This window comes from Herbaspirillum rhizosphaerae, from assembly GCF_001189965.1.
Taxonomy (GTDB): Bacteria; Pseudomonadota; Gammaproteobacteria; order Burkholderiales; family Burkholderiaceae_D; genus Herbaspirillum; species Herbaspirillum rhizosphaerae.
In genome coordinates this window covers 1-113,642 of sequence record NZ_LFLU01000015.1, presented here as the reverse complement: position 1 = coordinate 113,642, position 113,642 = coordinate 1, and the positions used below count along the sequence as shown (strand labels likewise).

Genomic DNA, 113,642 nt, shown 5'->3' with positions numbered 1-113,642 from the left:
TGCCGAGAGCGTAGGCGTCATGCGCCAGTTGATGGCCGACGCCAACCATAAGCAACCGGGCGATCCGGAGAAGCTGGCCAGCGCCGTGCTGAAGCTGGCCGACAGCGCCAATCCGCCGTTGCGCCTGGCCCTGGGTGCAGACACCGTAGCCCGGGTGCAAAAGAAAAACCAGGCGGTGGAAGCCGAATTGCAACAGTGGATGGCCGTATCGATGTCGACCAACCATGACGACGTAGCAGTCTGAACCGGCGTCCTGAAGCACGCCGCGATGTTTGATATGATCGACGCCAGCCGTCGATCATCTCCTCTGGTCGCGCCAATATTTCAGATACGGAAGCCGCCATGCCACCAGACAATCCGCCGCAAGACAAACCAGACCAGCTTGATGACGCCACGCTGGAATTCGCTGCAAAGATGTTCGACCTCGCGCGCAACGGCGATGCAGAGAATCTGGAAGCTTTCCTGGACAAGGGCTTGCCGCCCAACCTGCGCGACCACAAGGGCGACAGCCTGCTGATGCTGGCGGCGTATCACGGCCACGACGCGGCAGTGAAGGTCTTGCTGCAACACAAGGCCGATCCCGGCCTGCGCAACAACAGCGGCCAGACGCCGATTGCCGGCGCTGCCTTCAAGGGCCATGTGGCGGTGGTGCAATGCCTGCTGGATAACGGCGCCGATGTCGAAGGCGCTTCGCCCGACGGCAAGACCGCGCTGATGATTGCGGCCATGTTCAACCGCAAGGAAATCGTGGAATTGCTGCTGGCCAACGGCGCCGACATCAACGCCCGCAGCGACAACGGCGCCACCGCGCTGGAAGCGGCGCGCGCGATGGGTGCACCGGATACCGTGGCCTTGCTGGTGGCGCGTCAGCCGACTTAAGCTTCTCAGTTACCCTCAGTTGCCGTCGGCGTAAGGCTGGACGTTGACGGCATTGCCGCCGGCGTCGAACTCTTCCGCCAGCGCCACCGATTGCACACCCAGCGTCAGCAGGGCGTCGCAGGTGTCGTCCAGCTCCACTTGCAGGTCGCGCGCGGCGTCCAGCGGCTTTTCCGCCGTGGCGACGACCGCGTCGCCGTCGCCATACAGATTCACCCGCAACACCACATCGCCGTCCGCGTGCACCGGCCCCATGACGGCACGCGTTTGCGGTCCCGCCACGCCGCTTTCCTGCAGGCCGTGGTCCAGCTCGGACATCATCTGCAACATGAAGTATTCGGCGATGCCGCGCTCCTTGCCGCCATGGAACAGATCCTGGTACAGGAAATGCACGTCGAATTCACGGCCATCCGTGACCAGGCAGCGCTGCACCAGCGGCACGACTTTTTCGCTCCAGGCCTGGAAGCGCTGGGCGCGCACGGCGAAGTAGGCGTCCATCGCTGCTTCGTCCTGGGGGATGGTGTAGAACGGATCGTCCACGGTCTTCAACGTGAAGCCGAGCAGGAAGCGCAACTCCACCGCCGTGTCGTCGGCGCCGAAACGGTTGGCCGGCCAGCTGCTCATGCTGCGGTTGATGGCGGGCGTTTCGCTGATTTTCTTGTCGGTCATGGCGGCGAAGGCGTCGCGCACCATGGCTTCGAGATGGCTGTAGGTGATCGCGTCGATCTCGTCCAGGTGGTAGGCGTAGCTGACCAGCACCACCTTGGCGTCGGCGCTTTCCAGCTGGGCTTCCTTGATACTGGCGGTCAGCTCGGTGAAGGCGTCGGTGTCGCGGAAGTTCTGCCCGGCGTCGAGGCCGCCGGTGGTGCGCACGAACATCGGGATGACGAAGGCGTTGACTTCATAGCTGCGCTCGTTGCGGGTGAAGAACACGATCTCGGCGGCTTCTTCCACCATCTCGCGCAGGTAGGGATAGGCTTCGGCTTCCTGGTCGCGCGCGCGTTCCAGCGCTTCGTAGAGCACGTCGTCCTGCTGCTGGCGCAGGCTCTTGCCGAGCATGCGGCGCAGGTCGCGCTGCTTGCCCGGCAAGTCGGGCGAGGCTTCGTCCTCGGTCGCGAGTTCGACAGCCAGGTTGGCGATCTTGTCGACCAACGCGTCGTCGAGTTCGTACTCGCCCGGATCGGCGCTTTGCACCGGCGCTTTGGAAGGAGTGGAGGCTTTGCCGGAGGCCGGACGCTTGCTTTTGGACATGATGGGGACGCAGAAAAACAGAAGAGGCGGACATTGTAACAATGTCCGCCTCTTTTCCCCTTGCTTATGCGTCGCCGGACTAGGCCGGTACAGCCTTCTTGCCCGAAGTGCGCGCCAGGAACACCAGCCCTGCCGCAATCACCGACGCCACCGCCAGCGCATACAAACCGCCCTGGATCGAACCGGTCTTTTGCTCCAGATAGCCGAAGGTGGCCGGCGCGAAGAAGCCGCCCAGGTTGCCCAGCGAATTGATCAGCGCGATCACGGCGGCGGCGATGCGCGCATCCAGATAGGCTTGCGGAATCGGCCAGAACAGCGAAGACGCCGCCTTGAAACCGATGCCGGCAAAGCAGATTGCCACGAATGCAAACACCGGACCGCCCGTGGTCGAGGCGAACATGCCGGCCGCGGCGATGATCAGCGTCGCCGCCACCCAGGCTTGCTGGTGCTTGAAGCGCGTCGCCAGGCTGGCGAAGATGTACATCGCGATGATGGAGATGATCCACGGAATCGAATTGAACAGGCCGACCTGGAAGTCGTTGAAGTGGCCCATCTTCTTGATGATGCTCGGCAGCCAGAAGGTGGCGCCGTAGATGGTCAGCTGGATCGCGAAATAGATGAAGCAGAACAGCAGGATCTGCGGATCCTTCAGCAAGCTCCACGACGACACGTGCACCGGCTTGCTGGCCTGGCGTTCGCGCTGCTCGTGCTGGATGATGGTAGCCAGGCTGTCGCGCTCGGCGTCGCTGAGCCAGGTGGCGTCTTTCGGCGTGGAGTCGAGGCGATACCAGACCACGAAGCACAAGGCCACCGAAGCCAAGCCTTCGATGATGAACATCCATTGCCAGCCGTGCAGGCCGCCGCCTTCGATCTGCAACAGCGCGCCGGAGATCGGTCCTGACAGGATGGAGGCAATCGCCGAGCCGCTCAGGAAAATCGCCATGGCCTTGCCGCGCTCGCTGTTGGGCAGCCACTGCGTGAAGTAATACACCACGCCCGGGAAGAAGCCGGCTTCGGCCACGCCCAGCAAAAAGCGCAGCACGTAGAACGAAGTCTCGTTGTGCACAAAGGCCATCGCCGTGGCGACCACGCCCCAGGTCAGCATGATGCGCGTGAGCCAGGCCTTGGCGCCGAATTTTTGCAGCAGCATGTTGGACGGCACTTCGAAGATGGCGTAGCCGATGAAGAACAAACCCGCGCCGAGCCCGAACGCCGCCGAGCCGATGCCGAGGTCGGTCGCCAGATGCGAACGCACGAAGCCGATGTTGACGCGGTCGATGTAGTTGGCGATGAACATGATCACGAACAGCGGCAGGATGCGCCACTTGACCTTGTCGATGGCGCTGGCCAGCGGCCCGCTTGCTACGCCGTCGGGATGTGCGGCATAGGCCGCGATGCTTTGCTCACTCACGTTGAATCTCCTTGATGTTGTTGGAACAGGCTGCCTGGGCAGCCTGCGCAATCTTTTTTCTTCTGCGTTCTTTTATGTCTTTGCGGCAGCTCTGCGGCTGCTCACGGTGCTTAACGTACTAAGCAGGGTTTCTTGTTATCGAATTTCCAGCCGGGGATCAGGTATTGCATCGCGATGGCGTCGTCGCGCGCGCCCAGGCCCTTGGACTTGTACAGCGCGTTGGCGGCCATGAGCTGCTCCATGTCGATCTCGACGCCCAGGCCCGGCGTCTTGGGCACGTCCACCATGCCGCCGACGATCCTGAGCGGATCGCGCGTGAGGCGCTGGCCGTCCTGCCAGATCCAGTGTGTGTCGATGGCGGTGATGTCGCCCGGCGCGGCGGCGGCCACCTGCGTGAACATCGCCAGCGAAATGTCGAAGTGATTGTTGGAATGCGAACCCCAGGTCAGGCCCCACTCGTTACACATCTGCGCCACCCGCACGGAACCCTGCATGGTCCAGAAATGCGGATCGGCCAACGGGATGTCGACCGACTGCAGCTGGATCGCGTGGCCCATCTCGCGCCAGTCGGTGGCGATCATGTTGGTGGCGGTCTGCAAGCCGGTGGCGCGGCGGAATTCGGCCATCACTTCGCGGCCGGAGTAGCCGTTCTCGGCGCCGCAGGGGTCTTCCGCATAGGCCAGCACGTCATGCTGGTCGCGGCACAAACGAATCGCATCTTTCAGCAGCCAGCCGCCGTTGGGGTCGAGCGTGATGCGCGCCTGTGGGAAACGCTCATGCAATGCGGTGACGGCTTCGATCTCGTCCTCGCCGCGCAGCACGCCGCCCTTGAGCTTGAAGTCGTTGAAGCCGTAACGTTGGTAGGCCGCTTCGGCCAGGCGCACGATGGCGTCGGCAGTCATGGCCTTTTCGTGGCGCAGGCGCTGCCAGTCATCGGCGGCGTCGGGCTCGCTGTGGTAATTCAGATCGGTGGCCTTGCGGTCGCCGACGTAGAACAGGTAGCCGAGCATTTCCACCTTGTCGCGCTGCTGGCCTTCGCCGAGCAGGGCCGCGACCGGCACGCCGAGGAATTTGCCGAGCAGGTCGAGCAGCGCCGACTCCACCGCCGTGACGGCGTGGATAGTGATGCGCAGATCGAAGGTCTGCAGGCCGCGGCCGCCGGAGTCGCGGTCGTTGAAGACCTGGCGCATGCGGTTGAGGATGGCGTGATAGGTGCCGATGGATTGGCCCACCACCAGTTCGCGCGCGTCTTCCAGCGTCTGGCGGATGCGCTCGCCGCCCGGCACTTCGCCCACGCCGGTGTTGCCGGCGCTGTCGGTCAGGATGACGATATTGCGCGTGAAATACGGACCGTGCGCGCCGCTCAGGTTGAGCAGCATGCCGTCGCGGCCGGCGACCGGGATGACTTGCATTTCGGTGACGACAGGCGCGCCGGCGGTGTGATGAACTGACATGGTGAGCTTCCCTGAGGTGATCCGGCTTGATCGGAGTCAGCCGGCGTTGGCAGATACATTCAGGAACTGGCGCTTCCGTTGGCACACCAATTGGTACCGCTACCAATTCCATTTGATGCTGATGGTAGCGGTACCGTTTTATGCTGTCAATCAGTTTACGAAGGCTTGATTTTCAGGAAATATTGCTGGAAGGAACTACAGATGCGCCGGAACGAGACCCGGTCAGACGCTCTCGCGCTCGATGATGGTGAAGCCGATGTCATGCACGCGCTCGGCCACTTGCAAGCCGTCGGCGCGATCGATGATGAACTGCGCCGCCACCTTGCCGATACCGGTGCCGTCGATGCGCACCGTGGTCAGTTGCGGATGCAGGTCGCGCGAAAAGCTCAGGTCGCCGAAGCCCATCACGGCCAATTGCCGCGGAATGGAAATGCCGCGCACCTGCGCTTCGATCATCACGCCCATGGCGAGGATGTCCGAGCTGCAGAACACGCCGTCGATGGCCGCGTCCTTGCCCAGCAGATCCGACAAGCCGATGCGGCCGCTGCCCAGGGTAGTCGGCGCCGGCACCATGCACAGCGGGATTTCGTTCACGCCGGCGGCGGCCATGCCCAGCCGCACCGCTTCGTCGGAAAATGCCTTGGCCCGGCGGCGGCTGCGTTCGTCCACGCCGGCAATCACGGCGACGCGGCGGCGGCCGGCGGCGTGCAGATGGCGCGCCACGGCGATGCCGATGTTTTCATGCGAGAAACCGACCAGCATGTCGATCGGCGTCGGCGTCAGGTCCCAGGTTTCCACCACCGGGATGCCGCTGGCCAGCAAACGCTTGCGCGACTCCGGCGAGCGCATGATGCCGGTCAGCACCACGCCGTCGGGACGACGGCCGATGATGGCTTCCAGCAAGGCGTCTTCGCGCGAGTTTTCATAACCGCTCTGGCCCAGCATCAGCTGATAGCCGGCAGCGGCCAGCGACTCAGTCAGCGACTGCACGGTTTCCAGAAATATCGGTCCGACGATGGTCGGCACCACGGCAGCCACCAGCCGGCTTTTCTTCGACGCCAGGCCGCCCGCCAGCAGGTTAGGCACATAGCCGGTGCGCTCGACCGCTTCGCGCACTTTTTTGAGCACGGTTTCGGATACCGCATCCGGCGTATTCAGCGCGCGCGAAGCCGTGATCGGCGCCACCCCGGCCAGCTTGGCGACATCGCGCAAGGTCAGCCCGGCGCCCTTGCGGCCCTTGCGCACAACAGGCTGCGGATCGGTCATGGAGGCGTCAGGTGCAGGTGCTGAAATAGCTGGATCGGCGGGAGTGGAAGGCTTCGTCATGGCGCGATTCTAGCATTGCCGAAATGGTACCGATACCACTGCGCGCGGCGCATGACGTTGCGTCGTCACCAGATTCGCGTAAGCTCCCGCTTGCACATTGATGAATTCACCAACCGGAAGCCCCTTTGCGATTTTCCCTGCTCTGCTCACTGCTGGCGCTGCTTTGGATCACCGGCGGCAAGGCCGGCGCACAAGCCGTTGATCTGCCTCAGTCCCAGCCCGACATCGACGTCGTCATGAACCGCGCCAAGGGCTATCCGCTCTTTGAAGTGACCGCGAAAATGACGGTCAACGCCGACGTCGCGCGCAGCTGGAAGGTGCTGACCGACTACAACCGGCTGGCCGAGTTCGTTCCCAACCTGTCGCGCTCGCAGGTCAGTTCCAGCGAAGGCAATGAACGCATCGTCACCCAGAACGGATTCGCCAGATTCCTGTTCATCCGGCAACCCATCGACCTGGTGCTGCACGTTGCCGAACAGCCGATGCAGGCTATCGATATCCGGCTGGTCAGCGGCAACATGCGCGAATACCAGGCGCGCTGGGAATTACAAACGCAGCAAGCGCAGCAGCCGCAACAACCGGGAGGCGACGGCCGCACCCGCATCTCCTACGCAGGCATCATCGCCCCCGATTTTTATGTGCCGACGCTTTTTGGTGCAGCGCTGATGAAGAGCGACCTGCGCAACATGCTCAACGCCGTGAAGGCTGAAATGGAAAAAGGACAGGACGCAGAAAAAGAAAAGCGGCCCTGAGGCCGCTGTCGCTATCGTGACGACTATCGTGATAAAGAAGCGATCGGCTCAGACTATGCCGAGTATCGAATACCCTCCTTCGCATACTGCGTCGTAGCAGCGTGTGCATTGCGCGCACAACAAGTGTGTGCGTTTGACATGATGGCGACGCAACACCAGTTGCAACGCCACACCCTCGCAATGCGGGCAGACTTCGCGCATGGCGCCGACAGGCGTCGGATCGGGCGCAAGGAACATGCCGTTCTCCAGCAGCACGCCATCCACCACGTCGCGCGGGTCAAGTTCCATCAGGGTAATGTCGAGACGTTCGCGACGGCGTTGCGGACGGGGTGAAATATCGATGCCGAGCGTCCCGGCATGTGCTCTTGCAGAGCGTTCTTCCAATACAGCAGATGTGGCAGGACTCATTACTGTGCTCCTTGGGTAGACAGTTAAGTACGCTGTTTTCGCTGGCTGTGACGACTAGCTGTTTTTCTAGTGGAATACCCAATCTAGTAAAGATAAGAGGCAAGCGCAAGGAGGGAATGAGAATAGTTTTTCGAGGCCGGCAATTATTGTCAAAGCGCCAAACAACTATCCGGAACGGCAGCGGCTCAGGCGCTCAGCATCCTCATCTGCCGTATGTTTTGTGTCTGGAAAGGAAGGCCTGATTCCTGTTGTCGAACGGACATGCTGCGCGTCGGCCCGGCAACTTTCGTTGCCAGGCGACTCTTACGGTTCAGCGCAACAATTCAGTGCGCGCTTCAATGCGCATTTCAATGCTCGATAGTCCGGTTCCAACGCGTATTCCACACCGCGCGGTTCTTGTTGACCTCGTCCCAGTCGACGTTGCGCGAGTTCTTCACGTAGTCGTTCAGACGCTTCTGTTCCGCCGCTGCCGCACCGGTGACCTGCACCTTGGTGTTGGTCGGATTGAAGCTGCCGTTTTCGAGCGCCTTGCCTTGCGCTTCCGGACTCAGCAGATATGCTGCCAGTTCTTGCGCCAGCTGCGGCTCGCTGTTGTTGGCGATCACGCATTGCGCCACCATCAGGACCACGCCGCCCTCTTTCGGATGCACGTATTCGACCGGGATGCCTTTGTTCTTCAGGATCGTGACTTGCGTCGGCGTGTAGGGGAACAGCGCCGCTTCGCCGGTTTGCGCCATTTCGGAAATCTTGGCCGAGCTGGCGATGTATTCGACGACGTTGGGGCCGACAGTCTTCGGCCAGGCGGTGAAGCCCGGTTCGACGTTGCTGTCGGTGCCGCCCTTCAACTTGTTGAAGGCGAGGAAGGCGTGCAGGCCGAAGGTCGATGACGACAGCGACTGGAACACCACCTTGCCCTTGAGCTTGGGATCGGCCATGTCCAGCCACGAGGTCGGCGGCGCCCAGCCCTTGTCGGCATAGACCTTGGTGTTGTACGCCAGGCCGGTCATGCTGATGGTGACGCCGGTGGCCATGTCGCCCTTGATATGCGCGATGGGCAGGATGCCGGCGAGGTTGGGATTGGGTTTCTGCTTCTCGCACAGGCCCATGCCGATGGCGCGGTACATGACGCCGTCGTCGAGGAACATCAGATGCATCTGCGGCTTGTCCTTGGTCGCTTGCGCCTTGGCCAGGATGTCGGCAGAACCGCCCGGCACTACCACTACCTTGACGTTATTTTTTTGCTCGAAGGGACCGAACACGAATTGCATGTAGGTCTTTTCCATGTTGCCGCCGTTCATGCCGATGTAGAGCGTCTTGGGATCGGCGGCGTACACGGCGTTGCTCATCGCCAGCAGCGAGATTGCGGCGAGGGTTGACGCCACGGCGGTAGTACAGGTGCGGCGGACGAAAGAAGATGAAAGCGAAATCATTGAATTTTCCTTTCTGGTTCGGAAGCGAAGTTGAAATCTGCAACGGGATGACTGTCTTGAAAACGCCGGATCGAAAAGGCATCAATGGGGATGTCGCTGCGGCCGTGCATGACCAGGTCGGCCAGCACTTCTCCCGCCGCCGGCCCGATCTGGAAACCGGCGCCGCAAAAGCCGAAGCCGTGGAACAGGCCATCCTGCGTGCTGCTCGGGCCGAGTATCGGCTGGCGGTCGGGCAGGTAGCCTTCGACGCCGCTCCAGGTGCGGATGATGTGCACGTGGCGCAAGGCCGGCAGCAATTCCACCGCCTGCGGCAACAATGCGAGGATGGCGTCATGCGATGAGCGGGCGCGGCGTTCGTCCTGCGCGTAGCCGCGGCCGCCGCCGAGCACCACGTTGCCGCGCCCGACCTGGCGGCAATAGATGGAACCGCCTTCCACGCCCAGACTCCACGGCAGGAAATGCGGGATCGGCTCGGTCACCGCCATGTTGGGATGGCCGCTGTACATCGGCACGGCTTCGCCGAAGGCTTCGGCCAGCTTGCCGGCCCAGGCGCCGGCGCAATTGACCAGCGCCGCGGCGCGCACCTGCAGCGACTGGCGGCCTTCGCCGGTATTTAGTTCGGCGCGCACGGAAAACGCCGTGCCGTCGTAGCCGGCTTCGCGCACTTCGCAATGTTCGATGATGTTCACGCCCGCGCGTTGCGCCGCCTGCGCGAAAGCCGGCGACACCAGGCGCGGATTGGCCTGACCGTCATCCGGGCAGAGCGAGCCGCCGACCACCGCGCCGCCCAGCCAGGGGCATTGCCGGCGCAGACGTTCGCCGCTGATGAGTTCGATGCCGAGTCCGAACGGTTTGCTGAGTTCGGCATAGGCTTCCAGCGCCTGCATGTCGGCCGCGCTGCGCGCCAGTTTGAAATGGCCGCTGCGCACGTATTCGCCGTCGATGCCGATGAGGTCGCTCAAGCCTTCCCAGATCTGATGCGCGCGCTGCGCCAGCGGCAGTTGCGACACCGGGCGGCCCTGGCGACGCACGCCGCCGTAGTTAATGCCGCTGGAGCGCGAGCCGCACAGGTCGCGTTCCAGCAGGACCACTTTGCGTCCTGCCTTGGCGAGTGCGAGCGCAGCGGAGGTGCCGACGATGCCGCCGCCGATGATGAGCACGTCAGCGGACAAACGTTTGGGACCGGCGTTGATGTCGGTGGTGGTGTACTGCTTCATTCGTCCTCTCCGGCCGCGAGTGCGACGTGGAAGACCGACGCCGTCTGTTGCGTGGAAGGCGATGCCGAGATCGACGCCGGTGCGGATTTCAACGCATGCATGCCGATCGGCACCGGCTTGACCGGCGCCTGTCCGCGCAGGCGGCCGACCTGCGCCAGCGGAATGCTGCATGCCTGCGCCAGGATCTCGCCCGCAGCGGTGCTGCACATGCGCCCCTGGCAGCGCCCCATGCCGGCGCGCGTGAGCGCCTTGAGGCGGTTCATTTCCTGCGCGTTGCCGTCGCGTGCCGCCTGGCGCAATTCACCGGCGCTGATGTGTTCGCAACGACAGACGATCAGTTGGTCCTCGGCCAGTTCGGCCCATTTTTGCGGGAAGGGGAAAGCGCGCTCCAGTCCTTTTCGAAAGGCGGCGATGCGCGCCAGCCGGCGTTCCAGCATCTCGGCGCGCGCGGTATCGATCTGCACGCCGCGATCATGCAACAGCGCCAGCGCAGCGCGTTCGCCGGCCAGTTCCGCTGCATCGGCGCCCATGATGCCGGCGCCGTCGCCTGCGAAGTAGACGCCGGGCACGCTGCTGCGGCCGGCTTTGTCGCGCTCGGGCAAATAGGCGCGCTGCACGGGGTCGAAACCGAAACGGCAGCCCAGCAGATCGGCCAGTTGTGTTTCGGAACGCAGCGCGTAACCGAAACCGAGTGCATCGCATTCGACGGTCTGTTCGGGACCGGCGGCGAAGTCGTCCGTCGTCATGCTCTCGCGCCGCCAGACGACGGCGCGCACCTGCTCTTCGCCTTCGACGCGCAGCAGGCGCGCATGCGTCTTCAGCGGAATGCGATGCGCCATCAGCCAGGCCATGTAATACATGCCCTTGATCAGCAGCGCCGGCTGGCCGAGCATATCGGGCAACGCGGCGATGCGGTCGGACAGGCTGCTGCTATCGAGCACGGCCGCCACTTCAGCGCCGGCTTTGGCGTATTGATAGGCCACCAGGTACAGCAGCGGCCCGGTGCCGGCCAGCACCACGCGGCGGCCGATGGCGCAACCCTGGAATTTGAGCGCGACCTGCGCGCCGCCCAGGGTGTAGACGCCCGGTGTGGTCCAGCCGGGCACCGGCAGCACGCGATCGGTGGCGCCGGTGGCGACGATGATGTCTTGCCAGGCGAGGCTGTCGGCGGCCAGCGTGCTGGTGTTCATGAGGTCGATCACCTCCGGCTGCGCATTCCATACCAGCGTGTGCGGGCGATAGTCGATCTGCTGCGCCAGCGCGGCGAAATCGCTATGGATGCTGTCGGCGCGGCCGGCTTCGAAGCCGTAGAGTTTTTTCTTGCTGCGATAAAAACCCGGCGGCGGCTGGCGATAGATCTGGCCGCCGGCGCGCGGCGCTTCGTCCAGCACGATGGGACGCAGGCCGTGCGCGACCAGGGTCTGCGCGGCGCGCACGCCGGCCGGACCGGCGCCGACGATGACGGGGCTGCGTTTGCTCATGGCTGCTCTCCCTGCTCTTCTGTCTCGGTCAGCAATTGCATGCCTTCGCGGATAAAGGTCGAGCAGGCGCGCAGCTTCTCGCCGCTCGCAGTCTGCACCCAGCAATCCTGGCACGCACCCATCATGCAAAAACCGGCGCGCGGTTTGCCGCTGAATTCGTTGCGGCGCAGGCGGCCGGAGGTCAGCAGAATTGCCGTGAGCACGGTATCGCCCTCCAGTGCGCTAGCCGGCTTGCCGTCGAGGACGAAAGCGACCGGCGTGCGCGCCTGTTCGGCAACGCGAAAAAATTGCGGACGAAGTGCAGCGCTGTTCATGAGCGCCCCACCAGCACGCGATCGAGTCCGTAGACGCGGTCCAGAATGATCATCGCGCCGGCCGTGATCGCCACCATCAGGGCCGACACCGCCGCCATCATCGGATCGATGGATTCGGTGGCGTACATGTACATGCGCACCGGCAGCGTGACGGTGGACGGCGACGTCACGAAGATCGACATGGTCACTTCGTCGAAGCTGTTGATGAAGGCCAGCAGCCAGCCGCCGGTGATGCCGGGCAAGATCATCGGCAAGGTGATGCGCAGGAACACCCGGGTCCTGCTCGCCCCCAGCGACGCTGCCGCCTGCTCGGCGCTGCGGTCGAAACCGATCAGCGCCGACATCACCAGCCGCATGGTGTAAGGCGTGACCACCAGCGCGTGCGCCAGGATCAGCCAGCCGAAGCTGCCGGCGCCGCCGACCACCGTGAACAGGCGCAGCAAGGCGACGCCGAGCACCAGATGCGGAATGATCAGCGGCGACAGGAACAAGCCCTGCAGCAGCCCGCTCCAGCGATTCGGATAGCGGATCAGCGCCATGCCGGCCGGCACCGCGATGACGGTGGCGATGGTCGCTGACGACAGTCCCAGCCACAGGCTGTTCCAGAACGAGCTGACGAAATCGGGATACTCGAACACCGCCTTGAACCAGCGCAGCGAGAATTCCGGGCCGTGGATGGTCAGAGTGTTTTCCGGGGTGAAGGCGATCACGCACACCACCAGGATAGGCGCCAGCATGAAGCTGATCACCAGCGCATTGAACAGCAATGCAATCGGTCCGTTCTTGTTCATGCGGTCACCCCAGTGCTTTCTTGTAGCGGCGTTCGATCATGCGGTTCCAGCCGAGCATGATGGCCAGGTTCGCCAGCAGCAGCAGCAAGGCGATGGCGGCGCCGAGCGGCCAGTTGAGTTCGTGCAGGTATTCGTCATAGATCAGCGTGGCCATCATCTTCAGGCGGCGTCCGCCCAGCAGGCCGGGGATCGCGAACGAGCTGGCCGACAGGCCGAACACGATCAGGCTGCCCGACAGCACGCCTGGCATGATCTGCGGCAGCACGATGCGGCGCAGCGCGGTGGTCGGCGAGGCATTGAGCGAGAGCGCGGCGTTGACCACGCCGGGGTCGATCTTTTGCAGCGAGGTCCAGACCGGGATCACCATGAAGGGCAGCATCACATGCACCAGCGCGACGACGATCGCGGTTTCGGTATAGAGCATCTTGAAGGGGCCGATGCCGAAGGCCGACAGCACGCCGTTGACCAGCCCTTCCGGCCCCAGCAGCATGCTCCAGCCGAAGGCGCGCACCACCACCGAAATCATCAGCGGCGCCAGCACCACCAGCAACATGATGGAGCGCCACGGCTTGCGCATGCGGTTGAGGATGTAGGCTTGCGGCGTGCCGACGGCGATGCAGATCAGCGTCACCAGGCCGGCGATCCAGAAGGTGCGCCAGAAGATTTCGTAGTAATAAGGATCGGTCAGCACCGCCCGGTAATGTTCCAGCGTGAAGGTGCCGGCCTTGGGACCGGTGTCGGCGTCGAAGGCGTTGAAGGACAACAGTACGGTCAGCAGCAGCGGCACCAGCAGCATCACGCTGCACAGCAGGATGGCCGGCGCCGACATGAGCCACGGCAGGCTGCGATTGCTCGCGGCTTTCTGCGGCGGCGGCATTGTGGATGCCGATGTCGCGGCAGGCGAAGATGTGGCGCTCATTACGCCGCCTCTGCCGCAGCACCGGATACGGCGGTGCGGCTGGCCGAGACCAGCCGCAGGTTGTGATCGTTCCAGTCGACGCCGACGTTCTGTCCCGGTTCCAGCATGTCGGCGCCGTCGTTGGCGATCAGCACGGTGAGTTCGCCCAGCGGCGTGACGATGCTGTACATCCACTGGCTGCCGAGGAAAAAGCGCTTGCTGACCTGGCCATCGCAACGGCCCCTGCCCGCGGCGACGCATTTGATTTTTTCCGGACGCAGGCCGAGCAGCACCTGTGCGCCGGGACGCAGGCCGCTGTCGACGGCTTCCAATGTCAGCGTCATGCCGCCGGCGTCGATGTCGGCGTGACCGCCGGCCTGGCGCAGCACGCTGCCGTCCAGCAGATTGGCCTTGCCGACGAAGGTGGAGATGAAACGGTTGGCCGGATGTTCGTACACGCTGAGCGGACGATCGACCTGCGTGACGTGGCCGGCTTCCATCACGACCACGCGATCGCTGATGGACATCGCCTCGCTCTGGTCATGCGTGACCATGATGGTGGTGGTGCCGACCTTGCGCTGGATGTCGCGCAGTTCAAACTGCATTTCTTCGCGCAGCTTGGCGTCGAGATTGGACAGGGGTTCGTCCAGCAACAGCACCGGCGGCTGGATCACCAGCGCGCGCGCCAGGGCGACGCGCTGGCGCTGGCCGCCGGACATTTCGCGCGGATAGCGTTTGCCGTGTTGTTCCAGATGAACCAGGGCCAGCGCCTGCGCGACTTTATCGCGGCGTTCGGCGGCGGGGATCTTGCGCATTTCCAGACCGAAGGCGACGTTTTGTTCCACCGTCATGTGCGGAAACAACGCATAGGTCTGGAACACGATGCCGAGGCCGCGCGTGCTGGGCTTGGCGTGCGTGATGTCGCGCCCGTCCAGTTCGATGCGGCCGCCGCTGACCGGTTCGAAGCCGGCGATCATCTGCAGGGTGGTGGTCTTGCCGCAACCGGAAGGGCCGAGCAGCGAAATGAATTCGCCCTTCTCCACGCTCAGGTTGAAAGACGATACCGCCTGGGTATCTCCATAAAACTTGCTGACATTGGTCAGTGTGAGGAACGACATGGCAAGTCCTTTCCGAAATGATCGACCTTGATGCTATCCGGCAGCGTAAGCGGGTATCCGAATTGCTTAGGTAACGCATGAGTTATTGCAAACGTCATGCAATTTCCTTGCCAATTCTGCTATCGTATTTCATCAAACAGGATATTTTTATTACTTATTCCGTTCAGTGAAATACATAGCTCGAGACGGCTGCAACCATTCCATTTATCGACATGAGCAACGAAACCACTCTCCCCGCCAACGGCGTGCAACGCACCTTTGCGGTTTTGCGCGCGCTTGCCGCTGCACCAGCACAAGGCACGCGCGTGACGCAAATCGCCAAGGACATCGGGCTGACGCAAGGCACCACGCATCGCCTGCTGCAATCGCTGGTCAACGAAGGCATGGTCGAACAGGATGAGCGCAGCAAGCTGTACCGGCTCGGCATGGACTTGTTCAGCCTGGCGGCGCGCGCCGGCAACGGCTGGGATATGCGTGCGCTGTGCCGGCCGGTGTTGCTGCGGCTGTGCGGCAGCCTGGGCGACACCATGTTTTTGCTGGTGCGCTCGCGTTTCGATGCGGTGTGCGTGGATCGCGTCGACGGCCCCTTTCCGATCCGCGCCTTCACCGGCGATATCGGGGGCCGCGTGGCGCTGGGCGTGGGACAAGGCGCGCTGGCGATCCTCGCCTTCCTGCCGGAGGCGGAACGCGATGAAGTGATCCGCTACAACTTGCCACGCATCCGCGAGTTCGGCGTATTTGATGAGGTCTATCTGCGCACCGAGATCGAACGCGTACGCCAGAACGGCTACGCCGCACGCAATGCCGGCCTGCTTGACGGCATGGCGGGGCTGGCGGTGCCGATCTTCGATTGCAGCGGCCAGATCGTGGCGGCGCTGAGCATCGGTACGCTGACTTCGCGCCTGAGCGATGACCGCCTACCGACCGTGGTGCAAATCCTCAAGCGCGAAGCCGACGCCCTGAGCAAGCGCATCAATCCTTTCGATCCGGCCTTGCGGCGGCCGATGCATGTGCCTGATGCGGCCAGAGACGCGGCCGGAGAGTCGGCATGAACCAGATACGCAATTCGCGCCGGCCGGTGCTGCTGGTCAAATCGGGCGGCGTCGAGGCCGTGGCGGAATGGCAGGAGAATTTCGGCGAGTTCGCGCCGGACATAGAAGTACGCTGGTGGAACGATCCCGGCATCGATCCGCACGCAGTGGAATATGTGCTGGTCTGGCAGCCGGAAGCCGGACGCATTGCCGGTTACCCGAACCTGAAAGCAGTCATCAGCAGCGCCGCCGGCGTCGATCACATCCTGGCCGACCCGCGCTTGCCGGCCGCCGTGCCCATCGTGCGCATGGTGACCGACGACACCGTGCAGCGCATGGCCGAGTTCACCGCGATGAGCAGCCTGATGCTGCTCAAGGATATGCCGCGCATGATCGCGCAACAGGCGCGGCGCGAATGGAAGGAATTCGCCACGCCGCGCACGGCGGTGGAGACACGCGTGGGCATCATGGGGCTGGGCGCACTGGGGCTGGCGTGCGCGCACATGCATGCGCAACTGGGCTTCATCACCGCAGGCTGGGCGCGTTCGCCGCGCACGGTCGAGCGGATCGAGTGCTATGCCGGTGCAGATGAACTCAGCGCCTTTCTGGCGCGCACCCACATCCTGATCTGCCTGCTGCCCGATACCGACGACACGCGCGACATCATCAACGCCGACCTGCTGCGGCAGCTGCCGCACGGTGCGACGATCATCAACGTCGGGCGCGGCACCCATGTGCAGACGGAAGACTTGCTGGCGGCGCTGGAATCGGGCCAGGTTTCGTCGGCCTTGCTGGATGTCTTTGCCGTCGAGCCGCTGCCGGCCGATTCGCCGCTGTGGAACCACCCGCGCATCATCGTCACGCCGCACGGCGCGGCGACGCCTTCGCGCCGCGAGCGGGCACGCCAGGCGGCGACCGTGATCCATGCCATCGAAAGCGGCATGCCCGCGCCGCATCTGTACGACCGCGCGCGCGGATATTGATTGCAGGATTAGGACTTGACGCTGCGCTTGACCAGCAGCGAGATGCTGAAACAGATCACGAAATAGACCGCGCCCGCGAAGAATAGCAATTCGATGATGCGGCCGTCGCGTTCGCCGATGCTGTAGGCGCGGCCGAAGAAATCCGCCAGCGCACTGACATAGACCAGCGAGGTGTCCTGGAACAGGATGATGCCTTGCGTCAGCAGCAGCGGCACCATGTTGCGGAACGCCTGCGGCAGGATGATCAGGCGCATGGTCTGGATGTAAGTCAGCCCCAGCGCAAACGACGCCGCCAGCTGGCCGCGCGCCACACTCTTGATGCCGGCGCGGATGATCTCGGAATAATAAGCCGCCTCGAACAGCGAAAACGCCACCAGCGCCGAGGTCATGCGCAAGTCGTTCGAGGCCGACAGCTTGAACACCTTCTGCAGCAACTGCGGCACGATCAGGAAAAACCACAGCAGCACCATCACCAGCGGTATCGAGCGGAACAGGTTGACATAGCCGGCGGCGAACCATTGCAAGGGCTTCGACGACGACAGCCGCATCATCGCCAGCAGCGTGCCCCAGACGATGCCGAAGGCGATCGCCGTCGCGGTGATCTGCAGGGAAATCAGCATCCCGTGTCCGAGCACCTGGACGGCGGCCGGGGTGATTGCGCTGAAGTCGAATTGGTAGCTCATGTGTCGCGTCTCCCTTGATCCTTATTTGCTGCCGACGAAACCGGGCAAGGCGACGCGCCCTTCCAGCCAGCGCATCAGGCTCATGACCGTGATGTTGATCAGCATGTAAGTCAGCGTCACCGCGATGAAGGCTTCATACGGCTGCGCGGTATAGTCGACCAGCTGGCGCCCTTGCGCAGCCAGTTCCAGCAGGCCGATGGTGGAGGCGACGGCGGAGTTCTTGAAGATGTTGAGGAACTCCGACGTCAGCGGCGGCAGGATGATGCGGAACGACATCGGCAACAGCACGTAACGGTAAGTCTGCCCCAGCGTGAAACCCATCGCCAGGCCGGCGTTCTTCTGTCCCGGCGGCAAGGCGCGGATGCCGGAACGCACCTGCTCGCACACACGCGCCGCGGTGAAGAATCCCAGGCACAGCATCGCCGTCGTGAACTGCTGCGCCAGTGGGCTCATGGACTTGATCGCCTCGCCCAGGCCGAACGGCAGGATCTCCGGTATGGCGAAATACCAGATGAAGATCTGCACCAGCAGCGGCACGTTGCGGAACAATTCCACATATGCCGCCGCGACGCCGCTGAGCCAGCGATTGGGCAAGGTGCGCAGGATGCCGAGCAGGGTGCCGAGCGTGAGCGCGATCAGCCACGCCGACACGCCCAGCGCCAGCGTGATCGACAGGCCCGACAGCAGCCAGTCGACATAGGTCTGGTTATCGGCGGCCTGGTGGAGGAAGACGCTCCAGTTCCAGCGGTAGTCCATGATGTTTTCTCGGCTTCTCGGAAGATCAGGTAATCAGGCCGGCGGCGGCTCGGGGAAAGGCAGCGAGGCCTGTCCCTCGGCGCGCATGCCGAACACATTGAGCGTCATCGCCACCAGTGCGTAATAACCGAGCAGGCCGATCAGGTTGACCACCACCTTGAGGCCGAACAATTCCACCGCGCGCGCATAGGTCGCATCGGTAACTCGCTTGCCGTGATACAGCTCGGTGGCGAAAGACCAGACCACGCGCTCGTCTTCCTGTTCAAACACCGGCGTCTGCCCGAGACGGATCTGCTCCGCCGCCGTCGCCGACAAACCCGCCTCGACCGCAATCGGCAGATGGATGTACCACTCCGCCTGCGACTGCCATTCGCGTGCCGTCGCCAGGATAGCCAGCTCGGACAAGCGCAGCGGCAGGCCGGTGTCGTAGCGGCAGTAAGCGCCCAGCTTCTGCGCCAGCTGGCCCAGCTCCGGGCTGTGGATCCAGCTCACGAACGGCCCGTTGAGATTGCCGCGCGGGCCGGACAGGATATCGTCGAGCAGCGCTTTCTGGTCAGGCGTGGCGTGGGCTGCGTCGAAGGCGGGCAGGCGTGATTGCGTCATGTGATTGCTCCAAATTTTTTGAAACCTGTTTACGATCTGTAGCGAGAGGCCATCAGCCGGTGGCGGACGGAGCGGAGGAACCGGAGTGTACTTTAGTACATGAGGATTCCGAGCACCGCCCGACGCCGGATCATGGCCTCGCAGTAAGATCGTAAGCAGGTTTAATCCATCGGTTTGTCGCTGGGATTCGCATAGAGCTTCTTCACGTCTTCCGGCATCGGGAAGTTGAAGCTGATGTTCTTCGGCGGAATCGGGAAGGTGAACCACTTGGCGTACATGCGGTTGATCTCGCCGCTCTTCATCAGGCCGCTCAGCGTGCCGTCGACCAGTTGCTTGAATTGCGGATCGTCCTTGCGCACCATGAAGCCGTAGGGTTCGGCGCCGAAGGGCGTGCCGGTCAGCAGCCAGTCGTTGGGCTTTTGCGCGGTAGTGCGCGCGCCGGCCAGCAGGATATCGTCCATCACATAGGCGGCCACGCGGCCCGATTGCAGGATCAGGAAGGCTTCGCCGTAATCCTTCGCGCTCTGGATCTGCATGTTCATCTTGCGGCGCTCATTGAGGGTGCGCAACAAACGTTCCGAGGTGGTGCCGGCATTCGTCACGACGGCCTTGTTGGCCAGGTCGGGGAAATCCTTGATGCCGCTGTCCTTGCGCGTGAGGATGCGGCTGCTGGCGACGAAGAAGGTGGTGTTGAAGGAGACTTGCTGCCAGCGATCCTTGAGGTTGCTGGTGACGCCGCATTCCAGATCGATGGTGCCGTTTTGCAGCAGCGGCGTGCGGTTTTGCGAGGTCACCGGGATCATGCGTACTTCCAGATTCGGCATGTTCAGCTTCGCCTTGACGCTGTCGATGACCTTGTTGCAGAGGTCTTGCGAGTAGCCAACGACCTTCTGGTTTTCATCGTAGTAGGAGAACGGAATCGAGCTGGTGCGATGGCCGATGGCAATGACGTTGCCTTCCTTGATCTTTTGCAGCGTCGGGCCGAGGCCGGCGTCGGCGGCGTTGGCGATATTGAATCCGGCCAATGCGGATAGCAGTGCAAGCAGTGGTAGGGTGAATCGTTTCATGTCGTTTCCTCTCCTGATGTATGAGTTGGTGCTGCGTAGGGGTCGAGTCAAGCCAGTGCGGCGTCGATTGCCGGCGCGAGCCGTTCGACGATGCGATCGATGTCGGTGGCGGTGCAGATAAAAGGCGGCGCGATCAGGATGTGATCGCCCTGGCGGCCGTCGACCGTGCCGCCCATCGGATAGACCAGCAGGCCGCGCGCCATGGCTTCGCTCTTGACGCGGCTATGCGTACGCTTGGCCGGATCGAGCGGCTGCTTGCTGTCGCGGTCGGCCACCAGTTCGACGCCGACGAACAGGCCGCGGCCGCGGACGTCGCCGACGTTCGGATGATTGGCGAAGGCGCTGCGCAGCGCGGCGCGCAATTGCTCGCCGCGCGCCTGCACATTCGGCAGCAACTGGTCTTCCCGGATCGTCTTTTGCACCGCGAGCGCGGCGGCGCAGGCGGTGGCATGGCCGATGTAGGTGTGGCCGTGCTGGAAGAAACCGCTGCCGCCGACCACGGCGTTGTAGATGCGATCGCTGGAAATCATCGCGCCGATGGGCTGATAGCCGGCGCCGAGACCCTTGGCGATGACCAGGATGTCGGGCGCGACGCCGTCTTCTTCGCAGGCGTACAGATAACCGGTGCGGCCCATGCCGGACATGACTTCATCGAGAATCAGCAGCACGCCGTATTTGTCGCAGACGGCGCGGATTTTCTTGAAGTAATCGCCGACCGGCGGCACTGCGCCGGCGGTGGCGCCGACCACGGTTTCTGCAACGAAGGCCGCGACCTGATCGGCGCCGAGTTCGAGGATTTTCGCTTCCAGTTCGTCGGCCAGGCGTTGCACGTAGTGCGCATCCGATTCGCCACTCAGCTGATCGCGATAGGCATAGCAAGGCGCGACGTGATGCGACGGCACCAGTAGCGGCAGGAACATCTCACGACGCCAGGCATTGCCGCCGATGGCCAGCGCGCCGAGCGTGTTGCCGTGATAGCTCTGGCGGCGTGCGATGAAATGACGCCGGCTCTTTTGCCCGGTTTCCACGTGGTATTGGCGCGCCAGTTTGAGCGCAGCTTCGATGGCTTCCGAACCGCCCGACAGGAAGTAGACGTGATTGAGATCGCCGGGTGCCGACGCGCTGAGGTTGTCGGCCAGCTCTTCGACGACTTCGGTGGTGAAGAACGAAGTGTGCGCGTAGGCCAGTTCATTGATCTGCTTGCGGATCGCTTCGATCACGCGCGGATGACCGTGGCCGAGGCAGGATACGGCGGCGCCGCCGCAGGCGTCGATGTAGCGCTTGCCGTTGCTGTCGATGAGCTCCATGCCGATGCCGGCTTTGGCGACGGGCAAGGTTTGTTTGGGATAGCGATGAAAAACATGTGTCATGAAGCTGGCCTCAGGCAAAAATTCGATGTACTGGAATTCAGGTTGGGCCAACTATAAATTGGAAAAAATACTTTTGCAACGTTTGTTGCATAAATATTTTACAATGCATTTTTTGGTGCATTGCGACAGATGCACGCACCAAATCGGACGGGCCGCAATGTTTCCTTTTGACATACCGAAATGCGATGCGCTCGCCGGCTGAAAGCGGCGCCCTCCTTCGCTATCATCCCGGTGCACGCCGGGATCCAGCGGCTTGACGAAGCACAGGAAGGGCGACGAACGCCACTGGGTCCCGGCGTGCGCCGGGACGACAGCAAGAAGGAAATGGGGAAGGTCCAGCGGTGCAACAGTTGTTGCAGAACTGCTCAGCCGGAGAAGATTACTTGCTGCCGGCCTTCACATAGGCGCCGCTCTGGTACAACTCGGCTTCGGCATCTTCCAGCCGTTTGACCGCCTTGTCGTCGTCGAGCGAGATCACCAGCTCGATCAGGCTTTCAGCAACGGCGACGGCGGCCGCCATGGAAGGAAAAAACGAGGGACTCTCATGCGAAAACAGGATGGTGTGATCGGCCTGCAAGGCCACCGGCGCGACGGCGCTATCGGTCAATGCGATCAGTTTGCTGCCGGCGCGCTTGGCGGCTTCAGCGACCTGCACGGCTTCGATCGAATAAGGCGCAAAACTGATCACGATGGTCGCGTCCTGCGCCGCAACGGCGCGCAATTCCATCGCCAGCGAGCCGGCGGTGCCCTTGATCAGGGTCACGCTCGGGCGGAACAGTCGGTACAGGTACTCCAGCATGAAGGCCACCGAATACGCAGCGCGGAATCCCGCGATGTGGACGTGCCGCGCCCTGGTCAGCGTCTTGGCGGCGCGCAGCAATTCGTCGGCGTTCTTCGGTTCGGAAGCATCGAGGTTGGCGCGTTGAGCCTGGAAGATTTCCGCGATCAGGATGTCGCTGTTGTTGCGCTTGACCAGGCTCTGCGCCTTGTAGGCGTAGGCCTTGGGCGTGACGGCCAGGCGTTCGACAAACAGCGCGCGCAGCTCGCCCCAGCCGGGAAAGCCGAGGTATTGCGACAGCCGTACCAGCGTCGACGGCTGCACGCCGGCGCGCGTGGCGACGGCGCGCATGGTCGACACCGCGACTTCGCCGGGGTTGTCGAGCAGGAAAGCGGCGCCGGCCTGGAACTGCGGACGCATGTCGGCGTAGTTGGCGCGGATCAGGGCGTCGAGTTCGGTGAAAGTCGCGGGGGTGTCGGCGTTGCCGACTAAAGAATCCGTCATGGTGAAGGCGTCGCCGGAGGCCGGCAAATTGAGTGACGCTGCATTGTTTCACAAATTGCGGGAAAGCAGGAATCTGCAACATTAGTTCCAGGAACAGCTTTCCGGATTGCGCCTTGCCGGCAGAGGAAGATGACAATTGAAATAAGAATTGTTATCATCTGTGAATTCTTCGCCCTTATCCGGCAATACAAACCCTTGCCCATCGTCGGTCCCGCTCCACGGATCGCAAGCAGGCGGCGCCCCTCCGCCCGACTGCCCTACCCGCTACTGAACAATGAACCTGAATCCCGCACTACGTTACCGCTTTGCCGTCGCTTCGCGCGCCGTGGCCGCCATCGCCGGCGGCTATGCGCTGGCCGCGACCGCCGCCGCCCTGCTTGCCGTTGCGCTGCCCATGGCGCCCGCCGAAGCGGTGATCGCTGCCACGCTGACGTCGTTCATCGTGTTTTGCTGCGCGGTGCTGTGGGTGTTCGCCGCGCGCACGGCGTGGCGCGCCTGGGCCGGCATCGTGTTGCCGGGCGCGCTGCTCGGCCTTGCGCTGTTGATGATGACGCCGCGGAGCATGGCATGAGAGAAGGTTTTCGCCAATCGATGGCATGGCTGCATACCTGGGCCGGGCTGCTGGTGTGCTGGGTGCTGTTCCTGGTGTTCTGCGGCGGTACGGCGTCTTATTTCCGCGAAGAGATCACGCTGTGGATGAAACCCGAGCTGCATGCTTCGCACAGCGCGGCTGTGACCAACGACCAGGCTGCGCAAACGGCATTGAGCGCGTTGCAACGCAAGGCGCCCGACGCTGCGCGCTGGTTCATCACGCTGCCGGTGGAGCGCAGCACGGCCTTGCGCATCGGCTGGATCAACCCGCCGGCCAAGGACGCGCCGCCGAAAACGCGCGGCAAGTTCACCAGCGAAGTCATCGATCCCCTGACCGGTGAAAAAATGCCGGACGTGCGCGAAACGCGCGGCGGCGAATTCCTCTATCGCCTGCACTTCGACCTGCATTACATGCCGCCGCTGTGGGCGCGCTGGATCGTCGGCTTTTGCGCGATGTTCATGCTGGTGGCGATCGTCAGCGGCGTCATCACGCACAAGCGCATCTTCAAGGATTTCTTCACCTTCCGTCCGAAGAAAGGCCAGCGCTCCTGGCTAGACGCGCATAACGCCACCGCCGTGCTGGCCCTGCCCTACCACCTGATGATCACCTATACCGGGCTGGTGACGTTGATGTTCCTGTACATGCCGTGGGGCATACAGACCGCCTACAAGGGCGACCAGGACAGCTTCTTTGCCGAAGTTTTCCCGAGCGCCAAGAACGGCAAGCCGGCCGGCAAAGCGGCGCCGCTGACGCCGCTGCAACCGTTGCTGGCGCAAGCCGAACAGCATTGGAACGGCATCCCTGCGGTCGGCATCACGATCAACCATCCGGGCGACGCCAACGCCACCATCCAGATCCGCCGCCGCGAGGAAAAAGGCTTGAACTACATCCAGCCGTCGATGCAGTTCAACGGCGTCACCGGCGCGCTCATGAGCAGCGACGGTGAAAATGTGGGCGGCGCCAACGCCACGCGCGGCGTGCTCTATGGCCTGCACATCGGCCACTTCGCCAACCCGCTGCTGCGCGCGCTGTTCTTCTTGTGCGGTCTGTCTGGCTGCGCCATGGTGGCGACCGGCGCACTGCTGTGGGCGGTAAAGACGCGCCAGGGCTACGCCAAGAAGCTGGCACAAGGCGGCAAGATCGGCTTCGGCCTGCGCCTGGTGGAAGCGCTCAACATCGGCGCCATTGCCGGTCTGCCGATTGCGTTTGCAGCCTACTTCTGGGCCAACCGCCTGTTGCCGGTAGCGATGGAAAAACGTCCCGACGCCGAGATGAATTTGTTCTTCCTCGCCTGGGGCGTCGCCGCCGTGCTGGCGCAGATCCGTCCCGACCGCCGCATGTGGCAATGGCAGTTGTGGACCGGCGCCCTGCTCTTCATGGGCATCCCGGTGCTGAATGTTTTCACCACCTCGTCGCATCTGGGCGTGACGCTGTTCATGGCGCAAGGTCCATGGCCGGTGGCCGGTTTCGACCTCACCGTGCTGGCGCTGGGCATCGGTCTGGCGTTTGCAGCATGGCATCTGGGACGCAAGAAAAAAGCGGAAAAGAAGATTGGCAAAACGCAGTTGCGCGATGACGCCAACAACGATGCCGACCGCGCCGGATTGCAGGAGGCGGCATGACGAATTTGATTCCCCTGCCCTTCCTGGCGACGCTAGCGCTGGCCTATAGCGCCTGGGTGGCGCTGAGTCTGGCGATGGATCGCCACTACGCCGACATCCACGGCCGCGGCGCCGAACCGGACGCGCTGCTGCGCAAGCGCGGCCGCTGGCTCGGCACGCTGGCATTGACGGCCGCGTTCGCCGTCTGCGTGCGGGAAAGCGGCTGGGGCATCGGCCCGGTGACCTGGCTAGGCGCCATGACCGCCGCCGCCCTGCTGCTGGTGCTGCAGCTTTGCTATGCGCCGCGCTCGGTGCTGCGTACGGGGAAGCTAGCGGTGTGGCTGGCCGGCCTGCTTACCCTCGCGGCATTAGTAGCCTGACTTTAACGGTTGAGGCGAGTCTCCCAGTTCGAACTATCAGGTAATTCTTGATAGTTCGAACTTCTGCCAAAACGTATGCATCGAGCGACAATTTCAACGCCCGCAACTGGCATTTTGGGCAAGTGTGCGCAATAATGCACCAATAGTGTGATTTTTGTCGCACCATTGATACCTACCGGGAGATTGCCTCATGGGAACCGTGCGCAAAACCATTACGTTGACGGACAAGCAGGATAGCTGGATCAAGGCACAGATTGACGCTGGCCACTATACAAACGACAGCGAATACATCCGTGATCTGATACGACGTGAACAGGAACGCAGTGTCGAGCTTGAGGCTATCCGGGCCGCGCTGATCGAAGGCGAATCCAGTGGGGAACCCCGCCCATTCGACGTCGGCGCATTCAAGCAGAGAATGTCAGCCAAGCATGGCTGAATACCGCCTTGCGCCTGCCGCCGAGCGTGACCTGGAGGCGATATGGACTTATACCCGCATGAAGTGGGGCGCCGAGCAAGCGAATCGTTATACGGACATCATGACGACGGCCTTTGATGAGTTGGTACAGGCGCCTCAGGCAGCGCCGGCATGTGACCATATTCGCCCCGGTTATCGTCGCCGAAGCGTGGGGCGGCACATGATCTATTTTCGTGTCACGACCTATGGGATTGCAATCGTTCGGATACTGCACGATCTGATGGATGTCTCCCGACATCTTTGATTGCAGCGGCAGGATCCGGCACTGCGCCCGCTATGCAGCCGGAACCTGCATCGATGTCTCCCGCCGCCCCAGCCACAACACCTGCAGCGTCGCTCCCGCCAGAAACAACACCACCAGCCCGCCGGTCAGCATCTTCAGCAGCGGATCTTCGGCGTTCGCAAAAAGCGGCGCGCCGACCGGCAGGCGTGTGCCCGTCTCGGTCAATGCCGGGATGAAGTGAAACAATACCGTAGCCGAATACGCCACCATTTCCACATAGGCGCTGCGGCGGCCGAACCAGGTGGTCTTGATGGCGGCCTGCGCGATTCCCAAAGTAATCAGCGTGATGATGGCAAGCACATGCGGCTTGCCGAAACCGCCGTGCTGGAAGATGCCCAGCGAGGTCAGGCAAGTCAGTACGGTGGCATGCACATACAGTCGTCCTGCCCCGGTGGCGTAACGGATGCGGTATTCGCGTGCGAGGATGATCAGGGCGGTGACGACGGCCACCAGAGCGATGGCCGTGTGGATGATGCCGAGCGAGGTTAATCCGAGCATGTCTTTCTCCTTCTTGTGATGTGGCTGACAACAACGATGATTGCTGGCTACAAATCAGGACGTACAAAGACAATGCTCGCAAAGCGACGTACACAGCGGTTCAGAATGAACGCATGACCCTCACGGTGACATACGGCAGGCGTTCGGTAGCGGCGGAAGCACGCGCGCTGTGCAGGCGATGCAAGGTAATCTGGTTGACTTCCGCATGGCTGCCGTCGATGTGTTCCGTTATCAGTCTGACAGCTTCATCTCCGGCGCGGGCGTCGATTTGCGCAAGAATAGCAGCATGCTCGTCGTAAGTCGATCCGACGCAATCGCCGTAGACGAAATCCAGCCGCCGCACGATGCGGATGCGGTCGGTGAGGCGGTCGAAGGCGCTGGCCATTTCCTGGTTGCCGGTGGCGCGCACCAGCGTCTGGTGAAAGCATTCGTCGAGCGCCGCCACGGCACGGCCGTCGCTGAGACGCTGTTCCGGCGGCACGCACCAATCGGCTTTCAGCGCGTCGATCTGCGCCATGTCGATGCTGCGTTTTCCGGCCTCCGGCGGCGCGCACAAACGTGTGACGGCATGCACTTCGATCAGCTGGCGCAGCTCGTACAAGTCGGCGAAGCGTTTGAAATCCATCGGCACCACTTCCCAGCCGCCGCGCACATAGCCCTGCATCAGGCCGTCGCTCTGCAGCCGTTGCAAGGCTTCGCGCACCGGCGTGCGCGAGACTTTGAAGTAAGCGGCGACTTCGGTCTCGGTGACCTGGTCGCCGGGCAACAGGCGCATTTCAAAAATGTCTTCACGCAGACGCGCGTAGACATACTCCGGCAAGGAGGCCTTGACCGGCTCTTCGGCAACGCTGTCGCTCTGGTTCAGCGACGGATCGGGTGAGGCATGCATGGGCGCGTGGCCTTATCAATAGGAGTGGGTCTACCAGGCCGCGACGCAGCCGTCGGTGCGCGGCTCGGTGCCGCCGCACAGCACGCCGTTGGCGTCGCGCCAGATGATCTGGCCGCGGCCGAAGCCGAGCTGGTTGCCGGACCAGCTGACCTGATGGCCCAGGCCGGCCGGGCCGAGGCCGCGGAACAGATGTTCTGCCGTGGTGTGCTCGATGCTGACCTTGTTGCCGCTTTCCCATTCCCAGCGCGGCGCGTCGAGCGAGGCTTGCGGGTTGAGGCCGAAGTCGACCGTGTTCATCACCATCTGCACGTGGCCTTGCGGCTGCATGAAGCCGCCCATCACGCCGAACGGACCGATCGCCTGGTTGTCCTTGGTGAGGAAGCCCGGGATGATGGTGTGATACGGACGCTTGCCCGGCGCCAGGCAATTCGGATGTGCAGCGTCGAGCGTGAAATTGTTGCCGCGGTTGTGCAGCGAAATACCGGTGCCCGGCACCACCAGGCCCGAACCGAAGCCCATGTAATTGCTCTGGATGAAGGACACCATATTGCCTTCATTGTCGGCGGTGGACAGATACACGGTGCCGCCGCGCGGCGGATCGCCGGCCACCGGCAGCGTGGCGTGCGTGCCGATCAGCTTGCGGCGCTCGTCGGCGTAGGCGTCCGACAGCAAATCCTTGACCGAGACGCGCATGTGGTCGATGTCGGCGATGTGCGCCAGGCCGTCGGCGTAGGCCAGCTTGATCGCTTCGATCTGGCGGTGATAGGTTTGCAGCGTATCGCGCTCGCTGAAGTCGAAGCCCTTCAACATGTTCAGCGCCAGCAGGGCGACCAGGCCGTGGCCGTTCGGCGGGATTTCCCAGACGTCGTAGCCGCGGTAGTTGGACGAAATCGGGTCGACCCATTGCGGACGATAGTTGGCCAGATCCGCCACGTCCATATAGCCGCCCGCAGCGCGGATAAAGGCTGCGGTCTTCTCTGCCAGCGCACCCTGATAGAAGCTGCGCGCGTTGTCGTCGGCGATCGATTGCAGCGTGTTGGCGTGACCTTGCGAACGCCACATTTCACCGGCCTGCGGTGCGCGGCCGGAGCCATCAAGTGCACCGAACGTGTCGAACCACGATTTGAAATGATCGTCCTTGAACTCGCGCGTGAAGGTCTTGTAAGCCTGTTGCCAGGCGAAGGCCACCACCGGCGAGATCGGGAAACCGTCCTGCGCCAGGCTGATGGCGCCGGCCATCGAACGCGTCAGCGGCATGCGGCCGAAGCGCTCGGCCATGGTCACCCAGGCCGACGGCGTGCCGGGCACGGTGACGGGCAGGGCGCCGTATTTCGGCACTTCCTTGTGACCGGCGGCGGTCAGCGCATCGAGTGACATCGCCATCGGCGCCGGACCGCTGGCGTTCAATCCGTGCAGTTGTCCCTTGTGCCAGATCAGCGCGAAGGCGTCGCCGCCGATGCCGTTGGCGGTTGGCTCGACCACGGTCAATGCCGCGGCAGCGGCGATGGCCGCATCGATGGCGTTGCCGCCCGCCTGCAGCACTTGCAGACCGGCTTGCGCGGCCAGCGGCTGCGAGGTCGCGACCATGCCGCGGTTGGCGAAGACTGCGCTGCGGCGCGAGGCGTAGGGATAGTGATTGGCGTTGAAGGTTGGCATGAGGTGCTTTCGTATTTTCTGGTCTTAACGAAGGATGAATTCGAAGGATGAATTTAACAAATGAGTTAGCGGTACAGATGACAGGCAACGTATTCGCCCGGCGCGGTTTCGACGCGAGGCGGTGTTTCGGTTTTGCAGACATCCATGCAGGACGCGCAGCGCGGATGGAAATGGCAGCCGGCCGGCGGCGACGCCGGATTGGGAATGCCGCCCTTGAGCACGATGCGCTCGCGCACCTGATCCGGATGCTCGCGCGGGATCGCCGACAACAGCGCCTGCGTGTAAGGATGTTTGGGCGCGCTGTAGACGCTCTCGCAGCTGCCGTACTCGACCATGCGGCCGAGGTACATCACGCCGATGCTGTCGCTGACGTGGCGGATCACGGCGAGGTCGTGTGAGACGAACAGATAGGTGAGGGCGAATTCCTTTTGCAGCTCTTGCAACAGGTTCAGGATCTGCGCCTGGATCGACACGTCCAGCGCCGACACGGCTTCATCGGCGACCACCAGTTTCGGCCGTGTGATGATGGCGCGGGCGATGCCGACGCGCTGGCGCTGGCCGCCGGAGAACTCATGCGGATGGCGGCCGGCATAGGCCTGGCTCAAACCCACGACATCGAGGATCTCGGCGACCTTGCGCTTGCGCGTGGCGCGGTCGAACAGACCGTGCACGATCAGCGGTTCTTCCAGTACTTCGCCGATGGTCATGCGCGGATTGAGCGAGGCGAACGGATCCTGGAACACCATCTGCATGTTGCGGCGCATGCTGCGCAGGGCAGTGGAAGACATGGTGGAAATTTCTTCGCCCATGAAGTTGACGCTACCGGCAGTCGGTTCGATCAGGCGCAGCACGCTGCGGCCGGTGGTCGACTTGCCGCAGCCGGATTCGCCGACCAGGCCGAGCGTCTTGCCTTCGTCGATGGAGAACGAGACATCGTCCACCGCCTTGACCGGCGCCGCGCCGCGCTTGCCGGAAGCGAAATGTTTTTTCAGTCCGGAGACCTGGAGCAGGGGAGCAGTCATCTCAGCCTCTTCAATTCGGATACCAGCAACGCGCCAGATGGCCGTCGCTGACTTTGTCGAGCGTCGGCGCATCGGTGATGCAACGCTCCTGCGCCTTCGGACAACGCGCCGCAAAGCGGCAGCCGAATTCCACCGAACCCGGCAAGGGCACCGAACCGGGAATCGCTTCCAGCGGCTCGCCGGGGGTGGCGTCGAGGGCAGGGCGGGCGCGCATCAGCGCTTGCGTGTAAGGATGGGCGGGCGCGTCGAACAGGTCGCGCACGCTGCTTTGCTCGACCACCTGGCCGGCATACATAACGACCACGCGGTCGCACATTTCCGCCACCACGCCGAGGTCGTGCGTGATCATCAGGATCGCCGTGCCGTGCTCGCGCTTGAGTTCACGCATCAGGTCGAGAATCTGCGCCTGTATCGTGACGTCGAGCGCGGTGGTCGGTTCGTCGCAGATCAGCAGGCCGGGATTGCACAGCAGCGCCATGGCGATCATCACGCGCTGGCGCATGCCGCCCGACAGGCTGTGCGGATAGTCGTTGACCAGCTGCTCGGCGCGCGGCAAACCCACGCGCTGCAGCATGGCGATGACTTGCGCGTCGATCTGCTTGCGGTTGAGATCGCTATGCACGCGCAGCATCTCGCGCAGCTGGTCGCCGATGCGGTGCAGAGGATTCAGCGAGGTCATCGGCTCCTGGAAGATCATCGCGATCTCCTTGCCGCGCATGGCGCGCAGGGTGGCGTCGTCGGCTTCCAGCAGATTGCTGTCGGCAATGCCGTCGTTGTACTTGATGACGCCGCTCAGCTGCGCCTTGCTGGCCATCGGGAACAACCGCAGGATGGACAGCGCGGTGACGCTCTTGCCGCAGCCGGATTCGCCGAGCAGGCCGACGGTTTCGTTGGCGCCGACCGAGAACGAGACGCCGTCGACCGGCGCGACGCGCTTGCCGTTGCGGACGAATTCGACTTTGAGATTATTGACTTCCAACATGGCCGGTTCTCTTTAACGATATAACTTGGGATCGAACACTTCGCGGATGCCGTCGCCGAGCAAATTGAAACCCAGCACCACCGCAAAGATCGCCACGCCGGGCCACAGGGCCAGCGTCGGGTTGGTGTTCAGATAGCCTTGCGCGATGTGCAGCATCGAGCCCCAGCTCGGGTCTTCCGGCTTGGCGCCGAGGCCGAGGTAGGACAAACCCGCTTCGGCGATGATCGCCGAACCCATCGCAAAGGTCGCCTGGATCACCAGCGGCGCCATCGCGTTCGGCAGCACGTAACGCCACATGATGCGCAAATGCCCGGCGCCGACCGAGCGCGCCGCCATGACGTAATCGAGATTGCGGATGCTCAGCGCCTGCCCGCGCGCCAGACGGATGAAGGCCGGCGCAAAGCCGATGCCGACCGCCACCATGGCGTTGTAGAAACCGCCGCCCAATGCCGCTGCCAGCGCCAGCGCGAGGATCAGCGAAGGAAAGGCTTGCAGCGCGTCGACGATGCGCATCACCACCCACTCATCCCAGAAGCCGCGGAAGTAGCCGCTGGCAATGCCGATCGGCACGCCGATGCAGAACGCCAGGCCGACCGCGATCAGCGCCGCCTGCAGCGAGATGCGCGCGCCGTACAGCATGCGTGAAAAGATATCGCGGCCGAGATCGTCGGTGCCCATCCAGTGCATCGCATCCGGGCCCGACAACAAGTTGCCGTAGTCCTGGTCGAAGATCGGGTCGTTGGTGGCCAGCAGCGGCGCGAAGATCGCCACCAGCACCAGCAACAGGATGATGGCCGCGCCGACCACGGCCAGGCGATTGCCGGCAAAGCGGCGCAGGCCGGTGAAACGTTGCTGGCGCGGCAAAGCTTCTGCGCCGGCCGGGTTTTTCTTGATGATGACTTGATCCATGTCTGTCCTCATTTCGCAATGCGCGGATCGATGATGCTGTACAGCACATCCACCACCAGGTTGACGATCACCACCATCAGCGCCGCGGCCAGCACGCCGCCTTGCACCATGATGTAGTCGCGCTGGAAGATGGCGTCCACGATCATCTTGCCCATGCCGGGAATGCCGAAAATGCTCTCGGTAATCACCAGCCCGCCGAGCAGGCCGGACACCATCAGGCCGCTGGCCGTCACCACCGGAATCAGCGCATTGCGCAGCGCGTGGCCGATCACCACTTGCCAGTCGCGCAGGCCTTTGGAGAACGCGGTGCGGATGTAATCTTCATTGAGCACTTCGAGCAGGCTGCTGCGCACCATGCGCATCAGGATCGCCGATTCGCGCAGACCGGTGGCCAGCACCGGCATGCACATCGCCGCCAGGTTGCCGCGCCAGTCTTCGGTGAACGGTACATAGCCCGAGGCCGGCAGCCAGCCGAGTTTGACCGCGAACAGGATGATGAACATCATGCCCAGCCAGAAGTGCGGCACCGACATGCCGAACAGCGCCACCAGCGTGCTGAAATAATTGGCAATGCCGCGCGGACGCACCGCCGCCATGATGCCGGCCGGCACCGCGATCAGGATGCCGACGGCGAAGCTGCCGAGCGCCAGTTCGATGGTCACCGGCAGGCGCTGCATCAGCACGTCGATGACCGGCGTGCGGTCGATGAAGGAACGGCCGAGATCGCCGTGCAGCACGCCGGCCAGCCAGCGCCCGTATTGCAGGTAAAGCGGATCGTCGAGACCGAGTTGTGCGCGCAATGCCAGCGCGGCTTCGGGCGTGGCTTCCTGGCCGAGGATGGCAGTCACCGGATCGCCCGGCAGGATCGCCAGCAGGGAAAAGATCACCATGCTGACCAGCAGCAGGGTGGGGATGACCAGCAGGATGCGTTTAAGTAATGGAGACATGGGCAGCAGCGCCGTGACAAATGGGGACCTTCATTGCAAGCACATCACCGCCGTCGTCCTGGCCAAAATCAGGACGACGGCGAATGAGACATGCCTTATTTCGCCAGCGTCGCCGTGCGGATCACGCCGTCCGGCACATACCGGAAGCCCTTGACCGCCTTGGAGATGCCGAACAGCACGTTGTCGTGGTTCAGATAAATGTAAGGCACGTCTTTCACCAGAATCTGCATGGCCTGGTCGTAGACGGCCTTGCGCTTGGCCTCGTTGCCTTCCAGGCGCGCTTGCTGCAGCAGGTCGTCGACTTCCTTGGTGCCGTACTTGGAGTAGTTCAGCGAACCGTTGGTGACGACGAAGTCGTAGACGTTCTGGTCCGGATCGGGACGACCGCTCCAGCCGACGAAGATGGCTTCAAAAGTACCGGCTTTACCCGACTCGATCTGAGTGGCCAGCTCGGCTTTTTCCAGCGTGACGGTGATGCCCGCCGGACGCAGCATGCCCTGGATCATCTGGCCGACTTGCGACTCGTACGGCGTGGTCGGCAAGGTCAGCTTGAAGCTGAAACCGGCTTCCTTGCCTGCCGCCTTGAGCAAGGCCTTGGCGCGCGCCACGTCGACTTTCGGCGGTGTATCGGCGTCGCCGTGTGCAAATTGCGCCTTGCTGAACGGCGAATGGCTGGCGGCGACGGCACCGTTGTAGACCACCTTGGCGATGGCGTTGCGGTCGATCAGGATGTCGACGGCTTCACGCACTTCCTTCTTGTCGAACGGCGGCTTGGAGGTGTTCAAGTAGAAGCCGCGGAAACCCAGTGAAGGCTTGTTGATGACGGCGTACTTGGCGCCGGCTTCGATGTTGGTGATTTCCTTGTACGGAAAACGATTGGTGATGTCGACCTGGCCGCTGCGCAGATTGTTGAAGGCGACATTGACGTCGCTCATGATCTTGTAGGTCACGCCGTCGGCTTTCGGCAGGCCGGCTTGCCAGTAATGCGGATTCTTTTCCAGCGTGATGGTGGCGCCCTTGAGGCGGCCCTTGTAGATGAAGGGACCGGTGCCGACCGGATTGTTGACGTAGTCTTCACCGAACTTCTTCACGGCATCCGGCGAGGACATCATGCCGGCGCGGTCGGTCAGGATGGACATGAACGGCGCGAACGGCGTCGTCAGTTCCAGCTTGACAGTGCTGTCGTCGACCACGGTGATTTGCTTGATGTACTTGAGTTCGTTACGGCGCAGCGAGTTTTTCTCTTGGCCGCGCAGCAGGTTGAATTCCACCGCCTTGGCGTTGAACGGCGTGCCGTCCTGGAATTTCACGCCCTTTTGCAGATACAGCGTGTAAGTCTTCTGGTCGTCGGAAATGGTCCAGCGCTGCGCCAGCATCGGCACGATCTTGCCGTTTTCATCCAGATCGACCAGCTTGTCGAAAATGCTTTGATACACCATGCGCTCGGCGATCATCGACGATTGCGTCGGATCGAGCTTGCCCGGGTCGTCGTCGAGCGAGATGTTGATGGTGGCCGCGACAGCGGCACAGGACGTTGCCGTCAGCAGACCGGCCGCAAGCAGTTGCTTGAAAAGACGTTGAAGCGGGAGAAATGACTGGTTCATCGTTGTTCCTTTAAATGTAGGCACCAATGTATACATCAAAGTAGACATGCATTTATCGTGCCATATCCGAAGAAGAAACGGCAGGACAAAGCGCTTGGAAACAGTTATTTCTGCTTTAAAAACAACGATTTATCAAAGAAGTCGGGAAGACTTTGGAGCGTTGCGACGCACAAGAAAACCTTCTGGCAAGGTCGATTCTTGCTGTGCAGCATGCATGGTTTCGGGAGAAGTAAATCGAAGGAAAGCCCGGCCGTGGTGCATCACCCGCGCCGGCAGCCGGAGGGCTACACTGAAATGGTGCGGAGCATTTTTTGCATCACGGCAATATAGCAACGACTACGGCGAGGGCCGCCGTATAAAGATGCGGAAGATCAGCCGGCCCGCGGGCACGGCTTCAGGCAATCACTGCGACACGGTCTTGCGCGCAAGCACCTGCGCCGTCGCCTGCCGCCAGCGCCAGCGCGAATACATGCGATTGAACAGTTGGGCGTATTCGAGCGCTTCGGCCTGGTCCAGCGTACCCGTTTGCGCCAGGGTGCGATAGCGCACGACGACCGGATCCGCATGGCCGCTGCGTGTGCCGCGGGTCAATTCGTTCCGCAAAAATTGCCGGAACTGCGCCATCTCCGCCCGCCGCGCTGCGATCTCCTTCACGGCGCTCAGACCGCCTTGCGGGCGACAGGGCTGGCCAGGGCCACGCATTTGCGGGCGAGGATTTCGGTCGGGTCGAGCACCGGCACCTGCTTGCCGCCGATATCGAACTTCTCGTCCTGCGCAATCAGCAATGGCAGCTCGGTGCAGCCGAGCACGATGACGTCGGCGCCGTTGGCGACCAGATAGGCGATCGCGCGTCTGAGCTTGGCGCGCACTTCGTCGTTGATGACGCCGGCCTTGACGCCTTGCGCGCCGTAGATGACGTCCATGACGACGGCCTGATGTTCGGCGTCGGGCACGATCATGCTGAATTTGCCGCGCGCGCCGTTCTGGTCGAGGGTCTGCTGATAGACGCGGCTGGCGATGGTGCCGGAGGTCGCCAGCAGGCCGATGCAGCTTTTGTCGCCGTGGCGCTGCGCGATGTAGTTGACGGTCTCGCTGAGCATGTTGACGATCGGGATCGAGAGATAGGCCTGGATGCGTTCGACGAAAGCGTGCGCGGTGTTGCAGGGGATCGCGATCATGTCGGCGTTGTCGTTCTCCAGACGCTTGCAGGCGGCGTAGATGGCGACGGTCGGGTCGGCGCCTTCGGCGATCAGGTTCTCGGTGCGGTCGGGAATCTTCGGGTTGTGTTCGACCACCAGTTTGATGTGGTCCTGGTCGCGCGCGGCGGGGGTGTTTTTGATGACCTTTTCGATGAAGTCCACCGTGGCCGCCGGGCCGACGCCGCCTACCACGCCGATCTTGAACGAGCGGCCGATCTGTTCGGCCTTGAAGCTCAATGCCGATTCCGCATAGATCTGGTTGGTGTCGATGATGGGAATGCCGCGCGCGCTGAGCGCTTCAGCCACGGTCGAAATCTCGGTCATGCCGGGCACGATCACCTGCGCGCCCTGGTCGAGCAGATCCCTGCAAGCGCGGTACAGCAAATCGATCGATTCGCCGTCGAGGTAGCCGTTCTTGATGCCGGTGGTGCCGTACACCGCGCGCATCAGGCAGGCGTGCTGGATGGCGGCGGCGGGGTAAAGCAGTTGCACCTCGTCTTCACCGAAATACTTTTCGAACAAGCCCTTCTTGCGCACATAACTGGAAGTCAGGATGCCGATCTTCTGCAGCTTGGGCAGGCGCTGCGCCAGATGACGGCGGATGGCGGCGACCATGTCGATCACCGGGATGCTGATCTCGGCCTGGACCTCGTCGAGGAAGGTATGGCTGATGAAGCAGGGCAGCAGCACGGCGCTGCTCTTGCGCTCTTCAAACTCGCGCAGCATGTCGAACACGTAGAGCTTGCGCGCATTGGTCTGGGCGTTCTCGGCGCCGGCCATGTCGATGTCGTCGAAAGCCTGCTGCCCGAACTGGACCTTGATGCGCTCCTGCGGCGCGGCCTTGGCGGCGACCTTGGTCATTTTGGCGTAGAGGTCGGCGCTGCCGATGGCGCCGAGACCGCCGATGACGCCGACCGACATGGCGCGCTGGATTTGTTCGACTTTCATGATGGCTGTTCCGCAGATCCCGAGAGGTTGTTCACTGTGCTGAGGATAATCGTTACAGGGCGCGAGACTATGCAAAGTAGTACGGTGGTTATGTCGCTGCGGCATAGTTTGTGGAAAACACCGCCGGGCGGGACTTTTCACGCCCGGTGCTTGCTGTTATAGATGCATCATTGCGTTGCGTATCAATATGAGCGCACACCTCAGACTTGCAGCAAAGGGAAAGCAGATGGACATCAAGTGGATAGAAGACTTCCTCAGCCTGGCGGCGACGCGCAACTTTTCGCGCTCGGCGGATCACCGCAACGTCACCCAGCCCGCCTTCAGCCGCCGCATCCGCGCGCTGGAAGCCTGGATCGGCGCCCAGCTGGTCGATCGCAGCACCTATCCGCTGACGCTGACGGTGGCCGGCAAGCTGTTCAACGACGCCGCCTCGGAAGCCATCAAACTGCTCACCGATGCGCGCAACCAGTTGCGCAGCGAACACACCGCGCACAACATGCTGCGCGTGACCGCCGGCCATTCGCTGGCGCTGAGCTTCTTTCCCGAGTGGCTGGACAAGCTCAACGCCGCCTCCAACGACAAGACAGGCATCAGTGCGCGCATCACCGCCACCAACATCCACGATTCGGTGCTGGCGCTGACCGAGGGCGAGTGCGACCTGCTATTGTGTTTTTATCATCCCCAATTGCCCATCCTGCTCAACCCCGACCAGTATGAATACGTGTCAGTCGGCAGCGAGCGCGTGATCCCGGTGTCGGCGCCGGACAAGAGCGGCGCGCCGCAGTTTCGCTTGCCCGGCAGCAAGAGCAAGCCGACCAGGCTGCTGGCTTATCCGGCGGCATCCTTCCTGGGCCGCGTGATGGAACTGATCCTGGCCCATGCGCCGCAAGCGCCCGGCCTGCTCACCAGCTACGAATCCGACATGGCCGAGTTGCTCAAACGCATGGCCCTCAACGGCCACGGCCTGGCGTGGTTGCCGCAGCGTTCGGTGACCGATGAGCTCGAAGACGGCAAGCTGGTGCCGGCCGGCGGCGAGGCCTGGTCGCTGGAGCTGGAGATCCGGGTATTCCGCTCGCTGCAAAACAAGCGGCCGGCGCTGACCAGGCTGTGGGAGACGCTGCTGGCGTCCTCCGCCGACGCACCAAAATCGTCCACACCGTAGCCCCGGCCGAGTCCATCCTGACTGCACGCTGAACATTCCGCCATCGCGTGCTTTTTCCTCAAGTCCGGCATCGTCTCATCCGTTAATGCAAGGATGCGCATCGGTTCGCTCCCGATCTGCCTGCCATTCTCAACAGCCGGCCACAAGCCGCGCCTGATAAATACGATACGATGGCAGGCAACGCGGCGGGCTGCGCCTAACGAGAGGGATAGGGATAGGACAATGAAAAATCTAAAGATTGGTACGCGGCTAGGCATCGCATTTGCAGCACTGCTCATCCTGATGAGCGTCATCACCGGCATCGGCGTCTGGCGCCTGCAGTCGGTCGGCAGCCTGACCGATTACATGGTCAACAACGCCCTGGCCAAGGAGCGCCTGGTCAACGCCTTCTACAAATCGATCGAACTCAACGTCGGCCGCATCGTCGCCGCCGCCAAGAATGCCGATCCGGCACAGCAGAAGTTCTACAAGGATGAAATCATCGCCACGATTGCCCGCAACAACGGTTACGTGAAGCAGATGGAAGAGCAGATCCAGGATCCCGAAGGCAAGGCGCTGCTCAATGAGATCAATGAAAATCGCAAGATCGTGATCGCCGACAATACCGCGGTCTTCAAGGAAAAAGACGCCGGCAATGAAGACGCCGCCCGCAAGATCGTCGAGGAAAAGCTGATGCCGGATAGCAAGCGCTACCTGGCTGCGATTGAAAAACTTTCGAATCGCCAGAGCGACGCCATCACCCAGCTGACGGTTCAGGTGGACGGCGTGTTCCGCACCGCGCGCACGCTGATGATCGCCCTCGGCGCCATCGCGCTGATCGGCGGCATTGTGCTGGCGATCGCCATCACCCGCTCCATCACGCGGCCGCTGGTGAAGGCGGTGGACGTCGCCAGCCGCGTGGCGCAGGGCGACCTCGGCACCCAGATCAAGGTCGAATCGCGCGATGAAACCGGCCAGCTGATGGCCGCGCTCAAAGGCATGAACGACAACCTGGTCAATATCGTCGGCCAGGTGCGCACCGGCACCGACACCATCGCCACCGCGTCGGCCGAAATCGCCAACGGCAACCTCGACCTGTCCTCGCGCACCGAGCAGCAGGCCGGCTCGCTGGAAGAAACTGCCGCCGCCATGGAGCAGCTGACCTCCACCGTCAAGCAAAACGCCGAAAACGCCCGCCAGGCCAACCAGCTGGCGGCGTCTGCGTCCGAAGTCGCGATCCAGGGCGGCAGCGTCGTCGGCCAGGTGATCGACACCATGGGTTCGATCAACGATTCGTCCAAGAAGATCGTCGACATCATCAGCGTGATCGACGGCATCGCCTTCCAGACCAACATCCTGGCGTTGAACGCAGCGGTGGAAGCCGCGCGCGCCGGCGAACAGGGCCGCGGCTTTGCCGTGGTGGCGTCGGAAGTGCGCAGCCTGGCGCAGCGCTCGGCCTCGGCCGCCAAGGAAATCAAGGAGCTGATTACCGACTCGGTGCAAAAGGTCGACAGCGGCAGCAAGCTGGTTGAAAACGCCGGCGCGACCATGGGCGAAGTGGTCGCCAGCGTCAAGCGCGTGACCGACATCGTGGCCGAAATCAGCGCCGCCAGCACCGAGCAGAGCACCGGCATCGAAGAGGTCAACCGCGCCATCGTGCTGATGGACGAAAGCACCCAGCAGAACGCCGCGCTGGTCGAAGAAGCCGCCGCCGCCGCGCGCGCCATGCAGGACCAGGCCGCCCAGCTGGCGCAGATCGTCGGTATTTTCAAGCTGCACTGAGCCTGCGTCTGTCGCATCTGTTTTGTCGCCGTCGTCCCAGCGAAGGCTGGGACCCAGTGTCGTGAAGAACGTCGATACGACGCTGGGTCCTGACTTTCGTCAGGACGACAGCGATGCAAACTGTGCAAAAAAGGAAGCGCGTTTCAACGCCTGATCGAACTGCATCGGCCTGCAGTCCTCCGCGGAAGGCTGCGGAAACCACGTATAAATACATTCCCGCAGCCGCCGTCTCTCTGGCTACAATGTCTGCTCCCTGTTTTTGTGCAGACTTGAGCGGACCGTATGATCACCATCGAAGACATCCAGCGCGCAGCCGCGCGCCTGCAAGGCCAGATTCTCAACACGCCGTGCGTGGAATCGCGCACGCTGTCCGACATCGTCGGCGCGCAGGTTTTCCTCAAGTTCGAAAACCTGCAATTCACCTCTTCCTTCAAGGAACGCGGCGCCTGCAACAAGATGACCGACCTGGCCGCCGGCGGCACGCGCGGCGTCATCGCCATGTCGGCGGGCAACCATGCGCAAGGCGTCGCCTATCACGCGCAACGCCTCGGCCTGCACGCGCTGATCGTGATGCCGCGCTTCACCCCTGGCGTCAAGATCGAGCGCACGCGCGGCTTCGGCGCCGAGGTGGTGTTGCACGGCGACACCCTGGAAGAAGCGCGCGCCCACGCCTTCGCCCTGGCGCAGGAACGCGGCCTGACCTTCGTCCATCCTTTCGACGATGAAGCCATCATCGCCGGCCAGGGCACGATCGCGCTGGAAATGCTGGACGCCGTGCCCGACCTCGACATGCTGGTGGTCGCCATCGGCGGCGGCGGCCTGCTGGCCGGGATGGCGGTCGCGGCACGCGCGCGCAAACCCGACATCGACATCGTCGGCGTGCAGGCCAAGCGCTTTCCCTCCATGGTCAACGCCATTCAAGGCACCACCCACGCGCTCGGCAGCAGCACCATCGCAGAAGGGATCGCCGTCGGCACGCCGGGCGTACTGACCCGCGAAATCATCGCGCGCGAAGTCAACGACCTGCTGCTGGTCGACGAAGGCGATATCGAACAAGCCGTGCTCATGCTGCTGGAAATCGAAAAGACCCTGGTTGAAGGCGCCGGTGCTGCCGGTCTGGCGGCGATGATTCGTCATCCGGAGCGCTTCCGCGGCAAGCGCGTGGGCATGGTGCTGTCGGGCGGCAATATCGATCCGCTGCTGCTGGCCGCGATCATCGAACGCGGCATGGTGCGCGCCGGGCGTCTGGCGCGGGTACGCGTGTCAGCCCGCGACGTGCCGGGCGTGCTGGCGCGCATCACCGCCACCGTGGCCGAAGCCGGCGCCAACGTCGACGAGGTCCATCACCAGCGCGCCTTCACCATGCTGGCGGCACAAAACGTGGATATCGAACTGGTGCTGCAGACGCGCGGACGCGATCATCTGGCGCAGGTGCTCAATGCGCTGCGCGAAGCTGGGTTCGAAGCCGAAGAACAACATTAAGAAAAGACAGGAACCGAGGGAAGAGACATGGGTTTTTCGCTGGAGAATTTTGAATACCTGGCCTATTCGCGCCAGCATGAAGCCGCGGCGCGCGAGCTGATGGATTTGCTGTCGGGGCTGGACAGCAACTACGGCCTGCCGGGTGAAAATTTCAGCGCCAAACCGCTCAGCAGCGTCTTGCCCAACGAGCTGAACGACCACGTGGTCACGCGCATCGCGGCGGCGATTTCCTGCCTGTTTGCCGACAGCGAATTCCAGTTCTCCCAGCTCGGCTTCGGCCAGATGATACTGATGCATCGCTGGCTGTCGGGCCTGTTCGCTGCCAGTCCTTTCCGCAACGCCGACCATGTGGTGCGCGCCTGGAATATCCGCGGCAAGGGCAACCTGCGCGAAGTCGAGATCGGCAACCGCGACCTGATCAAATTCTGCCTGCTGTATTCGCCCGAGTCCGAGATCCCGATGGATCTCGACGCCTTCTGGGCACACGACAAGGTGCTGGTCGCCAACCTCTGCCTGGCGCTGTTGTCGCCGCGCCTGCTGGCCACGCCGGTGGCGTATGAGAAGCGCGAACAGATCCTGCCGTGGCTGTCGCGCCGGCTGGAGCAGATCGACGACCTGGCGCAGCTGCCGGCCGGCATCCTGCATGACGTCTACATGCATTGCAGCTATGCGCGCCGCGCCGACAAGCACGACATCAAGAAACCGATCAACGCGCTGCTCAAGCGCAGCATCGCGGCAGCGGGGCTGACACCCTTGAACACGCCGGTGAAAATTGATGGCCCGGACAAGCCGGTGCTGCTGGTGGTGGTGGAATGGTTCAGCGCGGCGCATTCCATCTATCGCACCCACTCGCGCACGCTGGAAGCGGCGCGCGAGCTGTTCCACCTCGTCGGCATGGGCTACGGCAAGACCGTGGACGAGGCCGGACGCGCGGTGTTCGACGAGTTCATCGAGATCGGCGCCGGCGAGGTCCAGCAGCAGCTGGCGCAGATCCGCGGCGTGGCGCAGGCGAAGTCGGCGCAGATCCTGTACATGCCGAGCGTGGGCATGTTTGCGCTGACGATGTTCCTCAGCAACCTGCGCATCGCGCCGGTGCAGGCAATGGCGCTGGGCCACCCGGCCACTTCGCATTCGCAGGAGATGGATTACGTCGTGGTGGAAGACGACTACGTCGGCGACCCGGCCTGCTTCAGCGAACAGCTGCTACGCCTGCCCAGCGACGGCATGCCTTATCGCGCTTCGGCGCTGGCCAATGAACTCGATCTTCCCAGGCAGATCCGCGAAACGCCGGAAGTGGTGCAGATCGTGGTGGCGTCGACCACCATGAAGCTCAATCCGGATTTCCTTCTTGCCTGCCAGCGCATCCTGCGCGAGGCGAAGAGCAAGATCCATTTCCACTTCCTGATCGGGCAGGCGCAGGGCATGCTGATTTATCCGCAGGTCAAGCGCGTGATCGGCCAGTTCCTGGGCGACGCCGCGACGGTGTATCCGCATCAGCACTACAGCGCCTACATGCAGGTGATCGCGGGTTGCGACATGTTCATCAACCCGTTCCCCTTCGGCAATACCAACGGCATCATCGACACCGTGAGCGCCGGTCTGGTCGGCGTGTGCAAGACCGGACCCGAAGTGCATGAGCACATCGACGAAGGCTTGTTCGGACGATTGAAGTTTCCGCAGTGGCTGGTGACGCCGACGGTGGATGACTACGTCAAGGCGACCGTCAGGCTGGCCGACGATCACGCCTTGCGCAATCAGTTGCGGCGTGAGCTGACCGGGGTCGATGCGGTGCAGACCATCTTCCAGGGACGTCCCGAGATCATGGGACAGATGCTGCTGGAAGCATTGCGGTCGAAGGCGTCCTAGCGCGCCGGGATTGCAGGTCAGTCGCGCTTGTCCGCTTCGCGGCGGCTGCGCTTGCACAGATACATGGCCTGATCGGCGCGCGCCAGCAGCGTGGCGAAATCGCAGGCTTCTTCCGGCTCCAGCGTGGCGATGCCGACGCTGACCGTCACCATGCCGTTCGGCCACTGCGCCGTGGTCAGCATGGTCTGAATCCGGTCCACCACCAGTTGCGCGCCCGCTTGCGGCGTATTGGGCAGGATGATGGAAAACTCGTCGCCGCCGTAGCGCGCCACGAAGTCGCTGGCGCGCAGCGGCATGCGCAGCAGCTCGCACAGCAGATTCAGGATGACGTCGCCGGCCGGATGGCCGTAGGCGTCGTTGTATTGCTTGAACTTGTCGACGTCGATCATCAGCAGCGACAAGGCGGCGCCGCTGCGGATGTGGCGCGACCATTCTTCATGCAGGCGGCGGTCGAACCCGCGGCGGTTGCCGACGCCGGTCAACGCATCGGTGAGCGTCTGGCGCTGCAGCTGCTGCATGTCGCGATGCATTTCCAGCTGTTCCATGAACTGCTGCGCCAGCAGGCGCAAGCCGTCGCGCTGATGCGGCGTCAAACGGCGCGGCGTGCGGTCGAGCACGCACAGGGTGCCGATCAGTTCGCCGTGCTGGTCGCTGAGCGGGATCGCGGCGTAGAAGCGCGCCTCGGGCACGATCTTGCGCATAGTCAGATCGGCGCAACGGCTGTCGAGGTTGAGGTCGCCGATTTCGGTAATGCGGTCGGGTGTGGTGACGGCGGTTTCGCACAGGCTGAAGTCGGCGGTGCTGCAGACCACGCTCGATTGCCCGGCAAAACGCCACCATTGGCGGCGCCGGTCGACGCCGCTGTCGAGCGCGACAGCGGCCGTCATCGTCAGGGCGCCGCGTTCGGAGCAGTCGAATTCGCCTTGCAGCTGCGACACCATGGCGATCGGGGCATCGCACAGCAGGCCGGCCAGCGAGGTGATGTTCCACAGCAGTCGGCCCAGGCGTTCGTCGGGCTCGCTCATGGGATGGCCGGGAAGGCACAGCGACACGGTTGCTCCCGCACCGCCGCTGAGGCCGATGCCGAAACCGTGTTTATCGCTGACGTCCGTCCGTACAACTGCCATCGCCGATTTTCCTGTTGTTATAGATACAGCTCTTGATTCCGCCCCTGAAATACCGCACTTTAATCAGAGAATGTAAAACGAACCGGCGCAACTGTACATCCCCCAAATGCGCTACAGACACATTTAATAGGAAAGCCTGAGTAAAAACACAACGCTGCGCGCCCGAACCGTAACAACATCGACAACATTCATGGCAACGTCGACAACAATCGGACGCAAAGCCGCATCCAATCTGCTCTTCAGGATTTTCGAAAAAAGCCTGACAGGCACGGATATCGACTTCGTTGAGGATATAGACGACGATGACTTTGCTGTGGACGCGCGATTTATTCCCTTAAAATGATGCACCGTTTGCACTCTGAAACCTCAAGCAAAGTTGAGGCCGGGGAATCAGGGACCAGCCGCCATGCTGCCGCTGAAACAGAAGCGCGGCGAATGATTCTCCTGCGGCAACCTGACCTTGCCCGATCGCCGCTACGATCAAGAACGCCGTCTTCAGATTATTTCACCATCCGCACAATATCCGCCGCTGTGATCCGTCTTCACAGCATGGAACCGACGATGGCTCAAAACGATAAACACATCACCGACACCGTCCTGCGCGAGCGCGTACGGCTGCGCAATTTCATTCGCACGCGGGTGCCCGACCCGAGCGAGGCGGAGGACATTTTGCAGGATGTGTTTTTCGAGCTGGTGGAAGCCTGCCGCCTGCCCGAGCCGATCGAACAAGTCGGCGCCTGGCTGTTCCGCGTGGCGCGCAACCGCATCATCGACCGCTTCCGCAAGAAGAAGGAACAAGCCCTGCCGGACGCCTTCGCCGATGCGGACGAAGACGACGACGGCTGGCTGGAACAATTGCTGCCCGACACCGACGCCGGCCCGGAAGCCGCCTATGCGCGCTCGATGCTGCTGGCCGAGTTGCAGGACGCACTGGAAGAACTGCCGCCCGAGCAGCGCGAAGTTTTCATCGCGCATGAACTGGAGCGGCGCAGCTTCAAAGAACTGGCAGCCGAAAGCGGCGTGAGCATCAACACGCTGCTGGGCCGCAAACGCTACGCGGTGCTGCATCTGCGGTCCCGCCTGCAAACCCTATACGATGAATTCAACATGTGAACACATTGTTGAATTCAATTCTTGGCTCACTGCCAACTCACCTCGAATGGAGAAAAAAATGAACGGCCCCATGCATTGCAAACGAAAATTCTGGAAGATCCTGGTCTTCATCATCGCCGGCGTCGCCGCACTCGGCTTTGTCGTCATGTCGCTGTGGAACTGGCTGATGCCGTCCCTGTTCGCCGGCGCGCACCAGATCGACTATTTGCATGCGCTGGGCTTGTTCGTACTATGCAAGATCCTGTTCGGCGGCTTCCGCGGACGCGGCTGCCATCATGACCGGCGCCATCGCTGGGAACAGATGAGCGAAGAAGAACGCCAGAAATTCAAGGAAGGCATGCGCGGCTTCGGGCGGTTCCGCGGCGGCTGGCATCGCGGCGCTGCGGACAGCGCGGACGTCAAAGAAAACAAAGAACCGCCGCAGGCGCCCGGCAGCGTTTAAACCGCCGCCATCACATCAACGCCAGCCGGCGGAAAGAACACCATGAACAAGAACTCAACGACCGGCTGCAAGCAGCCTCCCGGCGTCATTGTGCCGATGGTCAATCTGAAGCGGTGCGAAGGGAAGGGCGATTGTCTCGACGTTTGCCCGGAAAACGTCTTCACCATCCGCCGCATCGACGATGCGGACTACGAACCGCTCGGCCTGCTCAACAAACTGAAGCTGCGCGTACACGGCATGCAAGTCGCCTACACCCCCAACGCCGGCGCCTGCCGCGCTTGCGGACTGTGCGTGACGGCGTGCCCGGAGCGGGCGATTACGCTGGCGCGCGCGACGCCTTAGCCCAACTCCTGAACGTGTTCCACACTCTGCGCGCCATCTTCTGAACCAGGCACGCCTCACGCGTCGCCGATAGAAATTTGCGGTTCTTCCTTGTGCTTTTCCAGTTTGCTTGCCGCCTCGTCGTGATGCGGCGGGCGGGTGTGGTCGAGCCGGCTTTCGGTGGAGTCTTCGTATTCGTGGTCGGGGTCGAAGGTTTCTTCGGCGGCGGGAGATTTCGGAGGAACGGGAGTCGTGAAGCGGAACACCGGAGTCGGGCGAACGGGATCTTGATTGCGCATGATGTTCTCCTTCAGGCTTGTTGCTGCGCGCCCATATGGACAGACAGGTGGACGCAGGCGGGCCGTACAGGGGTCAGCTTACTCCTGTGGTGTGTATCTGTCATAAGAGATATGTCGGGGCGCCGCGCCGCTTGCCTCAGTGAAACAACTGAGTGAAACAATCGCGGCTCAGGGCTTGCCGACGGAAATCTGCGGCTCGTCCTTGTGCTTGCTGTCTGCGGCTGTTTTTTCGTGATGCGGCGGCTTGCTGTGGTCGAGTTTGCTTTCGGTGGCGTCCTGGTATTCGCGGTCCGGATTGGGCGGCGTGTCGGCTGTGACGGGTGCGCTGTGCGGGGCTGGTCGGTTGGGCATGGCGTAGTCCTTGTCTGAAAGTGAATTACTGACCAGTCTGCGACGTAACTGCTCCTTGCTATCGGTGCGCCGACGCAATCGGTGAGGGGATCGGTATTACTGTAGACAAGGCGACGCCCGACGGGGATCGGACAGTGCCGCAAGCTGGTGTAGGAGGAGGGCGTCGGAGCGTGTGCGGGCGGAGACCTTGGTTCAGCCGCCTTCGACGACGCTGGGTCCCAGCGTGCGCTGGGACGACGGCGGGTGAAATCAAAGCCTGGAGAAATTACCACCTCTGTCGTCCTGACGGAAGTCAGGACCCAGCGTCGTACAACCCGCGTACCTGCCCTCCATGACATCCACAAAAACAAAACGGCGACCCGCAGGCCGCCGTTTGCAATACCGCTGCTACGGTAAATTACTTCGCGATCACCAGCCGTTCTGCGCCGCCGCCTTGCGATACGCCAGACCCGCCAGCGCGACGTCTTCCAGACCGATGCCGATGGCTTTGTAAATCACGATATCGCCATCCTTGCGTTGATAGCTCATGCTGCCGTCGACGGCCTGGCCCAGCTCCCACACATTGGCCCAGTCGAAGGTGCCAGGCGCGCATTGCACCAGGTCGCCGGCTTCGGTTTGCGCCTGCGGTTTCCATTCCACCACCAGTGCGGCGGCGCGCTTGATGGCGATGTCGTCCAACTCGCGCACGGTGGCCTTGCTGGCGCCGACGGCGGCGACGAAGGCGCCGGGTTTCAGCAAATCGCCCGAGAACAGCGGCGTGCTCGCGCGCGTCACGGTCACCAGCACGTCGGCCTGGCGCGCGGCTTCGTCGATCTCGACCACGCGTGCGGGCACGCCGTAAGCCTTGGTGACTTCATCGGCCAGTTCTTGCTGGCCGGAGAGGCCGGCGATCAGGATTTCCTTGAACTTGCGCACCTGCAGGATCGCCGGAATATGCGAACGCGCCTGCACGCCGGTGCCGATGATGGCCAGCGTTTCGACGTCCTTGCGCGCCAGTGCGTCGCAGGCTACGGCGGTCGCGGCGGCGGTCCGCAGGCCGGTCATGGTGTCGCCTTCGATGGTCGCCAGCGGTGCGCCGGTCTCGGTCGAGAACAGCGTGATCACGAACTTGAACGCACCCTTGATCGTCGTGTAGACCTTGGCCCCGGCGATGCCTGCGTCGGGAATCACCGCGCCCATCATCGACAGCATCACGCCGTTGGAAGCGCTGGTGCGCACGCGCGCCTGCTGGGCGCCGCTGCCGGCGCCGGCGAAGGCTTCGCGCATGGCTTGCACGGCGTCGGCGGTGGTCACGAGTTCGCTGACTTGTTGATTGGTAATGAGCTTCACGGTGGTCCTCTTCTATGTACTTGGGTGAGTTGATGCAAATTCAGAGCGACTGATGAAACGCGGCAAGCGGCGTTGCATCTGTTTGCCATCGAGCTTTTGCCGGTCGCTCTTCATGATAGGTTTTTTAATGCAGCGGCGCAGGATCAACAAACAGGAATCAGCGCACCCCATGCGCCGCGCTCAGGCAGGCCCAGATGCGGTCCAGATCCGGCCGCGCGTCGTCGATGCGGCGATAGACGCGGATGTCCATTTCATCGCTCCACAGGCCGGTCGCCAGCGCCTCGTTGTCATTGGGCGCGACCGCCAGGGTCAGCTTGCCTTCGGCGACTTCGCGCGTGACGGCGCTGGCCGGCAACCAGGCGACGCCGTGGCCTTCCAGCACCATGCTCTTCAAGCCCTCGGCCAGGTCGGATTCGAAGCGGCGGAACACATGCACCGGGCGCGGGCTGCTGCTGAGCTGTTTCTCGACGATGCGGCTCAGCGACGAATAGGAGGAATAGCTCAGGAAAGGCACCGGCTCCGCAGGCGTACCCGGCAGCGCGTACTTGGGCACGCCCTTGCGCACGGCTTTGACGTAGGGGCGCAACGGCTCCTTGCCGAGCGACAGCATGGCGTAGCGTTCGGAATCCAGATCGATGCCCTGCTGCGGGTGGTGATAGCAGATCAGCAGATCGCAATTGCGCTCGACCAGTGCCATTACGGCATCGTGCACATTGGTGGCCTGTACGGTGGTCGCCAGCGGGCCGGTGGTCTGCTCGATTTCGGACAGCAGCTTGGGATACAAGGTCAGCAGCAGCGTGTGCGGCATAGCGAACTTCACCGTCGCCTGCGCGCCGGCCAGCTGACCGCGCAGGATCAGGCGCGCCTGGGTCGACTGGTTGAGCATCTCGCGCGCGATCGGCACGAAGGACTCGCCCGCCGGCGTCAGCGCGCAAGGGTAGGTGGAGCGGTCAAACAGCTCGGCGCCGAGCCAGGTCTCCAGCGAACGCACGCGGCGGCCGAACGCCGGCTGCGTGACGTTGCGCAGCTTGGCCGAGCGGCTGAAGTTGAGCGTTTCCACCACCGACAAGAAGTCCTCGACCCATTTGATTTCCATTGTTTCCCGCTCTTTTCCCTGATTTTGGCTTGAATGCCGGTGCTGTGGAAGGCTCCGTGATGCCGTCCGGCGATGTGTACTTTCCGGCATATCACTATACAAATACAGCATGGGAAAGTCCCATGCCGTTTCGGCATTGCCTTGGCGACAACGTTTTGCAATGGGCTTCTTCCCCGTCGCAGATCCAAGGCCGATCACGCTGCCATGTCGTCACCATTGCGCCGTCGTCCTGACGAAAGTCAGGACCCAGCGTCGTACCAAGGCCTGCCACGACAAATGAACGCTGATCGTCATTGAACGTTCGCCCAGCTCCATTACAATCGCTGCTCGGCCCACAACGCCATACCGCCCACGACCAACGCAAAGACACGACCCGATGACCAGCCCGACCATCCTGCAAGCCACCGACCTGACTTTCAACTACCCCGAGCGCGAACTGTTCAACCAGCTCTCGCTCGCCATCCCCGCCGGCGTCACCGTCATCCGCGGCGGCGACGGCCGCGGCAAGACCAGCCTGATCCGCCTGCTGGCCGGCGAACTGAAAGCGCACAGCGGCCAGCTGGCCATCAACGGCATCCGCATGGACGATCAGCCCGCGCAATACAAACAACAGGTCTACTACGTCGACCCGCGCACGGAAGCATTCGACCAGATGACGGTGCCGGAATATTTTGCATCGGTGCGGGAGCGGTTTCCCGGCTTTGACGATGCGGCGCTGCCGGCATTGATTGAAGGCCTGTCTCTGACGCCGCATGTGGAGAAGAAGCTGTTCATGCTATCGACCGGCAGCAAGCGCAAGGTGTACTTGGCGGGAGCGTTTGCTGCGGGGGCCGTAGTGAACTTGTTGGATGATCCGTTTGCGGGGTTGGATAAGGGATCAATCAACTTCGTCTGCCGGACGCTTAACGATATCGGCGCCCGGTCGGTGTGGATGGCGAGTTTTTATGAGACGCCGGAGGAAATTGCTGCGACGGAGATTGTGGATTTGGACGATTGAGCATGTGATGGCAAGCTCCCCCCGCGGATTAACCTGGCATAGTAAGGATCGCGCGTGGAAACGCATGACGGAGCTTGATGGATCGGGCTTGAACAAGAAACTCACAGGGTCCCTCCAGCGCGTCGGCCAATCGGACGACTGTGCCGTCCGGCATGCGTTTTCATACGGGAAGTTTCTGCATATCGGCTCGACCGAAGCAACGGATAAGGCAATGACTGCGCTGTGGGCGCGAGGTATCGCTCACAGCGGCGGCAGGTTGTTGCGAGGGTAGGTCTGGGTCTTGCTGGGGATGGTGTAGTTCTTCAGATCGGATTCGTCGTCGTTTTCCGGGTCGTGCACGCGTAGCGTGGAAATGGTCACAGTCAGGCTGGTCGGCAGCACGGCGCTCCAATCCTGCCGTTGCGCATTGCCGTATGTCACATGCGTCGCATAATGGATCACCTCGTTGTTGGCGAGACGGCGGCGGCCCTCGTTTTCCGGGTCTGCCATGCCGGTCTTTTCGGTATTGAAGGTCTCGCTCAACGGCGTCAGATTGGGGTCGGAGAATTTTCCTCCCAGCGAACCGGCGACCAGATGGCCGGCGATGAAGCGCCGAGTGCTGGACTTGTTCAATTCGGTTTCCAAAGCGCGGCCCTCGGCTTTTTCGCCGGAGAACAGCGCTCCTGGTTTGGCGGTGATGATTTCCGAGCCGGTACCGAGGTTATAGCCGCTGATCGACTGGGTGGCGGTATTCGAGATGAGCGCATTGGCGGGGAGCTCCACCGCATTGTCCTTGAGCAGGTTGATGTCGGCCGTCAGCAATGATTTCAGGGTCAACACGATCCCACTCAGGTTGTTGATGCCTTTGACCGTCGTCTCATGCAGCGGAATCAGCCAGGAAAAGAGCTGAACGACACGGTTGAAGCGTTCCGAATCGCGATCGAACGACGCACGGCCGAGCTCCTTGAATGGCTTGACCCATTCAGCCAGTTTCTTGTAGCCCCGGATGTAATCCGCATCTATTTTACTGATTTCTTCCTGATACACGTCACGCTTAAAACTTGGTGTGCCCGGGATTGTCCCTGCCAGCAAGCCGGTGATGTGGTCACGCAACCCGTCATAGTCGTTGTTGATCTGGACGATTTGCTTGGATGGACCCGCCTCCTGGAAATTCGCCTCGACCCCCTGGGCGAATTCGATACGTTTATAGTGATACTGCACGAGGTCGGGGCTGATGTCATGGATGCTCTTGAGATTTTCGGCCAGCCAGTCAAACAGCTCCTGCTGGATCGCCTCTTCTTCTGGTCGGGAATCTGCCGCAGGTAGTATTTGAACGAGATATTTGGAGAGACGGTCTACGTCCTCCTCGTCAAGCTTGCGCTGAACCGGAGCCTCGCCGCCGGCCGATGCCGTCGACGCAAGTCCCGGCGCAGCGTGCTGCGGGCCGGCCGCATCGTGCATCTGCAATGCCCGCGCGCCCATCGCATCGGCTTCGCGTTCCAGATGGACATCGTCATTGACCGCGACGCCGCGTTTGGCCTGGATGGTCGGCCGGACCCGGCCCTGCGCTTGCTGCACCACGTGCCAGGCTTCATGCGGCAGATGCCGCTCCTGACCGGGAGCAAGATGGATATCAGTCCCCTGCGCATAGGCCAGGGCGTTGAGTTGCGCCGGTTGCGCGGAGTTGTAGTGTACGCGCACGTTGTCCATCGACATACCCGAGAGGGATTCCACTGCCGATTTGAGTTGTGTCGGCAAACCGGTGCGATTGGCCTGCGGTGCTGATTCACGGCGCTGGCTTGCACCCTGGGGGGCGCTTTGCGGGGTGCCGACCTGCGCTCTTTGCTGGTGAACCAGGGTGCCGTTGAGGGCTATTTCCTGTAGTTTGCGTTGCGCCAATTGCTGCGGGCGACGATCGACGAAAGTGTCTGCTTGCCGGGCGCCTGTTGTTGCCCTGGATTGGATGACGTCGTGCGCGCTGCGATCCCGTGCTTTTTCTATTTCCGTTTGCATCGTCTCTCCTGAATTTCTCCAGTATTTTCCGGAGGAACAGCGACACACGACGGCGTGTGATCACGCAAATATACCAATAAATGCGCGATCAATCACATCCTTCTGAGGCGGATGGGTTACGCGTCCATGCTGAGCAAGTCAGGCAGGTACCCGATGACCCCCTCTTGCTAATCGAAGCGGTCGATGGCCGCGTTGGCAATACCTCGATATGACGCGTGCAACCATGTGAAGCTCAAGTCAACATCATCGAGCTGAGTGATTGAATCTAATCTTGAGTGCGCCTGAGTTGGGCAATCAGTTGTGTAAGCTCTTTTGACTCAAGCTGACCAACCAGCAAAATCAACTCGGCCAGTCGGTTATTCGGTTCGAATAAAAAACTCACCGGCACCCCCAGCGCGTCCGCCAAACGCAGCACCGTACCAAAGTCGGGCTCATGCACGCCGCGCTCATACTGATTCATCCGCGCGCTGGCGGTGAACTCATCGATACCAGCCAACACCCCAAGCTGAAACTGCGACAGCTCGGCGCGCTTTCTTGCCTCTTTCAGACGAACAGGAAAGATTGACGGCTGTTTGGTTGGCGTTTTCATGCTAAGAGTTTCTTAATAATGGCTTGACCATGTACTAAGAGTTACTTAGTATTTATGTCTGATACACAAAGGAAGAGGCCGCAAAGTAGTCTCGTTTTCCTTTGATGACATCACGATTTTCCTGCAGAAGCAAAACCTGGCCTGACAACAGGAATTGATCCGCCATGACCGAACAGACCGACTTCTTCATCACCGCCTGGAAGCACATGGCGGAGCTCGATGATTTTCTTGCAGAACAGGCTGCGGAAGCAGCGCGACGCATCACCGAGAGATTTGCATGGAAGCGAGAGCGATGTGCGATCTCAGCGGCGCAAAACGATTTTCGGCTTGAAGTGATTGTGCGCAAGGAGTCCGTCGTCACCAGGGAACAGACCACATGCGTCTGCGCAATGCTCAACCTGAGCTTGCTGACGGCATCTGCGACGGCATCCAGGGAAAGCTATCTGCACGCGGTGGAGCTATTGCGCGAAGCCACGAATGAGGCCATGGCGCTGCCGCCTGCATTGACGCGAATAGGAGTGCGGTTTCGATGGGAGAGGAAATATCGGTATTGCGCGAGCAGGCCGACTCAGCTTCAATCCGGATCTGAGTAACCCGAAGCTTCAACGACGCCGATAGCTTTTATTACCGCTATCGGTATAGCAAAACTGCCCTCCACGCGGTCCGGTGCAGTATCGATGACTACGGCAACTGCAGCCATCGTCGTCGTCCTTCGCAAGCGGCATCAGCTGCTGCTGATTGGACATGGAACAGAACTTCTTCGATGCACTGACGGAGCCGTCGTTGCAAATGAATTCGGCGCCGGCACAGTGAGAGATGCCGCCCTTTTTTCCTGAACAGGGCGTGTTGGCTGCTACACCTGATTGATGGAACGTGACAAGTGTCAGCGCGAGCAAAATCCAAGCGGTCTTCATCCCGCCCCCTCCCTTTTTTATTATTGATTGCGCGCAGACCTGAGAAAAAGCAGGTTCGCGCTAGCCGGGAATATTCGGCTCCACCAGATTGGCCAGCTGCGCCAGCGACTCCTGCCAACCGAGATAGCACATCTCCACCGGAATCACTTCGGGTATTCCCGACTGCGTAATGCGCACATCCGTGCCGGTCAGGACCGGCTTTAACTTCACGGTCACCAGCAATTCGCCTGGCAGATTCGGATCGTCAAACTTGTCGGTGTAGCGAATCAGCTCGCCCGGCACCAGCTCTTTATATTCACCCCCAAAAGAGTGGCCGTTGCCGCTGGTGAAATTAGAAAACGACATGCGAAAGGTGCCGCCGACTTTAGCTTCCAGATGCTCCACCGTGCAGGTGAAGCCGTAGGGTGGGAGCCATTTGGCGAGGGCGGCTGCGTCGGTGAAGGCGCGGTAGATTTTGTCGGGGGTGGTGCGGAGGATGCGGTGGAGTTCTACGGTTCCGGTGGGCATGGTGGGTCTCCTTAAGGATGTTCTATTGAGAGAAACTTGCGCAATTGATCGCTGTTATGATCAAGCTTGCTCGCGACCTAAACCCGACCATTCAAACTTTAAGGCGCATTATGCCTGATGCGAAAATCGTTATCGTATTTCATATATCTAACTTCTCTGTTCATAATATGAGAGGCCAAAAGTGTTAAAAAATATATAGCGTGTTCTATCTGCAGTTCTGGTGCAGGATGCCTTAGTCGGGATCCGCAACATCTGACAAATAACTTGTTCAGGATGTACTGCGAAACGTGATTTGTGTGTTTCTTCTCGAATATAGTTATTGTAGAAACGACCTTCGATGTAAAATTTTAGACGGTAAATGTGTAGTCAGACTGCCCTAAAAATCATACCTATGACAACTCCTGAAAAAACAGATCTTTTGGATGACGCTCCTCCTCATGGAGTCACTGCTGAACAACAAGCATTGCTGGATAAAGAGATCTCTGAGATAGCAGAGCAACATGATTTGCAGCTCAGAGAATATCCTATTGAGGTATTGGTACATAAATATGCGGACGGCTTAGAAACTGATGAAGCAGAGATATTTATTCCTGGATATCAGCGAGAGTTTATTTGGTTGCCCAAACAACAAAGTAGGTTCATTGAGTCCTTATTTTTGAATCTTCCTATCCCCCCGTTATTTCTTGGGGATACAGATGAAGAAAGTCATCGTGGTGCACTTGAGGTCATTGACGGTACGCAAAGATTGCGAACGCTGCATTACTTCATGAACGATCAGTTGATATTGTGCGGCTTAAAGAAAATTCAGGCGCTAAATGGTTTTCGATACTCAAGCTTACCTAGGCATTGGCAACGACGGTTCAAATCTAAATCAATTCGGATTGCGGTCCTTGCAGTCAAATTAGATGAAGAGTCCCGTAGAGAAATGTTTGATCGCCTTAACTCCGGGGGGACGAAGTTGCAACCGATGGAACAACGTCGAGGCCACAGCGACGGTCCTTTTCTTGAGTTCATTGAGCGTCTTGCAAAGGATGCGGCTTTTCGAAGCATTTGTCCCCTTCCTGAGAAAAAAATTAGTCTTCGGGAATATGAAGAGATGCTCCTTCGCTTCTTCGCTTACTTGGATAGGCACGAGCAATTTGTGCATGAAGTTGATCCATTTTTGACCGATTATCTGAAATACATGAACGATGAAGTTGCTGCTGACCCCTCTGCCCTTGATAAACATCAGTCTGAGTTTTCAGATATGGTTGCTTTTGTACAAAAATATTTTCCGGCGGGCTTCCGAAAGGACTTGAAGCACAACACCGTACCGAGAGTTCGATTTGAAGCCATTGCCGTAGGAACAGCCCTTGCGTTACGTGAAAATCCAGACCTTGTCCCAACAGATACGTCGGCTTGGCTTGAGGACGCCGCATTCAAAAAGCACACCCGCTCAGACGCTACAAACTCAAAACCTAAACTACTAGAGCGCCTTTGGTTTGTTCGCGACAAGCTTTTAGGACGTGATCCCCAAATCATAGAACGTCGGAACATTGATGAAGAGTGGAAAAGCTTGGAGCTATTTTGAGTATCCTAAAAACACGTGAAGTTTTTGAAGAGCGCTCAGAGGACGTTGCTTTATATTTTAACTTCCTATTTGAGGTGATCGAAAGACGAGCTATGTTAGCGCTCACCCCTCCTTTTAGGTCTGCGAATCAAGAGGAAAAAGAACTTAAACACATACCAGGCGATGTCATAGACACGCTAAAGGCAAATGGCTTTTTGTTGCTTTATAACCTTGTTGAGTCAACAGTAAATTGGGCGATAAAAGCGATCTACGTTGACATAGAAGAACATCAGCATCACTTCGATGAACTCCACCCATTGCTTCGGAAACACATAGCGACCGCGTTTCGCAAGGATGATGAGTTACACAAGAGAATTCTTGACAGTCAGCATCCTATTAGTCGCAGTATTATCCGCGCCGGATTTGAATCAAACAAACTCTTCAGCGGCAATATTCATCACAAAACGCTAAAAGAATTAGCGGACAAACTTGGCTTTTCTGTCGACACTGATGGAGGTAAGACGCAAGGAGGCCGGAGACTTACTGATGTTAAAAATCGTAGAAATGAGCTTGCACACGGGAACATGTCATTTTTAGCCTGTGGCAAAGCGACCCCGATCGAAAACATCTTGGAGATAAAAAATGAAGTCGTGGCGTATCTTGAGGAAATTCTGAGAAACATAGAGAACTATCTTGCAAAGAAAGAGTATCTCGAAATTAACAGCGCGAATTTCTTCAAAACGCAAGTTTCCAGAGGTCCCGTTACCTCCACGCTCGGAAACTGATATGGAGTGAGATAAGTTGGACGAGGCCTTGATGAATTCAAGGCGTCTATAGTGTCTGAATAGATCCCGTCAATGTAGTTGTATGTACGCGCTTAAGCTTTTAATTTAGCTCGAGTTTTTTAACGGGAATTGATACAATTCTGCATGAAGAAAAAAGCGTTGAAAATTGAAGCCATTGATCTATTCTGCGGTGCAGGAGGATTGTCTTTCGGTCTTCGCAAATCTGGGGTCAAAGTACTGGCAGGTATTGATCTTGATCCTGAATGTAAATATCCTTTTGAAAAAAATAATAGAGCTCAATTTTTTGCGTCGGACGTCACATTAGTAAAGGGCCAGGATATTGCAAAGTTATTTAGTCCTGAGGCTGATATTCGTGTGCTAGCTGGTTGTGCTCCTTGCCAACCATTTTCCAAATATCGTCAGGGAGAGGACACTAGTGTCGACAAAAAATGGAGGCTTCTGTATGAGTTTGCACGTCTTGTACGAGAGATAAAGCCCGATGTCGTCACAATGGAAAATGTACCCGAACTTAAGGGGCACAAAGTTTTTGACGACTTCGTTTTACGATTGAGGAAACAAAAGTACAAGGTGTCTTTTGGCATTGTGAATTGCCTTGAATATGGCATTCCTCAAAGTCGAAAGCGCCTTGTTCTTTTAGCCTCCAAGCACGGAGACATTGAACTTATCGAAGCGACTCACTCAGCGAAAAAATTTGTCACGGTGAAGAAGGCCATAGGTCACTTGCCTCCTATTGATGCAGGGGAACGGCATGAGAACGACCCATTGCATGTTTCAAGTAAATTAAACGAGATCAATTTACGCCGCGTTAGACAATCCAAACCTGGGGGTACCTGGAAGGACTGGGACGAGGAACTACAGTTAGCTTGTCACAAAAAGGATAGCGGCAAATCTTACGCAAGCATCTATGGCCGAATGGAATGGGATAGTCCCGCCCCGACCATGACGACCCTTTGTTATGGCATCGGTAACGGCCGTTTTGGTCATCCGGAACAAGATCGAGCGATCTCGTTGCGAGAAGCTGCAATTTTTCAGACATTTCCAGAGTCATATGAATTCGCCCCGCCCGACGAACTACCTAGTACCAAGACAATTGGCAGGCTAATTGGCAATGCCGTACCTGTTCGATTAGGGGAAGTTATCGGTCTGAGTATTAAGAAGCACTGTGTGGAACAGTCTGCGTAAGACGAATTATTGACGAATGACATTCTTGAAGAGCCGACCTATTCCGTCGGCTCTTTTTTTGAATGCTCATACCATTCTAAGCCTGCATCTGTCGAGCCTTTGATACAAATAGAAACGTCGCTGTGGTACTGGTTTTGGGCTAGTCATAATGAAAAGGGCTCAACCCAGAAATTAAGGCCATTTCCGCATGGATTGCGTTACCAGATGCCGTCAATAGAGGGGGCTCGTGCAGAAAGAATTTTCGTTGGCCCATGGCTATTGCCCATTCCAATGCTTCCGAGTGTTTTCGGTGGACGGCGATACCAAGCCAAGCAAATCTTCAACAAATCGTTTGCATGGCTTGATTGGTCATCCAACAACGAGTTAGCGAGCATCGCATCGTGCTCCACGTAGAAATCCCCTTGTCTCTGAACCTCTTTCAAGCTTCCTCTCCCCTCTAGAAGGGGCTTTTGTAACATCTTGCGAGGAATATTCCAATCGACTCCATCCTCACGCAGAGCGATACCCATGATTGGCGCCATAAAATCAATAAGCCATCCGTCGCACTCGACCCAAGCGTGAAATGCATCTCGGTCAAAGACAAAATTGCCATCCTCTTTCCGTCCATACACGAGGACGTTAGTTTTTTCTTCATGAACCATAAGTGCCATGCAGCCTGCGCTGATAGTCGCGGGTAGATGGTAATGATCTCGCAGAATCAAAGTCCCTGCGGCAGTAAAGAATACGCAAGCGCGATGTGTTATCGCAATTTCAGAGGCCTGGAGCACGCTGTACACGACTTGAAATATGCGCTGGTAGTCGACAAAGGGTAGCAGATGTTTTTTCATAGACAATCATTTACACCATGGTTTTCATTGCGTGTCGCCAATTATCAGCGATGCCTAGATAGCGAGTTTGACGCAAACGAAAAAAGAAAAATTGGCCTGTAAAAACCTTACGCAGGCTCGTTGGACTGAAAGCCGTGGATCTAGTTGATCCTCTTGGGGTGCCATATCGCGAATCTTTGACGGTCGGGGTATCTCTTCTTTAGGAATCACAAAAAATGAGCCGCATCTATGCAAAAGCCCATATGTTTTCACATATGGGCCTCCGCTTAATTCTGCTATTTACTGACTGAATCAAACATCAATATTCCCAGCCTGCAGCGCATTCAACTCAATAAACGCGCGACGCGGTTCCACGTCATCCCCCATCAGCGTCATGAAAATCTGATCCGCGGCGATCGCGTCTTCGATTTGCACTTTCAGCAGGCGGCGGACGGTTGGGTCCATGGTGGTTTCCCACAGCTGTTCCGGATTCATTTCACCCAGACCTTTGTAGCGCTGCTTGCTGACGCCGCGTTCGGCTTCTTCGCGTAGCCATGCCATGGCCTGGTGGAAGTCGCTGATGGCGCTTTCCTTGATCTTGTCGCCGGTGCCGCGGCGGATTAGTGCGCCGCGTCCGATGAGGCCGCGGAAGGTTGCCGCTGCATTGGCCAGCACCTGGTAGTCGGGGCCGTTGACGAAGTCGGTGTCGATGGCGGTGACTTTGATGTTGCCGTGGTACATGCGCTGGATGCGCAGGATGTGCTTGTCGGTCAGCTCGTCGGAGCGGACGATGACGTCGATGCCCGGCTCGTTGATGGCTGCCTTCAGCGCGGCGGCGGATTGCTCGGCTTCTGCTGCGGTGTTCAGCTGCAGGGTGACGCCGGTCATGATGGCCGACAGCGCGGTGGCGTCGATCATGCGCGTCAAGCGCATGATGATGGCGTTGGCGGTGTTGTACTGACGGACCAGTTCGGTCAGCGGGGCGCCGCTGATCGGTGCTGCGCCTTCGCTTGGGACGAGCTCTGCGTCGTTCAGGGCGATCTGCATCATGTAGTGCGCTTCTTCGACGTCGTCTTTCAGATAGCGCTCGTCCTTGCCGGCCTTGACCTTGTAGAGCGGCGGCTGGGCGATGTAGATGTGGCCGCGTTCGACCAGTTGCGGCATCTGGCGATAGAACAGCGTGAGCAGCAGGGTGCGGATGTGGGCGCCGTCGACGTCCGCATCGGTCATGATGATGATGCGGTGGTAGCGCAGTTTGTCGGCGTTGAATTCGTCAGGGCCGATGCTGGTGCCGAGGGTGGCGATCAGGGTGGTGATCTGCTCGGAAGAGAGCATCTTTTCGAAGCGCGCCTTTTCGACGTTCAGGACCTTGCCGCGCAGCGGCAGGATGGCCTGGAATTTACGGTCGCGGCCTTGCTTGGCCGAGCCGCCCGCGGAGTCACCCTCGACGATGTAGAGTTCGCACAGGGCCGGATCTTTTTCCTGGCAGTCGGCCAGTTTGGCGGAGAGGCCGAGGCCGTCCATGACGCCTTTGCGGCGGGTCAGTTCGCGTGCCTTGCGTGCGGCTTCGCGGGCGCGCGCAGCTTCGACGATCTTGCCGCAGATGATCTTGGCGTCGTTCGGTTTTTCTTGCAGGAAATCGGTGAGGGTCTTGGCGACGATTTCTTCAACCGGGCCGCGCACTTCGCTCGATACCAGCTTGTCTTTGGTCTGCGAGCTGAACTTCGGCTCGGGGACTTTGACGGACAGCACGCAGGTGAGACCTTCGCGCATGTCGTCGCCGGAGATTTCGACCTTGGCTTTTTTGGCGAAGTCGTTTTCGTCGATGTATTTGTTGATGACGCGGGTCATCGCGGCGCGCAGGCCGGTGAGGTGAGTGCCGCCGTCACGTTGCGGGATGTTGTTGGTGAAGCAGAGCACCTGTTCGTTGTAGGCGTCGTTCCATTGCATGGAGACGTCGACGCTGATGTTGGTGTTCTGGTCCGACATGCGTTCGCCGGTGGCCTGGAAAATGGTCGGGTTAAGGACGCTCTTGTTCTTGTTGATGTATTCGACGAAGCCGCGGGTGCCGCCTTCGAAGGCGAAGTCTTCTTCCTTGCCGGTGCGCTGGTCGGTCAGCTTGATGTGCACGCCGTTGTTGAGGAAGGACAGTTCGCGGATGCGCTTGGCCAGGATTTCGTAGTGGAATTCAACGTGGGTAAAGATTTCTTCGTCGGCCCAGAAGTGGACTTCGGTGCCGCGCTTGTCGGTGTCGCCGAGGACTTTGATCGGGGAGACTTGCACGCCGTCGACGATTTCGATCTGGCGGTCTTGCGGGATGCCGCGCACGAATTCCATGCCGTACATTTTGCCGTCGCGACGGATGGTCAGGCGCAGCAGTTTGGACAGGCCGTTGACGCAGGAGACGCCGACGCCGTGCAGACCGCCGGAGACCTTGTAGGAGTTCTGGTCGAACTTGCCGCCGGCGTGGAGCTCGGTCATGACGATTTCGGCGGCGGAGCGTTTTGGCTCGTGCTTGTCGTCCATCTTCAGACCGGTCGGGATGCCGCGGCCGTTGTCGGTGACGGAGATCGAGTTGTCGGAGTGGATGGTGACGTGGATTTCGGTGCAGTGACCTGCCAGGGCTTCGTCGATGGAGTTGTCCAGCACTTCGAAGACGAGGTGGTGCAGGCCGGTGCCGTCAGAGGTGTCGCCGATGTACATGCCGGGACGTTTGCGGACCGCTTCCAGACCTTCCAGAATCTGGATGGAGGAGGCTCCATATTGATTTTGTTGCGGTTGATCGGTGTTGTCTGCTGGGACTTGGGACATGGCTACCTTCTGAAAAAACTGACGAAACTGCCTGACTAATTACTAAGAAACTGCAAGGGAACTGCTGAAGTCGGGGATGAAACCGAATTCTTAAAAGTGGCGAAGGGCCGTCTTACGCACGGCCCCTCGTCTGCTTTCGGCTAACTGAAATCAAATGCGCATCGGCATGACGACGTATTTGAAATCGGCATTGTCGGGAATGGTGATCAATGCGGAGGAGTTGGCGTCGCCCAGGGCGATGTTGACGTAGTCGCCCTTGAGGTTGTTCAACACGTCGAGCAGGTAGGTGACGTTGAAACCGATGTCGACGCTGTCGCCGCCGTAGTCGATTTCGAGTTCTTCAACCGCTTCTTCCTGGTCGGCATTGGTGGAGCTGATCTTGAGGCTGCCGGGCGCGATCACCCAACGCACGCCCTTGAACTTGTCGCTGGTCATGATGGCTGCACGTTGCAGCGAGCGCAGCAACTGTTCGCGGCCGATGGTGAAGTTGTTCTTGTAGCCCTTCGGCACCACGCGGGTGTAGTCGGGGAACTTGCCTTCGACCAGCTTGGAGATCAGTTCGATATCGGCGAAAGTCAGCTTGACCTGATTGTTGGCGATTTCCAGTTGGACCGGTTCGTCGCTTTCGTCCAGCAGGCGCTGCAGTTCGATGATGGTCTTGCGCGGGATGATGACTTCCTGGCGCGGGAATTCTTGCTCGGTGGCGACCTGGCAGAAGGCCAGACGGTGACCGTCGGTGGCGACGGCGATCACGTTCTTGCCTTCGACGACCAGCAGCAGGCCGTTGAGGTAGTAACGGATGTCTTGCTGCGCCATCGAGAAGTGGACCATGTTGAACAGGTGCTTCAGGGTCTTTTGCGGCAGCGTGACTTGCGCGTTGTAGTGCTCGGCCTGGGCGACGGTCGGGAATTCTTCCGCGGCCAGCGTTTGCAGGGCAAAACGCGACTTGCCGGATTGCACCGTCAGGCGCTTGTTGGACAGGGTGACCGTCACTTCGCCCGAATCCGGCAGGGCGCGCAGGATGTCGAGCAGTTTGCGCGCGGCGACGGTGGTGGCGGTGGCTTCGCTACCGGAGCCGACTTCGGCGTGCGTGGTGATCTGCACTTCGATGTCGGTCGAGAGGAAAGACACTTTTTCGCCGTCCTTGCGAATGAGGATATTGGCCAGAATCGGCAATGTGTGCCGACGCTCGACAATACCACTCACTATTTGCAGTGGCCGGAGAAGCGTATCTCGTTGGGTTTTGACCAATTGCATAGTCTCTATATCCTTGCTAGTAGTGGTTTAAAGGATGCTGAAAGCCGCTTTCAAATTCTGTCTGCAATCCGGTCTGGTCCTCCGTCTGCGCTCAGTTTTGCCGTCGTTTCCGCAAAGTTGCTGCAATTTGAAAAGGGCTTCGTTGCGGTAGCGCGGGCTTGCTGCTGCCGCTGTGCTACATCTTGCTGCGCGACGAATCCATCCTCGCTTACGGTATGCCCGCCCAATGACATGGCGATGACGACCGGATAACAGCCTACCGGCCGCGTCATGCTTTTTTGGCAACAAAAGAGTCGCCGGGACAAACCGGACCAACTCTCTCATTGTATCAAATCAACCCCTGTTCAAGGAGCAAATTGGGGCTATCGGGATAGGGCCTGCTAACAATTAATTTGCGAGTGCGAACGCGCGGCAGGCGTTGACTGCCTAGGCGCAGCGACGCGTCGTAGCGGTGCTACGGCAAGGGGCCGCAACAACGGAAGGCGACGCCTGCAGCCGTTCCCGAAGGGTTGCTGCCAGAAAGCGCGCTGGCGGCGTTGCATGGCTTGCAGGTGGGCCCGCCACCTGCTACGCCACGCGCCTTGCCAGCACTCTTTCTGGCAGCAACGCATCTCGCAAATTAATCGTTAGCAGCCCCTAACCTTTCAGGGTCTGCTCGAGCACGTGCAGCTCGTGGTTGCATTCCGGGTTTTTGGTGCGGTCGGCGGCGATCTTGCGGACCGCGTGCAGCACGGTGGTGTGGTCGCGGCCGCCGAACAGGTCGCCGATTTCCGGCAGGCTTTTTTGCGTCAGTTCCTTGGCCAGGTACATGGCGATCTGGCGCGGACGGGCGATATTGGCCGGGCGCTTCTTGGAATACATGTCGGCGACTTTGATGTTGAAGAAGTCGGCGACGGTTTTTTGGATGTTTTCGACGGAGATCTGGCGATTTTGAACGGATAAGAGGTCTTTTAACGCATCTTTGACGACATCGATGGTGATGTCCTTGCCGTGGAAGCGCGAGTAGGCCAGGATCTTGCGCAGGGCGCCTTCGAGCTCGCGGACGTTGGAGCGCAGATGCTTGGCGACGAAGAAGGCGACGTCGTCGGACAGCTGGACGCCTTCCAGCGTGGCTTTTTTCATCAGGATGGCGACGCGCATTTCCAGCTCGGGCGGTTCGATGGCGACGGTCAGGCCGGAATCGAAGCGCGAAATCAGGCGGTCATCCATGCCGCTGATTTCCTTCGGATAGGTATCGCTGGTGATGATGATCTGCTTTTTGGCGGCGATCAGGGCTTCAAAGGCGTAGAAGAACTCTTCCTGGGTGCGGCTCTTGCCGCCGAAGAATTGGATATCGTCGATCAGCAGCAGGTCGAGCGAGTGGTAGTAACGCTTGAAATCGTCGAAACCCTTGCGTTGGTAGGCCGTGACCACGTCGCGCACGTATTGCTCGGCGTGGATGTAGCGGATCTTGGCGTTGGGGTTGTCGGCCAGCACCTGGTTGCCGATGGCGTGGATGACGTGGGTCTTGCCCAGGCCGACGCCGCCGTACAGGAACAGCGGGTTATAAGACACGCCCGGGTTGTTGGCCACCTGGGTCGCAGCGGCGCGCGCGAGCTGGTTGGCTTTGCCGGTGACGAGGTTGTCGAAGGTCAGCACCGAGTTGATGCGCGACAACTCCTGGCGCGGGGTGACCGGCGGCGGCACCGGCTCGACCAGGGATTCCTGGATACCGGTCGGATAGCCGTCGAGCATGGTGCCGTGGCTGTTGCCGCCGTTGCTGTGGTGGCCGCCGTTGCCCGATGGCATCGGCGCTGCCGCGGCTGCCGCGCGGCGCGCGGCGCCGACGCGCGGATCGAGGACGAATTCGACGTCGATCTGCATTTCCCAGTACTCGGAAGCAATGGTGGTGATGCGGCTGGCGAACTGGGTCTTGACCCAGTCGAGCTTGAAGCGGTTGGGCGCGGCAATACGCAGGCGGCCATCTTCGTAATCAAGCGGAGCCAGAGGCTTGATCCAGGCGCTATATTGCTGCGGCGTCAGTTCCTGCTCCAGCTTTGCGGAGCAAGCCTGCCAAAAATTTTCCATGAATCTTCTTATCTAAATATGAGGGTGCAATGAGGCGCAAAAGCGTGCCGAGCTGACTTGGGGAAAGCCGGATGTCAACACTGCGCATCGGGCTATTTTACTCTGATGGGGAAAAGTTATCCACAGGCAGAGGCGGCTTTTGACAGAGTAAAAATGTATATCGACAGCCGGCAAAAGCTTAAGCGGAAATATCGAAGAATGAGGCTTGACAGAGTGGCGGCTGCAGAGGGCGATCCCGGACGGCGGACGGCAGGCGGGACAGGCTTTGCAGCCCGGCCTGCCTAATAATTAATCATTCGACAACGGCGCCGTCGACGAAGACTTTCAGTTCGCCCTGCTGGAATTGGGTCCAGGTTTCGTTGGTGGTCAGCGGCTGGGTGACAATGACGGCAACGCGGTCCTTGGAGGTGGTGACTTCGGAGAAATCCACGGAAATGTCCTGGTCGGACAAATGCGCCGAGGCGAAGGGATGCTGGCGGATGATGTAGTACAAATTGGTGGAGCAATGCGAGAACAGCGCCGAACCGTCCGACAACAGCATGTTAAATGGACCATGTCCGGCGATATAGTGGGTAAGTTCGCGCAACTCCTGCGTCAGGTCGGCCAGCGGCGGCAGGTTTTCGCCGAAACGGTTGCGCAGCTGCTGCAACAGGTAACAGAAGGCCAGTTCGCTGTCGGTTGTGCCGACCGGACGGTAAGGGCCGTTCAAGGTCGGGGTGAAATTCTTGAGGTCGCCGTTATGGGCGAACACCCAGTAGCGTCCCCACAGCTCGCGCACGAACGGGTGGCAATTGGCCAGCGAAACGCGGCCTTGCGTGGCTTTGCGGATGTGGGCGATGACGTGCTGGGATTTGATCGGGCAGCTCTTGATCAGCTCGGCCACCGGCGAAGTCACGGCGGACTGGTAGTCGACGAAGTGACGTACGCCGGAACCTTCAAAGAAGGCGATGCCCCAGCCGTCGCTGTGGTGATCCGTTAATCCGCCGCGATTTGCAAAGCCGGTGAAGCTGAAAACGATGTCGGTGGGCGTGTTGCAATTCATCCCGAGTAACTGGCACATGATGTCGGCGAGGCGGTGAGGCTGGTGTGAGTGTTGATCAAGAATGCCGGCAGCGATAAATAAGATGCGGGCAAGCCCTTACGGTATCACGCAGGCCGGCGCCGAGAAAGCCGGAATGACGGCAATTTCGTTCAATTGCGGTAAAAATCGTCAGCAAATAAAAAAAAGCCCCACGAATTAGGGCTCGTGGGGCTTAATCCTTCCTAAAGAGGGAGGAGGAGACGCGGTACGTAGTGCTTGATCTTTCGGTTGTTCTTTCTTCCGGCGCTCAGCTTCTTATCTGTCGCTGGCGGCCAGGTTGCGCAGTTCTGCGGCAAAACTCGGTTGTGAACGGCTGTAATCGTTGGCCATGCGGTTGAGCATCTTGACGCCGTTGAAACGGTGCTGACGCACACGTTGTTCCAGCGACTTGCGCGGCACGACCAGGACGATGGCGGCGCGCACGATGCCCATGACCAGCGGCTTGAAAACCATCAGCAGGGTGACCAGCACGCCCAGACCCAGCAAGGGGCGCATGAAGGCGACGCTTGCACCGATCAGCGACTGCGCGACCGGAACGGCGGCTTCAACTGGAAAGGCGATGGCTAGGACTGACATGATATTGATTTCCCTGATATCGAATGAATTTCTTCTCTTGTTGCATTGCAGTATATGCATCCCCGGCTCACATTGCCAATTTCATGTTTCGATATCAGATATAGAGATTGTGAATAGCCGCGTCCTGCATTATTCTCGAGACGTGTAGTCACGCATTTCGAAGAAATTCTAAAAAATGCGGACAAAAAAATCCCCGCAAAGCCGAAGCTTGCGGGGAAATCCTTCCTAAAGAGGGAGGAGGAGACACCGGACAGTTTCTTGTGTCGCGCAGTCGGTACCGCCTCAAGACGTCGGTACGAGCATCAAAACACAAGACTGAATGGGGTGGTGCGCTACAGAAGCGGTGGAAAGCGTCGTTATAGCCAGATTGATGCCGGCGCGTTCCGAACTACATCACCGCACTGTAGTAGAGCAAATTACTGAGTGTCGATTAACCGCGGGAAGCGATGAAACGCAGTTCTGCAGCCAGGTTAGGCTGAGTCGATTCAAACTTGTTGGCCAGGCGGTTCATTTGCGCGGCGCCGTCGACGATGTGCTGGTCAGCGGTCAGCAGAGCGGCTTGCGATTCGTGAGCCTGGACGAAACGAACGAAGATGTTGCGCAGTGCAGTACCGATCTTGCCGGCAGCAGTGCCAGTGTTCTTTGCAGAGTAATTAGCGGTCAATGTAGTCATGATGGACTCCTTGCGAAATGTGTTATGTTGCATTGCAGTGTAATGATCCATGACTCGCATTGCCAATTTCGGTTTTGGATATCAGTTATCGGTTTTGTGAATATTATTATTTTGATGTGCCAGTCTTTCCTTTTTCCATTGTTTATTTCGTCCATGTCCTTTACGTCCTTATTTACGTCCACATTAAGGTGCGGCTGATATGAGCTTTTTGACCCTAGACCTGAATCTGTTGCGCGTTTTCGACGCGGTGATGACAGAACAAAACCTGACGCGCGCGGCCAATTTGCTGGCGATGACGCAGCCGGCGGTGTCCAACGCCCTGCGCCGCCTGCGCGACACGCTCAACGACGAACTGGTGATCCGCACCGCCCACGGCGTGAAGCCGACGCCGCGCGCCGAAGAGCTATGGCCGACCGTACGCCGCGCCTTGTCGGAGCTGGAAGCGGTGATCACGCCGGAAACCTTCGACGTGACGCGCGCGCAGAACACCTTCCGCATGGCGATGGTCGATGCGACTGCCGCGCTGTGGCTGCCTTCGCTGGTGCGCACCATCATGCGCGACGCCCCGCGCATCAAGATCCGCATGATGCCGCTGACCACCCGCGATCCGCGCGCGATGCTGTTGCGCGGCGATGTCGACCTGGCGGTGGGTTTCTTCCCGGGCGTGACGGCGCAGCTGGCCGACGGCCTGAAAACCCAGATCAGCCACGAGCGTCTGTACACCGGCCAATACGTGTGCGTGATGCACAAGAACCATCCGCTGGCGGACAAGGAACTGAACCTCGACAACTATTGCTCGGCGGATCACTTGCTGGTCAGTCTGTCGGGCAAACCCCACGCGGTAATCGACGATGTGCTCGCCGGCATGGGACGCGAACGCAAGATTTTGCTGACAGTGAACCAGTTCTTCACGGCCGGACGCATCGTCGCCAGTTCGGAACTCATCACCGTGCTGCCGCGCCATCTGATCGCCGCGACCGGCATGACGGAAGTCCTGGTGGTGAAAGAACTGCCGTTCAAGACGCCGGAAGAACATGTGGACATGCTGTGGCATGAACGCGATGCGCGCAGCCCGGCGCACAAATGGTTGCGTGCACATTTAAGTGCAACAACTCATGACGAATTCGGTCGTATCAATATGAAGCGCTGACGAGATCCTGATTTCCCTTGATGCGGCTGGCGCTGATCACACTCTTTAGGATGATTTATGCCACGAACATCAAAAATAATAGGACTAAGTTTCGCGGGTTTTCTGACGCTCATCATTTTGCTGATCGTCCTGATCGTCAACTTCGACTGGAACCGGGCGCGTCCCTGGATCAACCAGCGCGTCAGCGATGCAACAGGCCGCCACTTCGCCATCCGGGGCGACCTGATCGTGAAGTGGCAAAAACCGGAATCGCCGCAAACCAGCTGGGCCCGGTGGATTCCGTGGCCGCATGTAAGCGCGGCCGACATCGTGCTCGGCAACCCGAGTTGGGCGCCGGCCGATTCCAACATGGTGGCGATCAGGCAGCTGGACGTGACGCTCAATCCCTGGCCGCTGCTGCAACACAAGATCGTCCTGCCGTCACTCGAAGCCGACACCCCGCAAATCGCCCTGCTGCGCAATAAAGACGCTGTCAATAACTGGACCTTCACATCGGACGGTCCCTCGACCTGGGAATTCCGTCCCGAAAAAATCGTGATCCGCAAAGGCAGCGTGCAGCTTGACGACGCCATCCAGAAGATCAATGCCAGGGCCGATATCGACACGCTCGATCCGGCCAAGGAAAGAATCTACGGCATAGGCTGGAAGCTCAAGGGCAGCTTCAACAAGGCCGACATCGGCGGCGAAGGCAAAGCCGGCGGCGTGTTGTCGCTGCAGGATGAAAGCAAACCTTATCCGCTGGAAGCCGATGTGCGCGTCGGCAAAACCCGCATCGCCGTCAAAGGCACGCTGACCAAACCGCAAGAACTTGCCGCGCTCGACCTGCAGCTGAATCTGTCGGGCGACAGCATGGCGCATCTGTTTGCGCTGACCGGCGTGCTGCTGCCGGAAACGCCGCCGTTTTCCACGTCCGGCCATCTGATCGGCAAGCTCGGCACTCAGCAAAGCGACTGGATCTACGACAAATTCAACGGCAAGGTCGGCTCCAGCGATATCGGCGGCACGCTGGAATATCAATCGAAGCAACCGCGGCCGCTGCTCAAGGGCGAGATCGTTTCCAACCTGCTGCAGTTCGACGATCTGGCGCCGCTGATCGGCGCCGACTCCAACGCCAAAAAGGCGGAACGCGGCGCGGAAGAACGCCAGCCGTCGAACAAGGTGTTGCCGGTCAAGGAATTCAAGACCGATGCCTGGGATGCGCTGGATGCCGACGTCAAACTCACCGCGCACAAGGTGGTGAAGGAAAAGAACCTGCCGATCACCGACATCCGCGCCGACCTGCACATGAACAACAAGGTGCTGCAGCTGACGCCGCTCAACTTCGGCATCGCCGGCGGCAACCTGAGCTCCAACATCAAGCTCGACGGCAGCGCACCGAAGATGAAGTCGGAACTGAAACTGTCGGCGCGACGCATCAAGATTCAGCAGTTGTTCCCGAATCTCGACGCGGCGCAGACCAGCTTCGGTGAAATCAACGGCGACGCCGCGCTGACCGCCACCGGCAATTCGGTCGCGGCCATGCTCGGTTCGTCCAACGGCGAATTGAAGACCTTGATCAATCACGGCGCCATCAGCAAGTTGCTGCTGGAAGAGATGGGCCTGAATATCGGCAATGTGGTGGTGTCGAAGCTGTTCGGCGACAAGCAGGTCAAGCTCAATTGCATGGCCGGCGACTTCGCCGTGACCAACGGCCTGATGCAGGCGCGCACCTTTACGCTGGATACCGAAGACGCGATCGTCAACATCAGCGGCAACGTCAATCTGTCCCAGGAGCAACTCGACCTGACCATCAATCCGCGCAGCAAGGGCCTGCGGATTATTTCGCTGCGCTCGCCGCTGTATGTCACCGGTCCGTTCAAGGATCCGGATATCGGCGTCGACAAAGGCACGCTGGCGCTGAAGGCGGGCGGCGCCATTTTGCTGGGTGTGGTGGCCCCGGTTGCAGCCATCCTGCCGCTGATCAACATCAGTGGAGAACAGCAAACCGATTGCGCCAATCTGCTGCAGGAAGCCCAGAAAAAACCGACTGCGCCGCCGCCGGGTAAAACCTACAAAGGCAAGCCGGTGCAGGCCGCCAGGTGATTTCCGGATATCGCTGCCGATAGATTTTTTAAAACCGGTTCGGCAAAATCATCTGTGGATAAGCTTGTGAATAAGTCTTGCGCGGTTTGGGGATAGTGCAAGACTTTTTCACAGCGCCAAAATCTATCCAACAACTGTTCTTTGTTCATACACGTGTTGCCAAGCGTTTATCATTTTCGTAAACGCCTGATTCGATTTCGGTTTACCGGGTTATCCACAGAAAAGGGTCCCTGTTAACTACTACTACTATTTATATATATAAACATCTATATAAAAACCGGAAAACCTTTTTTCTCTTTCTTCCCCATCGATCCAACTAAAAAAAAAGAAAAATCGATCCGGAACTGCCCGGCGGATCATTTCATTTCAAGGAAATGGCATCCGGCACTTCCAGCACCAGGTCCGATTCGGCGACCGCGACACACGGCAACAGGTAACCTTCGGCTTTTTCTTCCCTGGTCAGCCCCGGCCAATCGATCTGATAACTGATTTGCCCGCTTTTTAAAAAACAAAGACAGGTGCGGCATGTTCCGTTACGGCAAGAACTTGGCATGCGGATGAATGCCTGTTGTGCGGAAGTCAGCAAAGACAACGCCGGCTTCGCGATAAATTCCAGTCCTGAGGGCTGGATGAGCACCTTGTAGGCATTTTTTTGGTCTTGCTCGTCCATGGGCATCAATTGGTTTGTTTTTGCTGTGGCGACGTCTTGCAGCTCGTTCACGAGGAAATGGCCGTCTGGAAATGAAAATTCATCTGTTTCATCACCAACCAGCTCTCGTATCAGACAAAACGACTTGAAAAACCGCATTCGAGCGTGTTTTTAAGGTCATCTGTGGATAAGTCTCTGCATATCTTCTGTGCGAAATGGGGATAGGTCAAAAGTTCTTCACATCTCCATTTTCTATCCACCATCTGTTCTTTTGCCATACAAGACTTACCAAGCGGTTATGAATTTCGTAAACCCATGATTTGATTTTGGTTTACCGGGTTATCCACAGAAAGGGGTCCCTGTTAACTACTACTACTATTTATATATATAACCTATTAATTTAAAAACCAAACCCAGCTTATTCCCGGGAAAACGTAAAAAATTCCTTTGAAACAACATTAATCAGGACCAGACATCCTGCAACAAAGCGAATACGGCGCCGATGGCCGGTTCGTTTTTACGTTTATCAAGGGAAATGAAAGACAGCTCGGTCGACAAATCGACTGCATCGGCAATCACCAGGCCGTGTGCATGCGATTGGTTAAGCGCAATCGACTCACGCGCCAGCGACAGGCCGACGCCGGATTTCACCAGATCCAGCATGGAAGATTCCTGATCGACCAGCGCGACCGCATTAGGCGTGAGCTTGTATTGGGCAAAAACCCGGTTCAGCAGACGGTGATGTGCGGACTCCGGCGGGGTCCAGATCCAGGGGAGCTGCGCCAGCTCCTTCCAGCCTTTGCCGGCAATCCGGCTTTTCCAACCGGCCGGGGCGATGACGTTATAAGTGAAATGGGTCAAAGTCAGGCTGTGGAAGCCTTTGCCCGGCGAACCGAGGAAAAAGCCGACATCCAGCTCGCCGGCTTTGACTTGCTGCAGCACCGAACCCGACATATGGTGTTGAAGACGTGTGGATAGTTGGGGATGACGTTCCACCAGCAGTTTGAGGAAGGCGCCGAGACGGATGAATTCGGGATCGAGGATGGTGCCGACGGCCAGCGTGCCGATCAGATTGCCGGCGCTGCTGTGCAAGGCGTTGGCATGTTGATGGAATTCCTGCAGGGTGTGCAGAACCCGTTCCGCGACCGGCAACAGCTTGCTGCCTTCATTGGTCAGTTTCATGCCGGCGCTGGTGCGGGTGAACAGGGTCAGGTTCAGCCTTTCCTGCAGCAACTTGATTTGCAGGCTGACCGCAGGCTGGGTGACGTGGAGGGTTTCTGCGGCGCGGGTCAGGTTGCCTTCATGGGCCACGGCGACAAAAGCGCGTAATTGTGTGAAATCCATGATCAAGTTCGATTAAAAGTAGTCAACTATCATTCGTGACTGATTTTAAGGATATGAGAATTATCAGTAATTTTTATATTGCTGTTGATAATAACTGATTGGATTCATTTCATTCGAGGCTATATTCTTCCAAAACCAAACAAATAAGCCGATTTCAGCCATCTCCAGGCCAACTCTATTCATTGATCACCAAAGGGATACTTATGACTGTCGCACCATCGACCATTCAGCATTACATCAACGGCCGTGTCGTTCCGTCCGAAAGCGGCCGTCAGCAAGACGTGTTCAATCCGGCCACCGGCGAGGTGTCGGCCAAGGTAGTGCTGGCGTCGACAGCTGAAGTCAATGCGGCAGTGGCCGCCGCCAGCGCTGCAGCGCCGGCCTGGGCTGAAACAGCGCCGCTCAAGCGTGCGCGCGTGCTGTTCAAGTTCAAGGAATTGATCGAGCAGCATCATGACGACCTCGCAGCGGCGATCACACGTGAACACGGCAAGGTGTTTTCCGATGCCAAGGGCGAAGTCACGCGCGGTCTGGAAATTGTCGAATTCGCCTGCGGCGTGCCGCAACTGCTGAAGACGCAATTCACCGACAACATCGGCGGCGGCATCGACAATTGGAATCTGCGCCAGCCGCTGGGTGTGACGGCCGGCATCACGCCGTTCAATTTTCCGGTGATGGTGCCGCTGTGGATGGCGCCGCTGGCGATTGCCACCGGCAACAGCTTTATCCTGAAGCCGTCCGAACGCGATCCGTCGCCGTCGCTGATGCTGGCCGATCTGTTCAAGCGCGCCGGCTTGCCGGACGGTGTGTTCAACGTGGTCCAGGGCGACAAGGTGGCGGTCGACGCGCTGCTGCAGCATCCGGAAGTGCAGGCGATCTCGTTTGTCGGTTCGACGCCGATTGCGGAATACATCTACAGCGAAGCGACCAAGCGCGCCGGTACCTATCCCTTGCGTGCGCAGGCATTGGGCGGCGCCAAGAATCATCTGGTGGTGATGCCGGACGCGAATCTGGAACAAGCGGTCGATGCGCTGATCGGCGCCGCTTACGGTTCCGCCGGCGAACGTTGCATGGCGATCTCGGTGGCGGTGGCGGTCGGCAGCGTAGCCGACAAGCTGATCGAAGCGCTGATCCCGCGCGTGAAGGCATTGAAGATCAAAAACGGCATGGAAGCCGATGCCGAGATGGGCCCGCTGGTGACTGCTGCGCACAAGGCCAAGGTCGAAGGCTATATCGACGACGGCGTGCAGGCCGGCGCCAAGCTGCTGGTGGATGGCCGCGGCATCAGCGTGCCGGGTCATCAAAAAGGCTTCTTCGTCGGCGGCACCTTGTTTGACAACGTCACGCCGGACATGAAGATCTACAAGGAAGAAATTTTCGGACCGGTGCTGTGCGTGGTGCGCGTGCCGGACTTCGCCGAAGCGGTGCGTCTGATCAATGCGCACGAATACGGCAACGGCGTGTCGCTGTTCACTGCGGACGGCAACACCGCGCATGAATTTTCGCGCCGCATCCAGGTCGGCATGGTCGGCATCAATGTGCCGATCCCGGTGCCGATGGCCTGGCATTCCTTTGGCGGCTGGAAGCGCTCGCTGTTCGGCGATACCCATGCTTACGGCGAAGAGGGCATCAAGTTCTATACGCGATATAAGTCCATCATGCAGCGCTGGTCGGCTACTATCGGCAAGGGCGCGGAATTTACGATGCCGGTGGCGAAGTAATCAAAGTTGCTTATCACCCTCCTTGTCGTCCCAGCGAACGCTGGGACGACGGCGTATCGATTGGCGTCAGATAAAAAAATAACGGAGACAGCAGCATGGAGTCAGCAGGTAAATACGATTACATCATCGTCGGCGGCGGCACGGCCGGTTGCGTACTGGCCAACCGGCTCAGCCACGATCGCGGCGTCAAGGTGCTGCTGATCGAGGCGGGCGCCAAGGACGATTACCTGTGGATTCACATCCCCGTCGGTTATCTGTATTGCATCAATAATCCGCGCACCGACTGGCTGTATCGCACCGAAGCGGATGCCGGCCTCAACGGCCGCAGCCTGATTTATCCGCGCGGCAAAGTGCTGGGCGGCTGCTCGTCGATCAACGGCATGATTTACATGCGCGGCCAGGAGCGCGACTACAACGAGTGGGCGCAGCTGAGCGGCGACGACAGCTGGCGCTGGGACCAGGTGCTGCCGCTGTTCAAGAAGAGTGAGGATCACTACAAAGGCGGCGATCAGTTTCACGGCGCCGGCGGCGAGTGGCGCGTGGAGAAGCAGCGCCTGTCGTGGGAGATCCTCGATGCCTTCCGCGATGCGGCGGCGGAAGTCGGCATTCCCAAGATCGATGACTTCAACCGCGGCGACAACGAAGGCAGTTCTTACTTCGACGTGAATCAGAAACGCGGCATCCGCTGGAATGCTTCCAAGGCGTTTTTGAAACCGGCGATGAAGACCGGCAATCTCGACGTCATGACCGGTTCGCACGTCAAGCGCCTGCGCATTGAGCAACGTGAGGTCGGTGGAATAAGCGGCCCGGTTTGCGTCGGCGTCGAATTCACCGGCGGCGGCAAGGAGTGGTACGCGGAGTCCACTTCCGAAACCATCCTGGCCGCCGGCGCGGTCGGCTCGCCGCACATCCTGCAATTGTCGGGCATCGGTCCGGCGGACTTGTTGCAGCAGCATCAGATTCCGGTGGTCAAAGACCTGGCGGGCGTGGGCGAGAACCTGCAGGATCATTTGCAGATCCGCACGGCGTTCAAGGTCAAGGGCGTGAAGACGCTCAACATGATGGCCAACAACTGGTTTGGCAAAATGAAGATCGGTATGGAATACGCCTTGTTCCAGAGCGGGCCGATGTCGATGGCGCCGTCGCAGCTGGGCGTGTTCGCCAGGTCCGACGCATCGCAAACGAGCGCCAACCTCGAGTACCACGTGCAGCCCTTGTCGCTGGAAAAATTCGGCGATCCGCTGCATCCTTTCCCGGCATTCACCGCCAGCGTCTGCAATCTGCGCCCGACCTCGCGCGGACACATTCGCCTGGGTTCCGGCGACGGCGCAGTGGCGCCGAAGATTACCTTGAATTACCTCAGCACCGAACAGGACCGCAAGGTCGCGGCGGATTCGCTCAAGCTCACGCGCAAGATCGCCGCCGCGCCGGCCTTGCGAAAATATCAACCCGACGAATGCAAGCCCGGGGTGGAATACCAGTCTGAGGAAGAGTTATACAAAGCCGCCGGCGAAATCGGCACGACCATCTTCCATCCGGTCGGCACCTGCAAGATGGGTCGCGCCGACGATGCGCTGGCAGTGGTCGACAGCGAATTGCGCGTGCGCGGCGTGGCCGGACTGCGCGTGGTAGACGCTTCCGTGATGCCTACCATCACATCCGGTAATACCAATTCTCCTACGGTCATGATTGCTGAAAAGACAGCAGAACTGATCAGAAAAGCGCGCAAAAATTAAATATTTCGGGCTTTGCCCAATACGGTACTTATACGTATTGTAGTAATGGTACGACTCGGCTACTATGCGCCAGATATTAAAAAAATAAGACTCTCGCACAAGGCTTGAAGACAGGTGTTCAGGCCCTAAAAAGAGTAGTTGCCGACGTCAGAAGCGTCGCGTAACTTACTGAGGGTCTGTTAACAATGAATTTGCGAATGCGAACGCGCGGCAGGCGTTGACTGCCTGTGCGTAGCGACGCGACATAGCGATGCTGTGGCAAGGAGATGCAACAACGACAGGCGACGCCTGCAGCCGTTCCCAAAGGGTTGCTGCAAAAAAGCGCGTTGACTGCGTTGCATGGCTTGCAGGTGGGCCCACCACCTGCTGCGCCGCGCGCCTTGCCAACACGCTTTTTCGCAACAACGCATCGCGCAAATTCATTGTTAACAGACCCAGGCGGCCATGCGGTTATAAAGACGCATGGTATTCACGGGAAGAATGAGAAGAGACAAGAAGAGACACTATGACAGATGTCATTCTGGAGACAAAAAACCTGACGAAGGAATTCAAGGGTTTTACAGCAGTCAGTAAAGTCAACTTGCAAGTCCAGCGCGGGCATATCCATGCGCTGATCGGACCGAATGGCGCCGGCAAGACGACTTGCTTCAATCTGCTGACCAAATTCCTGGTGCCGACTTCGGGCCAGATCCTGTTCAATGGCAAGGACATCACGATGGATGCGCCGGCGCAGATTGCGCGCCAGGGCATCATTCGTTCTTTCCAGATTTCGGCCGTGTTTCCTCACCTGAGCGTGATGGAAAACGTGCGTATCGGCTTGCAACGCACCTTGGGCACTTCCTTCCATTTCTGGAAGAACGGCGACAGCCTGAAGCAGCTCAACGATCGCGCCATGGCCTTGCTCGAAGAAGTCGACCTGACCAGCTTCGCCGACACCATCACCGTCGATTTGCCTTACGGCCGCAAGCGCGCGCTGGAGATCGCCACGACCCTGGCGATGGAACCGGAACTGATGCTGCTCGACGAACCGACCCAGGGCATGGGCCACGAAGACGTTGATCGCGTGACTGCGCTGATCAAGAAAGTCTCGGCCGGCCGCACCATCCTGATGGTCGAACATAATATGAACGTGATCTCCGGCATTTGCGACCGCATCAGCGTGTTGCAACGCGGCGCTGTGCTGGCCGAAGGCACGTATGACCAGGTATCGAAGAACCCGCAAGTGATGGAAGCCTACATGGGCACGACATCGGGCGCACTGGAAGGAGCTCACTGATGAACACGGCAACCATGCAACAAGGCGGCGTGACATCGGCGGATAACACCGGCAGCGGCACACCCGCGCTGGCGATCTCCGACCTGCAAGCCTGGTACGGCGAATCGCACATCCTGCACAACGTCAACCTGACCGTGAACAAAGGCGAAGTCGTGACGCTGCTGGGCCGCAACGGCGCCGGCCGCACCACCACCCTGCGTTCCATCATGGGCCTGGTCGGTGCGCGCAAGGGTTCGATCAAGATCAACGGCAATGAAACCATCGCCATGCCGACCCACAAGATCGCGCATCAGGGCGTCGGTTATTGTCCGGAAGAGCGGGGCATCTTTTCGTCGCTGTCGGCGGAAGAAAACCTGATGCTGCCGCCGTTCGTGTCGAAGACCGACAAAGGTATGTCGATCGAAGAGATCTACGACATGTTCCCCAATCTGAAAGAGCGCCGCAACAGCCAGGGCACACGCTTGTCCGGCGGCGAACAGCAAATGCTGGCGGTGGCGCGCATCCTGCGCACCGGCGCGCGCCTGCTGTTGCTCGACGAAATTTCCGAAGGCCTGGCGCCGGTCATCGTGCAGGCGCTCGCGCGCATGATCCTGATGCTCAAGTCCAAGGGCTACACCATCGTGATGGTGGAACAGAATTTCCGTTTTGCGGCGCCGCTGGCGGACCGTTTCTATGTCATGGAACACGGTCAGATCGTGGAGTCGTTTGCCGCTGCAGAATTGCAATCGAAGACGCAGAAGCTCAACGAATTGCTGGGCGTTTAAGTCCGCGCAGTTTCTGTTTCGCCGCAACACGGATTCCGAATAGTCGGCTTAAAGAGTCACATAAGAGTCACACTAATCAGCAAGTCATAAAAAGAATGCACCATGCGTTTCATCGGTGCGCAGGGCAGTCACGCAGTCGGTGGCGCGTCGTCCGTACCGCGGTACGGCGTGCGTCACACAAAAACTTACGCAACAACTTCAGGTAGCAAGCGAGCGTTATAACAAAGGAGATGGAAATGAAATTGAAGACAATGTCACTCGCCGTATCGACTGCGGCAGCAGCGTTCGCTTTGGCAGCATCGGCGCCGGCTTCGGCGCAGATCTCCGGCGACGTGATCAAGATCGGTTTCATCACCGATATTTCCGGCGTCTACTCGGACATCGACGGCCAGGGCGGCGCGGAAGCGATCAAGTTCGCAATCGCCGACATGGGCGGCGCGATCAACGGCAAGAAGATCGAACTGGTCGTTGCCGATCACCAGAACAAGGCTGACGTTGCGGCCAGCAAGTCGCGCGAATGGTTCGACCAGCAGGGCGTCGACGTCCTGATCGGCGGCACCAATTCCGGCACGGCGCTGGCGATGGCGAAAGTCGCCAACGAAAAGAAAAAGGTCTTCATTGAAAACGGCGCCGGCTCGGCCCGCCTGACCAATGAAGAATGCTCGCCTTACACCGTTCACTATGCCTACGACACCGTGGCGCTGGCCAAGGGCACAGGCTCCGCAGTGGTCAAGCAAGGCGGCAAGAGCTGGTTCTTCCTGACCGCCGACTATGCGTTCGGTCACTCGCTGGAAAGCGACACCAGCAACGTCGTCAAGGCATCGGGCGGTACGGTCGTAGGTTCGGTCAAGCATCCGCTGGGCGCATCCGACTTCTCGTCCTTCCTGTTGCAGGCGCAAACTTCCAAGGCCCAGATCATCGGCCTGGCCAACGCCGGCGGCGACTTCATCAATTCGGTGAAGGCAGCCAACGAGTTCGGCATCACCAAGACCGCCAAGCTGGCCGGCCTGCTGGTGTTCATCAACGACGTGCACTCGCTGACGCCGAAGCTGACCCAGGGCATGTACCTGACCGACAGCTGGTACTGGGACGCCAACGACGAGACCCGCAAGTTCGCCAAGCGCTACTTCGAAAAGCAAAAGAAGATGCCTTCGAGCCTGCAGGCCGCCGACTACTCCGCCGCGCTGCAATACCTGCAAGCGGTGAAGGCTGCCGGCACGGATGATTCGGACAAGGTCATGGCGCAGCTGCGCAAGATGAAGTTCAACGACGTGTTCCAGAAGAACGGCTACCTGCGCGCCGACGGCCGCGTGGTCCACGATATGTATTTGTACCAGGTCAAGACACCGGCCGAATCCAAGTACCCATGGGACTACTACAAGCTGGTGCAAACCATTCCCGGCGAACAGGCATGGACCACCAAGGCTGAATCCAAGTGCTCGGCCTGGAAATAAGTCGTCGTCAATTAGCTGGTAAATAGACGCATCAAGAGATCTGTCATTTCTGTTCAAGCGGGGATGACAGATTTTTCTTGTTGCACTTGATAAGCCGGAAGCGCATGGTGTCACCACCAACCGACATCCGGTCAATCAGAATGAATGAGTTTCTATGGAATTATTCGGCATACCCCTGCAAGCCTTGTTGAGCCAGCTGCTGCTGGGCCTCGTGAACGGCTCGTTCTACGCGATGCTGTCGCTGGGACTGGCGGTCATCTTCGGCCTGCTCAACGTGATCAACTTTGCACACGGCACCTTGTACATGCTCGGCGCGTTCGCCGCATGGATAGGGTTGACCTACTTCGGGATCAATTACTGGCTGATGCTGATACTGGCGCCGTTGATCGTGGGCCTGTTCGGCATCATCATCGAAAAGACCATGCTGCGCTGGCTCTACAAGCTGGACCATTTGTACGGTCTGCTGCTGACCTTCGGCATCACGCTGATGGTGGAAGGCATCTTCCGCTCGATTTACGGCGTGTCGGGACAACCGTATTCGGTCCCTGACGCCTTGCAAGGCGCAACCAACCTCGGCTTCATGGTGTTGCCGAATTATCGCGCCTGGGTCGTTCTGGCGTCGGTGGTGGTGTGTTTCTCGACCTGGTTCGTGATCGAGAAGACCCGTCTGGGCGCTTACCTGCGCGCCGGTACCGAGAATCCGAAACTGGTGGAAGCCTTCGGCATCAACGTGCCGCTGATGGTGACCCTGACCTACGGCTTCGGCGTGGCATTGGCGGCGTTTGCCGGCGTGCTGGCGGCGCCGGTGATCCAGGTGTCGCCGCTGATGGGTTCCAACCTGATCATCGTGGTGTTCGCGGTGGTGGTGATCGGCGGCATGGGCTCGATTCTCGGCTCCATCGTCACCGGTCTGGGCCTGGGCGTGGTCGAAGGTCTGACCCGCGTGTTCTATCCTGAATTGTCGGCAACCGTTGTGTTCATCATCATGGCCATCGTCCTGATGATTCGTCCTGCCGGTCTGTTCGGTAAAGAGAAATAAGGCGACGCCATGACTAATGCGATGAACAATCCAATGAGCAAGAAACTCTTTTACGCTGTGTTGCTGATCCTGGCACTGGCGGCGCCGTTCGGCCTGTATCCGGTGTTCCTGATGAAGATGCTGTGCTTTGCCTTGTTTGCCTGCGCCTTCAATCTGCTGATCGGCTATACCGGCTTGCTGTCCTTCGGCCATGCCGCTTTCTTCGGCGGCGCCGGTTACGTTGCCGGCCAGGCGATCAAGGCCTGGGGCGTGCCGACCGAAATCGGCTTGATCCTCGGCACCGCCACCGGCGCATTGATCGGTCTGGTGATGGGCCTGCTGGCAATTCGCCGCCAGGGCATCTACTTCACCATGATCACGCTGGCGCTGGCGCAGATGCTGTTTTTCGTGGCGCTGCAGGCGCCGTTCACCGGCGGCGAAGACGGCTTGCAAGGCATCCCGCGCGGCAAGCTGCTGGGCTTTATCGATCTGTCGAGCGACATGACTTTGTACTACGTCGTGCTGGCGATCGCGATTGCCGGCTTTGCGCTGATCGTGCGCACCATCAGCTCGCCGTTCGGCCAGGTGCTGAAGGCGATCAAGGAAAACGAACCGCGCGCCATCTCGCTGGGCTATGACGTTGACCGCTACAAGCTGCTGGCTTTCGTGCTGTCGGCAGCATTGACCGGCCTGGCCGGCTCGACCAAGGCGCTGGTGCTGGGCTTCGAAACGCTGACCGACGTGCACTGGAGCATGTCCGGCCTGGTCGTGCTGATGACTCTGGTCGGCGGCCTGGGCACCATCATCGGTCCTATCGTCGGCGCCGTGATCATCATCATGCTGGAGAACAAGCTGGGCGATATTGGTAATTGGCTCGCCGGCGTGACGCATATCGAATGGTTCAATACCCTGGGCGATTCGGTGACCATCGTTACCGGCTTCATCTTCATCGTCTGCGTGCTGGCCTTCCGCCGCGGCATCGTCGGTGAAATCCTGAACCTGATGGGCAAGCGTTCGCCGACTGCATCACACTAGCAAGTCCGCTCCGGCCGGCTTGCCGGCCAGGGTAAGCGCAGCAATCACTGCCGCCGCACAGTTCAGACTGTCCGGCGGCAGTTTTCATTGGAGGCCGGCCGGTTTGCTTGTACAGTGTCGCCACGCGCAATCATGCAGCAAATGTATTCCGGAGAATTGAATGGCAGTGCCCCAGACCGACGAGCAAACCGAGATTTTGAAGTGCCAGGCCCAGATCGTCATGATCGAGGCGGTTGCCGGCTCGGGTAAAACCACCACGCTGGCGATGCTGGTGAAGCAGGCGCTGACGAAGGGGCTGGGCGCGCATCAGATCCAATGCCTGTGTTTTTCGGAGGGCGCCAACAAGCGCTTCCGCGAAAAGCTGTACGAGGAGGGCGTCACCCGGCCGGTGCCGCTGAACACGGTCGAAGCGTATGCGCGCGAATGTCTGGCGCAACTGGGCGAAGCGCTGGCGCTGGAAAGAACCCGTTACTACGCGTCGGACGAAGAGCTGCGTCCGCATCTGGTCGCTGCGGCAAACAGCGTGCTGGCACGCTATGAGGGAAGAGCAGGGCGGATCGACAACGGCTTCGATTTTTCCTTCGAAAAAAACAGCGCCAACGCCGAGGAAATGTTCTCGCTGTTGTATCGTTTTAAAGCCAGTCTGGCCTCGCATCGTTTCCATGACGAAGAGCTGGATTATGACGATCTGGATCAGCTGGCGACGCAGTTCGGCACCCAGATCGAGGCGGTCGAAATCGGCATCGCCTATGAGCGCCAGCGGCAAACCTATCCCGGTGAATACAAATGGCGCAGCGCCGCCGATCTGGTGCCGGATCTGGTCGAGTTGCTGAGCAGTCATCCGTCGGCGCTGGAGATCCTCCCGGTCAAGGGCTTGTATCTGATCGACGAATGGCACGACATCAACGCGGCTGAATTCCGCTTGCTGCAGTTATTGCTAAGGGGAAAGAAACTGGTTGCCGTCGGCGATCGTTATCAAATTATCAATTCCGCGCGCGGCGCGGATATCGTCTATTCCACCGCCGGTTTTGAAATGGCGTTCCCGAATGCGCAGTACCTGCCGCTGGGGAAGTCCTACCGTTTCGGGACTTCGCTGTCCAAGCTGGCGCAGCGACTGACGGCGCGCAAATGCGCCTCGCATGAAGACCTGTACACCGAGATCAAGCGCCTGACTTACGACCCCACTTTGTCCGGAGATTGCGCCGCGAAAGTGACGCAGCAGGTGCAAGCCCTGGTGAAGGCGCGGGCCGATACGCGTTATTCCGACATCGCGATCATCGTGCGCGAGCCGGACCAGACCATCGAGATCGAAAACCTGCTGCTGGATCAGAACATCCCATACTACTGCGACGATATCGAGTCTTACCTGCACCGTCCCGAAATCCTGATGCTGCGCGGTCTGCTGCACATGGCGAGCAACTCGTTCGCGACGCTGCAAGGCGACAAGGAAAGCATCAAGCGCATGGTCATGGGATTTTCCCTGTATCTGCCGGTAGGGGAGTCGTCCGAAAACTGGGAGCGCGGTTACTTCGCCGAAGGCAGCTGGTTCGAGGAAGCGCAGCGGATGATTGCTGAGCAGCCGAACGCGCTCAAGGATTTTTTCGACGCCGTACTCTGCAAACCGCGCGATGCCGACGACGACATGGTGCTGCGCTGGAAGCAGCGCTTCACGGATGTCGTGCAAGAATTGCAAAAGCTGAACCAGGAGAGCAGTGCGGCGGAGTTGCTGAATTTCGCCAATCGCCATCTGTCCCTGGTCGACGCCACCAGCCGGGCCTTCATCAATCGCAGCCGGGCAACGTCGGCGGCAAAGTCGATCCAGACCTTCATCGCCTTTGCCTCGCGTCACCCGGAGATGAATGCGGCCGACTTCCTTGCCGAGTTGCACCGTCGCCAGCAAAAGGTGAGTAAGAACCGCAGCGCCATCCAGTCGCGCCGGCAGTTGACGCTGACGACCATCCAGGCAGCGAAAGGGCGGCAGTGGCCGCATGTGCTGGTGCCTTATCTGCAGCAGCATGAATTCCCGCGGCTGCGCGATATTGCCGAAGAGGTCCGCCATTTCTATGTCGCTATGACCCGGGCCATCTCCAGTCTGTCCTTGTTTGAGCCGGACGATGCGCATGCGGAGCAACGCAGCGTGTTGATGAACCGCGTACGCAAGTAAGTTCGGAAGTAAGCCCGGCGGCGTCGGGCGATGTGCCGCCCGATGCGTCATGGGAGTGGAGAAGCCTGCGTCGCAGGAGTAGAATACTTGTCGCTCTGACAGTGCGGTCGGTTTGCCTCGCGGTCATTCAATTTCCCTTCTCCCGTTTGCGAAAGTCTCCGATGTCGTCGTTTTCCCCGCGCTGTACCTTTGTGCCGGCAGGTGCCCATGTTTGATTTCGTGCCTGTTCTCTTTTCCAATTATGTGATTCTCTGCATCGCCGCCTTCATTGCCGGCCTGGTGGATGCGGTGGTCGGCGGCGGCGGCCTGGTGCTGGTTCCGGCGCTGTTTTCGGTATTTCCCAACCTGGCTCCGGCGACGCTGCTCGGCACCAACAAGGTCGCCGGCGTGATGGGCACCAGTGCCGCAGCGATCAATTTCGCCCGCAAGGTGCGCATCCATTGGGCGGCAGCCGCACCTGCCGCGCTGGCGGCATTTGCCTTGTCGTTCTCCGGCGCCTATCTGGTGACGCATGTCCCGACCGAGCTGATGCGCAAGGCTTTGCCTTTCGTCTTGCTGGCGGTGGCTATCTATACCTTGAAGAAGAAGGATTTCGGGCAGACGCACGCGCCCCTGTTGTCCGGCGGCAAGGAAACCTTGTTCGCCATATTGATCGGCGCCGGCGTGGGTTTCTATGACGGCTTGTTCGGCCCGGGCACCGGCAGCTTCCTGGTGTTCTTGTTCGTGCGCGTATTTGGCTATGACTTCCTGCGCGCGTCGGCAGTATCCAAGGTCGTCAATATCGCGACCAATCTGGCGGCGCTGGTCTGGTTCTCGTACAGCGGCCACGTACTCTGGCAATTGGGATTGCTGATGGCGGTCTTTAATATTGCCGGTTCATTGGTCGGCACCAAACTCGCCATCAAACACGGTAGCGGATTTGTGCGCAGACTTTTCTTGTTCGTGGTGAGCGCGTTGATCTTGAAGACGACTTACGATGCGTTCCTGAAATGAGGATGGCATAACCCCGCGATTGTTTCACGTGAAACAATCGCGGGGGGAATATGAGGGCGATGAAAAAGGAAGCTGAGGCTTCCTTTTTTATTGGGTGTGATTTGACGAAGATCCGCCCATGCATGCCCAAACTGTTTCACGTGAAACAAAAAACGTGACTAAAAAGGGAATAACAGGGGTAGGGTCTGATACCCATCCGAAAAAGACTTTATAATCTCGCCTCTGTTCACCGTCTCCACGAGGCGCATTATGCTATTTCCCACACAATTTGATGTCATCGTCGTCGGCGGCGGCCACGCCGGAACCGAAGCCGCATTGGCATCCGCCCGCATGGGCCAAACTACATTGCTGTTGACGCACAACATCGAGACCCTCGGTCAGATGTCCTGCAATCCTTCCATCGGCGGCATCGGTAAAGGCCATCTGGTCAAGGAAGTCGACGCCATGGGCGGGGCGATGGCGATTGCGACCGACGAGGCGGGCATCCAATTCCGTATCCTCAATTCATCCAAGGGCCCGGCTGTCCGCGCCACGCGCGCCCAGGCCGACCGCATCCTGTACAAGCAAGCGATCCGCTCGCGCCTGGAAAATCAGCCGAATCTGTGGCTGTTCCAGCAGGCGGTGGACGACCTGATGGTCGAAGGCGACCGCGTGATCGGCGCCGTGACGCAGGCCGGGATCAAGTTTGCGGGCAGGGCGGTGGTGCTGACCGCCGGTACTTTCCTCGACGGGAAGATCCACGTCGGCCTGAATAATTACTCCGCCGGCCGCGCCGGCGACCCGCCGGCCATCTCGCTCTCGGCCCGCCTGAAAGAACTCAAGCTGCCGCAAGGCCGCCTGAAGACCGGTACGCCGCCGCGCATCGACGGCCGCAGTATCGATTTTTCGGTACTGGAAGAGCAACCGGGCGATCTCGATCCGATCCCGGTGTTCTCGGTGATGGGCAATGTCGGCATGCATCCGGCACAAATGCCGTGCTGGATCACCCATACCAACACCCAGACCCACGACATCATCCGCGCCGGTCTCGACCGCAGCCCGATGTACACCGGCGTGATCGAAGGCGTCGGTCCGCGCTATTGCCCGTCGATTGAAGACAAGATCCACCGCTTCTCGGGCAAGGATTCGCACCAGATCTATCTGGAACCGGAAGGCCTGACGACCAACGAGTTCTACCCCAACGGCATCTCCACCAGCCTGCCGTTCGACGTGCAGCTGGCGCTGGTGCGCTCGATGCGCGGCATGGAAAACGCCCATATCCTGCGTCCCGGCTACGCCATCGAGTACGACTACTTCGATCCGCGCGGCCTCAAGTCTTCGCTGGAAACCCGGCAAATCCAGGGCTTGTTCTTCGCCGGCCAGATCAACGGCACCACCGGCTACGAAGAAGCCGCCGCCCAGGGCATGCTGGCCGGCCTCAACGCCGCGCTGCAAACACAGGGCAAGGAGAGCTGGACCCCGCGCCGCGACGAGGCTTACCTCGGTGTGCTGGTCGACGACCTGATTACCCAGGGCGTGCAAGAGCCTTACCGCATGTTCACCAGCCGTGCCGAATATCGCCTGAGTCTGCGCGAAGATAACGCCGACTTGCGTCTCACCGAAATCGGCCGCCAGCTCGGCTGCGTCGGCGACGCCCAATGGGAAATGTTCGAGAAAAAACGCGAAGCTGTTGCACGTGAAATGGAACGCCTGAAATCCACCTGGGTGAATCCGCGCATCCTCGCCGACGCCGAAGCCGAACGCGTGCTGGGCAAAGCCATCGAGCGCGAATACAACCTGGTCGATCTGCTGCGCCGTCCAAACGTGACTTACGACAGCCTGATGACCCTGACCGGCGCCGACGGCCAGGCGCTGGCCGGCCCCGGCGTCGCCGACGATCCGGTGCGCGAACAGATCGAGATCCAGATCAAGTACGCCGGCTACATCGACCGCCAGGCCAAGGAAATCGGCCGCCAGGAACACAACGAAAGCCTGAAGCTGCCGGCCGACCTCGATTACATGGACGTCAAAGCCCTGTCGATCGAAGTGCGCCAGAAGCTCAATAAGCACAAGCCGGAAACCCTCGGCCAGGCGTCGCGCATTTCCGGCGTGACGCCGGCGGCGCTGTCCCTGCTGCTGGTCCACCTGAAAAAAGGCGGCCTGAAAAATGCAGCCGATCAGGCTGCTGATTCTGCAGAGACCCCAGACTCCGACAACCACAATCAGGCGGCCTGAGTATTTTGAACACGACTACCAATACATCCCCCGACACCAAACTGGCCGACACCCTGAGCGCCGGCGCCGCAGCCCTCGGCCTTGCGCTCAGCGCCGCCCAGCAGCAGAAACTGCTGGCCTACCTCGCGCTCATGGCGAAGTGGAACCGCACCTACAACCTGACCGCCCTGCGCGACCCGGCGCAAATGATGACGCATCATTTGCTGGACTCGCTGGCCGTGGTCAAGGCCTTCGACGGCGCCGCCAATGTGCTGGACGTCGGCGCCGGCGGCGGTTTGCCGGGCATCGTGCTGGCCATCTGGGCAGCCGAGGCGCAGCCGGACATGCGGGTTTCCATGATCGATACGGTGCACAAGAAAACCGCCTTCCTGACGCAAGCCAAGGCGGAGTTGCAATTGAGCAATGTGTCGGTTTATACCGCTCGCGTTGAACAGTTGCAGGTTGAGCAACTATTCGATGTGATTACTTCGCGCGCGTTTGCGGAACTCAACGACTTCGTTAACTGGTCGAATCATCTGCTGCAAGCCGGCGGTCATTACATCGCGCTCAAAGGCGTGATGCCGCAGGATGAAATTGCCCGTCTTCCGGAAGGATGGAAAGTCGCCCGCACCGAAGCCTTGCAGGTGCCCGGTCTGGACGCCGAACGCCATCTGATCTTCATTGAAAGGTCTTGAATGAATACCCTGCTTGCCCGTCGTTTGCTTTCTTCCCTGACGCTGGTCTGCGCCGCTGCTGCGGCATTGCCGGCCATGGCGCAGGAAGTCGTCACCGTACCGTCGGTGGACCTCAAACGCTACGTCGGCAAGTGGTATGAAATCGCGCGCTTTCCCAACAGCTTCCAGAAAAAATGCATCGCCAACGTGACGGCGGAATATCGCGCACGCCCTGACGGCGATGTCGATGTCATCAACCGCTGCAAGGTGGAAGGCGGCGTGCTCGACCAGGCCGACGGCCTGGCGCGTGTCATTGAAGGCAGCAGCAACGCCAAACTGCAAGTGCGCTTTGCACCGGCCTGGCTGGCATGGTTCCCGCTGGTGTGGGGCGACTACTGGATCATCGATCTGGATCCGGAGTATTCCGTCGCCACCGTCGGCACGCCGTCGCGCGATTATCTGTGGATCTTGTCGCGCAAGCCGGCGCTGTCGACCGCGGAATACGAAGCGGCGGTGAACAACGCCACCAAGCAGGGCTTTGATACGTCGAAGCTGGTCAAGACGCCGCAGCAGTAACCGCAGTAACGATCACGTACAACGTAATACAGCGACAACGAGGAGACATCATGCAAGCATTGTTTCATACCATGGGCATCACCGACGTCTGGCAACTGGTCGCTGCGACCGTGGTGTTCCTGATGCTGCCGGGCCCCGGCACGTTCTGCGTGCTGACCTGTTCGGCCAAGCATGGTTTGCGCGGCGGCTTTGCCGCGATTGCCGGGCTGATGCTGGGCGATATCGTGCTGATGTTCCTGGCGGCGATCGGCGTGGCTGCGCTGTTGCACGCAAATCCCTTGCTGTTCAAGGGAATGCAATATATCGGCGCGGCGTATCTTGCCTATCTCGGCGCGCGCCTGCTGTTCGCCAGGGAAGAGGGCGGATCTTCGGTGGTGCCGTTTTCGAACATGGCGGATTTCCGCCGCGGCTTTTTCGTGACCTTGATGAATCCGAAGGCGATCGTGTTTTACATGGCCTTCTTTCCGCTGTTCATCGACCCGGCGACGCAGCAGGGCGCGGCGACTTTCCTCACCATGGGCGCGGTAATTTGCACTTGCACCCTGATCTATGGCAGTCTGCTGGTCCTGGCAGGAAACGCCGCGGCAAAGCGCCTGGCGCACAACCGCACGATCGCCAGGCTGGCGTCGCGGGCGGCAGGTATTTTCCTGATCGGTTTCGGCATCAAACTGAGCACTCACTGAACACAAGCAGCATTGCATCAACCCTGAGCACCAACGGAACATTCACTAAAAAGAACCTATGGCTAAAATCTTTTGCGTTGCGAATCAAAAAGGCGGCGTCGGTAAAACCACCACAGCAGTCAATCTCGCCGCCGGTCTGGCGCAGCACAATCAGCGCGTGCTGCTGGCCGACCTCGATCCGCAGGGCAATGCGACCATGGGTTCCGGCATCAACAAGGCCGAGCTGCAGGGTTCGATCTATGAAGTGCTGCTCGGCATGTCCGACATCAAGAGCGTGCGCAAGCGTTCCGAAAGCGGCAATTTCGACGTGCTGCCCGCCAACCGCGAACTGGCCGGCGCCGAAGTCGAAATGGTCGAACTCGACAACCGCGAGAAGCGACTGAAAGACGCCTTCGCCGCCGTCGCCGACGACTACGATTTCATCCTCATCGATTGCCCGCCGGCGCTGTCGCTGCTGACCTTGAACGGCCTGTGCTCGGCGCACGGCGTGGTGATCCCGATGCAGTGCGAATACTATGCGCTGGAAGGTTTGTCCGACCTCGTCAACACCATCAAGAAAGTGCACGCCAAGCTCAATCCCGATCTCAAGATCATCGGCTTGCTGCGCGTCATGTTCGACCCGCGCATGACACTGTCGCAGCAGGTCTCCGACCAGCTCGAGCAGCATTTCGGCGACAAGGTATTCAAGACCGTCATCCCGCGCAACGTGCGTCTGGCGGAAGCGCCGTCCTACGGCATGCCGGGCGTGAATTTCGACGCGGCATCGAAGGGCGCGCAGGCGTATATCGCGTTCGGCGCAGAAATGGTCGAACGCATCAAGACGCTATGATCGTTATAAACGATATAAATAATTTCAGTAATCAGCACTTCAGAAACAGGTAGGTAAAAGATGGCAACCAAAAAATCAAAAGGCCTCGGCCGCGGTCTCGACGCACTGCTCGGCGGATCTTCCGACATGACCGAAGACGAGCCGGTGGTCGCTGGTTCGCCATCGGTGATGCCGGTCACGGATCTGCAGGCCGGCAAGTATCAGCCGCGCAGCCGCATGGACGAGGGCGCGCTCAACGAGCTCGCTGCATCGATCAAGGAACAGGGCCTGCTGCAACCGATTTTGATTCGCTCCATCGGCCAGAACAACGGCAAGGACATCTACGAAATCATCGCCGGCGAGCGCCGCTTCCGTGCCGCCAAGATTGCCGGCCTGACCGAAGTGCCGGTGCTGGTGAAGAACGTCGACGATCAGACCACCGCCGCCATGGCGCTGATCGAAAACATGCAGCGCGAAGACCTGAATCCGCTGGAAGAAGCGCAGGGTATCCATCGCCTCATCACCGATTTCAACTTCACGCACGAACAAGCTGCGGTCGCCGTCGGCCGCTCGCGCAGCGCAGTATCCAACCTGTTGCGTTTGCTGAACCTGGCCAAGCCGGTGCAGACCATGCTGATGGCCGGCGATATCGACATGGGCCACGCACGCGCTTTGCTGGCCGTCGACTCCGCCACCCAGATCAATCTGGCGAACCAGGTCGTGGCCAAGCGCATGTCGGTGCGCGAAGCCGAAAAGCTGGTGGTGCGTACGACTGCCGAACAAGCCGCATCGAACAAGCCTCATGGTAACGGCAATGGCGGCAAGGAAAAATCGCGCGATATCGCGCGCCTGGAAGAAGAACTGTCCGACATCCTGGCCACGCAGGTGTCGATCAAGACCGGCGCCAAGAACAAGGGCCAGCTCATCATCAGCTTTGCCGGGCTCGACGCGCTCGACGGCGTGATCGCGCGCCTGCGCGGCGAAGCGGTTGAACAATAAGAAGTGAGCAGTAAGCACTAAGCAGTAAGCAGCTCAACGCGCACCGGCTGCATGCCGGTCGCGCCCGCAGCTCAATCCTCCGCTGCAGCCGCAGCGTCGAACTCCACTTTTCCGGAAGAAAAATTATCGCGGTACTGCTGCGCGCTGATCCCCAGCCGCCGCTGGAACACCACGCGCATGTGGCTCGCATCGCGGAAGCCGCAACGGTAAGCCACCGTCTTCAGCGGCGCCGCTGAACTCTCCAGCATCACACGCGCCGCATCGACGCGCGCACTCTCGATGAATTCCGCCGGCGTCATGCGTGCATCGCGGGCGAACACGCGCGCGAAATTGCGCGGGCTGCTGGCGACCACTTTCGCCAGCACGTCGACGCTGAGCTTGTCCTGCAAATGTTCGCGCACGTAATGCTGCACCTGGCCGACCAGCGACATCTCTTCGGCGTAGGGTGTGAGATAAGGACTGAACTGCGATTGCCCGCCGCTGCGTTGCATGAACACCACCAGCCGCTTGGCGACATTGAGCGCGACTTCCTGCCCCATGTCTTCCGCCAGCAGCGCCAGCGACAGATCGATGCCGGCAGTCACGCCGGCGGACGTCACCAGTTTGCCATCGCGCAGATAGATGCGATCGGCGTCGACTTCGACATCGGGGAAATCGCGCGCCAGCGCCGCCGCATCGTTCCAATGCGTGGTCACGCGCTTGCCGCTCAACAGCCCGGCGCGCGCCAGCAGGAATGCGCCATTGCAGATCGAGCCATATCGCCCGGCCCGTTGCGCGGCCTCGATCAGCCAGTCGCTCAACGCCGCATCGCGCGCATGTTGCGGCAGCGCCGGGCCGCCGGCTACCAGCAGCAGATCGACGGCATCATCAGCTTCGCTGTAATGCCGGTGCGGCACGATCTGCATGCCGTTGGAACAGGCAATCGCATCACGCGTGCTGCCGACTACCTGCAGATGATAGTGCTGCTGCGGCAGCAAAAAGCGATTGGCTTCGGCGAATACATCCAGCGGGCCGGAAACATCCAGCGCCTGAACTCCGGGAAACACCAGCAGGGCGACAGTAGGCATGGCAGATGATGGTGAAGAAGCGTGAGGAAACGGTTAGATGCAGAAGCGCACAGAAGCATCATAGCGCCGTGGTTGCCTTCGCGTGGCCCCAAAGCTGTCCGTGGCAGAAAAACGCCGCAGGATGGCTGTCAACGCGTCCTCGCGGCGCTGTCTTTGCTGTGCGCCGCCGCCGATAATTTTCTCCATCGGGGACGTGCATGGTGTGCGTTCTTTTGCACACTCTTCAGGAGAACACATGAACACTTCAACCGCCACCATGGAGACCGGCGATGCCGAGCGGATCGGCCCTGCTTTTTCCGTCGACGGCATGCTCGCCGCGCGCAACAAGACGCGCCAGGCAATCCGCGACATCGCTGCACGGGTCAAGCCCGGCATGGTGGAAGAAGACGCCGTCGCCATGGCCAGACAAGTCCTGATCGACGCCGGCCTCGCACTGAGCTGGCATCCGACCCGCGTGCGCTTCGGCCGCAACACCATCAAGCCGATGCGCCAGGCGTCCGCGCCCGGCGTGGTGCTGCAGGAGAACGACATCTTTTTCATCGACATTGCGCCGCGCCATGACGCGTGGGAAGGCGACGGCGGCGCTGCCTTCGTCGTCGGCAACCAGGACGATTACGCACGCTGCGCGCAAGATGCCGAAGCCGTGTTTCACGCCGCACGACGCGCCTGGAGCGAGCAGCGGCTGAGCGGCGAAGCGCTGTATGCCTTCGCCGAACAGGAAGCGCGCAAGCGCGGTTGGGAATTGAGTTTCGATTTGCCGGGACACCGTGTTTCGGATTTTCCGCATGCGGCGATCCACACCGGATCGCTGGCGGAATTCGACGGCGTGCCGTCGGCGATGCGCTGGATCCTGGAGATCCATTTGCGCCATCCTGATCATACCTACGGGGCCTTCTTCGAAGACATGCTGCTGGAAGACAGTTACTACGTCTGACTCGCCTCTGGCTCACCGCGGACCAAGGCGCCCGCTACGCACCGTGATCGATGCGTAGCGGACAAACTCATTGAATCAGGCCTCTTCGCCCAGGAAACCGCCGCTCTGATGCGACCACAGGCGCGCATACAAGCCGTTGTGCGCCAGCAGTTCCTGATGGCTGCCTTGCTCGACGATGCGACCCTGGTCGAGCACGATCAGCCGGTCCATTGCTGCGATGGTCGACAGGCGGTGGGCGATGGCGACCACGGTCTTACCTTCCATGAGGCGATACAGACTCTCCTGGATGGCCGCTTCCACTTCCGAATCGAGCGCGCTGGTGGCTTCATCCAGCAGCAGGATAGGCGCGTCCTTCAACATCACGCGTGCGATCGCGATGCGCTGGCGCTGGCCGCCGGACAGCTTGACCCCGCGCTCGCCGACGTGGGCGTCGTAGCCCTTGCGGCCATGCGCATCGGCCAGTGTGCCGATGAAGTCGTGCGCTTCGGCGCGGCGCGCGGCAGCGACCATGTCGTCGTCGCCGGCGTCGGGACGGCCATACAAAATGTTGTCGCGCACCGAGCGATGCAGCAACGAGGTATCCTGCGTCACCATGCCGACCTGCGCGCGCAGGCTGTCTTGCGTGACATGCGCGATGTCCTGCCCGTCGATTAGCACGCGACCTTGCTCGACATCGTAAAAACGCAGCAGCAGATTGACGATGGTCGACTTGCCGGCGCCGGAGCGTCCGACCAGGCCGATCTTTTCGCCGGGCCGGATGTTCAGGTTCAGCTTGTCGATCACCTGGCGCGCGTCGGGACCGGTGGCGCCGTAGGCGAAGCTGACGTCTTCAAAACGCAGTTCGCCGCGCTTCACCTGCAAGGGTTGCGCGTCCGGCAAATCCTTCACCTCATGCGCGCGCGACAGCGTGTTGATGCCGTCCTGCACGGTGCCGACGTGTTCGAACAGCGCCGCCATTTCCCACATGACCCAATGCGCGATGCCGTTCAGGCGCAGCGCCATGGCGGTGGCGGCGGCGACCGCGCCGATGCCGACCTGGCCTTGCGTCCACAGCCACAGCGCGACGCCGGCGGTCGACAGGATCAGCACCATGTTGAGCGAATGGTTGACGATCTCGAAGCCGCTGACCAGACGCATCTGGCGATTCACCGTGAGCAGGAAATCCTGCATCGCGCTGCGCGCATAACCGGCTTCGCGGCCGGCATGCGAAAACAGTTTGACGGTGGCGATGTTGGTGTAGGCATCGGTGATGCGCCCGGTCATCGTCGAACGCGCGTCGGCCTGGTTGCGAGCCACCTTCGACAGGCGCGGCACGAAGTAGCGCAGCGCCGCCATGTACAGCACCAGCCAGCCGAAGAAGGGCAGCAGCATCCACAGGTCGAAGTTGCCGACCACCGCCGCCATGGTGACGAAGTAGATCATCACGAACACCAGGATGTCGCCCATGATCATGCACACGTCGCGCACCGCGAGCGCGGTCTGCATCACCTTGGCGGCAACGCGCCCGGCGAATTCGTCCTGATAGAAACTCATGCTCTGGTTGAGCATCAGGCGATGGAATTTCCAGCGCAGCATCATCGGGAAAGCGCCTGCCAGCGTCTGATGCTTGAAGAAAGTCTGCAAGGCGATCAGCACCGGGCTGCCGATCAGCACCACGGCCAGCCAGATCAGGCTGCTGCGTTCCTGCGTCCACAATTGCGACGGCTCGATGTGGCTGAGCCAGTCGACGATGCGGCCCATCATGGCAAACAGCAGCGCTTCAAACGCGCCGATGATCGCAGTCAGCGTCGTCATCGCGACGATGTAGCGGCGCAGACCCTTGGTACAGGCCCAGATGAAAGCGGCGAAGCCGCGCGGCGGCGGCTTGGGAATATTGTCAGGGTAGGGGTGAACCAGTTTTTCAAACCATGCGAGCATGCCATCTCCAAAATGTCGCCATGAGGACCGATGCGCGCGGATAGCAAATCATGCGGACAAGCACCGGTGCGGCGAAGAACAGAGATTCTAACCCGTTCACCAAAACAGGGCGGGTAGCTTGCTGCAGGCTGACGAACATCGCCGGCCGGCACACGGTTGCACTTGGTTGCATTTATTCCAAAGCCGAAATCTCCCGGATTGCTTATCATCGCAGATGATCTTGCACAGAACCCTTCCGGAATTCACATGACAGCCAACAAGAAAAAAGCCTTCGACCGCCGCGCCATCTGGCAACTCATCAAACCGTACTGGATCTCGGAAGAACGCTGGAAGGCCTGGGGCCTGCTGGCGGTCATCATCGCGCTGGTGCTGGTCATGGTCTACATCAACGTGCTCTTCACCGACTGGAATCGCACCATGTACGACTCCATCCAGAACAAGGACTACGTTGCTTTCAAGCGCCTGCTCTGGCAATTCTGCTATCTTGCTTTTCCGTACATCATCGTCGCCACCGCGCGTGTCTACCTGACGCAGTCGCTGCAGATCCGCTGGCGCAGCTGGATGACCGACAAGTACATGGCCAAGTGGCTGGCGCATCAGGCCTACTACCGCATGGAGCAGGGCCACATCGCCGACAACCCCGACCAGCGTATCGCCGAAGATCTGCGCTCGCTGACATCGAGCACGATCAGCCTGGTGCTGGGTTTCATTTCCAGCGCCGTGACGCTGGTGTCCTTCGTCGGCATCCTGTGGGCCATCAGCGGCCCGGTGTCATTCGCCCTGATGAACCATGAGTGGATCATTCCCGGCTACATGGTGTGGTTCGCCATCGCCTACGCGGGCGTCGGGTCGTGGATCATCTGGTGGATCGGCAAACCGCTGGTCTCGCAAAGTTTCAACCAGGAGCGCTTCGAGGCGAACTATCGTTTCGGCCTGATCCGCATCCGCGAACATGCGGAAGCAATTGCGCTGTATCGCGGCGAGCGGCGCGAACGCGGCGAACTCAATCTGCGTTTCGAAGACATCCGTCAAAACTGGTGGGCCATCATGCGCACCACCAAGAGCCTGAATATCGCGGTTAATTTCTACGCTCAGTTCGCCAACATTTTCCCGTTGCTGGTGGCGGCACCGCGCTACTTTTCCGGCGCCATCACCCTGGGCGCGCTGATGCAGATCAGCAGCGCTTTCGGCCAGGTACAGGACGCCTTGTCATGGTTCATCAATACCTTCACCACGCTGGCCGACTGGAAGGCCAGCATCAACCGTCTGGCCGGTTTCAATCTCGCCGTGGAGCAGGCGCAGAAACAGCCCGCCAGCATCTCGGTGGAACGCAACAACGTCGGCGCCATCCTGCTCGACAAGGTTGACCTCGCGCTGCCTGACGGCAGCGTGCTGATCGGCGACGTCAACGGTGCGATCCATGCCGGCGAGCGCATCCTGGTCAGCGGTCCTTCCGGTTGCGGCAAGTCGACGCTGTTCCGCGCGATTGCCGGCATCTGGCCGTATGGCGGCGGCGACATCCAGATCCCGCACAAGAGCAAACTGATGTTCGTGCCGCAAGCCAGCTATCTGCCGATCGGCACGCTGCGCTCGGCGCTGGCGTATCCGGCAGATGACGGCGCCTATACCGATCTGGCGATGTGCCATTACCTCGACCTGTGCCGCCTGTCGCATCTCAAGGGGCAGCTCGACGTCTACAACAACTGGGGCAACCGCCTGTCGCCCGGCGAGCAGCAACGGCTGGCGTTTGCGCGCGTATTCCTCACGCGTCCGGAAGTGGTTTTCCTCGACGAAGCCAGCAGCGCCATGGACGGCGAAACCGAAGAGGCGCTGTATTCGCTGCTGCAGGAAGAGCTGCCGCAGTCTGCCATCGTCAGCATCGCCCATCGTGAAACCGTGGCGCGCTATCACCAGCAGCGCTGGCATTTTTCGAATCGCAACAACGTGGCGGGCGACAACATCAGCCGCCTCAGCATTCAGCCGCTTTAACCACATCCGTCACATTGCGCGACGCCGACGCACGGCATCGCGCAATGCTTACTTTGCATAACGGCGCACGCGCGTCTGTGCAAAAATGTCTCTGTTCGCCGAACTTCCTTATCTGAACTTTCAAAAGAAAACGCCCCATGAACGACCCTATCGTGTACCTCAACGGCGACATGACGCCGCTCTCCGAAGCCCGCATCCCTGTGCTCGATCGCGGCTTCATCTTCGGCGACGGCGTCTATGAAGTGATCCCGATGTATGCCCGCAAGCCGTTCCGCGGCACGCATCACATTGCGCGCCTGTTCCGCAGCCTGGGCACCATCGGTATTACCAATCCGCATAGCGAAGCCGAATGGCTGGCGCTGATCGAGCGCGTGGTGCAGGCCAACGACCTCGGCGACCAGATCGTCTACATCCAGGTCACGCGCGGCGTCGCCAAGCGCGGCCATGCTTTTCCCAAGGATCCGGTCACGCCGACCGTGTTCATGATGACCAGCCCGCTGGCGGTGCCGTCGGCCGAAGTGCGCGCCAAGGGCGTGGCTTGCGTGACGATGCAGGACAAGCGCTGGCTGAACTGCCAGATCAAGTCGACTTCGCTGCTGGGCAACGTGCTGGCGGCGCAATACGCCGCCGAACACGAAGTCACCGAAACCATCCAGTTCCGCGACGGCTTCCTGAGCGAAGCGTCGTCGTCCAACGTCTGGATCGTCAAGGACGGCAAGCTGTCGGCGCCGCCGAAAGACAACCTGATCCTGGAAGGCATCCGCTACGGCCTGATCGAAGAGTTGTGCAAGTCGCAAGGCATCGTGTTCGAAGCGCGCCGCATCACGCAGGAAGAAGTGTTCGCCGCCGATGAAGTGCTGTTGTCCTCGGCTACCAAGGAAGTCTTGCCAGTCGTCACCATCGACGACAAGAGGGTCGGCAACGGCAAGCCGGGCCCGGTATTTGCCAAGCTGTACGCCGCGTATCAGGAAGCCAAAGCCGCACTCTGATGCGGTGGCCTTGCCGATGAGAAGTCGCATGTCTTGCCGTTTATTGTCGATTGGCAAGACATGCGCAAAGCGGCTGGTGCATGGCGTAAAATAGGCGCAGTTCCTCGCAGTCCCTATTGAAAGTCGAAAGCCGTACACCATGCCAGCTCCTACCGAAGAATCCCTGATCGAATATCCGAGCGACTTTCCCATCAAAGTTGTCGGCATCATGCACGATGAGTTCGCCAATACCATCGTCAACATGATCACCGAATACGATCCCACTTTCCACGCCGGCAAGGTCGAGATGCGTCCTTCCTCGCAGGGCAAATACCTGTCGCTGACCGTGACCGTGCGCGCCACCAGCCGTGAGCAGCTCGACAATCTGTATCGCGCGCTGTCCGGACACGAGATGGTCAAGTTCGTGCTGTAAGCCATTTTGCAAGACGTAAAAAAACCGGTTCGCTCCCGCAAGAGACGAACCGGTTTTTCTTTGGGCGAAGTTTTTTCGCTTTTTTTCCGCTTTAGCGCGCCAGCTTGAAGATGCTGACCACTTGCGCCAGGCGCCCGGCCTGATCCTGCAGCGACTGCGCCGCCGCTGCCGCTTGCTCCACCAGCGCCGCGTTCTGTTGCGTTGCTTCATCCATCAAGGTAATCGCCTGGCCGACTTCGCTGATGCCGGCGCTTTGTTCCTGGCTGGCCGAGCTGATCTCGCCGACGATGTCGGTCACGCGCTTCACGCTCGCCACCACTTCGTTCATGGTGTCGCCGGCCTGCAACACCAGCTTGCTGCCGACATCGACCTTCGACACCGAGTCGTCGATCAGCGTCTTGATCTCTTTCGCCGCAGCCGAAGAACGTTGCGCCAGGCTGCGCACTTCGGAGGCCACCACCGCAAAGCCGCGGCCCTGTTCGCCGGCGCGGGCAGCTTCCACCGCGGCGTTCAGCGCGAGAATGTTGGTCTGGAAAGCGATGCCGTCGATGACGCTGATGATGTCGACGATCTTGCGCGAGGAGTCGTTGATCGAGCCCATGGTGTCGACCACCTGACTGACCACGTTGCCGCCTTGCACGGCGACTTCCGAGGCCGACACCGCCAGTTGATTCGCCTGGCGCGCGTTGTCGGCATTCTGTTTCACGGTGGAGGTCAGTTCTTCCATGGCCGACGCGGTTTCTTCCAGCGAACCGGCTTGCTGTTCGGTGCGCGAGGACAGGTCGAGATTGCCGCTGGCGATTTCGCTCGACGCCGTGCTGATGGTGTCGGTACCGGTACGCACCTGGCTGACGATATTGAGCAGGTTGTCGTTCATGGTTTTCAACGCGGTCAGCAGCTGGCTGGTTTCATCCTTGCCTTCGGAGACGATGCTGGAACTCAGATCGCCCGAAGCCACGGTCTCGGCAATGCCGACGGCCTGGGTCAGCGGGCGCGTGATGCTGACCGTCAGCAGCCACGCCAGCACCCCGCCCAGCACCAGCTCCACCACGCCGAGAATGATCAGCAGGGTGCGGCTGGACAGATAGTAGTTGCTCACGGCGTTGGCGGAATTGGTGATTTCCTGGCGCTGCATGTCGCGGAACTTGGCGACGCTGTCGGCATAAGCCTGATACAGCGGCACGATTTTTTCGGCCGTCATCTTCTTGACGGTGTCCATGTCGCCCGCTTTTTTCAGCTTGAAGACTTCAACGCGGGTGCCGTTGTATTCATCGCGGATCTTGTTGATCACGGCTAACTGCGCGATTTCCTGCGGCGCCGTGTTGGTTTCTTCGATCTTCTTGCGGATCGGCAACACGCGCGCCGATTCGGATGCGATCTGCGCCTGGAAGAATTGCTGGGCGTCGGCATCTTCCGTCTTGATCACCGCCAGCGTGCGGATGCCGCTTTCGCGGATAACCGCCAGCCATTCGTTGGCGTTGCGTTCATTGACGATGGAGTCGGTGGTCATCGAGACGACGGCGGCATTGATCTGCTGCAGGCGCCATATGCTGATGCCCAGCATGACGACCATCAACATCAGAATGACGATAAAGCCGATGCCGAGGCGTACGCCGATTTTTAGATTTTTCATGTTCGATCTCCTGACGAAACGGGTGAAACCCAATGCAAAAAATGCCCGGCGCAAGGACGGGTAAGACGACAACAGGCAAGCGGTGAAATCAAAGACGGCAATGCGGCAGCCGGCTCGAAGCGAGGCACAAGATCTCTTGCGGATAGCAATCGGCGCTGCGCATGCAAAGGGGAGAGGGTTTTATCGGCATCTCATTGGTCGCCTGTCGCAGTGGCGGTAATCCGTGCGACATCGTCGGCAGACAAACGCGGATGCTCGTCGGCAATCATGGTTGCCGCTCTATGTACATACGATAGAGTATTTCGCAGACAGGCAAGCAGGTGAACAGAGAGGTTTTCCCGCAGCATTTGCGGGTTTGCGCGGACGAGCGCGCAAGCACCGCCCGCCAAAATCAGCCGGGCCAGCGGCTGTGCGCTTTGAAGAGTGCGACTTCCTCGTCCAGCCACTCGCGGAATTGCCGCACCTGGGGCTTCACCGCCGCATCCGGCACGGTGACGAAATAGTAGGCGCGCTCGCTCAGCAGCGCGATGTCGAACAGGCGCACCAGTTCTCCGGCGGCAATTTCCTGCGAGGCAATGGCGTGACGCGTCAATGCAACACCGGCGCCGTCGGCAGCCGCGCGCAAGGTCAGCGACGAATCCTCGGTCACCAGCCCGCCGGCCGGATCCGGCAAATCCAGCCCGGCCAGCGCAAACCACGGCAGCCACGATTCCTGCAGGCCGTCCATGCGCAGCAGCGTGCAGTCGCGCAACTGCTGCGTCGATGACGGCAAGCGTCCCTGGCGATAGTGCGGGCTGGCAACCGGGTAATAAAACTCCTCGAGGAGTTTTTCCGATGTCAGGCCCGGATAAACACCGAGGCCGAAGCGCAGGCCGACGTCGATGCCGTCGCGCGCCAGATCGTTGAGATGGCTGCTCGATTGCAACACCACTTCGATGCCGGGATGGCGGTCGACGAATTTCCACAGCCGCGGCGCCAGCCAGCGCGAGGCGAAGGAGGGCGGCGACGACACCACCAGCCGCTGCTGCCGGTTCTGTTCCTGCAGCGTCTCGGCGGCCGCGACGATCTCGCCCAGCGACTTGCGGACCGCGGCGGCGAAGCGCTGGCCGCTGTCGGTGATGGCGATGCGTTTGCCGTTGCGGGTGAACAAGGGCAATCCCAGTTCTTCTTCCAGCGCGCGGATCTGGTGGCTGATCGCACCCGGCGTGACATGGATCTCTTCCGCTGCGCGCGAAAAACTCTCATGCCGCGCCGCCGCTTCAAAAGCGCGCAGGGCAGCGAGGTTGGGCAGTTTGCGGAAATCGGCCATGGACGTGTTTCTTTGTCAGAAAAATTAGCAAGAACTGAGAATATATATCGTTTTGGTTTGCCCGTGGCGCTGTCTAGAATACCTCCATCGATCAGGCAACCTGATTCGCAAAGTGGCAGCAGGATGCCGCGAGCGGATCGGCCAGTTGCCCCGGAAACGGTAATCCAAAGAGGTGATGTCATGCAAAATATTTTCACTAGAAGGCAAATCCGGCTGCAAGCCGGCGACGTGACCTCGCTGCAGGTCACGCGCCCGGTCTGCCTGCAGGTCGGCAGCGGCCGCGTGTGGGTGACCATCGAAGGCGGCCGCACTGATTACTGGCTTTCCGGCGGACAAAGCCTGGATATCCCGGGTCATGGCCTGGTGGTGATCGAATCGGTCAATACCGCCAGCAAGCTGCACATCGGCCTGTGCCGCCGCCATTGGCTGGTACGCCTGGCGAGGGTGTTCGAAGCGTTGGCGCGCCGGATCCACAGCCGCGGCCGCAATCACGCCGGCCGGACCGCGACAAAAGCCGTCGAAGCCCCGGGAAGCTGCAGCCAGTAAGGCTTTCAACGAAAAATTGCCGCATGGACAATCCATGCGGCGCGGGCGGCGATCCGGGATTTTCGTTACACTTGCCGTCATGCGAACCGCTCCACAGATCATCCACCGTGGCGTCGAGGCTTACGAAACCAGCTTCAACGCCATGCGCGCCTACACCGACAGCCGCACCGCCGACTCCCCCGACCAGCTCTGGATCGTCGAACACCCGCCGGTATTCACCCTCGGGCTGGGCGCCGACATGGCCCACGTGCTCAACCCGCACGCCATTCCCGTGATCCAGACCGACCGCGGCGGCGAAGTCACCTTCCACGGCCCCGGCCAGGTGGTGATCTACCTGCTCATGGATCTGCGTCGCAACCATCCCGGCGCGCGCCTGTTCGCCCGCGAATTCGTGCAAAAGATCGAGCAGGCGGTGATCGACACGCTGGCGGCGTATAATCTCGCTGGTGAGCGCAAGCAGGGCGCGCCCGGCATCTATGTCAGTTCAGGGCCGTGGCAGGGCGCCAAGATTGCTGCGCTGGGATTGAAAATCCGCAGCAACGGTTGCACCTATCACGGCGTGTCGCTCAATGTGGCGATGGATCTGGCGCCGTTTTCCTGGATCAACCCTTGCGGCTACGAAGGCCTCGCCACCGTCGACATGCAGACGCTGGACGTCGCCGCCCCGCTGAGCGACGTGCAAACGCTGCTCGCCGACAAACTCGTTGAGCATTTTGCTTTTTCGCCATCCGCCTGAGATGGCTTCAGAAATCACTCTTATGACTACCGACATCACAACAGCCGAGTCTTCGCTGCGCAATCCCACCGACAAGCAAAAGGGCGCCGGCAAGACGGCCTGGATCCCGATCAAGATCATGCCGGCGGAAAAGCTCAAGAAGCCCGACTGGATTCGCGTCAAGGCCGGCTCGCCGACCACCCGCTTCTACGAAATCAAGGACATCCTGCGCGCCAACAACCTGGTGACGGTGTGCGAAGAAGCGTCCTGCCCCAACATCGGCGAATGCTTCGGCAAGGGCACCGCGACCTTCATGATCATGGGCGACAAGTGCACCCGCCGCTGCCCGTTCTGCGACGTCGGCCACGGCCGTCCCGATCCGCTCGATCCGAATGAACCGGAAAACCTCGCCAAGACCATCGCCCAGCTCAAGCTGAGCTATGTTGTCATCACCAGCGTCGACCGCGACGACCTGCGCGACGGCGGCGCCGGCCACTTCGCCGCCTGCATCCAGCGCGTGCGTGAACTGTCGCCCGAGACCCGCATCGAAATCCTGACCCCGGACTTCCGCGGCCGCATGGACCGCGCGCTGGAAATCCTCAAGATGGCGCCGCCGGACGTGATGAACCACAACCTCGAAACCGCGCCGCGCCTGTACAAGGAAGCGCGTCCCGGTTCCGACTACGAATACTCGCTGAACCTGCTGAAGCGCTTCAAGGACCTGCATCCGAACACCCCGACCAAGTCCGGCATCATGGTCGGCCTCGGCGAGACCGACGAAGAAGTCCTGCAAGTCATGCGCGACATGCGCGCCCACAACGTCGACATGCTCACCATCGGCCAATACCTGATGCCAAGCGGCGACCACTTGCCGGTGCGCCGCTACGTGCATCCCGACACCTTCAAGATGTACGAAGAAGAAGCCTACAAGATGGGCTTCGTGCACGCGGCCGTCGGCGCGATGGTGCGTTCGAGCTATCACGCGGATCAGCAGGCGCATGGGCTGGTTGGTTGAGTGTGAATGATATAAGTTAATGAGAATATCTAGAAGAAGTTGAGATTTTCTATAAGTGGGTGAGATTTAAATAATAAAGTGACAATGTATTCGTCATTTTCAGCTGGGGAGCTGAATAACGGATGGCAGAAGCAAATGCATTGACGATCGGCGCCTTGCCCACCGACGGGCATGCCTGGCGCATCGACTGGTTTGGTGAGATCGCCTTTCCAAACCGTATGATTCGACGCAAACAGCCATCCGTTCTCCTTCATCTATCACGTGTGATCGATGAGCGCTATCGCGAGGACCATTCGGCTCTTCTCAATCCGGAATCTACATTCGTCACCAAGCAACGCAAAGTATGGGTTTCAGTTGGAACCTTGCCGTTACTTCGTATCGGCGATATTTGGCGTGATGGTCTATTGGAGACCACGCCCGATTACGAATTCGAAAGCTTTTCCAATTTAGATATAGGCTCAGAAACCGTCAGTCTGATTAAGGCTGGGCTCAATTTGGAAGAGAATGGCTTCTTGCTGCCTCGAGGAGAACATCCTTGGCACATGCAGGCCACGCAATCCTATTGTTTGATGATCGACTTGCCTAGCGAACGTCGAATGATTATTCCTTGCATTGAGTTGATTCGTTTCTATTTCGGGTCTTCCAGCAATTTGCTGACAAAGCTGTTTCTACCTCCGCTCAACCGAGACGCTTTATATAGCAAAGCCCATCACAGCAAAATCAACGGCCAACTATCTATGGCGCTAGCCGAAGGTATTTCAGGTGCTTCAGCTGCTGACATTGGCCGTATGCATATGGATTCCACGGCCTGGCGGTCGGCAGTTAACGTGGGTACATCGCTTCTCAAAGCATCGGTATCAAATCAAGAAATTCATCCACAAGCGCATTTCCCATTTGAAGGTGTGACAACACTAACAGCATCCGGGAAGTGGTTGTCATTCTCTGGGCAGCCACGCGCTACGTTCCTTGTCTACAGTCTTCGCTCATGCTCGCATCCATTCCCATTTCGTTCTTTGCGCTACGACGTCAAAGATCGGCGCGTCGCGTCAGCTGACACTACTTCACCCATTGATGCATCCAAACCTCGCCTAGTTAAGCCGGCGCGACGATCATCAGATCGGCAGTTGGTAGAAGAGGATGCCTCCGGAAAACTAACTCGACAGGCACGTCCCGTATGGGCTGCACAGCGGTTCACCGATTTAACGACAAAGACAATTTGGAAGAACAAGATCTTGGCGGCACCGCGCAGTGGGGCAATACTTGTCGCCGGATCTACAAGTGAAACGAACGCCGCTGTCGGAGACGTCGGATCAGATCGACGCGTACGCTCCGTTGATTTGCAGATAAAAACAAAAGACGAATCAAAATTTCCAGTTCCAGATTTTCTTAAAGATATCGTTGACGATCTCAAAGCCCTAAAGGAATGGAAACTTGAGTTGTTGACGGAAAGTAGCGAGGATGGGTGGACTATTCCTATTACGGTATCGTCCGATGATGAAGGCGAAATCGATTTGGATCTGTTCTTTGCGGTAGGAGAACATCAGCTACGAGAAAGAAGAGTTGCCGCGCTTTCAGCGATCAATAACAGCACAAACATCACTATCATTGTCACCGAAGCAGATCCCCCTTATTCGAAGCTCTATCTCATGGATGAAGAGCACGAATCAAGTTTGCCAGATATGTTGCAACGTGCTACCGCTGATTTCATCTCAAGGGATCGCGAGGCTAAGAGCGAAGCAATTAGTACGAGGATTCTGCTGCTACTTGAAAATAATTAGTACCCAGAAAGCTTTGCACGAAGATTTTTTTCTGCTATTGAGTCAAAGCCAATATCCGTATCAACCAGTATCAGATTTCGGCATGCTGGAGCAAACAACCAATCGCTGTCATCGATTGCAATCCATCCCTCATATTCGCGACCAGCTTCGCGTAACCAGAGCATGATCTCTGCTTGACGTAGATATTGATGAGATAAGTGAGATAGCACAGGAGTTACATCAATAATGCGTTGACGGAGGTCAGATGTAAAAAATGCTTGTAGTTCCTCAAGGCTATGATTTTCGCGCCAAGCACTGGAGATTACGATGTCGACTCCGGGGAAATCGCGGATGACACATTCGAAGTGTATTAGATGAGCGAAAGTACCTGCTTCCCTGCTGACAGGGTGTAGGACGCCGTCGAAGTCAAGAAAGAGAATCATCGTCGCGATTTCGATTCATATCAGGTGACGGCCAATCGTGCTTAGTCGATAGCGAGATAAGATAAACGCTGCATTAGGAACTTTGTCACAGTCTGCTTGCAAGATATGGCATTATCCAATCCTAATATAACAATCTAAAACTCAAGAAGCCCGACGTTCGCATCTGTGACGGCCTTATGAATTAAGACTCTGAAACAAAGCTGGAAAACAATGATCGCTGAACACAAGAATTTCGCCCTTTCGACTGAGGGAAATGTGCAAGAACTAGCGCAACGCATAACTGCGTTGGCGCACGAAATCCACACTACCCTTCGACGCCTTTCAGTCAGTAACAATCCGTTGGTTTACGCCTTGTTGACTGAAGAATACGCCTTAAATGCGCGTGCACACATTTTGTTTTTTGATTCAAAAAGATTCGTAATTTCTGATTGGCATTTCGAACACGATGAATTGCTAAATTTTTTATCAGCGTTAGGAGAAAAATTAAAGAATATTGAAACTATCGACCAGCTAGAAAAGCTCATCGCTGGTCTTACCTTATTTTCAAATTCCATCATCTCTAAAAATGTGCGGACAATTTCTTTTCTGTTTAAGGAATTAAGAGACGTAGTCAGTTAATTAAAAGATCGCCATTGAAATCATTTCGCTGTTCGAGTTCTTGTCTTGCGCACAGCTACAGATTTTGTTGTGGTCTTAACTGCAGGTTTCTTGGGGGGCGCCGTTCTGGCAACTCTCTTTGGCAGGGAGCTTGGCTTGATAGATGCAGGGTTTAACATAGATACACCCTCATACCATGTTCGGCCAATTCGAGTATTAGAGGCGATGCGTTTTAAATTGTCGATTAGCAATTCTCTGCCAGTTCTAGTATCAAGTTCTGTAACTTTCCATTCTGTGGACCAAAATTCTTCCGGTATTCTGCGAATTGCCTTGGTGACACAATCCGTCATATCCTTTTTGTTTGTTAAGTCCATAGCATTTACGTCTAACATTTGGGATGCCAGAACGCTCTCTAATACAAATACTGTAACTGCGTAGATAGAGACTTTTTCTAACAAATGCGACGTTTCATTCCACTGTTTTGGTAACAGCACCTGGATGACCCCCCAAAGCGCAAGAAAAACGTCTAGTTCCAGCCCTTCAATACCCAGAAGACTTGCCCTATCCCGCGTTTCCGCTAGTCCGCTCTCGATTGCATTGGGAGGAATAAATCCAGCGGCATTTCGAGCCCATTTAATCGACTCCTTAAACGGACTAGTTTCGCTGGTATCTGCGATTTGAAGATCCTGAAATAGATCCTCTTTTAGACCTAGACGTGCGCTTTTCAGCAAGCGGTTGTTAAGCTGATCAGGATCAAAATTCAGATTTAAGGCGTTTACGTGATCTCTCGAGACTTTAGTACCCGAGTTGTTTATAACGACGAACTGAAACGCTCTTTCTAAATCATCGCCACCGATGATTCCTACAATATTGATGTGTAGATCTGGATCAAATTGAAACGCGCCGTGAACACGGTGTTGTCCATCAATTATTAAGCCCGGTTTCTTTTTTTTCGTCTTACTAACACTGACAATTACGCGCCCATGTGCCGAAGCAACTCCTTTCGCAGTAGCTGCTGGAATAAACTGAATTGAAGCTGTATCCAGAGCGATAATTACAGAGGTGGGTATCGTATTCTGCTGCTCTGCTTTGAGATAGCCCGCGATTCTATTCACCTTCAAATCTCGCAGGGGACGTTGTGCTCCAGTTGGGTTTCCCGGAGCAAGACGATCAACATCTGCCCACTGCAAAATATCTTTTGCAGGCGCATGAAATAAAATAAATGGCGGCGCTTTAGGATCTTTGCGCTGCGAATAATTCAGCGCGAAATATTCAAACGTACCAGCCTCCAATTTTTTGTTCATAATGTGTTTTCCATTTCTTGAAAATACTCAAAATAAATATAGGAATGTTTAGTTTTTAATTTCAATCCAGGTATTGCCGGCCAGACGTGTTGAGCAGCTTCTTTCAACGTGGTCTTTGTATTGGGTTTTCCTTCAATTCCTTGCGCCTTAAGCATGATTTTCCCGAGCCCGAGCGAAAGACGAACGGCTCCATTAGGGTTTGTATCCGACGTCGTCAATTCCTCAAAAGTGGATTGGACTGGTCCCCAAGCCCACGTCACCATATGCTGGCGTTTATCATTGCAATCTTTGCAGGCAGGGATCAAATTTGATTCGACCGTTTCGCCTCCTAGACTTAGGGGCCATATATGCTCGATGCTTGATTTAGATCTCGGATTGTGGGCTTGATCTAATTTCTCTCCACACAGATAGCATTGTTTTCGCTCGGCTCTTAAAACACTTTTTTCTAAACCGGTATCCCTGGCAACCTCATGGGCGACACGGCCCGCCCGCTTTGCAATTTCCCCAAAATTCTTGTCGTTCGTAAAAGTGCTCGGAAGATCTAAGTCGCGTCTAATTGTGCGAGCGAAATCAGACGGATTTGTATTTGGAGCCTGCGCGTAAATTGCGCGAGCGGATCGTATAGCTCGCAGAAAAACTTCGAGTGAAACAGACAGTTGAGTGAATTCTTGGAAGCGCACTGGATTAAATAGAAAATCCATCGAGTCTATACCCGCTTCGGTCGTCCACTGAAAACTCAATTTGTGCCCGAGGCGTTCAAACAAATATAAAAATAACTGTTCTCCGGGCGTGACAGGTAACCAAAGCATATGACGGCTCGACGATCGTTGTTATTGTTGAAGGCGGTCGGGTATCCTACTCACAAGATTGTTGCGCGAGGCCCCTTATTTTCCTAAATGTAGCATTCGCAATTTAGCAGGCATACCCTCTGAGCAAGAAAAATAGACGGGCATTGTTCCGTACATAGTACAACGTGAGGATCTTCTCCAACTATTCTCGGGTTGGAACGTAACACCAATCGGAAAGAATTCTTTTTTCATCTCTGCGACGGACACATTCCCCCTCAATCAAAAATCAAAGAGCAAGAATCTCCAGACGCTTTTCGGGAAATAGATATTCTATATATTGCGGGCAGTGTTTTAATAAGTATCTTACCCATAAAGTTGCAAAGATTTTCCAGTGTAGGGTTACCCAAATCTTTGATCTCGTCCAAAAGGCGATGATCTAAGAGTTCCTTGATTTCCGCTAAAGAGTTTCGAAACATCCCTAAGTCCACAATCATGCCAGTCTGTTGATCTGGAATCCCTCGAATCGTGACTTCCGCGTGATAAGTATGCCCATGAATTCGACGGCTGGAGTCACCATCAATTGCACGATTTAACGTATGTGCAGCTTCGAAGTAAAAGCACTGAGATAATTCGTATTTCATTTCCAATCTTCCCAAAGATAGTTAGCTCTGTTCTCCCACTTGCCTAGCGGTCCTTGGCGCGCCAACTTTCATAGCCGCGCCTACGTAGATCGCAGGCGGGGCAATTGCTGCAGCCGTACCCCCAATCATGTCGATGAGCTCGATCGCCGACATAGCAAGTATGAGTATCTTCAATGACCAGATCTATAAAACGCTTGCCGCCTAATGATTTTGCAAGTTCCCAGGTCTGCATTTTATTGATCCACATTAAAGGTGTTTCAATAGTAATTCGGTATGCCATTCCGAGGCTTAACGATACCTGTGTCGCTTTAATTGTGTCGTCTCTGCAATCGGGATAGCCAGAAAAATCGGTTTCGCACATACCGCCGACTAAAACTTGTAGGCCGCGTCGATATGCCACGGCACCGGCAAAAGTCAAAAACATCAAATTTCGACCTGGAACAAAGGTATTTGGCAAGCCGCTCGCTGTCATAGCTATTTCAGCGTCTGAAGTTAACGCGGTATCACTGATCTCGCCGAGGACAGATAAATCAATAAGGTGATCATTTCCTAATTTCGATCCCCATTCAGGAAATTTTTCGCGTATTTCTTGAATGGTTTTTAGGCGAACTTCCAATTCAATATTATGTCGCTGGCCGTAGTCAAATCCTATTGTTTCTACATAGTCATATCGCGAGAGGGCCCATGCTAAGCAAGTCGTAGAGTCCTGTCCTCCAGAAAATAAGACCAAAGCTTTCTTGTTCATACCGATGCCGACTTTCTCTTGGAAGTAGATTTTGATTCTCGCCGGATTATGCCTACCAGATGTTCTGCCAATAATTGATATTGACGAGGCGTATTTTCTAAACGATTCCACGGAACGACTTCCTCATCAGAAAAATGCCAATGTCCATTCGTCCATGCAGTCCGTCCAATGAGAGGAGTTAGGCCTGCTTTGAAGGAAGCTATTGATATTGATTTGGTGCGCGAGTAGACCTCATCCATGACATATCCCATCGCGACAATTCCTACTCCATGGACAAGTCTGGATGTAGCCGGCTTATGGCCCTCCCAATCACCGGAAAATACTTGCCTCACCGCATGAAAAAAATTACTTACCAATTCAGCGGCCTTTTCATGGCCATGCTTTTCATACATAAGAACTTGAATCGCACCAGCTGATTCAGAATTCATAATAGCTTTCTGAACAACGGTATCTTTCAATATGCCCGTGGGGTATGTTTCCATCTTGATGAAACCGTAAAGCGAACTCTCAGGGGTGAAGTTCAAACTCTCTGTGATCTTTGCGGCAAGGGACCTCGGTGTCAGCCGATCTGGAAGTCCTGGGACGCTCGGCAATAATTCATATATTAAGGATTTTGATAGGGGCTTAGTATTGTTAATAAGAATAAATTGTCGTCGCAGTTCATTGATGTCCGGGCAAATCAAACAGGCGGCAAAAACTTGAAAATCCTCTCTCTCGGTTAAAGTGAGGGCACTTAACCGCTGTTGACCATCCACTACCAGGCCTGGTCGTTCATTCGTCAGGTCGACCTCTAACTGAGCGGCACCGTTTTTTATATTTTTTACCTTGGCCCCCGATACAAAAGCTAGAACCAAAGCATTTGGCAGAACGGCGTCTGTCTTTTCCAAATACTCTCGGATTTCCGCGATGTGTCCAGAAACCTGTGCACGTTGAAATCCGACAGATTTTCCTTCTGTGTCGCGTCCAAGGCGCTGGATAGCAGCTATTTTATGGATTTGACTAGCGGTAGCTCTTATCATCAAAACCTGATGGTGAGGACTTTGCTCTGCGATAAGAGCGTCAAATACAATTTTCTTACTTGCCATGAAGGACTCGCTGTATGTGTTCGTAATAAGTTTGAAGATTATGAAATCCCCGGCGTTTATTTCTATTATTGGATCTAAAAATAATGACTTCTATGCCGATCTGCTTACAGACCTCACATTTACATTTCTTCCAAGGAGCATCCGTCAATGTCCTGCGAATCTGCTCCTCGGTTGATGCAATAATTTTTTGATACGCAGAGTCTGTCTTACTTTTAACTCGATGAAATAGCCTTTGATAGACCATGACACTACTAACAGTATCTTCGAACGACCGGTTGCCAACGTCAAACGATCGCAATGCCGACAAGGCGTTTTTCTCTGCCGAAAGTAATTCATCTTGGGAGATTTTTCCCTCCTTGGCGGCGTTCTTTAAAGAAGTGTTGTCAGTGGCAAGCGGGATGCGAACAGCGGTGTAATAGTCAAGCTTCGAGCCACTACTTCTCTTGGAATAAAAATTTGCCTTCGCATCTTTAAACGCTCTTATCAGAGGAGAGGTTGAGTCGAAACTTGTGATGTTGAATTCTGTGAATTCTCCTATTTGTTCGGCCTTAGCAAAGCCTAAAATATGCAATTTTGTAGACGGTTTTATTCTGTTGCGTATTGCTGCGAGGGCTAATTTTATTTGATCGGCAGATAACGGAACCATGCCTCCAATCGCCAAATAGTCATATCCCATTTTTTCTAGATTTCGAGCGGCGATTGCCATGCTGTCAGGCGACCATCCCTGTACCGCACCCAGAGGTGTGAAATTGGGAATGGACTTTGTAACTTTTAGAAATTCACGTGCGTTTTCTTGGGTAATTTCGAAGCGCTCCAATTCATCATCGATGGCGCCATCAAGTTCTTTGTCTTCTGGGCGGAAACCAAAAATAATATGGTCGACTGAACAGCCATAATTGAAGCGTCCATCTGCATAGAATTCAGCCATGTTTTCCGGGGAATATGGAGGGACTTTCTCCTGCACGTAGGAAAAAGCTCCGCAATCCCCAAAGATAGGCATATTCTTTAGCGCGGGGGTATTTAGTCGTAAGAATTCACGCGCACCTTCTCTACGAAGCCGCATTGCCTGTGCGGCGCTATAAGTTCCAACTCTACGGGCGTCGCCAACAATTCCGCGAGAAATCAGAACTCCGTCATACGGTGCATTCTTGAACATCTCATGCGGATAGATATCATCCCAGTAAGGACGACGGCCCTTTGAGGGTTGATCACGAACAAAATCGTAGCCTGGATCTACCTGATCGATTGCGTCGGCAAAGATGAACTTCAATTTAACTCCGACTGCATATAGAGGGTATTGATCACGGAGCTTAATTGGGTCAATCCCCGCGATGTCATTTCGATAGAATTCCAAGGGGCATTAATCAGAGGCCAATGGCCAGTTGTCCAAGCGCACAAACTGGATATAGATTTAAGCTCTCGAATAAATGCGGCCTTCAGATCCTTATCTTTAAGGCTAATACGGCTAGACATACGATCCATTAGACTTCCCATCGCACGAATGCCGACCGAGTGTGTGAGCCGACTTCTTTCGGGCGATAAATCCCATGCTTCAGGGAAGGTCTCGGCGACAGCTGACCAATATGCGACGAGTACTTTATGCATAGAATTTGTATCAGCACCACTGGAGCTAAATCCCTTGAAATGGGTCAGTGCCCCTGTCGGCAAATTGATTCGGTCTCGAATCATTTGAATGATTGCTGAGTCGTTGATGGCATCCGCTCGCTCCAGTTTTGCGGATGTCCGATTGACCCGCCCAAAAAACGGCGATTTCCTATCTTTGTGCAATAAATTACACAACTCACTCGGTATTTTATTAACCGCTAAGTCCCGCGGTAGAAACGCGTCGTCTGTCTCCGGAAGCAATTCGTTCACTAGTCGCTGTGACAGCGGCTTGGCTCGGTTCACCAAAATAAACTGCTGCCTTTGTGTATCCAGAGAGCCAGATTCAAACGCAATTACCGGGACTAAAAGTTCTCCGTGGTTCGATTTTGCAAGAGCTAGTGATCTTTGCTGGCCATCGACGATCCATGCCACCTTTTCTGCGCCTTCTTTTGCAGGTAGATGTAGACGTCCACTATCAATGCCCAGCACAGTTTCCTCTCCCTTCGGGCCTCTTGACTTCACAAACCTCACCTGAGGCGCGAGGGCAAGAATGATTGCGTTGGGGAACAGGCTCGGACCTTTATCCAAATAATCAGTGATTTGTTTGACGTGTTGCTGAATTTCCTTGCGCTGGAAACCTTCCAGTTGATCTTTATTGCTTCTCTTCACTCGGCTTAAATCTGCAATCTTTGTTAGAGAGTTGCCGGGGACCGCGAAACAATATATGGCTGTGTCACCTTGTTTGAATTTCAGGGCGCTGACGATCATCATCGTCGATTTTTTTTTGGGGGGTGCCACTATTTTCTCACTGGTAGAATTTCATCGTATAGGCGGTTAAATCGATTTTGTTCACATGCAAGGTTTTTGCTATGACGGATCTTTTCTAATAAGCGGGTTTTAGAAATTATTTTTTCCTTCATCAAAGAATTCATGACGACCCTCAGTGCATCGTCGGTTATTTTCTTTCGAATAGTGGATTTCGTCGCCGTAGATCTTTCGAGCACTTGATCTACTAAGGATTGCTGAGACGCCAGAGCGGAGATACGAGGATTTTCGGCAAGTAATATAGAAAAATGCAGTAAAGCGCGTTGGACAAACGATGCGTTTGCCCCATGCGGCGCATCTAGGACTCTATTAAATCGCTGATCATAGCGGATGGCTATATCTGCTAAGTTCGCGTCTAAGACAGTTTTCGAGGATGTGATGATTCTCACCTTTTTTCTGTCTACGGCACTTACCCCGGATAATTCCTTTCCGACCATTTTCAGATATGTATCAGGTAAGGCTATCAAAACGCGGGAATCATATTTTCTAATAAGTCGCGCTAATGGACTTGGATGATTAAACGCACGGTTTAGCGCTTGCCACCAATCGACAGGCGTGGCGTCTTCGATGGTTTGACCTAAAGGATTTGGACCTTCGCTACCCACAGTTAAGTTGTAGCTGGGAATTTTTTTTGTTGGGCTAACGACGGATAGGCCTGCCGAAACAATGAACAAATCTGCTTCATGCACCATTGCCGCTTCCTGAGCAGCCTTTATCCCTTGGCCTGCATACATCTGACTTGCCAGAAAAGTGCTTTTCTCGGCGCGCACTCTCGCCACCCATTGCTGGGCATACTCATCCAATGTTCGTGCGTAAATGGAATCTGCATGCAACTGCAAAGGTGTAGTTACTAATTTCTTAGAACTGCACGACGTAATTAATAGCATTTTCAAAAACTGTAAATGTGTAATTATATAATTATCCAGATTCGATAATTATCGTCAAACGCATATACCGTTTTCTTTATCTTAAGGAGAGAAAAAATGCAAAAAAGCCCTCGACGAGGGCTTTTTGTTGTGCGCCAGCTACATCCCATTTGTGGATGGGTTATCGCGGTTGATGTTATGCCGCTTCGATAGGTAGTCGAAGTTTATAGTTTCCTGCTACCTTCGCGCATCGCCACCTCAAATCACAGATGTCACAAGTTGCTTGCGGCACCTCTGTAGTCGGTAGCGGCCATTGGTTATTTGCTTGGCAGTCCATAATACTTAAGGCCGTATTATCAAAAGCTTCTAGAGCCGCTTGCACCATTTCTGGTGTGAACTCAACTATATGCATAGCGTTTGTGGGACGCCTATTGGCGTCAACATCGGCTTGCGTTAATTCGTTTAGAAAGTAAAGAACTGCTCTAGCGGGATACACAC

The 113,642-nt window shown here is 58.7% G+C and carries 108 protein-coding genes and 1 other RNA gene (1 of these 109 running past the window's edge); 48 read left to right on the top strand and 61 right to left on the bottom strand.

Annotation, left to right across the window (positions count from 1 at the left end):
• Positions 1-244: the end of an oxidoreductase gene (locus tag AKL25_RS18540; RefSeq protein ID WP_050479186.1), read on the top strand. 617 nt of this gene lie to the left of the window's left edge; 244 of the gene's 861 nt are visible here — the last part of the coding sequence; its start codon lies beyond the left edge, outside the window; it ends in the stop codon at positions 242-244.
• Positions 245-342: 98 nt separating this feature from the next.
• Positions 343-879, top strand: coding sequence for an ankyrin repeat domain-containing protein (locus AKL25_RS18535; RefSeq protein ID WP_050479185.1), 537 nt, complete (start codon positions 343-345; stop codon positions 877-879).
• 15 nt (positions 880-894) lie between these two features.
• On the opposite strand, the gene AKL25_RS18530 is transcribed toward AKL25_RS18535, so the two are convergent.
• From AKL25_RS18530 to AKL25_RS18515, 4 genes are all read right to left on the bottom strand, one after another.
• On the bottom strand, positions 895-2,127 hold the full coding sequence (locus AKL25_RS18530; RefSeq protein ID WP_050479184.1) for a DUF2863 family protein: 1,233 nt from the start codon (positions 2,125-2,127) through the stop codon (positions 895-897).
• A 79-nt stretch (positions 2,128-2,206) separates the two neighbouring features.
• Positions 2,207-3,538 carry an MFS transporter gene (locus tag AKL25_RS18525; RefSeq protein WP_050479183.1) on the bottom strand — a complete coding sequence of 444 codons (1,332 nt, stop codon included), beginning with the start codon at positions 3,536-3,538 and terminating at the stop codon, positions 2,207-2,209.
• 110 nt (positions 3,539-3,648) lie between these two features.
• Positions 3,649-4,992, bottom strand: a complete 1,344-nt coding sequence (gene gudD / locus AKL25_RS18520) for a glucarate dehydratase (RefSeq protein WP_050479182.1) — start codon at positions 4,990-4,992, stop codon at positions 3,649-3,651.
• Positions 4,993-5,214: 222 nt separating this feature from the next.
• Positions 5,215-6,258 (bottom strand): LacI family DNA-binding transcriptional regulator, encoded by a 1,044-nt coding sequence (locus AKL25_RS18515; RefSeq protein WP_157050698.1) that lies wholly within the window; start codon positions 6,256-6,258, stop codon positions 5,215-5,217.
• Between the two features lie 185 nt (positions 6,259-6,443).
• On the opposite strand from AKL25_RS18515, the gene AKL25_RS18510 reads away from it, so the two are divergent.
• Positions 6,444-7,070 carry an SRPBCC family protein gene (locus tag AKL25_RS18510; RefSeq protein WP_240475793.1) on the top strand — a complete coding sequence of 209 codons (627 nt, stop codon included), beginning with the start codon at positions 6,444-6,446 and terminating at the stop codon, positions 7,068-7,070.
• A 48-nt stretch (positions 7,071-7,118) separates the two neighbouring features.
• Here the strand turns inward: AKL25_RS18510 and AKL25_RS23875 are convergent, their stop codons facing one another.
• From AKL25_RS23875 to AKL25_RS18470, 8 genes are all read right to left on the bottom strand, one after another.
• Complete coding sequence (locus AKL25_RS23875; RefSeq protein ID WP_083444778.1) at positions 7,119-7,478, bottom strand: hypothetical protein; 360 nt, start codon at positions 7,476-7,478, stop codon at positions 7,119-7,121.
• A gap of 347 nt (positions 7,479-7,825) precedes the next feature.
• Complete coding sequence (locus tag AKL25_RS18500; protein WP_083444777.1) at positions 7,826-8,908, bottom strand: extracellular solute-binding protein; 1,083 nt, start codon at positions 8,906-8,908, stop codon at positions 7,826-7,828.
• On the bottom strand, positions 8,905-10,125 hold the full coding sequence (locus AKL25_RS18495) for an NAD(P)/FAD-dependent oxidoreductase (RefSeq protein ID WP_050479178.1): 1,221 nt from the start codon (positions 10,123-10,125) through the stop codon (positions 8,905-8,907). The genes AKL25_RS18500 and AKL25_RS18495 overlap by 4 nt, the downstream gene beginning before the upstream one ends.
• On the bottom strand, positions 10,122-11,606 hold the full coding sequence (locus tag AKL25_RS18490; RefSeq protein WP_050479177.1) for an NAD(P)/FAD-dependent oxidoreductase: 1,485 nt from the start codon (positions 11,604-11,606) through the stop codon (positions 10,122-10,124). The genes AKL25_RS18495 and AKL25_RS18490 overlap by 4 nt, the downstream gene beginning before the upstream one ends.
• The gene (locus tag AKL25_RS18485) at positions 11,603-11,920 is read right to left on the bottom strand and encodes a (2Fe-2S)-binding protein (RefSeq protein WP_050479176.1); all 318 of its coding nucleotides are present in this window, start codon (positions 11,918-11,920) and stop codon (positions 11,603-11,605) included. Before AKL25_RS18485 ends, AKL25_RS18490 begins: the two co-directional genes overlap by 4 nt.
• Positions 11,917-12,711, bottom strand: a complete 795-nt coding sequence (locus tag AKL25_RS18480) for an ABC transporter permease (RefSeq protein ID WP_050479175.1) — start codon at positions 12,709-12,711, stop codon at positions 11,917-11,919. The genes AKL25_RS18485 and AKL25_RS18480 overlap by 4 nt, the downstream gene beginning before the upstream one ends.
• Positions 12,712-12,715: 4 nt before the next feature.
• Positions 12,716-13,588 (bottom strand): ABC transporter permease, encoded by an 873-nt coding sequence (locus tag AKL25_RS18475; RefSeq protein WP_050479174.1) that lies wholly within the window; start codon positions 13,586-13,588, stop codon positions 12,716-12,718.
• Between the two features lie 41 nt (positions 13,589-13,629).
• A complete protein-coding gene (locus tag AKL25_RS18470; protein ID WP_050479173.1) occupies positions 13,630-14,727 on the bottom strand; it encodes an ABC transporter ATP-binding protein in 1,098 nt (365 codons plus the stop codon).
• Between the two features lie 212 nt (positions 14,728-14,939).
• On the opposite strand from AKL25_RS18470, the gene AKL25_RS18465 reads away from it, so the two are divergent.
• Entirely contained in the window at positions 14,940-15,779 is an 840-nt protein-coding gene (locus AKL25_RS18465; protein ID WP_050479172.1) for an IclR family transcriptional regulator, read from the top strand.
• Positions 15,776-16,741: a 2-hydroxyacid dehydrogenase gene (locus AKL25_RS18460; RefSeq protein WP_050479171.1), complete on the top strand. Its 966-nt coding sequence runs from the start codon at positions 15,776-15,778 to the stop codon at positions 16,739-16,741. Before AKL25_RS18465 ends, AKL25_RS18460 begins: the two co-directional genes overlap by 4 nt.
• An 8-nt stretch (positions 16,742-16,749) precedes the next feature.
• Here the strand turns inward: AKL25_RS18460 and gltK are convergent, their stop codons facing one another.
• The 7 genes from gltK to AKL25_RS18430 all read right to left on the bottom strand — a co-directional run bounded on the left by gltK (position 16,750) and on the right by AKL25_RS18430 (position 22,502).
• Positions 16,750-17,424, bottom strand: coding sequence for a glutamate/aspartate ABC transporter permease GltK (gene gltK / locus AKL25_RS18455; protein WP_050479170.1), 675 nt, complete (start codon positions 17,422-17,424; stop codon positions 16,750-16,752).
• A 21-nt stretch (positions 17,425-17,445) separates the two neighbouring features.
• Entirely contained in the window at positions 17,446-18,180 is a 735-nt protein-coding gene (locus AKL25_RS18450; RefSeq protein ID WP_050479169.1) for an amino acid ABC transporter permease, read from the bottom strand.
• Positions 18,181-18,213: 33 nt separating this feature from the next.
• A complete protein-coding gene (locus AKL25_RS18445) occupies positions 18,214-18,783 on the bottom strand; it encodes an FHA domain-containing protein (RefSeq protein ID WP_050479168.1) in 570 nt (189 codons plus the stop codon).
• Between the two features lie 26 nt (positions 18,784-18,809).
• Positions 18,810-18,884: non-coding RNA, sX9 sRNA (locus AKL25_RS23870), on the bottom strand.
• Positions 18,885-18,944: 60 nt separating this feature from the next.
• On the bottom strand, positions 18,945-19,850 hold the full coding sequence (locus AKL25_RS18440) for a glutamate/aspartate ABC transporter substrate-binding protein (protein WP_050479167.1): 906 nt from the start codon (positions 19,848-19,850) through the stop codon (positions 18,945-18,947).
• Between the two features lie 47 nt (positions 19,851-19,897).
• Positions 19,898-21,220: an aspartate aminotransferase family protein gene (locus AKL25_RS18435; RefSeq protein WP_050479207.1), complete on the bottom strand. Its 1,323-nt coding sequence runs from the start codon at positions 21,218-21,220 to the stop codon at positions 19,898-19,900.
• Positions 21,221-21,599: 379 nt separating this feature from the next.
• On the bottom strand, positions 21,600-22,502 hold the full coding sequence (locus AKL25_RS18430; RefSeq protein ID WP_050479206.1) for a MurR/RpiR family transcriptional regulator: 903 nt from the start codon (positions 22,500-22,502) through the stop codon (positions 21,600-21,602).
• Positions 22,503-22,776: 274 nt separating this feature from the next.
• Between AKL25_RS18430 and AKL25_RS18425 the strand changes: the two genes are divergently transcribed.
• From AKL25_RS18425 to AKL25_RS18405, 5 genes are all read left to right on the top strand, one after another.
• Positions 22,777-23,073, top strand: coding sequence for a DUF3649 domain-containing protein (locus AKL25_RS18425; RefSeq protein ID WP_050479166.1), 297 nt, complete (start codon positions 22,777-22,779; stop codon positions 23,071-23,073).
• Complete coding sequence (locus AKL25_RS18420; protein WP_050479165.1) at positions 23,070-24,716, top strand: PepSY-associated TM helix domain-containing protein; 1,647 nt, start codon at positions 23,070-23,072, stop codon at positions 24,714-24,716. Before AKL25_RS18425 ends, AKL25_RS18420 begins: the two co-directional genes overlap by 4 nt.
• Positions 24,713-25,075 carry a DUF3325 domain-containing protein gene (locus AKL25_RS18415; protein WP_050479164.1) on the top strand — a complete coding sequence of 121 codons (363 nt, stop codon included), beginning with the start codon at positions 24,713-24,715 and terminating at the stop codon, positions 25,073-25,075. Before AKL25_RS18420 ends, AKL25_RS18415 begins: the two co-directional genes overlap by 4 nt.
• A 190-nt stretch (positions 25,076-25,265) precedes the next feature.
• On the top strand, positions 25,266-25,511 hold the full coding sequence (locus AKL25_RS18410) for a type II toxin-antitoxin system ParD family antitoxin (RefSeq protein ID WP_050479163.1): 246 nt from the start codon (positions 25,266-25,268) through the stop codon (positions 25,509-25,511).
• On the top strand, positions 25,504-25,794 hold the full coding sequence (locus AKL25_RS18405) for a type II toxin-antitoxin system RelE/ParE family toxin (RefSeq protein WP_050479162.1): 291 nt from the start codon (positions 25,504-25,506) through the stop codon (positions 25,792-25,794). Before AKL25_RS18410 ends, AKL25_RS18405 begins: the two co-directional genes overlap by 8 nt.
• Positions 25,795-25,824: 30 nt before the next feature.
• On the opposite strand, the gene AKL25_RS18400 is transcribed toward AKL25_RS18405, so the two are convergent.
• The 10 genes from AKL25_RS18400 to cuyB form a co-directional block, all read right to left on the bottom strand.
• A complete protein-coding gene (locus tag AKL25_RS18400) occupies positions 25,825-26,331 on the bottom strand; it encodes a hypothetical protein (protein ID WP_050479161.1) in 507 nt (168 codons plus the stop codon).
• A gap of 100 nt (positions 26,332-26,431) precedes the next feature.
• Entirely contained in the window at positions 26,432-27,220 is a 789-nt protein-coding gene (locus AKL25_RS18395) for a GntR family transcriptional regulator (protein ID WP_050479160.1), read from the bottom strand.
• Between the two features lie 30 nt (positions 27,221-27,250).
• Positions 27,251-28,876 (bottom strand): gamma-glutamyltransferase family protein, encoded by a 1,626-nt coding sequence (locus tag AKL25_RS18390; protein WP_050479159.1) that lies wholly within the window; start codon positions 28,874-28,876, stop codon positions 27,251-27,253.
• Between the two features lie 65 nt (positions 28,877-28,941).
• Positions 28,942-29,898 carry an ABC transporter ATP-binding protein gene (locus AKL25_RS18385; RefSeq protein ID WP_050479158.1) on the bottom strand — a complete coding sequence of 319 codons (957 nt, stop codon included), beginning with the start codon at positions 29,896-29,898 and terminating at the stop codon, positions 28,942-28,944.
• Between the two features lie 10 nt (positions 29,899-29,908).
• A complete protein-coding gene (locus AKL25_RS18380; RefSeq protein WP_050479157.1) occupies positions 29,909-30,880 on the bottom strand; it encodes an ABC transporter ATP-binding protein in 972 nt (323 codons plus the stop codon).
• Positions 30,881-30,892: 12 nt separating this feature from the next.
• Complete coding sequence (locus AKL25_RS18375; RefSeq protein WP_083444775.1) at positions 30,893-31,789, bottom strand: ABC transporter permease; 897 nt, start codon at positions 31,787-31,789, stop codon at positions 30,893-30,895.
• A gap of 8 nt (positions 31,790-31,797) precedes the next feature.
• Positions 31,798-32,736 carry an ABC transporter permease gene (locus AKL25_RS18370; protein ID WP_050479156.1) on the bottom strand — a complete coding sequence of 313 codons (939 nt, stop codon included), beginning with the start codon at positions 32,734-32,736 and terminating at the stop codon, positions 31,798-31,800.
• 95 nt (positions 32,737-32,831) lie between these two features.
• Positions 32,832-34,340 carry an ABC transporter substrate-binding protein gene (locus tag AKL25_RS18365; protein ID WP_050479155.1) on the bottom strand — a complete coding sequence of 503 codons (1,509 nt, stop codon included), beginning with the start codon at positions 34,338-34,340 and terminating at the stop codon, positions 32,832-32,834.
• Between the two features lie 402 nt (positions 34,341-34,742).
• On the bottom strand, positions 34,743-34,994 hold the full coding sequence (locus AKL25_RS18360; protein ID WP_157050695.1) for a hypothetical protein: 252 nt from the start codon (positions 34,992-34,994) through the stop codon (positions 34,743-34,745).
• A 5-nt stretch (positions 34,995-34,999) separates the two neighbouring features.
• The gene (gene cuyB, locus AKL25_RS18355) at positions 35,000-36,487 is read right to left on the bottom strand and encodes a cysteate racemase (RefSeq protein ID WP_050479153.1); all 1,488 of its coding nucleotides are present in this window, start codon (positions 36,485-36,487) and stop codon (positions 35,000-35,002) included.
• Between the two features lie 226 nt (positions 36,488-36,713).
• Here cuyB and AKL25_RS18350 point away from each other — a divergent pair, with 226 nt between their 5' ends.
• The 4 genes from AKL25_RS18350 to AKL25_RS18335 all read left to right on the top strand — a co-directional run bounded on the left by AKL25_RS18350 (position 36,714) and on the right by AKL25_RS18335 (position 42,758).
• Complete coding sequence (locus tag AKL25_RS18350; RefSeq protein ID WP_050479152.1) at positions 36,714-37,649, top strand: LysR substrate-binding domain-containing protein; 936 nt, start codon at positions 36,714-36,716, stop codon at positions 37,647-37,649.
• Positions 37,650-37,871: 222 nt separating this feature from the next.
• Positions 37,872-39,410, top strand: coding sequence for a methyl-accepting chemotaxis protein (locus AKL25_RS18345; protein WP_050479151.1), 1,539 nt, complete (start codon positions 37,872-37,874; stop codon positions 39,408-39,410).
• 282 nt (positions 39,411-39,692) lie between these two features.
• On the top strand, positions 39,693-40,892 hold the full coding sequence (locus tag AKL25_RS18340) for a threonine ammonia-lyase (protein WP_050479150.1): 1,200 nt from the start codon (positions 39,693-39,695) through the stop codon (positions 40,890-40,892).
• 27 nt (positions 40,893-40,919) lie between these two features.
• Positions 40,920-42,758, top strand: coding sequence for a peptide transporter (locus AKL25_RS18335; RefSeq protein ID WP_050479149.1), 1,839 nt, complete (start codon positions 40,920-40,922; stop codon positions 42,756-42,758).
• Between the two features lie 17 nt (positions 42,759-42,775).
• On the opposite strand, the gene AKL25_RS18330 is transcribed toward AKL25_RS18335, so the two are convergent.
• Entirely contained in the window at positions 42,776-43,885 is a 1,110-nt protein-coding gene (locus AKL25_RS18330) for a GGDEF domain-containing protein (RefSeq protein WP_050479148.1), read from the bottom strand.
• 549 nt (positions 43,886-44,434) lie between these two features.
• Between AKL25_RS18330 and AKL25_RS18325 the strand changes: the two genes are divergently transcribed.
• From AKL25_RS18325 to AKL25_RS18315, 3 genes are read left to right on the top strand one after another with little or no spacing between them, the layout of a single operon-like run.
• Positions 44,435-44,998 (top strand): RNA polymerase sigma factor, encoded by a 564-nt coding sequence (locus tag AKL25_RS18325; protein WP_050479147.1) that lies wholly within the window; start codon positions 44,435-44,437, stop codon positions 44,996-44,998.
• Between the two features lie 58 nt (positions 44,999-45,056).
• A complete protein-coding gene (locus tag AKL25_RS18320; RefSeq protein ID WP_050479146.1) occupies positions 45,057-45,440 on the top strand; it encodes a hypothetical protein in 384 nt (127 codons plus the stop codon).
• Positions 45,441-45,482: 42 nt separating this feature from the next.
• The gene (locus AKL25_RS18315; protein WP_050479145.1) at positions 45,483-45,782 is read left to right on the top strand and encodes a 4Fe-4S dicluster domain-containing protein; all 300 of its coding nucleotides are present in this window, start codon (positions 45,483-45,485) and stop codon (positions 45,780-45,782) included.
• 56 nt (positions 45,783-45,838) lie between these two features.
• On the opposite strand, the gene AKL25_RS18310 is transcribed toward AKL25_RS18315, so the two are convergent.
• The 4 genes from AKL25_RS18310 to AKL25_RS18295 form a co-directional block, all read right to left on the bottom strand.
• Positions 45,839-46,060: a hypothetical protein gene (locus AKL25_RS18310; protein WP_050479144.1), complete on the bottom strand. Its 222-nt coding sequence runs from the start codon at positions 46,058-46,060 to the stop codon at positions 45,839-45,841.
• A gap of 168 nt (positions 46,061-46,228) precedes the next feature.
• Entirely contained in the window at positions 46,229-46,411 is a 183-nt protein-coding gene (locus AKL25_RS18305) for a hypothetical protein (protein ID WP_050479143.1), read from the bottom strand.
• Between the two features lie 408 nt (positions 46,412-46,819).
• Positions 46,820-47,740, bottom strand: a complete 921-nt coding sequence (locus AKL25_RS18300) for an ornithine cyclodeaminase family protein (protein ID WP_050479142.1) — start codon at positions 47,738-47,740, stop codon at positions 46,820-46,822.
• 157 nt (positions 47,741-47,897) lie between these two features.
• Positions 47,898-48,836: a LysR substrate-binding domain-containing protein gene (locus AKL25_RS18295; RefSeq protein WP_050479141.1), complete on the bottom strand. Its 939-nt coding sequence runs from the start codon at positions 48,834-48,836 to the stop codon at positions 47,898-47,900.
• A gap of 376 nt (positions 48,837-49,212) precedes the next feature.
• On the opposite strand from AKL25_RS18295, the gene AKL25_RS18290 reads away from it, so the two are divergent.
• Complete coding sequence (locus AKL25_RS18290; protein WP_050479140.1) at positions 49,213-49,833, top strand: ABC transporter ATP-binding protein; 621 nt, start codon at positions 49,213-49,215, stop codon at positions 49,831-49,833.
• Positions 49,834-50,073: 240 nt separating this feature from the next.
• Here AKL25_RS18290 and AKL25_RS23865 read toward each other — a convergent pair whose 3' ends face one another.
• Positions 50,074-51,825: an eCIS core domain-containing protein gene (locus AKL25_RS23865; RefSeq protein WP_083444774.1), complete on the bottom strand. Its 1,752-nt coding sequence runs from the start codon at positions 51,823-51,825 to the stop codon at positions 50,074-50,076.
• A gap of 265 nt (positions 51,826-52,090) precedes the next feature.
• Complete coding sequence (locus tag AKL25_RS18275) at positions 52,091-52,414, bottom strand: helix-turn-helix transcriptional regulator (protein WP_050479138.1); 324 nt, start codon at positions 52,412-52,414, stop codon at positions 52,091-52,093.
• Between the two features lie 164 nt (positions 52,415-52,578).
• Between AKL25_RS18275 and AKL25_RS18270 the strand changes: the two genes are divergently transcribed.
• Complete coding sequence (locus AKL25_RS18270; RefSeq protein ID WP_050479137.1) at positions 52,579-53,007, top strand: hypothetical protein; 429 nt, start codon at positions 52,579-52,581, stop codon at positions 53,005-53,007.
• Between the two features lie 9 nt (positions 53,008-53,016).
• On the opposite strand, the gene AKL25_RS23860 is transcribed toward AKL25_RS18270, so the two are convergent.
• Complete coding sequence (locus tag AKL25_RS23860; RefSeq protein ID WP_083444773.1) at positions 53,017-53,328, bottom strand: YdcA family protein; 312 nt, start codon at positions 53,326-53,328, stop codon at positions 53,017-53,019.
• Between the two features lie 60 nt (positions 53,329-53,388).
• A complete protein-coding gene (locus AKL25_RS18265) occupies positions 53,389-53,835 on the bottom strand; it encodes an SRPBCC family protein (RefSeq protein ID WP_050479136.1) in 447 nt (148 codons plus the stop codon).
• 391 nt (positions 53,836-54,226) lie between these two features.
• On the opposite strand from AKL25_RS18265, the gene AKL25_RS18260 reads away from it, so the two are divergent.
• The 3 genes from AKL25_RS18260 (at position 54,227) to AKL25_RS18250 (ending at position 57,372) form a co-directional block, all read left to right on the top strand.
• A complete protein-coding gene (locus AKL25_RS18260; protein ID WP_050479204.1) occupies positions 54,227-55,405 on the top strand; it encodes a DUF262 domain-containing protein in 1,179 nt (392 codons plus the stop codon).
• Complete coding sequence (locus AKL25_RS18255; RefSeq protein WP_157050694.1) at positions 55,381-56,169, top strand: MAE_28990/MAE_18760 family HEPN-like nuclease; 789 nt, start codon at positions 55,381-55,383, stop codon at positions 56,167-56,169. The genes AKL25_RS18260 and AKL25_RS18255 overlap by 25 nt, the downstream gene beginning before the upstream one ends.
• Positions 56,170-56,313: 144 nt before the next feature.
• Positions 56,314-57,372 (top strand): DNA cytosine methyltransferase, encoded by a 1,059-nt coding sequence (locus AKL25_RS18250; RefSeq protein WP_050479134.1) that lies wholly within the window; start codon positions 56,314-56,316, stop codon positions 57,370-57,372.
• Positions 57,373-57,569: 197 nt separating this feature from the next.
• On the opposite strand, the gene AKL25_RS18245 is transcribed toward AKL25_RS18250, so the two are convergent.
• The 7 genes from AKL25_RS18245 to AKL25_RS18215 form a co-directional block, all read right to left on the bottom strand.
• Entirely contained in the window at positions 57,570-58,199 is a 630-nt protein-coding gene (locus tag AKL25_RS18245; protein ID WP_050479133.1) for a DUF2026 family protein, read from the bottom strand.
• 291 nt (positions 58,200-58,490) lie between these two features.
• Positions 58,491-60,989 (bottom strand): DNA topoisomerase (ATP-hydrolyzing) subunit B, encoded by a 2,499-nt coding sequence (gene gyrB / locus AKL25_RS18240; protein WP_050479132.1) that lies wholly within the window; start codon positions 60,987-60,989, stop codon positions 58,491-58,493.
• Positions 60,990-61,139: 150 nt separating this feature from the next.
• The gene (dnaN, locus tag AKL25_RS18235; RefSeq protein ID WP_050479131.1) at positions 61,140-62,246 is read right to left on the bottom strand and encodes a DNA polymerase III subunit beta; all 1,107 of its coding nucleotides are present in this window, start codon (positions 62,244-62,246) and stop codon (positions 61,140-61,142) included.
• Between the two features lie 636 nt (positions 62,247-62,882).
• Entirely contained in the window at positions 62,883-64,313 is a 1,431-nt protein-coding gene (gene dnaA / locus AKL25_RS18230; protein ID WP_050479130.1) for a chromosomal replication initiator protein DnaA, read from the bottom strand.
• A gap of 292 nt (positions 64,314-64,605) precedes the next feature.
• On the bottom strand, positions 64,606-65,373 hold the full coding sequence (locus AKL25_RS18225; protein WP_050479129.1) for a class II glutamine amidotransferase: 768 nt from the start codon (positions 65,371-65,373) through the stop codon (positions 64,606-64,608).
• Between the two features lie 276 nt (positions 65,374-65,649).
• Complete coding sequence (locus AKL25_RS18220; protein WP_050479203.1) at positions 65,650-65,970, bottom strand: hypothetical protein; 321 nt, start codon at positions 65,968-65,970, stop codon at positions 65,650-65,652.
• 430 nt (positions 65,971-66,400) lie between these two features.
• Positions 66,401-66,643 carry a hypothetical protein gene (locus AKL25_RS18215; protein ID WP_198361751.1) on the bottom strand — a complete coding sequence of 81 codons (243 nt, stop codon included), beginning with the start codon at positions 66,641-66,643 and terminating at the stop codon, positions 66,401-66,403.
• A gap of 199 nt (positions 66,644-66,842) precedes the next feature.
• Between AKL25_RS18215 and AKL25_RS18210 the strand changes: the two genes are divergently transcribed.
• Both AKL25_RS18210 and AKL25_RS18205 read left to right on the top strand, forming a co-directional pair.
• On the top strand, positions 66,843-67,793 hold the full coding sequence (locus AKL25_RS18210) for a LysR family transcriptional regulator (protein ID WP_050479128.1): 951 nt from the start codon (positions 66,843-66,845) through the stop codon (positions 67,791-67,793).
• Between the two features lie 57 nt (positions 67,794-67,850).
• Positions 67,851-69,875, top strand: a complete 2,025-nt coding sequence (locus AKL25_RS18205; protein ID WP_050479127.1) for an AsmA family protein — start codon at positions 67,851-67,853, stop codon at positions 69,873-69,875.
• A gap of 361 nt (positions 69,876-70,236) precedes the next feature.
• On the opposite strand, the gene AKL25_RS18200 is transcribed toward AKL25_RS18205, so the two are convergent.
• Positions 70,237-70,545, bottom strand: coding sequence for a 2Fe-2S iron-sulfur cluster-binding protein (locus AKL25_RS18200; protein ID WP_050479201.1), 309 nt, complete (start codon positions 70,543-70,545; stop codon positions 70,237-70,239).
• A gap of 441 nt (positions 70,546-70,986) precedes the next feature.
• Positions 70,987-71,868 carry a LysR family transcriptional regulator gene (locus AKL25_RS18195; RefSeq protein ID WP_050479200.1) on the bottom strand — a complete coding sequence of 294 codons (882 nt, stop codon included), beginning with the start codon at positions 71,866-71,868 and terminating at the stop codon, positions 70,987-70,989.
• Between the two features lie 203 nt (positions 71,869-72,071).
• On the opposite strand from AKL25_RS18195, the gene AKL25_RS18190 reads away from it, so the two are divergent.
• The 15 genes from AKL25_RS18190 to AKL25_RS18120 all read left to right on the top strand — a co-directional run bounded on the left by AKL25_RS18190 (position 72,072) and on the right by AKL25_RS18120 (position 89,962).
• Positions 72,072-73,589: a CoA-acylating methylmalonate-semialdehyde dehydrogenase gene (locus tag AKL25_RS18190; RefSeq protein WP_050479126.1), complete on the top strand. Its 1,518-nt coding sequence runs from the start codon at positions 72,072-72,074 to the stop codon at positions 73,587-73,589.
• Between the two features lie 95 nt (positions 73,590-73,684).
• Positions 73,685-75,325 carry a GMC family oxidoreductase gene (locus AKL25_RS18185; protein WP_050479125.1) on the top strand — a complete coding sequence of 547 codons (1,641 nt, stop codon included), beginning with the start codon at positions 73,685-73,687 and terminating at the stop codon, positions 75,323-75,325.
• Positions 75,326-75,830: 505 nt separating this feature from the next.
• Complete coding sequence (locus AKL25_RS18180) at positions 75,831-76,601, top strand: ABC transporter ATP-binding protein (RefSeq protein ID WP_050479124.1); 771 nt, start codon at positions 75,831-75,833, stop codon at positions 76,599-76,601.
• Positions 76,601-77,365 carry an ABC transporter ATP-binding protein gene (locus AKL25_RS18175; protein ID WP_420840722.1) on the top strand — a complete coding sequence of 255 codons (765 nt, stop codon included), beginning with the start codon at positions 76,601-76,603 and terminating at the stop codon, positions 77,363-77,365. Before AKL25_RS18180 ends, AKL25_RS18175 begins: the two co-directional genes overlap by 1 nt.
• Before the next feature lie 236 nt (positions 77,366-77,601).
• The gene (locus AKL25_RS18170; RefSeq protein WP_050479123.1) at positions 77,602-78,819 is read left to right on the top strand and encodes an ABC transporter substrate-binding protein; all 1,218 of its coding nucleotides are present in this window, start codon (positions 77,602-77,604) and stop codon (positions 78,817-78,819) included.
• Between the two features lie 154 nt (positions 78,820-78,973).
• On the top strand, positions 78,974-79,858 hold the full coding sequence (locus AKL25_RS18165) for a branched-chain amino acid ABC transporter permease (protein ID WP_050479122.1): 885 nt from the start codon (positions 78,974-78,976) through the stop codon (positions 79,856-79,858).
• A 33-nt stretch (positions 79,859-79,891) separates the two neighbouring features.
• A complete protein-coding gene (locus AKL25_RS18160; protein ID WP_050479121.1) occupies positions 79,892-80,872 on the top strand; it encodes a branched-chain amino acid ABC transporter permease in 981 nt (326 codons plus the stop codon).
• Positions 80,873-81,032: 160 nt separating this feature from the next.
• Positions 81,033-83,036 (top strand): 3'-5' exonuclease, encoded by a 2,004-nt coding sequence (locus tag AKL25_RS18155; protein ID WP_050479120.1) that lies wholly within the window; start codon positions 81,033-81,035, stop codon positions 83,034-83,036.
• A gap of 207 nt (positions 83,037-83,243) precedes the next feature.
• Positions 83,244-84,029: a sulfite exporter TauE/SafE family protein gene (locus AKL25_RS18150; protein WP_205627274.1), complete on the top strand. Its 786-nt coding sequence runs from the start codon at positions 83,244-83,246 to the stop codon at positions 84,027-84,029.
• 249 nt (positions 84,030-84,278) lie between these two features.
• On the top strand, positions 84,279-86,243 hold the full coding sequence (mnmG, locus tag AKL25_RS18145; RefSeq protein ID WP_050479119.1) for a tRNA uridine-5-carboxymethylaminomethyl(34) synthesis enzyme MnmG: 1,965 nt from the start codon (positions 84,279-84,281) through the stop codon (positions 86,241-86,243).
• 5 nt (positions 86,244-86,248) lie between these two features.
• Positions 86,249-86,917 carry a 16S rRNA (guanine(527)-N(7))-methyltransferase RsmG gene (gene rsmG, locus AKL25_RS18140; RefSeq protein ID WP_050479118.1) on the top strand — a complete coding sequence of 223 codons (669 nt, stop codon included), beginning with the start codon at positions 86,249-86,251 and terminating at the stop codon, positions 86,915-86,917.
• Positions 86,918-87,472: a lipocalin family protein gene (locus AKL25_RS18135; protein WP_050479117.1), complete on the top strand. Its 555-nt coding sequence runs from the start codon at positions 86,918-86,920 to the stop codon at positions 87,470-87,472. It abuts the gene before it with no gap.
• Between the two features lie 50 nt (positions 87,473-87,522).
• On the top strand, positions 87,523-88,155 hold the full coding sequence (gene leuE, locus AKL25_RS18130) for a leucine efflux protein LeuE (RefSeq protein WP_050479116.1): 633 nt from the start codon (positions 87,523-87,525) through the stop codon (positions 88,153-88,155).
• 58 nt (positions 88,156-88,213) lie between these two features.
• Entirely contained in the window at positions 88,214-88,984 is a 771-nt protein-coding gene (locus tag AKL25_RS18125) for a ParA family protein (RefSeq protein ID WP_050479115.1), read from the top strand.
• A 60-nt stretch (positions 88,985-89,044) separates the two neighbouring features.
• Complete coding sequence (locus AKL25_RS18120) at positions 89,045-89,962, top strand: ParB/RepB/Spo0J family partition protein (protein ID WP_050479114.1); 918 nt, start codon at positions 89,045-89,047, stop codon at positions 89,960-89,962.
• A gap of 71 nt (positions 89,963-90,033) precedes the next feature.
• On the opposite strand, the gene AKL25_RS18115 is transcribed toward AKL25_RS18120, so the two are convergent.
• Positions 90,034-91,029 (bottom strand): GlxA family transcriptional regulator, encoded by a 996-nt coding sequence (locus tag AKL25_RS18115; protein WP_050479113.1) that lies wholly within the window; start codon positions 91,027-91,029, stop codon positions 90,034-90,036.
• 235 nt (positions 91,030-91,264) lie between these two features.
• Between AKL25_RS18115 and AKL25_RS18110 the strand changes: the two genes are divergently transcribed.
• Positions 91,265-91,963 (top strand): M24 family metallopeptidase, encoded by a 699-nt coding sequence (locus tag AKL25_RS18110; RefSeq protein WP_050479112.1) that lies wholly within the window; start codon positions 91,265-91,267, stop codon positions 91,961-91,963.
• Positions 91,964-92,038: 75 nt separating this feature from the next.
• Here the strand turns inward: AKL25_RS18110 and AKL25_RS18105 are convergent, their stop codons facing one another.
• Positions 92,039-93,880, bottom strand: coding sequence for an ABC transporter ATP-binding protein (locus AKL25_RS18105; RefSeq protein WP_050479111.1), 1,842 nt, complete (start codon positions 93,878-93,880; stop codon positions 92,039-92,041).
• 246 nt (positions 93,881-94,126) lie between these two features.
• Here AKL25_RS18105 and AKL25_RS18100 point away from each other — a divergent pair, with 246 nt between their 5' ends.
• From AKL25_RS18100 to AKL25_RS18090, 3 genes are all read left to right on the top strand, one after another.
• Entirely contained in the window at positions 94,127-95,869 is a 1,743-nt protein-coding gene (locus AKL25_RS18100) for an ABC transporter ATP-binding protein/permease (protein WP_050479110.1), read from the top strand.
• A 137-nt stretch (positions 95,870-96,006) separates the two neighbouring features.
• Positions 96,007-96,858 (top strand): D-amino acid aminotransferase, encoded by an 852-nt coding sequence (locus AKL25_RS18095; protein ID WP_050479109.1) that lies wholly within the window; start codon positions 96,007-96,009, stop codon positions 96,856-96,858.
• 139 nt (positions 96,859-96,997) lie between these two features.
• Positions 96,998-97,270 (top strand): HP0495 family protein, encoded by a 273-nt coding sequence (locus tag AKL25_RS18090; protein WP_050479108.1) that lies wholly within the window; start codon positions 96,998-97,000, stop codon positions 97,268-97,270.
• Positions 97,271-97,361: 91 nt separating this feature from the next.
• Here the strand turns inward: AKL25_RS18090 and AKL25_RS18085 are convergent, their stop codons facing one another.
• Together AKL25_RS18085 and gcvA are read right to left on the bottom strand one after the other, a co-directional pair.
• Positions 97,362-98,903 (bottom strand): methyl-accepting chemotaxis protein, encoded by a 1,542-nt coding sequence (locus AKL25_RS18085; RefSeq protein ID WP_050479107.1) that lies wholly within the window; start codon positions 98,901-98,903, stop codon positions 97,362-97,364.
• Positions 98,904-99,294: 391 nt separating this feature from the next.
• On the bottom strand, positions 99,295-100,212 hold the full coding sequence (gene gcvA, locus AKL25_RS18080; protein WP_050479106.1) for a transcriptional regulator GcvA: 918 nt from the start codon (positions 100,210-100,212) through the stop codon (positions 99,295-99,297).
• A 180-nt stretch (positions 100,213-100,392) separates the two neighbouring features.
• On the opposite strand from gcvA, the gene AKL25_RS18075 reads away from it, so the two are divergent.
• The 4 genes from AKL25_RS18075 (at position 100,393) to AKL25_RS24300 (ending at position 104,266) form a co-directional block, all read left to right on the top strand.
• Positions 100,393-100,758 carry a DUF2917 domain-containing protein gene (locus tag AKL25_RS18075; protein WP_050479105.1) on the top strand — a complete coding sequence of 122 codons (366 nt, stop codon included), beginning with the start codon at positions 100,393-100,395 and terminating at the stop codon, positions 100,756-100,758.
• 79 nt (positions 100,759-100,837) lie between these two features.
• Positions 100,838-101,494: a lipoyl(octanoyl) transferase LipB gene (gene lipB / locus AKL25_RS18070; RefSeq protein WP_050479104.1), complete on the top strand. Its 657-nt coding sequence runs from the start codon at positions 100,838-100,840 to the stop codon at positions 101,492-101,494.
• A 22-nt stretch (positions 101,495-101,516) separates the two neighbouring features.
• Positions 101,517-102,488: a lipoyl synthase gene (gene lipA, locus AKL25_RS18065; protein ID WP_157050693.1), complete on the top strand. Its 972-nt coding sequence runs from the start codon at positions 101,517-101,519 to the stop codon at positions 102,486-102,488.
• Between the two features lie 122 nt (positions 102,489-102,610).
• On the top strand, positions 102,611-104,266 hold the full coding sequence (locus tag AKL25_RS24300) for a hypothetical protein (protein WP_157050692.1): 1,656 nt from the start codon (positions 102,611-102,613) through the stop codon (positions 104,264-104,266).
• On the opposite strand, the gene AKL25_RS18055 is transcribed toward AKL25_RS24300, so the two are convergent.
• A complete protein-coding gene (locus tag AKL25_RS18055; protein ID WP_050479101.1) occupies positions 104,263-104,688 on the bottom strand; it encodes an HAD domain-containing protein in 426 nt (141 codons plus the stop codon). The genes AKL25_RS24300 and AKL25_RS18055 overlap by 4 nt on opposite strands.
• A gap of 210 nt (positions 104,689-104,898) precedes the next feature.
• Here AKL25_RS18055 and AKL25_RS18050 point away from each other — a divergent pair, with 210 nt between their 5' ends.
• Positions 104,899-105,306: a hypothetical protein gene (locus AKL25_RS18050; protein WP_050479100.1), complete on the top strand. Its 408-nt coding sequence runs from the start codon at positions 104,899-104,901 to the stop codon at positions 105,304-105,306.
• Between the two features lie 20 nt (positions 105,307-105,326).
• Here AKL25_RS18050 and AKL25_RS18045 read toward each other — a convergent pair whose 3' ends face one another.
• The 9 genes from AKL25_RS18045 to AKL25_RS24555 form a co-directional block, all read right to left on the bottom strand.
• A complete protein-coding gene (locus tag AKL25_RS18045) occupies positions 105,327-106,589 on the bottom strand; it encodes a DGQHR domain-containing protein (RefSeq protein ID WP_050479099.1) in 1,263 nt (420 codons plus the stop codon).
• Positions 106,586-107,398 carry an HNH endonuclease gene (locus AKL25_RS23850; protein ID WP_083444771.1) on the bottom strand — a complete coding sequence of 271 codons (813 nt, stop codon included), beginning with the start codon at positions 107,396-107,398 and terminating at the stop codon, positions 106,586-106,588. The genes AKL25_RS18045 and AKL25_RS23850 overlap by 4 nt, the downstream gene beginning before the upstream one ends.
• 254 nt (positions 107,399-107,652) lie before the next feature.
• The gene (locus AKL25_RS23845; protein WP_083444779.1) at positions 107,653-108,018 is read right to left on the bottom strand and encodes a 6-pyruvoyl trahydropterin synthase family protein; all 366 of its coding nucleotides are present in this window, start codon (positions 108,016-108,018) and stop codon (positions 107,653-107,655) included.
• A 43-nt stretch (positions 108,019-108,061) separates the two neighbouring features.
• A complete protein-coding gene (queC, locus tag AKL25_RS23840; RefSeq protein ID WP_083444770.1) occupies positions 108,062-108,763 on the bottom strand; it encodes a 7-cyano-7-deazaguanine synthase QueC in 702 nt (233 codons plus the stop codon).
• Positions 108,760-109,848, bottom strand: a complete 1,089-nt coding sequence (dbpB, locus tag AKL25_RS23835) for a DGQHR domain-containing protein DpdB (RefSeq protein WP_083444769.1) — start codon at positions 109,846-109,848, stop codon at positions 108,760-108,762. Before dbpB (AKL25_RS23835) ends, queC begins: the two co-directional genes overlap by 4 nt.
• Entirely contained in the window at positions 109,838-111,118 is a 1,281-nt protein-coding gene (gene dpdA, locus AKL25_RS18040) for a tRNA-guanine transglycosylase DpdA (RefSeq protein ID WP_050479098.1), read from the bottom strand. The genes dbpB (AKL25_RS23835) and dpdA overlap by 11 nt, the downstream gene beginning before the upstream one ends.
• Positions 111,115-112,224 (bottom strand): DGQHR domain-containing protein DpdB, encoded by a 1,110-nt coding sequence (dbpB, locus tag AKL25_RS18035; RefSeq protein ID WP_050479097.1) that lies wholly within the window; start codon positions 112,222-112,224, stop codon positions 111,115-111,117. Before dbpB (AKL25_RS18035) ends, dpdA begins: the two co-directional genes overlap by 4 nt.
• A gap of 26 nt (positions 112,225-112,250) precedes the next feature.
• Positions 112,251-113,081, bottom strand: coding sequence for a hypothetical protein (locus AKL25_RS24295; protein ID WP_167541907.1), 831 nt, complete (start codon positions 113,079-113,081; stop codon positions 112,251-112,253).
• A gap of 259 nt (positions 113,082-113,340) precedes the next feature.
• A partial coding sequence (locus AKL25_RS24555; protein WP_205627273.1) for a hypothetical protein occupies positions 113,341-113,642 on the bottom strand: 302 nt, incomplete at its 5' end.

Bases quoted from the DNA above. Each gene is read 5' to 3' on its own strand.
- AKL25_RS18535 (WP_050479185.1), top strand. From the start codon at position 343: ATGCCACCAGACAATCCGCCGCAAGACAAACCAGACCAGCTTGATGAC.
- AKL25_RS18530 (WP_050479184.1), bottom strand. From the start codon at position 2,127: ATGTCCAAAAGCAAGCGTCCGGCCTCCGGCAAAGCCTCCACTCCTTCC.
- gudD (WP_050479182.1), bottom strand. From the start codon at position 4,992: ATGTCAGTTCATCACACCGCCGGCGCGCCTGTCGTCACCGAAATGCAA.
- AKL25_RS18515 (WP_157050698.1), bottom strand. From the start codon at position 6,258: ATGACCGATCCGCAGCCTGTTGTGCGCAAGGGCCGCAAGGGCGCCGGG.
- AKL25_RS23875 (WP_083444778.1), bottom strand. From the start codon at position 7,478: ATGAGTCCTGCCACATCTGCTGTATTGGAAGAACGCTCTGCAAGAGCA.
- AKL25_RS18500 (WP_083444777.1), bottom strand. From the start codon at position 8,908: ATGATTTCGCTTTCATCTTCTTTCGTCCGCCGCACCTGTACTACCGCC.
- AKL25_RS18495 (WP_050479178.1), bottom strand. From the start codon at position 10,125: ATGAAGCAGTACACCACCACCGACATCAACGCCGGTCCCAAACGTTTG.
- AKL25_RS18490 (WP_050479177.1), bottom strand. From the start codon at position 11,606: ATGAGCAAACGCAGCCCCGTCATCGTCGGCGCCGGTCCGGCCGGCGTG.
- AKL25_RS18485 (WP_050479176.1), bottom strand. From the start codon at position 11,920: ATGAACAGCGCTGCACTTCGTCCGCAATTTTTTCGCGTTGCCGAACAG.
- AKL25_RS18480 (WP_050479175.1), bottom strand. From the start codon at position 12,711: ATGAACAAGAACGGACCGATTGCATTGCTGTTCAATGCGCTGGTGATC.
- AKL25_RS18475 (WP_050479174.1), bottom strand. From the start codon at position 13,588: ATGCCGCCGCCGCAGAAAGCCGCGAGCAATCGCAGCCTGCCGTGGCTC.
- AKL25_RS18470 (WP_050479173.1), bottom strand. From the start codon at position 14,727: ATGTCGTTCCTCACACTGACCAATGTCAGCAAGTTTTATGGAGATACC.
- AKL25_RS18465 (WP_050479172.1), top strand. From the start codon at position 14,940: ATGAGCAACGAAACCACTCTCCCCGCCAACGGCGTGCAACGCACCTTT.
- AKL25_RS18460 (WP_050479171.1), top strand. From the start codon at position 15,776: ATGAACCAGATACGCAATTCGCGCCGGCCGGTGCTGCTGGTCAAATCG.
- gltK (WP_050479170.1), bottom strand. From the start codon at position 17,424: ATGAGCTACCAATTCGACTTCAGCGCAATCACCCCGGCCGCCGTCCAG.
- AKL25_RS18450 (WP_050479169.1), bottom strand. From the start codon at position 18,180: ATGGACTACCGCTGGAACTGGAGCGTCTTCCTCCACCAGGCCGCCGAT.
- AKL25_RS18445 (WP_050479168.1), bottom strand. From the start codon at position 18,783: ATGACGCAATCACGCCTGCCCGCCTTCGACGCAGCCCACGCCACGCCT.
- AKL25_RS18440 (WP_050479167.1), bottom strand. From the start codon at position 19,850: ATGAAACGATTCACCCTACCACTGCTTGCACTGCTATCCGCATTGGCC.
- AKL25_RS18435 (WP_050479207.1), bottom strand. From the start codon at position 21,220: ATGACACATGTTTTTCATCGCTATCCCAAACAAACCTTGCCCGTCGCC.
- AKL25_RS18430 (WP_050479206.1), bottom strand. From the start codon at position 22,502: ATGACGGATTCTTTAGTCGGCAACGCCGACACCCCCGCGACTTTCACC.
- AKL25_RS18425 (WP_050479166.1), top strand. From the start codon at position 22,777: ATGAACCTGAATCCCGCACTACGTTACCGCTTTGCCGTCGCTTCGCGC.
- AKL25_RS18420 (WP_050479165.1), top strand. From the start codon at position 23,070: ATGAGAGAAGGTTTTCGCCAATCGATGGCATGGCTGCATACCTGGGCC.
- AKL25_RS18415 (WP_050479164.1), top strand. From the start codon at position 24,713: ATGACGAATTTGATTCCCCTGCCCTTCCTGGCGACGCTAGCGCTGGCC.
- AKL25_RS18410 (WP_050479163.1), top strand. From the start codon at position 25,266: ATGGGAACCGTGCGCAAAACCATTACGTTGACGGACAAGCAGGATAGC.
- AKL25_RS18405 (WP_050479162.1), top strand. From the start codon at position 25,504: ATGGCTGAATACCGCCTTGCGCCTGCCGCCGAGCGTGACCTGGAGGCG.
- AKL25_RS18400 (WP_050479161.1), bottom strand. From the start codon at position 26,331: ATGCTCGGATTAACCTCGCTCGGCATCATCCACACGGCCATCGCTCTG.
- AKL25_RS18395 (WP_050479160.1), bottom strand. From the start codon at position 27,220: ATGCATGCCTCACCCGATCCGTCGCTGAACCAGAGCGACAGCGTTGCC.
- AKL25_RS18390 (WP_050479159.1), bottom strand. From the start codon at position 28,876: ATGCCAACCTTCAACGCCAATCACTATCCCTACGCCTCGCGCCGCAGC.
- AKL25_RS18385 (WP_050479158.1), bottom strand. From the start codon at position 29,898: ATGACTGCTCCCCTGCTCCAGGTCTCCGGACTGAAAAAACATTTCGCT.
- AKL25_RS18380 (WP_050479157.1), bottom strand. From the start codon at position 30,880: ATGTTGGAAGTCAATAATCTCAAAGTCGAATTCGTCCGCAACGGCAAG.
- AKL25_RS18375 (WP_083444775.1), bottom strand. From the start codon at position 31,789: ATGGATCAAGTCATCATCAAGAAAAACCCGGCCGGCGCAGAAGCTTTG.
- AKL25_RS18370 (WP_050479156.1), bottom strand. From the start codon at position 32,736: ATGTCTCCATTACTTAAACGCATCCTGCTGGTCATCCCCACCCTGCTG.
- AKL25_RS18365 (WP_050479155.1), bottom strand. From the start codon at position 34,340: ATGAACCAGTCATTTCTCCCGCTTCAACGTCTTTTCAAGCAACTGCTT.
- cuyB (WP_050479153.1), bottom strand. From the start codon at position 36,487: ATGAAAGTCGAACAAATCCAGCGCGCCATGTCGGTCGGCGTCATCGGC.
- AKL25_RS18350 (WP_050479152.1), top strand. From the start codon at position 36,714: ATGGACATCAAGTGGATAGAAGACTTCCTCAGCCTGGCGGCGACGCGC.
- AKL25_RS18345 (WP_050479151.1), top strand. From the start codon at position 37,872: ATGAAAAATCTAAAGATTGGTACGCGGCTAGGCATCGCATTTGCAGCA.
- AKL25_RS18340 (WP_050479150.1), top strand. From the start codon at position 39,693: ATGATCACCATCGAAGACATCCAGCGCGCAGCCGCGCGCCTGCAAGGC.
- AKL25_RS18335 (WP_050479149.1), top strand. From the start codon at position 40,920: ATGGGTTTTTCGCTGGAGAATTTTGAATACCTGGCCTATTCGCGCCAG.
- AKL25_RS18330 (WP_050479148.1), bottom strand. From the start codon at position 43,885: ATGGCAGTTGTACGGACGGACGTCAGCGATAAACACGGTTTCGGCATC.
- AKL25_RS18325 (WP_050479147.1), top strand. From the start codon at position 44,435: ATGGAACCGACGATGGCTCAAAACGATAAACACATCACCGACACCGTC.
- AKL25_RS18320 (WP_050479146.1), top strand. From the start codon at position 45,057: ATGAACGGCCCCATGCATTGCAAACGAAAATTCTGGAAGATCCTGGTC.
- AKL25_RS18315 (WP_050479145.1), top strand. From the start codon at position 45,483: ATGAACAAGAACTCAACGACCGGCTGCAAGCAGCCTCCCGGCGTCATT.
- AKL25_RS18310 (WP_050479144.1), bottom strand. From the start codon at position 46,060: ATGCGCAATCAAGATCCCGTTCGCCCGACTCCGGTGTTCCGCTTCACG.
- AKL25_RS18305 (WP_050479143.1), bottom strand. From the start codon at position 46,411: ATGCCCAACCGACCAGCCCCGCACAGCGCACCCGTCACAGCCGACACG.
- AKL25_RS18295 (WP_050479141.1), bottom strand. From the start codon at position 48,836: ATGGAAATCAAATGGGTCGAGGACTTCTTGTCGGTGGTGGAAACGCTC.
- AKL25_RS18290 (WP_050479140.1), top strand. From the start codon at position 49,213: ATGACCAGCCCGACCATCCTGCAAGCCACCGACCTGACTTTCAACTAC.
- AKL25_RS23865 (WP_083444774.1), bottom strand. From the start codon at position 51,825: ATGCAAACGGAAATAGAAAAAGCACGGGATCGCAGCGCGCACGACGTC.
- AKL25_RS18275 (WP_050479138.1), bottom strand. From the start codon at position 52,414: ATGAAAACGCCAACCAAACAGCCGTCAATCTTTCCTGTTCGTCTGAAA.
- AKL25_RS18270 (WP_050479137.1), top strand. From the start codon at position 52,579: ATGACCGAACAGACCGACTTCTTCATCACCGCCTGGAAGCACATGGCG.
- AKL25_RS23860 (WP_083444773.1), bottom strand. From the start codon at position 53,328: ATGAAGACCGCTTGGATTTTGCTCGCGCTGACACTTGTCACGTTCCAT.
- AKL25_RS18265 (WP_050479136.1), bottom strand. From the start codon at position 53,835: ATGCCCACCGGAACCGTAGAACTCCACCGCATCCTCCGCACCACCCCC.
- AKL25_RS18260 (WP_050479204.1), top strand. From the start codon at position 54,227: ATGACAACTCCTGAAAAAACAGATCTTTTGGATGACGCTCCTCCTCAT.
- AKL25_RS18250 (WP_050479134.1), top strand. From the start codon at position 56,314: ATGAAGAAAAAAGCGTTGAAAATTGAAGCCATTGATCTATTCTGCGGT.
- AKL25_RS18245 (WP_050479133.1), bottom strand. From the start codon at position 58,199: ATGAAAAAACATCTGCTACCCTTTGTCGACTACCAGCGCATATTTCAA.
- gyrB (WP_050479132.1), bottom strand. From the start codon at position 60,989: ATGTCCCAAGTCCCAGCAGACAACACCGATCAACCGCAACAAAATCAA.
- dnaN (WP_050479131.1), bottom strand. From the start codon at position 62,246: ATGCAATTGGTCAAAACCCAACGAGATACGCTTCTCCGGCCACTGCAA.
- dnaA (WP_050479130.1), bottom strand. From the start codon at position 64,313: ATGGAAAATTTTTGGCAGGCTTGCTCCGCAAAGCTGGAGCAGGAACTG.
- AKL25_RS18225 (WP_050479129.1), bottom strand. From the start codon at position 65,373: ATGTGCCAGTTACTCGGGATGAATTGCAACACGCCCACCGACATCGTT.
- AKL25_RS18220 (WP_050479203.1), bottom strand. From the start codon at position 65,970: ATGTCAGTCCTAGCCATCGCCTTTCCAGTTGAAGCCGCCGTTCCGGTC.
- AKL25_RS18215 (WP_198361751.1), bottom strand. From the start codon at position 66,643: ATGACTACATTGACCGCTAATTACTCTGCAAAGAACACTGGCACTGCT.
- AKL25_RS18210 (WP_050479128.1), top strand. From the start codon at position 66,843: ATGAGCTTTTTGACCCTAGACCTGAATCTGTTGCGCGTTTTCGACGCG.
- AKL25_RS18205 (WP_050479127.1), top strand. From the start codon at position 67,851: ATGCCACGAACATCAAAAATAATAGGACTAAGTTTCGCGGGTTTTCTG.
- AKL25_RS18200 (WP_050479201.1), bottom strand. From the start codon at position 70,545: ATGGACGAGCAAGACCAAAAAAATGCCTACAAGGTGCTCATCCAGCCC.
- AKL25_RS18195 (WP_050479200.1), bottom strand. From the start codon at position 71,868: ATGGATTTCACACAATTACGCGCTTTTGTCGCCGTGGCCCATGAAGGC.
- AKL25_RS18190 (WP_050479126.1), top strand. From the start codon at position 72,072: ATGACTGTCGCACCATCGACCATTCAGCATTACATCAACGGCCGTGTC.
- AKL25_RS18185 (WP_050479125.1), top strand. From the start codon at position 73,685: ATGGAGTCAGCAGGTAAATACGATTACATCATCGTCGGCGGCGGCACG.
- AKL25_RS18180 (WP_050479124.1), top strand. From the start codon at position 75,831: ATGACAGATGTCATTCTGGAGACAAAAAACCTGACGAAGGAATTCAAG.
- AKL25_RS18175 (WP_420840722.1), top strand. From the start codon at position 76,601: ATGAACACGGCAACCATGCAACAAGGCGGCGTGACATCGGCGGATAAC.
- AKL25_RS18170 (WP_050479123.1), top strand. From the start codon at position 77,602: ATGAAATTGAAGACAATGTCACTCGCCGTATCGACTGCGGCAGCAGCG.
- AKL25_RS18165 (WP_050479122.1), top strand. From the start codon at position 78,974: ATGGAATTATTCGGCATACCCCTGCAAGCCTTGTTGAGCCAGCTGCTG.
- AKL25_RS18160 (WP_050479121.1), top strand. From the start codon at position 79,892: ATGAGCAAGAAACTCTTTTACGCTGTGTTGCTGATCCTGGCACTGGCG.
- AKL25_RS18155 (WP_050479120.1), top strand. From the start codon at position 81,033: ATGGCAGTGCCCCAGACCGACGAGCAAACCGAGATTTTGAAGTGCCAG.
- AKL25_RS18150 (WP_205627274.1), top strand. From the start codon at position 83,244: ATGTTTGATTTCGTGCCTGTTCTCTTTTCCAATTATGTGATTCTCTGC.
- mnmG (WP_050479119.1), top strand. From the start codon at position 84,279: ATGCTATTTCCCACACAATTTGATGTCATCGTCGTCGGCGGCGGCCAC.
- AKL25_RS18135 (WP_050479117.1), top strand. From the start codon at position 86,918: ATGAATACCCTGCTTGCCCGTCGTTTGCTTTCTTCCCTGACGCTGGTC.
- leuE (WP_050479116.1), top strand. From the start codon at position 87,523: ATGCAAGCATTGTTTCATACCATGGGCATCACCGACGTCTGGCAACTG.
- AKL25_RS18125 (WP_050479115.1), top strand. From the start codon at position 88,214: ATGGCTAAAATCTTTTGCGTTGCGAATCAAAAAGGCGGCGTCGGTAAA.
- AKL25_RS18120 (WP_050479114.1), top strand. From the start codon at position 89,045: ATGGCAACCAAAAAATCAAAAGGCCTCGGCCGCGGTCTCGACGCACTG.
- AKL25_RS18115 (WP_050479113.1), bottom strand. From the start codon at position 91,029: ATGCCTACTGTCGCCCTGCTGGTGTTTCCCGGAGTTCAGGCGCTGGAT.
- AKL25_RS18110 (WP_050479112.1), top strand. From the start codon at position 91,265: ATGAACACTTCAACCGCCACCATGGAGACCGGCGATGCCGAGCGGATC.
- AKL25_RS18105 (WP_050479111.1), bottom strand. From the start codon at position 93,880: ATGCTCGCATGGTTTGAAAAACTGGTTCACCCCTACCCTGACAATATT.
- AKL25_RS18100 (WP_050479110.1), top strand. From the start codon at position 94,127: ATGACAGCCAACAAGAAAAAAGCCTTCGACCGCCGCGCCATCTGGCAA.
- AKL25_RS18095 (WP_050479109.1), top strand. From the start codon at position 96,007: ATGAACGACCCTATCGTGTACCTCAACGGCGACATGACGCCGCTCTCC.
- AKL25_RS18090 (WP_050479108.1), top strand. From the start codon at position 96,998: ATGCCAGCTCCTACCGAAGAATCCCTGATCGAATATCCGAGCGACTTT.
- AKL25_RS18085 (WP_050479107.1), bottom strand. From the start codon at position 98,903: ATGAAAAATCTAAAAATCGGCGTACGCCTCGGCATCGGCTTTATCGTC.
- gcvA (WP_050479106.1), bottom strand. From the start codon at position 100,212: ATGGCCGATTTCCGCAAACTGCCCAACCTCGCTGCCCTGCGCGCTTTT.
- AKL25_RS18075 (WP_050479105.1), top strand. From the start codon at position 100,393: ATGCAAAATATTTTCACTAGAAGGCAAATCCGGCTGCAAGCCGGCGAC.
- lipB (WP_050479104.1), top strand. From the start codon at position 100,838: ATGCGAACCGCTCCACAGATCATCCACCGTGGCGTCGAGGCTTACGAA.
- lipA (WP_157050693.1), top strand. From the start codon at position 101,517: ATGACTACCGACATCACAACAGCCGAGTCTTCGCTGCGCAATCCCACC.
- AKL25_RS24300 (WP_157050692.1), top strand. From the start codon at position 102,611: ATGGCAGAAGCAAATGCATTGACGATCGGCGCCTTGCCCACCGACGGG.
- AKL25_RS18055 (WP_050479101.1), bottom strand. From the start codon at position 104,688: ATGATTCTCTTTCTTGACTTCGACGGCGTCCTACACCCTGTCAGCAGG.
- AKL25_RS18050 (WP_050479100.1), top strand. From the start codon at position 104,899: ATGATCGCTGAACACAAGAATTTCGCCCTTTCGACTGAGGGAAATGTG.
- AKL25_RS18045 (WP_050479099.1), bottom strand. From the start codon at position 106,589: ATGAACAAAAAATTGGAGGCTGGTACGTTTGAATATTTCGCGCTGAAT.
- AKL25_RS23850 (WP_083444771.1), bottom strand. From the start codon at position 107,398: ATGCTTTGGTTACCTGTCACGCCCGGAGAACAGTTATTTTTATATTTG.
- AKL25_RS23845 (WP_083444779.1), bottom strand. From the start codon at position 108,018: ATGAAATACGAATTATCTCAGTGCTTTTACTTCGAAGCTGCACATACG.
- queC (WP_083444770.1), bottom strand. From the start codon at position 108,763: ATGAACAAGAAAGCTTTGGTCTTATTTTCTGGAGGACAGGACTCTACG.
- dbpB (WP_083444769.1), bottom strand. From the start codon at position 109,848: ATGGCAAGTAAGAAAATTGTATTTGACGCTCTTATCGCAGAGCAAAGT.
- dbpB (WP_050479097.1), bottom strand. From the start codon at position 112,224: ATGATGATCGTCAGCGCCCTGAAATTCAAACAAGGTGACACAGCCATA.